Origin of the sequence: Mycobacterium montefiorense, assembly GCF_025823255.1 — a bacterium.
GTDB lineage: Bacteria > Actinomycetota > Actinomycetes > Mycobacteriales > Mycobacteriaceae > Mycobacterium > Mycobacterium montefiorense.
In genome coordinates this window covers 171,811-263,040 of the sequence record NZ_JACKVL010000008.1, presented here as the reverse complement: position 1 = coordinate 263,040, position 91,230 = coordinate 171,811, and the positions used below count along the sequence as shown (strand labels likewise).

The window sequence follows — 91,230 nt, the reverse complement described above, 5'->3', positions numbered from 1 at the left end:
CCTCGGCGTGCTGGATGATCGCCAACCGACGACGGACTTCACGGGGCAGCAGCGGTTCGCTCATGCAGGTCTCCTAGTGCTCGGAGACCCGGACTGTCAACGATGTCCGTCAGTTTTAGAGGCGCACCAACAGTTTCCGCAGGTAGATCGGCGTCTAGCGTGAAGCTTGCAGGTTCGCTCAGGCGTTCGAGCACGCCCTTGTCATCCGCTTGTCGCTGGCGAGACCGCGCCGCATCGCCGTACGCACACTATTGCGGCGGCAGCAATTCGACGACGCCGCGCGAATTCGCTGAAGCGTGCAGTTCCAAAGCGCCCCCGGAAGGCACGCCCGTCGGCACGTCGAATGGCAGCGGCACCGTAGCGGTGCCCCCAGGGCTGACGATCGTTTCCAAGGTCAGCGTCCACAAGGCCGCTACGGGGTCGACGGCATAGACGACGCCGTTAATCCTGAGTTTCTGGTAGGACGCAATAAATACCTCGGGTTGCTTGCCGTTGTTGGTGATCGTCAACGCAACAGTGAGGAATGTGCCCTCGGCCATCGTCTGCAGGAAGGGGACATTGGGGTTGGCGACGGTCTTGGATCGGATCACCGACGTGACCGCAAACGTGACATCGCCATCGGCAATTTGTTGGCCTATTCGTACCGAGGGTTAGGCTGACGCAATTGCTGGCGCGGAGGGCGGAGCCGGAATAACCGGAAAGAATGGAAGCGGAATATCAAGCGCCGGAGGGGGATTCATCGGACGTGGTATCGGTCTGCTCGCGGGGCGAGTCACCGTGACCGTCTGCGCCGGAACCGCGCGCGACGTCTGATCGGCCGATCGGGCGTTGACCGTGGCTATCACGGCGAAGACGATAAGACCCGTGACGACGGCAACTCCGGTCGTGAGGGATTGGCGCGGTGAGCGCCCATGTTTCGGAAGAGGCTCCACGAGGGGCTCGACGGCTGGCTTGATCCCGAACATTCCCCATTGATCGTCACCACTAAGCAGCGCCTGGTGCTGATCGTCTGCACGCGCGCCGATCTCGGCCATTTCTCGGCGGCGTAGCCACCCCGGGCCAATGGCCCTCTTGGCTAGCACGATCAAACCAGCGGTCCAGCCCGTCCGGTCCCAATACCGCTTCCCCTGGGCTCCTGACGAGCCCGGGTGCCAGCCTGAGGAGGTAGGCCTTGCCATTTGACGTGGACGTTACGCCAACAGAACCCTGCGCGAAGGCCTAATAATCGTAGGCAGAAGTCGGCATTACCCCTCTGGTCCGGGCCCGGTCTCAGGACTCGTCCTTGAGGTTGTTAACGCGAGATAAGCGCAGCACCCCATATGCCTACGAACCCGATAATGCCGATGATTATGCCGGCAAGTGCGATCGCGCGGCCGCCTTCACCGGTGTGCTTGATCTGGTTCAGCGCGACGTAGCCGAGGACGGCCCCGACGGCACCCCCGAGACCGATACACAACCACCCAACCAAGGAAAACACCAGTGAATAGATGGCCAGCCGATTGGTGTTATTGAGGCGTGGCGGGCCTACCGCGGATGGCGGCGCCGGCAGATGACCGTAACCGGCCGGCGAAAAGGCACCCCCTGGGGAACCCGGATTCGATGGCGGAAAGCTGAATTCGCCGGGCGGCGGCGGAGCGCTTCTGGGCTGATTGTATTGCTTGTTCGGATCGAAGTCGCCCATCGTCATTCTCATTCTCCTAACTTCCGGTATCGAGTCTCGGATCAAAGTTCTCGGGGCTTGAACTCACGGACTGGCTCAGGCTTCGAAAGCGCTGCGATGGCGACGTCGGCTTGTTTAGTAAGGATCGTTTCCTGTGCGCTGACGCGCTCCGTCATCTGTTTTTTCTGTTCGCTCGGCGGATCATTTTTGATCCTCTCCTGAAAGAGCTTGTTGCTCTCCAGCAATTTCTCCGTCTCCGATTCGATCTTTTTAGCTTCGCTTTCCGCCTGCCGGCCTATGTCGTCAGCCGTGCGATCAGAACGATCGCCAAGTTGGTTGCTGGCCAACTTGCCGCCCTCTCTGACCTTGTCCGCAAGCTGCCGTCCGGCCTCGGCAATCTGGATCTGTGATTCGACGAACGGCCCTCCGAGGTCATTAGCCAGGTCGATGTTCGAAGGGCCATCCGGCGGCGGCCGATCCGGTAGATCGACGGGGTTGTTCCCATCCGAGCCCCGGATTTCAGCTGACAAGTTGGCTTCATACGCGTTGCTTGCGATGCCCGCGTCCATCTCCTGCTACTGCTCGTCACGTTTCTTAATCGCTTCGAGGGGCTGGGCAATCAATTCAGCAATTTCGTTGAGGCCGTCCGCAAGCTCTTTGTTTTCTGCTGCTCTGTCCTCTTTGACAACCTCGCCTTTGGTCACTTGCTGGATCTCCTCCAACCGCTGGGCTTCTCGGGCTATGTCGTTTGTTTCGCATATGGCGAGGAGCGCCGTTTTGTCGTTCCCCCTGTACTCCTGAGTGTGTTGCATCGGATTGCCGTTCAAACGCACATCGGTTTCCAAAACATGTGCCTCGATGTCAGTGAAACCGGCGGCCAGACACATCCCAAAATTGACGGCATCCATCCAGCCGATCGTGGGTTTGCTCATTGCACCCCCTCAAGTTGGACGACTTCGTTTCGGACCAGCATTGGCAGTGCCGCTGTTAGCGTCTCAATACATCGCGGGTGTCCGGGATCGGGGCGAACCGCGTCCAGCGCGTCGCAGGTGATCGAGATGGGACTGACGCCGTCGCATCGCAACAGCACCTCGAAGAGGTAGGCGTTCACCTGTAATTTTGTATTGTTGCGGCCGAGCATTAGGAACGTCGGGCTGACTTCCGTGCCATTGCCCAGGCATTCGCCGATGAGCCGAAGGGCCAGCCGTCCCACCCGGCGCTGTATATCTGGTCCCTCGTCGATGATCAGTTCGGCTTCTTGCAGCGCGCGAACGCGATCGTCGACATCCGGAATGCCTTGGGCGGTCCCCCAAGAAATCAACGTCTCGGCCTGAGGGGCTGCGGCTGTTGCGCGCCATATGCGGTATAGGTCCAAATCGAGACAGACCAACTTGCCGCCAAGTCGAACGATTCCTGAGCACGCTGGAATTCCGTCGAGGCCCAAATTGACCCCTCCCGGAGTGCCAACCGCTAGCAGCCAACCCATTGCTCAGTGTCCTTCGGTGGACTGGCTATGGCGTCGTCTGCGGGTGCACGTCCTGCGGACTGGCTGGCGACGCTGCGTTGATCTGCGCATAGCGGTCACTCCGACGACATAGCCATCCGGCGGGCGAACTCGGGGTTCTGGAAAGCGAAGTCTTTAGAAACCCGAGCCGGCCGAGACCCGTTTGCCAGCACAATCTGCACATCTCGGAACGCCGGACCTGCCAGCTCGTGTGGCTCCACGAGGCGCCGGCGCGAATTATCCTGCAGCGACTCGACATAGCCGATTTCGTCGGAGATCCGTTCCGCCAGTCCGTCAGCCCCGCTTGGGTTCATGTAGATACGGATCGCACACGACCCCAGCATCCCATCGGCATTCTCGTAGGCGGACTTCAACTGGCCCACACTCTGGGCAAACATCCACAGACGAAGCCCGTATTTGCGACCGATGTTGAGCGCCTCGTCCACAGGAGGCATTGTGCGGAGCCGGGGCAGCTCGTCGAGCATGAACAGGATCGGTGGCGAATCACGTGGCGGAACCGGCCCGCCAGTGAGTGTGCGGATGTGCTGACCGATGAATACGCGCAACAACGAGAGGTAAGCCTCGACCTCGTTGGGCCGCATATAGATGTACACGGTCGGATTTGACCCATCCCGAAGGTCGAGCGGGTCCCAATCCGAGCGCTGGGTGGCACGCGAGACCCGCTCGCCGGTCCACGCCGTAAGACTCGAACGCGCGGTCTGCAACACACTGCTCAGCGTCTTCTCGTTCATCGACGACAACGCGGTCGCATGCTGGGTCATCACATGCATATCGGTGGCCATCCGCAGGCCATCGATCATCCTTTCCCAGGGCTCGCCACCGAACAGCACATCAAGAACCTCGTGCATAGGCCGTTGATCGGGCGGGCTCAGGTAACACGCGTTGGCAATCGCCGCGGTCAGAACGGTGCGCGCCTCGTTTTCCCAGAACGGGTCGGAAGCACCGAGCGACGGCACGATCATCATCTCGGCGAGCAGCCGGGAGTCCTCCCACAGATAGTCACGATCGCTGCGCACGAACGTGAGTGGGTTGTATTTGTGACTGTCCTCGGGTTCCAACGGGCTGAACTTGAACACCGGACCGACGTTGGCGGCTCGCCACGCGGCGGTGTGCTCGTAAATGTCACCCGAGATGTCCAGCACTACGGCGGGCCCCGGCCACGACAGCAGGTTGGGGTAGACGTTGCACGCGGTCTTACCTGATCCTGGCGGCGCGATCGTGACTATCGATCCCTCGCCCGAGTAGGTCAGTGGAGTCTTGTCCGACAGTGATCCGATATGGAGGGGGTAGGCGCCTTGCGGGGCGAACGGAGAACTCGCGATGTTACTGCCCCGAATCCAGTTCGCGTCCCCCGAGGACGATGTCTGAGCTGCGAACGGCTCCAGCTGCTGGCGAAGCGTCGGATGGAGGTCAGCGCGTTCGAGGATTTGTTTAAGCTGCTGCTGCAATTGGTTCGCCGTCTGGTCGACCGTCAACTGGTGGTTCTGTATCGCCCACGGGACCGCTGACTGCCCACTGGGTAGCGCGCTGGACTGCACGTACCACGCTGTGCCGGGCTCCTCGGTGCCCTTGCCGTCGCCCCAGATGAGTGCGGTCCGGCACTTTCTGTAGAAATGCTCTCTGCCCTCGTAGACGCTGTTCAGGATTTCTGCCAGCTTGAGATACGTGCGCTCCCGGAAGTCCATCGACGCCAAGCTTCTGCTGACGGTGAAGGACACATAACCGGTGTGGGGGATGTCCTTCACCAGCGGGCCGATTTGGGCGTGAATCGTTTGGTGCCAAGATGCGTCCACGACCAATTTGGCCCACATCGTCGCCGTTCGCTCCGCGAACATCGCCTCGATGCGTTCCACACGGCTGTCGTGGTCAGGTCCGAGCCAAGCCAGCCAATTGGCCATGTAATAGTCGGCCTCCTGCTGGGCTCGTGCAAGATCCCGTCGGACTGAGGCTTCGTTCTGGACTCGCATCATCCGCTCCCGCAGGTTGGCGCTTAGAGGTTGATCGCCAGCACTCGAGCTGGCGCAAACGCCAACTCGAATGTCGCGCACAGTGTACTGACAAACGGAGGTCGAGATCAGGCTTAATTTGAAATTAATTTGACGAATCTGCCGGTCGCGTCACGCTCGCTGAAACAATTGCTATCGCGCGACAGCGACCGCGGTACTGCGAAGGCCCCTCGTATTGCCCCACGGGTTCAATACAGGAAGTAACCGCCCTTGTCGTTGTGAGCGTCGTTGACTAATTCGGTCATCTTCTGCTGCAGCAGAGAGGTGTCCGGAAAGAACCATTTGTCGGATTGCGGGCAGCGCAACGCTGTCCGTTGGGTATCGCCCACCCGTGGCCAGTCTTCTTCCGCCCGGCCGGGAACCGCGATTCGAATTGGTTGATCCGCGGTCTGCTTTATCAGGGTGGCCACGCAGTTACCTTCCGGAGCGAACAGCTCAAGCACGCCAATGCCGGCGGCGGTGGGGGGCGGCTTTGTCATCGGCGTCCCTATCTGTTGTGGTAATCCGGACAGTAGGCGTCAACGGCAGCGCAAACCACTGTGGCGCTCCGCCAAGAGCGGCCGGATATCCTTGCTCCCGATAACACCGGGTTATTTACTGCGCAGTCGCCCGACGGGATCGCGTTGTTCTGTGCGTATCCGACCGACACCCGGGAACCACGGCCGTATCGATAGCGGGCGACATTGACAACTGGGGTGGCCGATCGCACCCGCAGCACCCCGGGGCACGGTGTGTCAGCATGGGGACGTGAACGCACGCCAGTTCGCTTGCTCGCTGGGTGCCGCAGTGATGACAACCTTGGCGACGCTGCTGAACGCACCGCTGCTCATCGCCCCCGCATCCGCTGCTGCATGCCCCGACATCGAGGTGACCTTCGCCCGCGGCACCAACGAGCCGCCCGGCGTTGGTACGGTCGGCCAGCAATTCATCGATGCACTGCGCTCGCAGGTTGGGGGTCGGTCCGTCGGGGTGTATCCCGTCAACTACCCCGCCGGCGAGGATTTCGCCCCGTCAGCGTCCGCCGGCGGCAGCGACATCCACGCTCATGTTCAGTCCGTGGTCGCCAACTGTCCCAACACCAAGCTGGTGCTTGGCGGATATTCCTTGGGCGCCATGGCAATAGACCTGGCGACCATCGCCCGCATGCCGGTTGTCGGATTGATCCCGGATCTACTGACGGCGGACGAGGCTAGTCACGTTGCCGCCGTCGCCACCTTCGGGAATCCGTCGGACAGATATCTGGGGGCTCCCATGAGCGAAGTCAGCCCGTGGTACGGCGCCAAAGCCATCGACCTGTGTGCGCCCGGCGATCCGGTATGCACGCCGGGCGGGGCACTTGCGCTGCCCTCGCATGACGAGCTGTTCTCTGCGGTGCACCTGTCTTATGCGCAGTCCGGGATGCCCGGCCAGGCCGCGAGTTTCGCAGCAAGCCATGTCTGACGCCGCACGGATGACCAGACGTCTTCCACTGCATGCGGCAGATGAGGCAAAATCGCGCTGGTGACGACTCCGCAAGGGCCCCCGGGCGGCGACCCGTCCGAAGGCGGTCGTCCGCCCCGGCCGGGCGGGCCCGCCAATCAGCCGGTCCCCCCACGACCTCAGGGTCCTGGGCGGCCGTCCGAATCGGAGACTCGCCGAATCCCCTTGCGTGACGTTCCGCAGCAGCCACCCGGCGGTAACGCCCCCCGGCAGCCACCGCCCGGCCCCCCGCCGGGTCAGCGACCGCCCCCGCCGCAGCCGCCGGGGCCACCGCAAGGCCGGCCACCGCAACCACCGGGACGGCCACCCCAACAGCCGCCGCCCCCGCCCCCGCCGGGTCGGCCACCGCAACCGCCGCCGAACGTCCAGGCGCATCAGCCCGGCCCCCCACCGCCGCAGCCCGGCCCCCCACCGCCGCAGGAGTGGCCCACCACCCAGCTGTCCACGTCGTCACCGTCGAACGACACACCGCCGACCACCAAGAAGCGAGGCTTTTTCGGCAAGAAGCGGTCCATCGCCTTGATCCTCGGCATCGTGCTGGCCGTCGTGGTCGCCGCTTTGGTCGGCGGCGAGTTCTATGCCCGCAACCAGGCGCGCAGCAGGGTGTCGAGCGCGGTGCAGTGCGAGGTTCAGGACAGCGCGACCGCCTCCTTTGCCACGGCGCCGCTGTTGTGGCAGTTCATCACCAAGCATTACCCCGACATCGCCGTCGAGACCGGGGGCAACCAGGTCCGCGACGCCAAGGGCATGAAAATCAGCATCGACATCCGCAATATGCGGTTGAACCCCGCCAACAACTCCGCGGGCACGATCGAGTCGGTGAAAGGCACCATCACCTGGTCGAAGGACGGCATCAAGCAGTCGATCCAGGACGCCATCCCGATGATCGGCAGTCTGGTCACCGGCGAGGTGACCACCAACCCCAGCGACGGCACCGTTTCGCTGAAGGGCCTGCTAGACAGTGCCACCCTGAAGCCGCAGATCGTGAACAACGGGGTCTCGTTGCAAGTGGTCAGCTTGAGCGCGCTGGGCTCGGATATGTCGACGGACAGCGTGCAAACCCACCTGGACGACCTCACCTCGAAGGCGACCAAGGACTATCCGCTGGGTATCCACGCCGACAGCGTCAAGGTCACCGATAGCGGTATCGAGGCGACGTTCTCTGCCAGCAACGCCACCATCCCGGCCGGCGGCGGCAAGGACGCCTGCTTCGTCAACTACTGGCCACACCGGCAGCCCGTAAACCGTTGTCGGGCAGTATCTTTCCTACTTACGGGCGGCCCGTGCGTTCGCGATGCTTGCACCCCGGCCAGCAGCAAGGCCGGCGCTGCCCTTCTTCGAGCTCTTCTTGGGTCCGGCGAATGCGGCGTTGTCGCGTCGCCTGTTGCTTGGCGTCCTCCACCCAGCAGATGAACTCGTTGCGCGCCAGCGGCGTGATGTCCTGCCATGCGGCCAGTGCGGTCGAATTGCCGATCAGTGCCTCACGCAGGTCCGCGGGCAGCTTGTGCACCACCCCGCCGGCTACTTGGTTGCCGCTCACCCGGTCAGATTAGCCACCGATTACCACCCCAGCGTGTACTGCCACACCAGGCCGTGGTTGCCGTTCGTCATCCGGTCGCACTTCATCATGTGCCAGCAACAGGTCTCTACGAATTTTTAGAACGCGGCCCCCAAGTACCCTTGACCTCGCCCGATGACGTCGCCGACCGCGGAGGTGCCCAATGGCCCAGTCCGATTTCGTCCTGTTCAGCGTGGACAAACGCGTCGCGCTCATCACCGTCAACGACCCCGACCGGCGCAACGCACTGACGGGCGAGAGCTCGGCACAGCTGCGCGCCGCCGTCGAGCGGGCCGAAGCCGATCCCGGCGTGCACGCCGTCGTGGTCACCGGGGCGGGCAAGGCGTTCTGCGCCGGCGCTGACCTGAGTGCCCTGGGCGCTGCGGGTGCCGGAGCCGCAGAGTCGGGACTGCAAAAGCTCTACGACGGCTTCATGGCCGTGGGGAGTTGCACTCTGCCCACCATCGCCGCCGTCAACGGCGCGGCGGTCGGCGCGGGGCTGAACTTGGCGCTGGCCGCTGACGTGCGCATCGCCGGACCCGGCGCACTGTTCGACCCTCGTTTCCAGAAGCTGGGGCTGCACCCCGGCGGCGGCGCGACCTGGATGCTGCAGCGGGCGGTGGGTCCGCAAATCGCTCGCGCGGCCCTGCTGTTCGGCATGCGCTTCGACGCCAAATCCGCGGTCCGGCACGGGTTGGCGCTCAGCGTTGCCGACGATCCCGTCGCCGCGGCATTGGAGCTCGCCGCCGGACCCGCGTCGGCTCCGCGCGAGGTGGTGCTGGCCACCAAGGCCAGCATGCGCGCGACGGCCAGCCCGGGGGCCCTCGACAACGAGCACCACGAATTCGCGATGCGCACCGAGCTAGGGCCGCAGGTGTCCTCGATCCAATCACCGGAATTCGCCGACCGGCTGGCCGCCGCCCGGCGCAAGTAGGACCTAACTATTCGCGATCGTCTCGGGCTGAGCCCTCACCCGAAACCCGGGGTCCAGGCGGCGGACCGCAACGATGAAAGTCACGGCAATCAGCGGAGCGAGAGCGCCGTAAATCGCTGCGGGGGTTGCTATTTCGGCGCTATTGAGCAGTTGTGGGCTCAGCGCCACGCTTAGCGCCACCACGGTGTTGTGCAGGCCCACTTCCAGGCTGACGGCAATCGCCTGTGGTGGACCCAGGCGCATCACGCGTGGCACCAGGTAGCCGACCGTCAGGCTGGCGGCGCAAAAGGAGACGATCGCCCCGCTCAGCACACCGAAGTTGTGCCACAGCGTCATTCGTCCCCCGGCGATGGCGGCGACGACGGCGAGGACCAGCAGCGCGGCCGCGAGTATCTTGACGGGCCGTTGCAGTCGCCGGGCTAGCTCGGGGAACCGGTGGCGTACCGCGATGCCGATCGCGGTGGGGATCAGCACCAGCGCGAAAACCATAAGGAACTTGTCCAGTTGCAGCGGGATGAATCGCCCCTTGCCGAGAAACCAGGTCATTGCCCCCGCCAGGACCGCCGGTAGGGCGACGACCGACAGCGCGGCGTTGATCGCGGCAAGAGTGAGGTTGAGCGCCAGATCCCCGTTGAACAGGTGACTGAGGATGTTCGCCATCGTCCCGCCCGGGGTGGCGGCCATCAGCATCAGGCCGACCGCCAGGTGCGGCTCGAGGTGAAAGGCCTCGGCGATCAGCAGGACCAACGACTGGCAGATCAGCGCAACCGTCAGCGGTCGACGCAGGGTGGCGGCTCGCTTGAAGTCGGCCACGGTCAGTGTCAGACCGAGAGCGAGCATGACCACGGCGGCGACCAACGGGAAGTACTGGTTGCCCATAACGCTCCACGGTGTCGTTGCGCGGCCGTCGCCGCAATGAAACGGACGCGATTGGTTAGCTTGCCTTATACCGCAGCCGTCTGCCCGGCGCGTCACCAGCTGCGCGCAAGCAAGTCACCGCTTCGCTGGCCCCCGTCCAGCGACGGCGGCGTCGGAATCGCGATGGGTCGCCTTTGATCACCGTGAGCGAATCGCTGGGCAGATCATCAAGACAGGGCGGTAGAAAGCTCAAAGCCCCTGAATCCCAGGGGTTTCAGGGGCTTTGAAGGCAGTATGCGTCAGGAGGCCGATTTGATCTGAATCTGGTCGACTTGGGTGAATCCCGGCGGGTTGCCGCAGGCGCCCGTGATGTAGATGTGCGCGGACGTGCCGGCAAGGGTGTTGGGATCCCACGTGGTGTGAGTGCTCGTGCCGTAGAGCGTGTAACCGCCGTCCGCGCAACTGACGTTGCTCATGGTGTCCATGACCCATTGACCATCGACCAATCGGGCTTGGCTAGCCCCCAACCCGGCCTTGATCCACAGGCAGCCATTGCCGCAGGAGTTGACGGCCCAGCTGTTGTCGATGGAGTGGCCGCCCGGCGTCGTCACGGTCTCGGTGTAGCTGCCACTCATCGTCGGTGTATCGGCCCATGCTGTGCCAGCCGACCCGACAGCTAAACCCGCACAGATAACGGTTGCCGCGAAGCCCCGCGCGATGGTCATGATCTCGTTCCTTCCGTGGAGCTAGCCAGTGCAGCGAGCAACTGTTATTGCTGGTCAAAGATTACGATAGTTTTGCCCGCCGGACGCTCGCAAATGTTTCCGCTCTTTTGCGATCTCGTTAAGACCCGAAATGTCGGGTACCGCAGTACCGCGAGGCTATTTCGCGGTGTTGCCCGCATCTACGGGAAGTGAGATACCGGTGACGTAGCGGCCGGACTGCCCGCACAGATAAACCATTGCTTCGGTCACGTCGGTGGATTCGATCAACGAGACCGGCAGCAAGTTCTCCAGTGCGCTGTTGCCCTCGGGGTGCTCGGCCATACGTTGCGCGACCAGCTCATTGAGAACCATCGGTGTGGCCACCCCGCAGGGATGCACGGTGTTGACCCGAATATTCTTCTCGGCCAGCGTGGACGCGAAATATCGCATTAAACCAACGACGCCGTGTTTAGCGGCGTGATAGCCGGCAAACCCGTGGTTTCGCACGCTGAATGTCGGGCACGCACTGCTCAAGCCGGCGGCCGAGCTGGTGATAACGATGGCACCGCCCTCGCCGTGTTCCAGCAGCGCGGGCAATGCGGCCTCAACCGTGTAGTAAACCCCGTTGAGCAAAGTGTCGACCGCGTCGGCGAACGCCTCCATCTCATTGGCCACCTCGCCGAAAGCCGGCAATATCCCGGCATTGGCCAATACGAAGTCGACCCTGCCCAGCTCCGCGACACCCGCTGCAACGACGGCCTTGAGCCGGTCGAAGTCCCGGACGTCTCCGCGTTTCGCGACTATCCGGCCGCCGGCCTTCTCGACCAGGTTGACGGTCTCGTCGAGGTCCTCGGGTGTGGCCATCGGGTAAGCGACGCTGTCGATCTGATCGCACAGATCCAGCGCGATGATGTCCGCACCCTCTTCGGCGAACCGAACCGCGTGCGAACGGCCCTGCCCACGTGCGGCCCCGGTGATGAATGCGACCTTGCCGTCAAACTGCATTGCCATGATTCCGAGTATCCGCCCGCGACCAAGCCTAGCGGCGACAACTGTTGTTGTCTGGCATCGCACGGATCGCTAAACGGAACCTTCAACTCGCCGCACCAGCGCCGCCGCGTGCTTAAGCACCGGCGAGTCGACCATCTGCCCTTCGAACTTGAACACCCCACGCTCGCCGCGCGCCGCCGCCAATACCCGTCGCGCCCAGTCCAGCTTGTCCTCAGAAGGACGAAACGCCTTGCGCACCACCGGAACCTGAGTTGGATGGATGCAGACCGTGCCGACGAAGCCCAGCGCCACCGCGTCTTCGGCCTCGGCCCGTAGACCGTCGAGGTCCGGGATGTCCAGATGTACCGCGTCGAGCGCGACCAGGCCGAAAGCGTTCACCGTGAGCAGGGCCGTCGACCGCACATGATGGGCGACGTCCCGGTAAGTGCCGTCGGCCTTACGGCTGGAGCTGCCGCCGAGCGCGGCGACAAGGTCCTCGGCTCCCCACATCAACGCCACCGTGCCCCGCGCCGCGGCAATTTCGGTCGCGAACACCGCACCGCGCGGCGTCTCCAGCAGCGCGATCACATCGCGCGGCGCCAGCGCGGTCACCTGCGCCGCCGATTCGGTCTTGGACAGCATCACCGTCGTATAAGCCGTGCCCGCCAGCGCCTCGAGGTCGCGGGGATATTCCTCGGTGTCGGCCGCGTTGATCCGCACCACGGTGCGCTCCGGGTCCAGCGGGGTGTCCTGCAACGCCTTGCGGGCAGCGGGCTTGTCCGCCTCCGCCACGCCGTCCTCGAGGTCCAGGATCACCACGTCGGCGGCGGCAGCAGCCTTCGCGAAACGCTCGGGCCGGTCGGCCGGGCAGAACAGCCACCCGGGGCCGGCTGCTTGCAGATTCACTCGGCCTCCTGGTTGCTCGGGCGCTTGCGCACCAGGGTGGTGCGGACCGCGCGCGCAACGATATCGCCGTGCTGGTTACGCCCGGTGTGCTCGAGGGTGACGATGCCTTCGCCGGGCCGGCTCTTCGAATCACGCTTGCCGGTGCACACGGTCTCCGCGTACAGCGTGTCGCCGTGGAACACCGGCTTAGGGAACGACACCTCGGAGAAACCGAGGTTGGCCACGATGGTGCCGAGCGTCAGCTGGGTCACCGACAACCCGACCAGCGTCGAGAGGGTGAACATCGAATTCACCAGCCGCTGACCGCCAAAGCCCGGCTGTTCGGCGGCCCACGCCGCGTCGAGGTGCAGCGACTGCGTGTTCATGGTCAGCGTGGTGAACAGCACGTTGTCGGCCTCGGTGGCGGTGCGGCCGGGCCGGTGCAGGTAAGTGGTGTCGATCTCGAACTCCTCGAACCACAAGCCGCGCTGCACAACCGATTTGCGGTCGCTCACGACAGTCCCAGTGATCGCGCGATGAGCATGAGCTGCACTTCAGTAGTCCCTTCGCCGATCTCGAGGATCTTGCTGTCGCGGTAGTGACGTGCCACCGGGTACTCGTTCATGAAGCCGTATCCGCCGTGGATCTGAGTGGCGTCGCGCGCGTTGTCCATCGCAGCCTCCGAGGAGATCATCTTCGCGATCGCCGCATCCTTTTTGAAAGGCTTGCCCGCCAACATCTTTGCCGCCGCATCGTAGTATGCCGTACGCGCGACGTGTGCCCGCGCCTCCATCCGCGCGATCTTGAAGCTGATCGCCTGGTAGGAACCGATCGGCTTGCCGAACGATTCACGCTCCTTGGCGTACTTGACACTCTCGTCGACGCATCCCTGCGCCACCCCGGTGGCCAGCGCGGCGATCGCGATGCGACCTTCGTCCAGAATCGACAGGAAGTTCGCGTAGCCGGTTCCGCGAGCCCCCAGCAGATTCTCCTCGGGCACGCGGGCGTCGGCGAAGGCAAGCGGGTGGGTGTCCGAGGCATTCCAGCCGACCTTGTTGTACGCCGGCTCGACGGTGAATCCCGTTGTGCCGTTGGGCACGATGATCGTCGAAATCTCTTTCTTGCTGTCGCCGACAGTCCCGGTGACGGCGGTGACGGTGACCAACGAAGTGATGTCGGTTCCAGAGTTCGTGATGAATTGCTTGGCGCCGCTGATCACCCATTCACCGCTTTCCAGCCGGGCGGTGGTGCGAGTGCCCCCGGCGTCGGAACCGGCGCCGGGCTCGGTCAGCCCGAACCCGGCCAGCGCACGTCCGGCGACGAGGTCGGGCAGCCACTTCTGCTTCTGCTCATCGGTGCCGAACCGGTAGATCGGCATCGCACCCAGACCTACCCCGGCCTCCAACGTGATCGCCACCGACTGGTCGACCTTGCCGAGTTCCTCGAGGGCCAGCGCCAGCGCGAAGTAATCGCCGCCCATGCCGCCGTACTCCTCGGGGAACGGTAGGCCGAACAGCCCCATCTCGCCCATCTTGGCGACAACTTCGTACGGGAAGCTGTGCTCCTCATCGTGTTTGGCCGACACCGGTGCGACCACGGTGCGCGCGAAATCGGCGACGGTGTCACGAAGGTCTTCGTATTCCTTGGGTAGGGTCCCCGCGGTAATCGTTGTCGTCATGATCCTTTATTCCTTGCTTTCGTCTTCAGTCTGGATCAGGCGGGCCAGCACCTGGTCAACCGTCACCTGATCGCCAACCGACACCAGTAGTTCCACCCGTCCCGAAACCGGTGCGGCCAGTGAGTGTTCCATCTTCATCGCCTCGACGACCACGACCACGTCGCCCTCGGACACCTCGGTGCCGGAGTCGACTTGTACGGCGATCACACTGCCCGGCATCGGGCTGAGAACCTCGGCCTGCCGGTCGTCGGCGGCGCGGTGAATCTTGGTCTCCTCGGCCTCGCGCAGATGCCAGGCTCCCCGCTCGTCGGCGATCCACAGGTGGCGGTCAGCTTCCGCCCAGCGGTATTCGCGGCGCAGTCCGTCCAGCGTCACGTTCATCTTGCGTCGCTCGACGTCTACACTCCCCGAATGTGTTTCGCCGTCACCGACTTGCACCGTGGCGGCCGTCGGCAAGCCGGACACCGAGACCGTCTCGGTGCGCAGCGGCGTGCGCATCGCGGTGCGCACCGGCGCGGGTTTACCACCGACCCGCCAGCCCGAGGGCTGCGACCACACGTCGCCCGAGGCGCGACGGGCCCTGAGAGACAGCGCCCACTGGCGGTACAGACCGCCCGCGGCCAGCACGTCGTCGGGTGCGGGCAGTGGCGCGAAGTCAGGCAGTCGCTCCTCGAGCAGTGCGGTGTCCAGGTCGCCGGCCCGAACTCGTTCGTCGGCGAGCAGAAACCGCAGGAATTCGATGTTGGTCTGCACGCCCAGGATCGTCGTTTGCGCCAGCGCGCGGTCGAGTTCGGCGAGCGCCTCGTCGCGATCGGCGCCGTGGGCGATCACCTTGCTCAGCATCGGGTCGTAGTCGCTTCCCACCACAGTGCCCGCCAGCAGCGACGAGTCCACTCGCAGACCGGGACCCGACGGTTCGAAGACGTCGAGCACCCGGCCGCCGGTGGGCAGAAAGCCCCGCCCCGGATCCTCCGCGTACACCCGGGCCTCGATCGCGTGCCCGCGCAGCTCGATGTCGTCTTGAGCGACTGCGAGCTTCTCGCCGGCGCCCACACGTAGCTGCCACTCGACGAGGTCCAGGCCGGTGATCGCCTCGGTGACCGGGTGTTCCACCTGCAGGCGGGTGTTCATCTCCATGAAGAAGAACTCGTCGGGCCGCTCGGCCGAGACGATGAACTCCACCGTGCCGGCGCCGACGTAGTCCACGCTGCGGGCGGTGTTGCACGCCGCGGCCCCGATCCGCGCCCGAGTCTGGCGGTCCAGCAACGGCGAAGGCGCTTCCTCGATGACCTTCTGGTGGCGACGCTGCAGGCTGCACTCACGCTCGCCGAGATGCACCACGTTGCCGTGGGCGTCGGCCAGCACCTGCACCTCGATATGCCTGGGCCGCAACACGAATCGCTCGAGAAACAAGGTATCGTCGCCGAACGAGGACGCGGCCTCTCGCCGCGCACCGACCAGCGCTTCGGGCAGCCGGGCGGGATCTTCCACCAGCCGCATGCCCTTACCGCCGCCGCCGGCCGATGGCTTGATCAGCACCGGATAGCCGACCTCGGCGGCCGCGGCGACGAGCGCGTCATCCGTCAGACCCGATTTCGCCACTCCGGGCACCACCGGCACATCGAAGGCCGCGACGGCGTTCTTGGCGGTGATCTTGTCGCCCATCACCTCGATCGCGCGGGCCGGCGGCCCCAGGAACACCACCCCGGCGCGCTCACACGCGGCAGCGAAATGTGCGTTCTCGGAGAGGAACCCGTAGCCCGGGTGAATCGCCTGTGCCCCGGTTCGCGCCGCGGCGTCGAGCACCTTTTCGATGTTGAGGTAGCTCTCGCGCGCGGGAGCCGGTCCGAGTCGCACCGCGGTGTCGGCTTCCTGCACGTGTCGCGCGTCGGCATCAGGATCGCTGTAGACGGCCACGGATCGGATTCCCAGCCGGCGTAAGGTCCGGATCACCCGGACCGCGATCTCGCCGCGGTTGGCCACTAACACGGTCTCGAACATTGCATTCACATCCGGAAGACGCCGTAGGAGACCGGCTCCAGGGGCGCCTGAGCGCACACCGAAAGAGCAAGTCCGACATATGTTCTCGTGTCGGCTGGGTCGATGATGCCATCGTCCCAGAGCCGGGCCGTCGAATAGTAGGGGTTGCCCTGGTCCTCGTACTGGGCGCGGATCGGCGCCTTGAATGCGTCTTCTTCGTCTGCCGACCAAGGTTTGCCCGCCGCGCTGAGCTGCTCGCCACGCACCGTGGCCAGCACGGACGCCGCCTGCTCGCCGCCCATGACCGAGATCCGGGCGTTGGGCCACATCCACAGAAAGCGTGGCGAGTAGGCCCGGCCGCACATCGAATAGTTGCCCGCGCCATAGGATCCGCCGATCACGACGGTCAGCTTCGGCACCCGGGCACACGCCACTGCGGTGACCATCTTGGCGCCGTGCTTGGCGATGCCGCCAGCCTCGTAGTCGCGGCCGACCATGAAGCCGGCGATGTTCTGCAGGAATAGCAGCGGGATCTTGCGCTTGTCGCACAGCTCGATGAAATGCGCTCCCTTGAGCGCGGATTCGCTGAACAACACACCATTGTTGGCAATGATCCCGACGGGGTGGCCGTGGATGCGCGCAAACCCGGTCACCAGCGTCTTGCCGTATTTAGCTTTAAATTCGCTGAATTCGCTGCCGTCGACCAGCCGCACGATGACCTCGTGCACGTCGTAGGGCACCCGAGGGTCCGGTGGGACGACGTTGTAGAGCTCGGTCTGCGCATGCTTGGGCTCGACTGGGGTCCGCACTTCCCACGGACTGGGCTCGCGCGGACCGAACGTCGCCGCGATCGCCCGCACGATGCGCAGTGCATGCTCGTCGTCGTCAGCGAGATGGTCGGTGACCCCGGAAACCCGCGAATGCAGGTCGCCGCCGCCGAGGTCTTCGGCCGAAACGATCTCTCCGGTAGCGGCTTTGACCAGTGGCGGGCCACCGAGGAAGATGGTGCCCTGCTCACGGACGATGACGGCTTCGTCGCTCATCGCCGGCACGTAGGCGCCACCCGCGGTGCACGAGCCGAGCACCGCGGCCACCTGAGGAATTTCCTTGGCGCTCATGGTCGCCTGGTTGTAGAAGATTCGCCCGAAATGCTCGCGGTCGGGAAATACCTCGTCTTGGCGAGGCAAAAAGGCGCCGCCCGAGTCGACCAAATAAATGCACGGCAGGCGATTCTGCAACGCGACTTCCTGCGCACGCAGGTGCTTCTTGACCGTTATCGGGTAGTAGGTGCCGCCCTTGACCGTCGCGTCGTTGGCGACGATTACGCACTCGCGCTCCGACACCCGCCCGATCCCGGTGATGATCCCGGCGCCGGGCGATTCGTCGTCGTACATCCCGTCTGCGGCCAGCGGGGTGAGCTCCAAAAACGGACTGCCCGGATCGAGTAACCGGTCCACCCGTTCGCGCGGCAACAACTTGCCGCGGCTGACGTGACGTTCCCGCGCCCGCTCATTGCCGCCCAGGGCCGCGGCGGCCAGCTTGGCGTTCAACTCGTCGACCAGCCGACGGTGCTCCTCGGCGAACGACGGTGCAGCCCTCACCGACGCACTCATGACTGCTCGTCCATCGGCGCGGCAGCCTCCTCGTCGTCGGGGGATTTAAACACTTCAGTTAATGCTCATTAACTGGGACAGAGAATACCATCGGCGACGTTGCTGCGTCCAGGGACGAGTCAACCGCCGGGCGAACAAACTCGCGGCAAAGACAACAGGTGTTTGCTTTCCCGGGACATCCCAAATTGCCTACATTTCTCGTTGATCATCGCCATCGAGAAAGCGCAATCAACTCAGGGGAAGTCATGCCCGACACGCCAGCCGATGCGAACGGCGCACGGTCCGGATTTACCGGTCGACCATCGGTGCAGGCTCGGATCGGTGCGTCGACGTTCGGGCTGCTGCGCTCGATCACCGGCCTGATCGGCGTCGACCTGGGCACCAGCGTCAACGCGTTGATGGCCAGCCGCCGCCCGCCCAGACACACCACCCGGGCCGTGGTTGTCCTATACCGCGAGTTCAATGGCTGGGAACTGTGCACATTGCGCTCCGATTCGCCGTCGGGCAAACACGTGGTGGCCATCCACGGCGGCGCCTTTGTATGCGAAGCCACCGTCTTGCACTGGCGAGACTATGTGGCTATCGCTCGCCAGACCGCGGCGACCGTCGTCGTACCCGTCTACCCGCTCGCACCCAACGGCACGGCGAGCACCGTCGTACCACAGATGGCGGACCTGATCACCTGGATGATCGGTGAACACGGCCCCGACAACGTCAGCATCTACGGCGACTCCGCCGGCGGCAGCATCGCGCTTTGCGCCGCGCAGGAATTGGTGCGGCGCAAAGCGGCCACCCCCGCGCGGATGGTGCTGCTGTCACCGTTACTCGATGCCACGTTGAGCAACCCGGACATCGGGTTCGTCAACGACCCCGTCCTAAATGTGGAGGTGCTCAAAATGAACTTCGCGCTCTGGGCAGCAGATCTGGATCTGGCAGATCCCCTGCTCAGCCCGCTGTACGGCTCGTTGGGCGGGCTTCCCACGACCGCGGTCTATGCCGGTTCCTTGGAGGTCCTGGGCCCCGACGCCATTGCGCTGCAAGCGAAATCGCTGGCCACTCCGGGCGCCGACTTCACCTTCGACCTGCGCAATGGCGAAATGCACGACTGGGCCATGACCTCATGGTTGCCCGAGGCCCGCGCGGTGCGCTCGCAGATCTACCACCAGCTGCTGGGCTCCTAGCTCGCCGCCTGGGCAAGGCGGGCTACCGCGAGGTGTCCGGATTTCTGCGAGCGCTGAGTTAATCGCGAATAACTCATGCTATGTTAGTGACGATTAACCGAAACTTTCGGACGTAGGCGAAGGACCGTCATGACAGCGTCCACCCCGGACCAGCCTGGTCGATCCGAAACGCCAAATCGCCGTAGCCAGTTGAAATCCGACCGGCGATTGCAACTCCTGGCCGCTGCCGAACGGCTCTTCGCCGAGCGCGGCTTTCTCGCGGTGCGACTCGAAGACATTGGAGCCGCCACCGGGGTCAGCGGCCCGGCCATCTACCGCCACTTCCCCAACAAGGAGTCGATGCTGGTCGAGTTGCTGGTCGGGATCAGCGCCCGGCTGCTCGCGGGGGCCCGCGATGTCACCGCCGGCAGCACTGACGCTGCCGATGCGCTGGACGGACTGATCGATTTTCACCTCGACTTCGCGTTCGGCGAGCCCGACCTGATTCGCATCCAGGACCGCGACCTGGCGCACCTGCCCGTTTCCGCCGAGCGCCAGGTGCGCAAAGCGCAACGCCAATATGTAGAGGTCTGGGTCGGCGTGCTGCGCGAGCTGGCCCCGGCGCTGGCCGAAGCCGACGCCCGGCTGGCCGCGCACGCGGCGTTCGGCTTGCTGAACTCGACACCGCACAGCATCAAGGCAGCCGAAAAGCCGGCCCGCGCGGCGCGCTCGCGCACCGTCATGCGAGCGATGACCGTCGCCGCTCTGGGTGCCGGAGGCCGGCTTCGCTGAATCGGGCGTCGTCGACACAATCCACGCCCAACCGCTCGGCTTAGGTACCCTGCAAACTGTGAGGTGGACATGAACGATCCACGTCGACCCGAGCGGTTTAGTCCCCCTCAAGCGGGGTCCGAACAGACCGGGCCGATTGGCCCGCGGAACGTGCCGCTCGCCGATCCGGCTTACGCCGACCAAGCGCCCTATGCGCCTGCCTACGGCGGGTACGCACCCCCATGGGCGCCGGGTCTGAACGAGACCAACCCCACTAGGCGGCTACCGGCGTACTGGCAGCAAGACCAGCCGCCACCGGGCGGGCTGCCACCCGATGACAATGCTCCCCCGCCGCCCGACGGTCCGAGATCGCCCCGATGGTTGCTGATCGGCGCCGGCGCGGCGGTGATGCTGGTGGTCGCGCTGTTGATAGCGCTGATTCTCACCAACGGCGCGATCAAAACGCAGACCGCCGTACCGCCGCTGCCTGCCATGCCCGGATCGACTGAGCAGAGCCCGACACCTCGCCCGTCCACGCGGACGACGTCGCCGCCACGGACCCTGCTGCCGGTACCGCCGCCCAGCAGCTCGGCCGGGCCCAGCGCTGCCCCGGGCGCGATGCAAAACGTCCTCTACAACGTCAACGGCGAGGGTCGCGCGATCAGCATCACCTACTGGGATACCGGCGACGTCATCCAGACCGAATTCAACGTCGCGCTGCCCTGGAGCAAGCGTGTCAGCCTGTCGCAGTCGGCCGCCCATCCGGCCAGCGTCACGATCATCAACATCGGCCACAACGTCACCTGCACGGTCACCGTGGACGGGGTAACGATGCGCCAGCGCTCCGGTGCCGGCATCACCGTCTGCGACGCCGGCGGGCGTTAAGACTGCTCGACCACCGACGGTTCGACCGCGGCGGCGTGCCGTGCCGGGACGCGAACCACCAGCATCGCGAGCAGTCCGGCGACCAGCACCACCGATATCCCGCCCAGCCCGGCGCGGACGGCACCGAACGCGTCGACAAACACCGAGAACAGCCACGGCGCCACGAACGCGACCGCCCGGCCTGTCATCGTGTACAGCCCGAACGCGACGCCTTCCCTGCCGTTGTGCGCCATCCGCAACAACAGTGCGCGCGCCGAGGACTGCGACGGCCCGATGAACAGGCACAGCAGCAGTCCACATGCCCAGAAGGCGATCGGCCCGGAGAGCACCATCATGGTGAGCGTCGTAGCGATGATCGCGACCAGCGACCCGACGATGACCGGTTTGGATCCGATCCGGTGGTCGACGAAGCCGCCCGCGACCGCACCCACGGCGGCCACCACGCTGGCCGCCACACCGAAGATGAGCACGTTGGCCTGAGAGATGCCGTACACGTTGACACCCAGCACGGCGCCGAAGGCGAATATCGCCGCCAGCCCGTCGCGGAAGAGCGCACTGGCGCCCAGGAAGTAGACCAGGTTGCGGTCGCGCCGCCATTCCGCGGAGATTTCGTTCCACAGCTTGCGATAGCCGCCAAGCATGGTTGTCGGGTGGTACACCTCCGCGGTGTCGGGCAGCCGGTGAGCGACCAAAAGCAACGGCAGCGCCAGCACCGCCAGCCACGCCGCGGCGGCCAGCATCGCCTCCCGCACATAGAGCCCGTCGGCCAGGGGAACTCGCAACAGCCCACGCACCGCGTCGGGCCCGGATCCGGAGCCGGCGATGAACCCGGTGTAGATCAGCAACAGCAGCAGGACGCTGCCGAGGTAACCCGCCGCCCAGCCCAGTCCGGAAATCCGGCCGGCCGTCTGCGGCGTCGAGAGCTGACGCAGCATCGCGTTGTACGGGACGCTGGCCAGGTCGCCGCATGCGGCCGTCGCGCCGAGCAGCGCCAATCCGGCCCACAGGTAGCCAGGCCGATCGTGGATCAGGAACATCGCGCAGGTCAGCGTCACCGCCGTGCCGGTCAACACGCTCAGGGCCAATCGTCGGCGATGCGGTGACTCCACCCACACGCCGACCAGCGGTGCCAGCAGCGCGACGGTCAACCCGGCGAGCGCACCCGCGCGGCCCAGCCAACTCTCCGGTGTGGTGCTGCCGGGTATGCCAACTCCCACACTGCTGGTCAGGTAGACGGAGAACACGAATGTGGCCACGATCGCGTTCAGACCCGTTGACCCGCAGTCCCACAGTGCCCATGCGACCACCCGCGATCGCGCGATCGTGCCCGCGCACAGTTCCGGCTGACCCATGCTCGGCACTCTATTTGTTGAGCGGACGCTCCGCCGCGCCCGGCTGCGCCGCGGTTGCGGCTGTTGTCGGAAAGATTGGGTGGCTGTCTACGATTGGGCGCATGCCGATCCCCGCTCCCAGCCCCGATGCGCGCGCCGTCGTCACCGGAGCCTCGCAAAACATCGGCGAAGCGCTGGCCACGGAATTGGCCGCGCGCGGGCATCACCTGATCGTCACCGCACGACGCGAAGACAAACTCTCCGATCTTGCGGAGCGGCTGACCGGCAAATACAGCGTCACCGTGGAGGTACGCGCCGCCGACCTGGCCGACCCGGCGGAACGCGCCAAACTGTGCGACGAGTTGGCGACCCGCAACATCTCGATTCTGTGTGCCAACGCGGGTACCGGAACATTCGGTCCGATCTCCGGCCTCGACCCGGAGGTGGAAAAGGCCCAGGTGCAACTGAATACCGTGGCGGTGCACGACCTTACGTTGGCGGTGCTGCCGGGGATGGTCGAACGTCGAGCCGGCGGCATTCTGATTTCCGGTTCGGCGGCGGGTAATTCGCCGATCCCCTACAACGCGACCTATGCCGCCTCGAAAGCGTTCGTCAACACCTTCAGCGAATCGTTGCGTGGTGAACTGCGCCGCTCGGGTGTGCACGTCACACTGCTGGCGCCGGGCCCGGTGCGCACCGACTTGCCCCAGGATGCCGAAAGGTCACTGGTGGAACGGCTGGTGCCCGACTTCCTGTGGATCTCGACGGAGCACACCGCCCGGATTTCGCTGGATGCGTTGGAGCGCAACAAGATGCGCGTCGTTCCGGGCTTGACCTCCAAAGCGATGTCTGTCGGCAGCGGGTATGCCCCCCGCGCGATCGTGGCACCGATCGTGGGCAGCTTCTACAAGAAGCTCGGCGGCAGCTAGGCGTTACTTACGGCGGCGGCCGGTACCGAAGATGTTTTTCACCACTTCGCGAATCGCGGTGTTGATACCGCTTTTGACGGTCGGGTTCTGCAGCACTTCTTCCCACATGGCCGGGCCCTTTGGCTCCGCGGGCGCGGGCATCGGCGGTATGTCGTAGGGGTCCGGATACGGCGCGGGGTCGAGCTTGCCCGGCGGCGGGGCCTGCCGCGGCGGTGGGGCCGGTTGCGCCGCTTCGGGTTCCGACGGCTGCTGGATCGTCTGACCGTATTTCGCGTGCAGCGGGCTTGCCTTGGCCGCCTTGGTGATGTCACCGGTGCCGATGGCGCCCATCAGCGACCGCGGCACTCGCATGCGGGTCCAGGCAACCGGCGTCGGCGCCCCCTTTTCCGATAGCACGGTGACGACTGCCTCACCGATTCCCAGCGACGTCAGCGCCGACTCCAGGTCGTAGATATCGGTTTTCGGATAGGTACGGACGGTCTTGGACAGCGCCTTTTGGTCGTCGGGGGTGAACGCCCGCAGCGCGTGCTGGACTCGTGCGCCCAGCTGCGAGAGCACATCGTTGGGCAGATCGGTGGGCAGCTGGGTGCAGAAGAACACCCCGACGCCCTTGGAACGGATCAGCTTGACGGTCTGCTCAACCTGTTCGAGGAACGCTTTCGACGCGTCGGTGAATAACAGGTGCGCCTCGTCGAAGAAGAACACCAGCTTGGGTTTGTCGACGTCGCCGACCTCGGGAAGTACGCCAAACAGATCCGCCAGCACCCACATCAAGAAGGTGGAGAAGATGACCGGACGCAACGACTGACCGCCGAATTCGAGCAGCGAGATGATGCCGCGGCCCTGGTCATCGACGCGCAGCAGATCCTGCGGGTCGAGCTTCGGCTCGCCGAAGAACGTGTCGCCGCCTTCGGATTCGAGATTCAGCAGGGCGCGCATGATGACTCCCGCCGTCGTCGACGACACCCCGCCAAGGGATTTCAGGTCGTCCTTGCCCTCGTCGCTGGCGAGGTAGCTGATGGCATTGCGCAGATTGTTCAGCGTGACCAGCGGGCGGTTACCCTCCTTCGCCCAGTGAAAAATGAGCCCAAGGGTGGACTCTTGAGTCGCGTTGAGCCCCAACACCTTTGACAACAGCACCGGACCGAAGCTGGCGACAGTCGCCCGTATCGGCACCCCGACCCCGTCGGTGCCCAGCGATAAGAACTCCACCGGGAATCCGGTGGCCACCCAGCTATCGCCGGTGTCTTGGGCGCGCGCCGCGGTCTTGTCGTTGGCCTCCCCCGGCCGCGACAGGCCCGACAGGTCGCCCTTCACGTCGGCCATCAACACCGAGACGCCTGCGGCGCTGAGCTGCTCGGCGATCAGCTGCAGCGTTTTGGTCTTCCCGGTCCCGGTCGCCCCGGCTACCAGTCCGTGCCTGTTGACGGTGGCCAGCGGGATGCGAATCTGCGCGGTCGGATCGGCGGCGCCGCCGACCACGACGGTGCCCAATTCCAGTGCCTGGCCTTCGACGGCGTAGCCGCTCGCGATCCGCTGCGCGGGTCCGTTGGCCGCTGATTCGGTGGTCATCGCGCTCCGCCCCTGTCGCCCGAAAGTTGCAACGGTCAACACTACTTGCCAGGGGGAGGCAGGGGCAGGTCGTGACGTGGGCCTAATGTGAGCGCTGTGCGTGACGAACTGGTGTGGATCGACTGCGAGATGACCGGCTTGGAATTGGGCTCGGACAAATTGATCGAGATCGCGGCCCTGGTCACCGACGCCGATCTGAATATTCTCGGCGATGGCGTCGACGTGGTGATCCACGCCGACGACGCCGCCCTGTCCTCGATGATCGACGTGGTCACCGAAATGCACACCCGCTCGGGGTTGATCAACGAGGTACGGGCCTCCACCGTCGACCTGGCCACCGCCGAGGCGATGGTGCTCGATTACATCGGCAAGCACGTCTCACAGCCCAAGACAGCGCCGCTGGCCGGCAATTCGATCGCCACCGATCGCGCGTTCCTTACCCGCGATATGCCCGCCCTGGACTCGTTTCTGCACTACCGGATGATCGACGTCAGCTCGATCAAGGAACTCTGCCGCCGCTGGTACCCACGCGTTTACTACGGCCAGCCGGCAAAGGGGCTGGCACACCGGGCGCTAGCAGACATCCGCGAATCCATCCGCGAGCTGCAGTTCTACCGGCGTACCGCGTTCGTGCCCCTGCCGGGGCCTTCTACCAGCGAGATCGCGGCAGTGGCTGCCGAGCTAGAGGGCAAGGACGGCGCGCGTGAGGAAATCGATTCGGCCGCCGAGCCACCGAACCGCTAGTATCGACAGTCGCCGCTTGTTAGCACGCGGTCATGGTGGGTGTAGTTCAGCTGGTAGAGCGTCAGGTTGTGATCCTGAATGTCGCGGGTTCGAGTCCCGTCACTCACCCCACAAGGTCAGGGGGCATGTCCGCCCCCTGACCTTTTTGCTTCCCCAGCGCTGTTGCGAGCCGACAGCGCACGGGGACCGGCGCTCGTCCAACTTTGAAACCCATCCGGAATTTCCAGCTATTGTGTTGTAGCGCAATGGATTTACGACGATTGCACCGACCTCGAACACCCGTATGGCCATTGGCCGCGCAAGCCAGAGTGCACCCGCGATCCGGTATTGCCAGCGCCGCGTTTCCGCCTGACCAGATGGCGTAATATCACCGCATTACTTAGCTACGGAGTGGTCATGCCTGGTCTGAAATGCAAAGTCGCGCTCGCTCTGTTACTCGCGTTCACGGCCCCCGCCGCCTCGGGCTGCACGTTCACCGTTGTGTGCGACCCACTCTTCACCTGCGCCTAAGCCAAGGCGTAAAACGCCTGCCCCACAAGCGGGCTCAGGTGGCGGCGTTGCCCGCCTTCCACTGCGGCCACGGGATGTTCCAGTCACCCAGACCCTCGGTGCCCGGAAGCGTCGACCCGACCGTGTTGACGACCTCGACGATGTCCCCGCTCTTGCTGTGGTCGTAGAACCACTCGGCGTTGCTCGGGCTCACGTTCAGGCAGCCATGGCTGGTGTTGGTATGGCCTTGCGCTCCGACCGACCACGGCGCGGAGTGTACGAAGACGCCGCTGTACGACATCTGTGTGGCCCAGTCGACCTCGGTGCGATATCCGTTGGGCGAGTTGACCGGAACCCCGTAGGTCGACGAGTCCATGATGATGTGCCGGTACCGGCCACCGATGATGTAGAAGCCGTTGGCCGTCGGGGTGCTGTCCTTACCCATCGAGGTTGGCATTGTCTTCACGACTTCACCGTTGACCCGGACGGTGACCGTCTTCGTGTTGTCGTCGGCGGTGGAGATGATCTCGTCGCCGATCGTGAAGTGGGTCTTGACGTTGTCCTCACCGAACATCCCGTCGCCCAGGTCGACGCCGTAGGTGTTGACCGCCACGTCGACGGCCGTTCCCGACTTCCAGAAATGCTCTGGGCGCCAACGGACTTCGCGATTGTTCAGCCAGTAGAACGCACCCTCGACCGGCGGGTTGGTGGTGATTTTGATGGCCTTCTGCGCCGCGGCACGGTCCGCGATGTTCTCGTCGAACCGGATCGCTACCGGCTCGCCGATGCCGACGACCTCGCCGTCGCCCGGAGCCGCGTAGGGCATCGTCAAGTGCGCGGGTGAACTGGTCGCGAAGCTCATCTGGCGGCTCGCGGCGCCGCCCAGCCCGAGCGCCTTCACGCTGAGCGTGTAGCGCCGGTTGTAGCCGAGCTGCTCGGTGGTTGACCAGTGCAATCCATCGGGGCTGAGTTGGCCGGTGATCGGCTTGCCGTTGTCGTTGACCATCGACACCGACGCCAGCACGCCGTAGGCAACGTTGACCGTCACCGGCGCGTCGACCGTGACACCGACGGCGCCGTCAGACACCGAGGAGGTGAGCTTGGGCACCAGCAGATCGGCAAACGGTGTGCCCTTGTCGAAAATCACCTTCGCCGGCGCGGCAGTGTGGCTACTGCTACAGGAGACGCCAATGATGGCAAACGTGGCTAACGCAGCAGCCAGCCACGATCGACGTCTGCGCAAAGGCGTCATCAAGTGACCTTCCAAAACATGCCTGCTTATGAACCGGTCACCGCTGACCTTGAATAGTGACAAATATTCTAAAGGGTTACACCCCGTGCGCATGGCAACTCAACAGGTTTTCTCCGGCCGCCTGGACGTTCAACAGCGTCGACACGAGCCCCGTGACAGTAAGGCAGGATCGCGAGGGTCCGCAAAACGCGGCACGGTCGCCTGACGGGCAGGCTCTACACTGGGAAGTCCAGCGATTTCGCTCTGCGACAGAATGCCTGTTAAAGTCGCAACGCGGTCTCGGCCGGTCAAAGCGCCGTTAGCTCAGTTGGTAGAGCAGCTGACTCTTAATCAGCGGGTCCGGGGTTCGAAACCCTGACGGCGCACCACCACAACGTTCCTCGACGTGCCGACCTAGTCGGCGTCACAATTTCTGTCCCACCCTGTGGTTGCTCGGAGTAGTTTTTCCTCGGTGCCTGGCTGATGATTGGCACCCGTTGTGAACTAGCTGCGCCGAAGGAGCCGCAATGGGGTTCATCCAGCCCAACCTGCCCGTCGTCGACCTGGCCGAGTGGAGCAAGCTGACCCGCGCCGAGCGGATCGTCCCGATGCAGCGCCACGTCGCCGAGAACGGCTTCGGTATTCCGCTGATCATGCACGTGATGTACGGCGTGAAGATCGCGCTCTACCTGCTCGGCGGCTGGTTGTTCGGGTGGTGCACTACTGGAATCGGCGGCTTCGGCGATGTCGGCGCGTGGTGGTCGGAGCCGATCGTGTTCCAAAAGGCCGTGCTCTTCACGATGCTGTTCGAAGTCGTCGGTCTCGGTTGCTGTTTCGGCCCGTTAGCCGGGCGCTACTTCCCGCCGATGGGATCGATTCTGTACTGGCTGCGGCCCGGCACAATCCGGCTGCCCCCCTGGCCGAATCGGGTGCCGCTGACCAGGGCATCGACCGGACCCCGCTCGACGCGTTGCTCTACGGCGCGCTGCTGGTGCTGCTCGCGACGGCGCTGGTGTCCGATGGCTCGGGCCCAATTCCGGTTCTGCACACCGCGATCGGCGTGCTACCGCGGTGGCAGACCATTGCGATCCTGGCGGTCCTGGCCGCGATCAGCTTGCGCGACAAGGTGATCTTCCTGGCCGCGCGCGCCGAGGTGTACGGTCCGCTGGCGCTGGCGTTCCTGTTCACCGGGGCCGACATCGTCATCGGGGCCAAGCTCGTCTTCATGGTGATCTGGCTGGGCGCAGCCACTTCGAAGATCACCAGGCACTTCCCGTTCGTGATTTCGACGATGCTGGCCAACAATCCGTTCCTGCCATCCGGCGTGCTCAAGCGGTCGCTGTTCAAGCGCTATCCGGACGACCTGAGGCCCAGCGCGCTGTCGGGCTTCATCGCGCACTTGTCCACCGCTATCGAAGGCCTGGTGCCACTGGCGCTGCTCTTCTCGCACGGCGGCTGGCCGACGACGATCGCCGCGTTCGTGATGATCGTGTTCCACCTGAACATCCTGCTGGCCTTCCCGATGGGCGTGCCGCTGGAGTGGAACGTCTTCATGATCTTCGGTGTGCTGTGGCTGTTCGTGTCGCACGCTTCCATTGGGCTGTCGGATCTGACCACACCCTGGCCCATCGTGCTGTTCGCGGCCATCGTGACGGTCGTCGTGGTGGGAAACCTCTACCCGCACAAGGTTTCGTTCCTGCCCGGCATGCGCTACTACGCGGGCAACTGGGACACCACGGTGTGGTGCGTCAAGCCGTCGGTGGACGACAAGTTCCGCACCGGCTCCCGTGCGCTTGGCCCGATGCAGCACCTGCAACTCGAGCGGTTGTACGGCAGCAAGGAGGAGACGCTGATCCCCCTGCACCTGGCGCTGGCGTTCCGCGGGATGAACACCCATGGGCGCGCACTGCTCACGCTGGTGCACCGCGCCTTGGCCGGCTACGACGAGGACGACTACAACCTGTGCGAGGGTGAGGTCCTTTGCTCCATGGTTCTCGGGTGGAACTTCGGCGACGGGCACATGCACAACGAGTGCCTGATCGAGGCGCTACAGCAGCGATGCGGGTTCGCACCGGGCGACGTGCGGGTGGTGATTCTCGATGCGCAGCCCATCCAGAAACAGCGGCAGGAGTATCGGCTCGTGGATGCGGCGACCGGCGAATTCGAGCGAGGTTACGTCGACGTCGACGACATGGTCACCACCCAGCCGTGGGCCGACGACCTCCCGGTGCACGTCGAGAGCAGCCGCGTCAGCGGTTCCTGACCCGGCGCACGACCACCACGACAACCAGGGCGCCGACGCCGGCCAGCGAGGCGGCCACCGCGGGCTTCGTGACGAAGCTGATCACCTGGGCCTTGAGGTCGTCTGCCAAGCGGCGCGGGTTAGCGCGCACGGCAAGCGAGTCGACGGTGGCCGCGAGCTGGTCGCGGGCGGCGTCGATCTCCTGCTTGATGGTGTCGGGGTCGCGGTCCGCCACGTGTCTGTCCTCCAACTGAGCCTCGTGCACCTGAGGAACTACCCTAGTGCCGATGCTCTGGTGAACCGAAAGGGGAAGCACCTTGACCGAGACCACGCGGCTGGCACCGGGCGACAAAGCGCCTGCCTTCAGCCTTCCCGACGCCGACGGCAACAAAGTGTCGCTGGCCGACTACTTGGGACGCCGTGTCGTCGTGTACTTCTATCCGGCGGCCTCCACGCCGGGGTGCACCAAACAGGCCTGCGACTTCCGCGACAGCCTCGCCGAGCTGAACGGCGCCGGCCTCGACGTCGTCGGGATCTCCCCCGACAAGCCGGAGAAGCTCGCCAAATTCCGTGACGCGGAAGGGCTGACGTTCCCGCTGCTGTCCGACCCCGACCGCAAGGTGCTGACGGCGTATGGGGCCTACGGCGAAAAGCAGTTGTACGGCAAGACGGTCACCGGCGTCATCCGCTCGACCTTCGTGGTCGACGACAAAAGCAAGATCGCCGTCGCCCAGTACAACGTGAAGGCCACCGGCCACGTCGCCAAGCTAAGACGCGATCTGTCCGTGTAATCGCTTGGGGCGCACACGCCTACGAAGATTTAGAAGGTCATCAAGCAGCGTCACGGATTGCCCCACTTGGCAATGCCTTTGGTGAGCAGTGCGCCACGGGTGTTCAGACGTGAATGGCGCTTTCGTTAAGTGCGGCAATGATGTCGTCGGCAGCGCGGTGTCCCGATCGGACGGCGCCGTCCATGTATCCCATCCAGACATCGGAGGTTTCGGCGCTCGCCCAGTGGATTCGGCCGACAGACTCGCGCAATGACCGACCGACAGATGTCCAGGTGTGGGGAGGAAGCACGGCGCCATAGCATCCACGGGTAAATGGCTCGGTCGACCAGTCCTTGGCGATGAACTCGTTCGGGTTACGTGCTGCAGAACCAAATAGGCGCGAGAGGACATCGAGGACCACCTCCTGGCGTCGCCGCGGATCCAGGGCGGACGACGTGCGCGCCGCATCGGCCTCGAGGAATGCGAGCAGGACGCCGGGAGCGTCACCAGGGGGTGAGTTGTCGTAGACAAACTTGACCGGTCCGTCTAGCAATAGTGCCTGCCCACTTAGCCCGTCACTCCGCCAGAACGGCGTGTCGTAGGCCGCCATGCACTTCACGACCGCACCGTTGGGTGCGCGCTGGGTCAACGCGTCGCGTGCTGCCGGTAGAGCTGGGTAGTAGTCGATTCGCCCGGCCAACGACGGACTGATCGCCACGACTACGTGCCGGGCCGAGATGCCGAGGTCTCGGCATCGCACCGACACGGCCTCAGCGGACTGCTCGATTCGGTATACCGGCTGTTCGAACAACAGCTCCGCCTCCGAGAGCTCCGACGCCATGGCGAGCGCCAATCGTTGTGAACCTCCGACGAAGCGGCGATCCTGCGCGCCGCCAACGGTGTTCAGCACTGCCTCGACACCGCCCGCCGAAGCCACGTGGGCCAACGCGTGCAACAACGAAATTTCGGCGGGGGACGCCGCCCACACTGACTCGCACACAAGGGTGACCAGGGCCCGACCTGATGAGCTGCAGATCGAACCGTTGATCCACGTCGCCAATGTTTGCGCGTCCCAACGCACTGCCTTCGGCGCGTTCCACGGGGCCGTTGGCGATACCGACCGCGCCATCCGTTCGAGCCGTTTGAGTGCGAGAAATCCCTCGCCGAGCCCAGCGGACACGACCGGCGGAACCGACCCCGAGTATCGGTGCAACTTTCCGCGGTACTCCAAGAGCTTCTCTCCCGTGACGTACGTCGGGAAGGTACCTACACCGAGCTCCTCAGCGAGCTTTAGAACGGCGGTCTGGGTCGGTCCAATCCACTGACCGCCGACTTCTACGACTCCCCCACCGGCCAGTTCGTGGTTCAGCGTGCGCCCTCCCACTCGGTCGCGGGCCTCGATCACGACCACCGACTTGCCTGCCGCCTTGAGCTTGCGAGCGGCGGTCAAGCCCGCAAGCCCGGCTCCGACGACGACAACCTCTGCCTGGTGTTCATCCACGATCGCTGCGCTCCTTGACTTTTGGGCCACGCCGGGCTGACCCCCAACACTGGTCAATAGTACTGGTCATATGACCAGTACTATTGACCGAAAATACGATAGTGTGCATTACGTGTCAACAGCTGCTGCTTGGTCGCAGCGCTCACCCGAACGGCGCGAGAAGTTGATCCGCGCCGCGATAGCGGTCATAACCGAACTCGGACTCGAAGCCGCAACCACTCGCCGAGTCGCCACGCACGCCGGCGTCTCGTTGGGATCTGTCCACTACGTTTTTGCTAACAAGAATGAGTTACTCGCCGCCGTCATCGATTTCGTCGGAGACTCGATCGAGACCGCGCTACGGCCGAGCGCCGCCGACCGAGACCGCGACGATCAAGATGCCAGTGCAGCACTGACTGGGATCGTCGAGCGATTCTGGGCACTCGTCGAAGCGGATCCCGGATTTCAGCTCATGCAGTACGAGCTGACTGCCTACTGCCTGCGGCACGCAGACTCGCGATGGCTTGCCACTCGCCAGTACGACCGCTATCGGGCAATAGTGACCGAGTCCCTGGCTGCGACACAAAATCACCCATCTGCGCCACCGGAATCCGCATTCGACGACATAGCTCGTCAGACGGTCGCGGGCCTCGACGGCATCATCCTTCAGTTTCTCATCCACGAGGACGTGGACCGTGCCCGCCGTGATGTCGCGATCTTCATTGAAAACCTGCGGTCGACGGCGGTCACGATCGGCGCGTCGCGCGACTTGTCGGTGTAATCGCCTGGGGCACAATCTTTCTGACTACGGGTTGCCCATCGTCGAACACTGGACCTGGGAGCTCTCACCGGCGCCGATGACGGCTGCCTCGGTGTACTCGGTGATGGGCCGGGCGATTCCCTGTTCGTCGCAGACCCGCTGCAGCATCTGCAGCGTCTCGTCGATTCCCGGTCCGAGCCGCTTGCCGGGCGTGAAGGTGGCCGGTAGGTGCTGCATGCCCTGGATCACGCCGATCGTCGGATAGTGCACGGTGCCTTCGGGTTCGCAGCGGTAGTCGGGCATCCGGTCGAGCACCGCCGTGAGCATCGACTTGAACACGACGCGCGCGACATTGGAGCCGATGCACCGGTGGATGCCGAGCCCGAAGCTGAAGTGCCGGTTGTTCTTACGGGTCAGGTCCAGCCGATTGGGATTGGGAAACACCGCGGGGTCGCGGTTCGCCATCGCCCACGACAACCACAGCCGATCGCCCTCCTTGAACTGCGTGCCCGCTAGTTCAAGGTCGGCGGCGATCGTGCGACCATCGCCGGGAGCAGGTGTGAAGTAACGCAGGAATTCCTCGGTCGCCGAGTCGAGCAGCGTTTCCGATTCGCGCCTCAGTAGTTCGCGCTGCTCGGGATTTTCGGCCAGCCATTCGAGTGCGTGCGCCGTCAGCGCCGTTGTCGTGTCGAATCCTCCGCCGATGATCAGGCCGAGCATTCCGAGCAGTTCGCTGTCGGGCGCCGGTTCGCCGTCGATCTTCAGCCTTGCCATCGCGTCCACCAGGCCGGGGCGCGGATTCTCGCGGATCTCCAGGAGATGATTGAACAGGTCCATCCCCATCGCCATCGTCTGCTCCAAAACCCCTGGGGCGTCGGGAGAATCGGCGGGGGTGTAAACATTGGCATGGGCCGGCTCGCAGTAGAGCTGCCACTTGTTCAGCGGAACGCCCATCATCGCCAGAGTCAGGACGGCGGGCACGACGTTCGCGAGATCGTCGACGAAGTCGATCCGCCCGACTTCGATCTTCTCGTCGATGCTCGCCCGCACGATCTCGTCGACAAACGGCTTCCAGCGTCTGACGGCTGCCGGCGACAGATAGGGATTGAGGATGCTGCGGTAGGCGGAGTGCTCGGGTTCGTCCATCTCGAGCATGCCGCCACGGACGCCGGTGCCCTGCGGCAGCGTGGGAATCGTGATGCCTTTATAGCCGGTGCCTTCGCCGGTCACGTCGTGGTCGTTGGACACCTGCGGGCATCGAGCGAGCTCGAAGACTTCCCGGTTGCCCGCGGCCACCCAATGCCCGTCGTAAGTGTCGGTCCACGCCAACGGGCATTTTGCGTGCATTTCCTCGGTGATCGCGGTGAACCGCTCGCGGTATTCCGGGGTGTGGCGATCAAAGTGGTAACGGCTGGTCTTGCCGGCCTTGGTTGCCTTGCCGGTCAGGGTGTCTTCCGTAGTCACCGTGCTTCTCCTGCGGACGAGTCGCTGCATGTAGAAGCAGTATGCGACGAGACGATCCGTCTACAAAGGCATTCTCGGGGGCGAGTTTCCCGCTCAGGCCAGGTTGGCCAGCAGCAGCGCCTCGGAGATTGCCGCGCGTTCCAGCACGCCCAGGTGCAGGCTCTCGTTGATGCTGTGGGCTTGGGTCGCCGGATCTTCGACGCCGGTGACGAGGATCTTCGCCTGCGGGAATGCCTCGGCGAATTCGGCGATGAACGGAATCGACCCGCCCATGCCCATGTCGATCGCGTCGGTGCCCCAACCCTGCCAGAACGCGGCCCGCGCGGCGTCGTAGACGCTGCCGGTGGCGTCGATCGCGTACGGCTCGCCGATATCGCCGCGGCTGACGCTGACCTGCGCGCCCCACGGGGTGTGCTTTTGCAGGTGCGCGGTCAGCGCGTCCAGGTGTGCACCGGCATCACCGCCGGGCGCCACCCGCATGCTGATCTTGGCGCGGGCCCGCGGGATCAATGTGTTCGATGCCTTCTCGATGGGTGTGGTGTCGATACCGATCACGGTGATCGCGGGTTTGGCCCACAGCCGCTGCGGCGCCGAGCCGGAGCCGATCTCGGACACCCCGTCCAGCAGCCCGGAGTCAGACCGCACCCGCTCCGGCGGGTAATCCACTGCGGCGGCGGTACTTTCGTGCAGCCCTGCGACGGCCACGTTCCCGTCGTCGTCGTGCAGGCTGGCCAGCAGTCGCACCAGCACGCTCAGTGCGTCGGGCACCACGCCGCCCCAAATGCCGGAGTGCAGCCCGTGGTCGAGCGTGGCGACCTCGACGACGCAGTCGACCAGGCCGCGTAGCGTGACGGTCAGCGCCGGGATCTCGGTGCTCCAGTTGTCCGAGTCGGCGATGACGATCACGTCGGCGGCAAGGGCATCGCGGTGGGCGGCCAGCAGCCGGCCCAGCGACGGCGACCCGGATTCTTCCTCCCCCTCGACGAAGACCGTCACGCCCACCGGCGGTTGACCGCCGTGCGCCCGAAACGCGGCTAAATGCGTTGCGATACCGGCCTTGTCGTCGGCGCTTCCGCGCCCGTAGAGCCGCCCGTTACGCTCGGTCGGCTCAAACGGCGGCGATGCCCACTGATCGCGATCGCCTTCGGGCTGCACGTCATGGTGGGCGTACAGCAGCACCGTCGGCGCACCGGCCGGCGCCGGATGCTGCGCGATGACGGCCGGAGCGCCGCCCTCGCTGACGATGCACACCTCGCTAAAACCCGCCTGCGACAACAGATCCGCTACTGCCTGCGCACTGCGATGCACCTCGTCGCGACGGCCGGGGTCGGCCCACACCGATTCGATCCGCATCAGGTCCTCGAGATCGCGGCGTACCGACGGCAACACGTCGCGTACGCGCTCAACCAAATCGCTCATGATCTCGAGGCTAGTTGCTTGCGAGAACTCACGACGTTTCGAGGATGGCCACCGCGGCCGCGGTATCCCCTTCGTGAGTCAGCGACACGTGGATCGTGACGTCGGCCAGATGCTTGGCGATGTCCCCGGTCAACCGCACCCGCGGTCGTCCCCACATGTCGGTGACGACTTCGATGTCGCGGTGGATGTCCTCACGCAGGATCGGGCGCTGGGAGAACCGCGAACCGGACCAGGCCTTGATCACCGCTTCCTTCGCGGCCCACCGTGCGGCGAGGTGACGCGCCGCCGACGAACTCTTGTCGGAGGCGTCGCGACGCTCACCCGGCGTAAATGTCTCGGAGAACACCGTTCCCGGTTGGTCAACCTGGTCGGCGAAATCCGGAATGGAGACGAGGTCTATCCCCACACCGACGATGCCCATGGCTGGCCAGGTTATCGGATGACCGGAGTCACCCGACGTAGGCCTCGTCGTCGCCCAGCCGTGCAGCCGGATTCAGCAGCATCGCGGCCTCCTGACGCTTCTCCGAAGAGTCATGATCGAAGCGACGGTCCGGCGGCCGCTCGTACATCGGTGGGCCGCCGGCGATGGCCGAAGCGAGCCGGCGCTGCCCGGACAGCAGGCGTGCGTCCGCGCGCTGCTGGTAGTCCTCGCGCTGTTCGGCGTTCAGCGCGGCGATGAACGCCTGCGGGTGCACCAGTGCGACGAGGCCGGACACGTGGCCGAACCCGAGACTGGTCAGCATCCCTGCCTTCAGCGGGAACTTCCCGGCAAGCCGTAGCGTGTCGCGAACCCAGACGAAGTGAGCAGAGCCGGACAGTTCGTCGTCGACGCAATCCAGGCTGCGGTTGGGCGGGATCACCCCGTCGCGCAGCATCTGGCACAGCCCCATCATCTGGAAGACCGCCGCACCGCCCTTGGCGTGTCCGGTCATGCTCTTCTGCGAGACGACAAACAGCGGCGCACCCTCGGAGCGGCCCAGCGAGTCGGCGAGCCGCTCGTGCAGCTCAGTCTCGTTCGGGTCGTTGGCCAGCGTCGACGTGTCGTGCTTGGAGATCACCGCGACGTCGTCAGCGGACACGCCGAGCTTGCCAAGCGCGCGCGCCAGCGCCGAGTCCTTGCCGCCGCGGCCCGCGCCGAGCGCACCCAAGCCCGGCGCCGGGATCGAGGTGTGCACTCCGTCGCCGAACGACTGCGCGAAGGCCACCACCGCGAGCACCGGCAGGCCCATCTTGAGCGCCAGGTCACCGCGGGCCAGCAGGATGGTGCCACCCCCCTGCGCTTCGACGAAGCCCAGCCGGCGTCGATCGTTGGGCCGGGAGAACTTCGAGTCGTCGATGCCCCGGTCGCGCATCATGGAAGTGTCGGCGGTGGCCGCCATGTCACCGAAACCGATGATGGCCTCCAGGGTCAGGTCGTCCAGGCCACCGGTCACTACCATTTCGGCCTTGCCCAGCCGGATCTTGTCGACGCCCTCCTCGACCGACACCGCCGCGGTCGCGCATGCCGCGACCGGGTGGATCATCGAGCCGTAGCTGCCGACATAGGACTGAACCACGTGGGCGGCAACAACATTCGGCAGCACTTCCTGCAGGATGTCGTTCGGCTTGCTCCGGCCCAACAGGTTGCCGTGATACATGGTCTGCATCGACGTCATGCCGCCCATACCGGTGCCCTGGGTGCTGGCGACCAGGCTGGGGTGCACCCACCGCATCAGCTCGGATGGGGTGAAGCCGGCCGACAAGAACGCGTCGACGGTCGAGACGATGTTCCACAGCGCCACCCGATCGATCGACGTGGCCATATCGGCGCTGATGCCCCATACCGTCGGGTCAAACCCGGTCGGGATTTGCGCCCCGACCGTCCGCGACAGTTTGGTCTTGCGTGGCACCCGGATCTCGGTGCCCGCCTTGCGGATCACCTGCCAGTCGCTCGAGTCGGGCACCGGCCGAATCACCGTGTGCTCCGGGTCGAACTCGGCGAACCCGCGGGCGTCGGCCTCCGACGACACGACAAAGCTGAAGTCCTTGTCCAAGAACACCGAAACCAGCAGCGGCGACGCGTGATCGGGATCGATCGCGCCGTCGTCGACGAACTCCCGGATGCCGCAACGCTCGACGACGGTGTCGTGGTAGCGCTCGACCAGCCCGGCCTCGTCGATCAGGTCGCCGGATTGCGTGTCGTACCAACCCGGTTGGGGGTCGTCCTCCCAGCGAATCAAGCCGGTGGTCCAGGCCAGCTCCAGCACTCCGGCCGCCGACAATTCGTTGTCGACCTCCATCTCGAAGCGGGTGCGCGAGGAACCGAACGGGCCGAGTTCGGCGCCGCCGACGATCACCACCAAATCGGCCGGATCGACGTCGAGGTCTGCCCATTCCGGCGGCGGCGCCGGGGTGTACCCGCGGGGCGGGGACGGCAGCGCAGCAATGGTGCCCTCCGCCGGCTCGTCGTCCGCGTCTTCGCCGGCGGTCGCCTGCTCGCGTGCGTTGGCGGCCAACTCAGCCATGTCGAGTTCGACGTCGCCGAGACCGCCGGTCAGGTCCGCCTTGATCGGCTCGCTGGCCGCGGCCACCTTCGACTCCACATCGCAGAGGGCCAACAGCATGCCGGCCATCTCGTCGGTGGAGTAGGTCGTGACACCGGCCTCCTCGACCGCGGTGACGATGGCGTCGTTGTGACCCATCAGCCCAGTACCGCGAGTCCAGCCAATCAGCGCGTGCACCAAGCTAACTCGGGCCGCCCACGATGATTCGGCGTGCCAGCGACTGACCAGGGCGTCCAGGGCCGACTTTGCCTCACCGTAAGCGCCGTCACCGCCGAACATGCCGCGGTTGGGCGAGCCGGGCAGTACCACGTGCAACCGCGACGCGATGTCGCGCTCGGCGCCGATCTTCGACAGACCGCCGATCAGCCGCTGCACGGCCCACAGCAGAACCTTCATCTCCATCTCGGAGCGCGAACCGGCCTCCGACAGGTCGCCGACCACCCGCGGTGCCGCGAACGGGAACAGCAGCGTCGGGGTTTGCGCGTCCTTGATGTGAATCGACTGCGGCCCAAGGCTTTCGCTCTGCTCGGCACCGATCCACTCGACCAGGGCGTCGATGTCGGAGTAGGACGCCATGTTGGCCGCGACCACCCACAGCGACGCACCGAAACGAGCGTGGTCGCGGTACAGCGTGCGGTAAAACGCCAGTCGCTCCTCGTCGAGCTTGGACGTCGTCGCGATGACAGTGGCACCGCCATCGAGCAGCCGCGCCACGATCGACGCCGCGATCGAGCCCTTCGAAGCGCCTGTCACGACAGCGATTTCGCTGTGGTGCGGTCCGGGATCCGGGTTCTCGGCGCCGGCGGCGATCCGGCCGTACAGGGATGCGTGGATCTGGCGACCCGCGGCCAGCGACCGGCCCTGCCACCAGGTGGCTTGGGTCGCGACGACGTGCCCGGCGCCCTCGAACCGTTCGGAGAGTCGCACCCAGTCCGCGTCGATGTCGCCCTCGTCGGTCAGCCACAGCTTGACCAAGTCCTCGCGGGCGCTGGCCCAGCGGTCGTCGAACACGACGGCCTTCTTGGCCTCGAACGCAGGTGCCACCAAACGCGGCCATTCCGAACCTAATTCGGCAGTGACCAAGTCGATGAGGGCAGCGTCGGTGGCCACCGGCAAGGCACTGACCGTGTCGTCGAGACCCAGCTGCCCCAGCACCAGGCGAGCCGCGGATGCAAGCACACCGTCACGGCCGGTGATCTGGTCGGTGAATTCGCTCAGCGCGGCCGCGTCGACGGTCGCTCCGCCGCCACCACCCGCCGAGGGCAGCGCCACCGAAACACCTTGACGTGCAGCCACCGCAGCGACCGCGGCGTCGATGGCCTTGTCGACCGAAGCGGCGTCGGCCAACGCACCCTCGTGCAGGTGTCCCATGGCCCCGCCGCGCACGCTGGTGCCCTCGCGGGTGCCCAGCGCCACCTCGATGGTGACGTGCTTGGCCCAGCCCTCGCCGAGCTCCCAGGTCTTCGTGACCCGCTCGGCGATGGCGGCCGGCCGCTTACCGGACGGCCCGAGCACCGTGCGCAGCTGGTCGTTGATCGCGTCGGAAAGCACCGGGCCGTAAGGCTTGTAGGTGCGCGCCAGCTTGGTCACCTGCGACCGCAGTCCGGCCAGGTCGGCCTCGGCGGCACCGTCGATGGCGCCCAGGTTCAACTCCGAACCCAGGTCCACCAGCAGCTGGTTGCGCCGCGACGACGCGCCGTCGGTGATGGACTCGATGGAGTCCAGCTCCTCGATCTGGTCGATGCGCATCTTCGCCGACAGCGCGATCAGCGCGAGTGTGGCGTCGGCCGCGCCGAACGCGATGTCTTCGGGACGCGGCGCGCCCGAGGGCGCGGTAGGCGCCGGCGCGGGTGCCGGTGCGGCCGACTCAGCCGGCTCTTCGATTTCCGGCTCGGGGTCGGTGTCGTTGGCGAACAGCACGGCAGCATCCCGCTCGGCGTTGAGCACTTCGACTGTGCTGTGCGCATATTCGGGCAGCTTGAGGGTGTTGGTGGCCAGTCCGGCGACAGTCGGCGCCGACTTCACACCGATCTCGACGAACCGCTCCACACCCAGGCCGCCAGCGGCATCCTCGGTGAACAGCAGGTCCTGGGTTTCGATCCAGCGCACCGGGCTGGCGAATTGCCAAGCCAACAGCTCGATCACAATAACGCGCGCCATCTCGCGCGGACGCTCGGTAAGCCAGGTGTCGTAGTTGTCGAGGATCTCGTCGAGCGGCTCGGCCGGCACCAAATCGCGGATCTCCTGGATGAAGTCGCGATCCAGCGTGAACGGCCGCGGCACCAGGTTCGGGATATAGCGCCCGATGACCAGTTCGGGATCCGCGTCGCGCGGCATGACCCGCTCCAGCGAGCGACGGAAGTCGGCAACCCCGACCCGCAACACCCGGGAATGGAACGGCACGTCGATACCCGGCACCAAGATGAACGAGCGCTTGCCGCCGGTGATCTCGCGGCGACGCTCCACTTCCTCCTCGAGGGCCTCGAGACCGCGGACCGTGCCGGCGATCGCGTACTGCGAACCGCGCAGGTTGAAGTTCACGATTTCCAGAAATTCGCCGGTGCGCTCGGCGATTTCGGCGACGAAGTCGGTGACCTCGTCGTCGGGCAGGTCGATCTGCGACGGACGGATCGCCGCCAACCGGTAGTTCGAACGGCCCATCTCGTCGCGCGGCACGATGTCGTGCATGTTCGAGCCGCGGTGGAACACGGTCTCTAGCAAGGCTTCCAGCTGGTAGATGCCCAACACGCAGGCCAACGCGGTGTATTCACCGACGGAGTGACCGCAGGCGATGGCGCCCTCGACGAATGCGCCCTGCTCACGCATCTCGGCGACCTGCGCGGCCGCCACGGTGGCCATCGCGACCTGAGTGAACTGCGTCAGGTAGAGCACACCGTCTGGGTGGTGGTAGTGCACGCCGCTGGCGATCAGGCTGGTCGGGTTGTCGCGCACCACGTGCAGTACCGAGAAGCCCAGGGTGTCGCGGGTGAACTTGTCGGCGTCGTCCCACACCTTGCGGGCCGCCTTGGACCGGGCGCGAACCTCCATGCCCATACCCTTGTGCTGGATGCCCTGGCCGGGGAATGCATAGACCGTCTTGGGGGCGGCCAGTCGCGCGGTCGCCGACATCACCAGATCCGAGCCGATGCGCGCGGCGACTTCCAAAACTTCTGCGCCCTGGTCGATTCCGACGCGGTCGACCCGGAAGTCGACCTCATCGCCCGGACGTACCATGCCCAGGAACCGCGCCGTCCAGCCGATCAGCCGGGCCGGCGGACGAGCCTGGCCGTCGGTGGCGGTCACCGTGTGCTGCGCGGCAGCCGACAACCACATGCCGTGCACGATCGGCGATTCCAGCCCGGCCAGCAGCGCGGCCGCCCGGTCGGTGTGGATCGGGTTGTGGTCACCGGAGACCACCGCGAACGGACGCATGTCGACGGGCGCGGTCATGGTGACGTCGCGGCGACGGCGCCGCGGGGTGTCGGTCGCGTTCGCCGACACCGAGCCGCCGGCGCGGGCCGGGTCGGTGAGCTCGCCGGCTCCGGTGCGCCCGAGGATCGCGAATCGCTCCTCGAGCGAGGCGATCACCGTGCCGTCGGGGCCAGACACCGTCACCGACACCGGGACGACGCGACCCATGTCGGTGTCGGTCGCTGCCGAAGCCGTTGCGGTGACGGTCAATTGAGCCGGATCCGCGGGCAGCTCGCCCACGACGTGCGCGGCGTGGTCCAGGTGCACCAGGCTCAGCAGGCCCTCGACGACCGGAACACCGGCGTCGGTGACCGCGGAACCGATCGTCGCGAAAACCGCGGGCCAGCACAGGCCGACCAGCGCGTCGGGCACCGCGTTGAGGCTGGGCGCCAGCCGCTCACCGAAGGTGGCAGTGACACCGGTGTGGTCGGCGACCCGCTCCGGGTCCCAGTCCACCGTCACGGTGGCGGTCCCATCCGTCACCTGCGGGAGCAACTCCGGCCCGTCGACACCGGCGGCAATCGCCAGGACCGCGCGCATCGCAGCGGTGGCGTCGTCAGTGGAAACAACCGGTGCACCACCGTCAATGGTGTTGCTGTGCAACGTGAATGGGATTTCGATCCACACTCCCGACACCGGGATGCTCAGCACGACCTGTTCGTCGCCCGCCCCGCCGTCGGACTTGACCTGCAGGCGAGCCCCGGTCGACGAGTGCGTGGCACGCTGCCCGTCGGATCCATCGTGAACCAGCCAGTCGGCCGGGTCGGCGATGCGATGAACCGGGTTGGTAGCGGTGCGCCCGGCCCACAGCACGTCCGGGGCGTCGAGCACGACGGCCAGTGGCCCGGTCACATCCGGGCGACCCAGCCTGCGTGACCTGACGGCTGTCGCGTCGGCGCCGGTGCCCAGCACCTCGTCGATCGCGGCCTGCTCGAAACGGTCGAGCAGTTCACCGACCGGCTCGTCCATCCGGGTGATGCCGGCGACGGCTGCGGTACCGGGGATGATGCACACCTGGTCGGCGTCGTAGCGGGCGTCGTGCGCCTGCCACAGCGAGTCACTGCGCCACCAGCGGCGCACGTCTTTGTCGATGACCGGCACGAAGTTGACCGGCTTGCCCAGCGTCTTGCACAACGTGACGAAGAACGGCACGTCGGCCGGGTGCAACTGCACGCTGTCGGCGTCGGGGTAGCCGGCAATCAGCTGTTCGATGGCCGCCGACGGGTTCTCTAGCAGCTCAGAGCCGGTCGAACCGGAAAATACGCTGTCGATCGGGCCATGGTCGCGCTGGTGCAAACGCGCCTCGGCGCGCTGCAGCATCTGCTGGAAGCGGTCGCGCCAGGTGTCGGCCAGCCAGGGGCTGCCGGGCGCGGCGGTGTCGGCGGTCGAGTTGCCCTCGCCGATGGCGAGCTCGACGTAGCGCTGCAGCCACTGCAGGTAGGTCATCTCCCTGACATCGCCGAAGTACGGCTTCGCGGTGCCGGCCATCGCGGCGATGATCTCGTCGCGGCGCTCGGCAACGGCGTCCGCGTCACCGGCGACCTCGTCGAGTAGCCGGCCGCAGCGCGAGGCGGCGTTGTCGATCTCGTGGATGTCGGCACCGAGCTGGCTGCGGCTGGAAGCCATGCCGCCCTGGGCTTTTCCGGCGCCGATCCACTGATCGGTGCCGTTGGTCTCGACCAGCATCTGCTTGACGGACGGCGACGTGGTCGCCTCCTTGGTGGCCATCGCCGCGGTGCCGACCAGGATCCCGTCGATCGGCATCGACGGGAAGCCATAGGGCTGCGACCATCGGCCGGACAGGTATTCGGCGGCCCGCTCGGGCGTGCCGATGCCACCGCCGACGCAGACGGTGATGTTGGAGCGCGACCGCAGCTCCGAGTAGGTCGCCAGCAGCAGGTCGTCGAGGTCTTCCCACGAGTGGTGGCCACCGGCGCGACCGCCCTCGATGTGCACGATCACCGCTTTGGTGGGCGCCTCGGTCGCGATGCGGATGACCGAGCGGATCTGCTCGATGGTGCCGGGCTTGAACACCACATGGCTGATGCCGATGTCGTTGAGCTCGTGGATCAGCTCCACGGCCTCCTCGAGGTCCGGGATGCCGGCACTGACTACCAGGCCGTCGATCGCGGCGCCGGACTGACGGGCCTTCTGCACCAGGCGCTTGCCACCGACCTGCAGCTTCCACAGGTAGGGGTCCAAGAACAGGGTGTTGAACTGGTAGGTGCGGCCCGGCTCGAGCAAGCCGGAGAGCTCGTCGATGCGGGCGGCGAAGATTTCCTCGGTCACCTGGCCACCACCGGCCAGCTCGGCCCAGTGTCCGGCGTTGGCCGCCGCGGCGACGATCTTGGCGTCCACGGTGGTCGGGGTCATGCCGGCCAGCAAAATCGGCGAGCGCCCGGTCAGCCGGGTGAACTTGGTCGAGAGCTTGACGCGGCCGTCGGGCAGCTTCACGACGGTCGGCGCGTAGCTCGACCACGGCCGTGCCACCTCGGGGGTGGCCCCGACGGTGAAGAGGTTGCGCTGACCGCCGCGGGTGGCGGCGGGCACGATGCCGACGCCCAGCCCGCGGATCACCGGTGCGGTCAGGCGGGTCAGGATGTCGCCGGGGCCCAGGTCGAGAATCCAGCGCGCGCCGGCGTTGTGCACTCCGGTGATCTCTTCCACCCAGTCGACCCGGCTCACCAGGATAGCGTCGGTCAGGCGGCGGGCCAGCGCGACGTCCAGGCCGACCTTCTCGGCCCAGCCGCCGACGATGTCGATGCCGTCGGCCAGCCGCGGGGTGTGGAAGCCCACCTCGACCTGAACCGGGTCGAAGACAGGCGCGAAGACGTCGCCGCCGCGCAGCTTGCTCTTGCGTTCGGCCTCTTCCTTCTCGGAGATCTGCTCGCAGTACAGCTCGAAGCGGGAAAGTTGCTCCGGCGTGCCGGTGATGACGACCGAACGCCGGCCGTTGCGGATGGACAGCACCGGGGGCAGCACGGTCCGAACGTCCTGGGAGAACTCGTCGAGCAGCGCGACGATGCGCTCGGGGTCGGCGTTGGTGACCGACACCATCGGCGGGCGGTCACCGAGCACGGAGATGCCGCGGCGCCGGGCCACCAGGGTCCCGGCCGCGCCGATCAGCTGAGCCAGGGCCAGCAGCTCGACGTCGCGCGCGCCCTCGGCCTTGAACGCCTCGACGGCGAGCACACCCTGGGAGTGCCCGGCGACGGCGACCGGCGGGGTCGCGGTCCAGTCCATGCCCTGTCGCGCCAGGGCACGCCCGGCCGCGATCTGGGTGAGCAGCACGCCGGGCATCGACACCGCGGCCGACGTCAGGTGCTTGTCCGCGGGGGTCGGGTCCTCGGCCGCGAGCGCACGTACCCACTGCAGCGGCTCGAAGCCGATCGGGCGCACCACGACCAGCTCTTTAGCCACCGGCTCGAGCAGCAGCTCGGCCTCACCGACCAGCGTGGCGATATCGGTTTCGATACCGGCCGAGGACACCAGCTCTTCGAGGGTTTCCAACCAGGCACTGCCCTGACCGCCGAACGCGATGGCGTACGGCTCGCCGGCCGTGAGACGGTCGACCAGAGCATGGGTGCTGTGCGGGGCATGGTCAGCGGACACCCGGTCGTGCTCGTGGATCGTCACCTTGTATATCTCCCTGTATGCGTCTTCACGTATCGGTTCGTTCGGCCTGCTGAGAGCCCCGCCGGGCGGGGCCCCAACTGGCGTTGGGTCGATTCCGCTTTGAATCGCAGCCCGAAAAGCAGCTGACCGGTGTGTTGGCGGCGGGCCACTCAAGGGGGCTGAGGGGCGCGGCGGACTGCATCGGCTGTACTAAGAGTGTCATAAGGATTCGGGTCATTTTTCTGCGCAGATTGGTTACTGGTGAGTTCTACGCACGGGTAACCGTGTTGTGGGTAACACCCGGATTAACCGACCTCGCGGGGATCCAGAACAAACGTCCTGCATGTAGGTGGTTACGGTCGAGTAGCTATAACTGCGCTGTTCAAGGCGGCATTGTTATCAAATCGTTATGTTAAGAATTCGTATTGCGTGCCGCCCGTCGCGCAACCGCGATTGAGCCGTCTCGCGCTCGTCACCGCCCGCGAGAAACGACAAACGGCGAACAAGTGTTTGCTGGAGCGCAGTTGCGCAAGCGCGCCCGGATCGGCTACAGCGCCAGAAATCTTTGCGGGAACGCGCGATTGCTGGGCCCACTGCCCGAATGCGGCTTGAGGATCTCATTGATCTCCACCCCAACCCCGCCCACGCTGCGGTTACCGATCTCGACTTGATGCAGATTGGCCGCCGGATGGGCGTAGCCCTTGGGTGAGCCCCAGTTGTGCTGCCAGCAGCAGCAGCCCAAACCGTCATGCAGCGCCCAGTCGATCGTCTTCGAGTTGGCGTAAACGCCCGTCCGCTGGTGTCCGATCACCGACTCCCAGGTGGTGTGCCGATAGACCGGGATCGGCGGACGACGGTCGCCGAGTCCACCGTTGCGTTCAAGCAGTGCCCCGAATCGCAAAATTGTCGACTCGTCGAACCACCGCGAGACGAGCTGGATACCGGTCGGCGGACTCTCGGAACTGAAGCCGTACGGGATGCAGGGTGCCGGCAGCCCGGTCAAGTTCTTCCTGTGTTCGCTGGGCGGCGTGCAGCTGGGCGAAGGCGAGGTCGGGCAGTTCTCGCGCCACGGATTCGGGTTAGTCAATGCGGGTGAGGGACTTGATGAGTCAGTCCTTTCCGACGAGTCAGCTGGGGTGGGCCGCGGGCGCAGGTGTCGATGCCGCGGCGGCACGGCGCCGGGTGCCCGAAAGCATGACCGCCACGGCCGAGAGCACCCCACTGGCCACCAGCAGCCACCACCCGCGGCGGTAGCAAGCCAACGTGGCATGGCCGCTGCCCAGCAGCACCACCAGTAATGCCACCCCGATGGCGCTGCCGACCTGCCGTGCCGTGTTCAGCACCGCGCTCCCGGTCGTCGCGCGGTCGGCCGACAGGCCACTTGCCGCAGCGAACAACGGTGCCTGGACCAATCCAGCGGCGCAGCCCATCAGCAGCAGTCCCGGCAGGAAGCTCTGGGCGTAATCCGGCGTGGCCGAGGCCCCGAGCAACCACAGCGCCGCGGCCGCGGCCATACACAGCGCCCCCGCGACCGCCGGTGCGGTGCGGCCAAACCGGTCAGCGACCGCCGCGGCGTTGACAGCCCACAGCAAGGAGACGAGCGGCCCGGGTGCGATCGCCAGACCGGTGCGCAACGCGCTGTAGTGCCACGCGTCCTGCAGGAAAAGCACGCTGATCAGCAACCACGCCCCGAATCCGATGAAGAACGCGAGTAGCGCAATGGTTGAGCAGCTGAAAGCACGCGAGGCGAACACCGAAGCCTCGATCATGGCGTGCGGATGAACGATGGTGCGCCACACGGTGATCAACGCTGCCGCGGCGGCGGTGGCGTAGAGCCCGAGCGTGATGGGGCTCATCACGCCCCAATCGGGGCCCTTGACCGTCGCTAGCACCAATGCGGTGATGGTGATCAGCAGCGACACGGCTGACAGCGCGTCCGGCAACCGGCTGTCGTGGGCAGCGCGGTGGCGGGGCACCGTTCGACGTGCCAGCGCGACGATAAGGATCCCGATCGGCAGATTGATCAAGAAAATCCACCGCCAGCTGAGGCCGACGAGCAGACCGCCGACGGTGGGGCCCAAGGTGCCGGCCACCGCAGCGAGTCCGGCCCACAGACCAACGACCAGACTGTGCTGCCGAGCCGGGAACGCGTGCAGCAGCAGCCCCAGCGATGCCGGCACAATCACGGCGGCGCCGGCCGCCTGGACCATCCGGCCGGCGACGAGGACGGCCAGCGTCGGCGCGGCCCCACAGATCACCGAAGCGAGCGTGAACGCGCAGGTACCCGCGATCAGAAAACCGCGGCACCCATAGTGGTCGGCCAGTCGGCCGGCGGGAATGAGTAACGCGGCAAAGACGACGGTGTAGGCGTTGAGCACCCAGGAAAGGTCGGTCAACGACGCCCCGCGATAGGACTGGCCCATCGCCGGCAGTGCGACGTTGACAACAAACAGATCCAGCTGAGCCATGAACGCGACGGCGCCCAACACGCCGAGGGCCGCCCACTTGCGGAGGTGGCCGGCATCGTCATCGGTCGCGGGTGCGCAGAAGCGCTCGGCAGCAGTCGGGCGCGTCATGGATGTCCCTGATTCCGGCGGTGTCCCACAGTGTGGCGGGGTGGCCAGATCCTCACCGCTCACTTATGTCTCGTAACCGAAGTATTCGGGCCCGAGCCAGTCCTTGATACCCGGGTACATCGCCGATCGGAACAGTTCGACGGCGGGCAGCGGGCGGTAGGCGGCGGTGCGCCTAGTAATCAGGCCGTTGTCGTCGTCTTCGATGAGTTCGAGGATTTCGAGGTCGCGTCCGTCAATCTCACCCTGCCATTGCAGGAACGTCGTCCGTTCGTCGATCTTGTGCTCGCGCAGGTAGCGACCGGAACGCACATGTGAGGAGAGTGCCCAGATTCGGCTGATGAGCTCGCGGCCGGTCACCACCTTGGTCAGAATCGGTGTGTGGAATTCGATGTCGTCGGCCAGCAGTGCCGCGACCTCTTCGGGTGTGTTGTCTCCGCGTTCGCGGAGTGCGCGCAGTGGGTGCATGAGGTGTCCTAGCGTTGGTGCGGATGAAGCGTGCGGGCCTAACGGCCGTTCGATGGTGGAGACATTCATCAGTCTGCTTCGATCGAAAAGTGTTGCTACGGTGTGGATTCCAATCTATGGATAAGTGCTCACCGGTCGCTGCGACCTGGCGATGGCGCCCCTTTCGAGAGACCACGTTACAAGTTCATTCATTGAACTTCAATAGATGAAGTACCGCTACGGCGCCGAACCCGTTGTTGCGCACGGAGATGTTCGGCTTGCAGCTCGCGCTGAGTTGCCCGGATTAGCGGCCAGCGCGGTGAATCGCTCCGGACGGTGGCTCGGTTCCGACGGACGGTGTCCGGGACGTCCGATTCCGCTAAGGAGTGTCCACGAAAGGTTCCAGCATCCGGTGGGGTTTCCTCAGTAGGCGACTGATCCGGTCGTCGTGTCCGGCATCCCGGGAACGCCGCGGATGGACGTCGAGATCGCGGGGCGCGGGAACGATACCGCACTTTCCGCAGTTGCCCAACGGTGTGAGTTCACCTCCACAGCCGGAATGCACGATCGGTCGGCGCAGGCCGGACTCAACATAGAATTCGTTGCCCCAGTTCATCATTGACCACACAACTGGCCAGAGCAGCTCACCCTTGCGGGTCAGCGAGTATTCGCTTCGGCCACTGGTGCCGACGGAGGTCGTCATGATCTGGTGTTCCACCAGCAGCCTGAGTCGCTCGGTGAGGACTGCAGGCGGGATCTCAAGGTGATCGCGAAAATCGGTGAAGCGGACCACGCCGTAGAAGGCATCCCGGATGATGAGCAGTGTCCACCGCTCGCCGATCACTTCGAGCGAGCGCGCAACCGGGCACACTTCGTGATCGTATTCTCGCCGCAAAGCCACTCAAGAATAATACGCCAAGTAGAGTTCAGTGACTGAATTATTGGGCAACATGATGCCCAATGCGCTTGCGTCCCGAACGGCAGCGCTAGGCCCACTGCCCGAATTGCGGCTTGAGGATCTCATTGATGTCCACCCCAACACCGCCCACGCTGCGCTTATCGATCTCGACTTGATGCAGGTTGGCCGCCGGATGGGCGTAGCCCTTGGGTGAGCCCCAGTTGTGCTGCCAGAAGCAGCAGCCCAAACCGTCATGCAGCGCCCAGTCGATCGTCTTCGAGTTGGCGTAAACGCCCGTCCGCTGGTGTCCGATCACCGACTCCCAGGACCGCAGGTACGGAGCTATCTGGCTTTTGTACTGCTCGTAGGACGGGTCGTCGTCGATCGACGCGTAGATGGGTGCGCTTGCCGGACCCCCGGCGGCGGCATGTAACTCCATCCCTCGCCTGGCGTGCTGCAGCCCGGCGTTGGCGCCGCCCAGCCAGTCAGAAGAACTGCCCTTGCCGTACTGATAGCACGAGACAATTTTGAGCCCGTTGCTGTGCAGGTCGCGCGCTTCGGAGACCTGGATCGGCTTGCCTAGCATCCAGTTACCGCCCGGCCGGCGGTCGGAGACGTAGCGGATCGACCCCACCGCACCGGCCGCCCGGATCTGGCTGGCCGGGATGACGCCGGCCGCGTAGTCCAACAGGGTGCCCAGCGATGCCGACGCCGGCGCAGCGCATAACGATGACGCCGCAACACCCATGCCTACTAAGGCCGGGGTCGCGGCCGCAAATTTGAGCACGTCACGGCGCGAAATCGACACATCGGCCAGGGTACGACACAAACACCACAAGACACACTAATCACACTGGTCACATCTCAGTTACATCTGGTGCGTCGCAGGTTTAGCCCTTGGCAGCACGATGACGCTCACGGTTTCCAGGCCGAGCTGAGCCGTCTGGGCGGCCATCTCCTCGATGAAGTGCGCCGCTGCCGGGTTGATCGATCGGGCCCAAGCCCGGAACCCCTGCACGATCACCGGATCACGTTCCAACAACGGCTGCACACCCCGCAGCACACTGACCACGTCCTCGGGCAACGGATCGGCCAGCTGTTGCGCAATCCAGGTACCCGCAAGATCTGTTGCAGCCGAGAGATTCTCACCTAGCGCAATCACCTCGCCCGCCAGGCTGCGCAACCGATCGAACAGCACCCGTCGTCCCGGCGTCTCGGCGAGCTGCTCCAGCAAGGTGCTGGCCGCCGGCGGCAACACCATCTGCCCGAACAGTGCGGGGACCGGCAATTGCCACTCGTCGAAAAGGTCGGAATACATCGCGGCGATGGGCACCGACAGCGGGGCGCTGAGCCGCCCGATGACGCCGATGCTGTCGCGGTGCGTGGTCGCCAGCGTGCGCAGGATGTGTTCGTTGACGCCCCGGGTATCACAATCGCCGGCCGCGCGGGATTCGCGGGATTCGCGGGATTCGTCGATGGCCGCGATCAATCGGTCCAGCCGGTCCCGCTGGTGTATCAGCAATGCACGGTGCTCATCCAGAAGGTCAGCCAAGGTGGTTTGACCACCGCCGACCAGCCGTTGAATGTCGTTGATGCTCACGCCGAGGCTTCGCATCAGGTCGATGCGTAACAGGTCGAGGACCTGCTCGACGTCGAAGACCCGGTAGCCGTTGCTCAGATGCTGGGCGCGCAGCAGCCCGATTTTCTCGTAGTGACGGATCCGGCCCGAACCGATGCCGGTCAACGCCGTGACCTCGCCGATCAGCAACTGCTCAGCCACGTCTTGACCTTACAACTGTCGCAAGGTCTGTACTGGGACGATGGACCATCATCAGCTCATTGACCTGACCCGGCGGGCCTTGAAGTTGGCGCGCGACAAGACGACCGATCTCGCCCCCCGGCAGCACACGGTCGATGCGAGCGATTACACCTCGCTCGAGCGCCATCACAATGACAGGGCGTTGGTGCTGGCCAGCCCGCAACTGGTCGGCTACGTCTCGGAGCTCCCGAATCCCGGCGCGTACTGCACCAAGACGGTGCTGGGGCGATCGATCCTGCTGACCCGAACCTCTGACGGGTCGGTCCGGGCATTCGAGAATGTCTGCCTGCACCGGCAGTCCCCGGTGGTGACGGGGTGCGGTACCGCGAAGAGGTTCACCTGTCCGTACCACGCCTGGACCTACGACAACACCGGCCAGCTGGTCGGCCTGCCGGGCCGTGAGGGCTTCCCGGATATGACCGTCAAATCCGACTCGTTGACCGAACTCCCGGCCGCGGAATTCGCGGGGTTCCTCTGGGTCGCGCTCGACCCGGGTGCGACGCTCGACGTCGCCGCGCACCTGGGACCGCTGGCCGACGAGCTCGACGCGTGGGGCATCGGGCGGTGGTCTCCGCTGGGCGAGAAGGTGCTCGACGCCCCGATCAACTGGAAGCTGGCCGTCGACACCTTCGCCGAGAACTACCATTTCGCCACCGTGCACCGGCAGACCTTCGCGACCATCGCCCGCAGCAACTGCACCGTTTTCGATTCGTACGGGCCGCACCATCGGTTGATCTTTCCGCTCAACGCGATCCTCGAGCTGGACGGTGTTCCCGAGGAGCAGTGGGACCCGTTCCACAACATGGTGGTGATCTACGCGCTGTTCCCCAACATCGTGTTGTCGGTGACGATCGCCAACGGCGAGCTGTTCCGGATCTACCCGGGCGACGAACCCGGCAGGTCGATCACCGTGCACCAGAACTCGACACCGCTGGACATCTCCGAGGAATCGGTGGCGGCCGGCGCTCAAGCCGTCTTCGACTACGCGCACGCCACGGTGCGCGACGAGGACTACCGGCTGGTCGCGGGGCTGCAGGCCAACCTCGCGTCGGGCGTGCGCGATCACCTGGTGTTCGGCCGCAACGAGCCGGGCCTGCAGCACCGCCACATCGAGTGGGCGAAGGCTCTCGCCGGGTCAGCTACCGTCAGCTGACTCCTGTTCGGACAGCACGGCGATCAGATCATCGAGAAGGGTTGCGAGCGTGTCGTTTTGCACGGGTAGCGCCCCGGTCAGCAGTTCAACAGCTGCGCGACGACGGCCCGCGGCCACCAACGGCACCAGCTGATCGACGACCGACTGCAGGTCGGGATTGACGTCGGCGACAGTGGTGGCCAGCACTTCGACCAGTTCCCAGTCCCGATACAGCGCCAGCGAACGTTCGTTGAACGCGAAGCCGCTCACCGGTTTACCCCAGAGCGTTCCCTGGTAGCGGTACGGACCTTCCATGTATTCGATCGGCAGGCCGTGCGCCGGGGCGGGTACCAATGGCGCGCCGACCAGATCCAGTTGCAGTGTGGTGCAGGTAATCCGGTGCCGGTCGGGCATGTAGCGCGCCGGCGCCGGCGGACGCACCAGGGGTCGCACCGTATTCGGCCACCTGACATAGCTGCTGATGGTGACCTCGACGTCTCCGGCGCACTGTGGCGCGATGGCGGGGTCGGGGTGACTCGTCGTCACGCCCGTAAAGGGTTGCAGTGCATTGCCGTTCGTGCGGTCAAACTGCCGCCAGATGCTCAAGTCGACGCCGTTGTCGAAATTGATTGTGCGCCATTCGTGCGACCTGGCCCGCGGGTCCCCCGCGGTTCCGCCACCGCCGGCGTACTTCGGGAACCACTGCCGATCGACATGTCCGCTGCTACCGGAGACCTGCTCGACGGTCTCGCCCCAGCGCAACGTTCCGGTCATCGACATACCGGTCTGGAAATACGAGTACGTGTCGTTTTGACCGAAGCAGGCGATCTTCCCGTTATAGGTCGACGCACCCACCGGTGTCGGTGCGCGCGTTGGAGTTACGACCAGGTCCAACCGCATGGATCTCCCCTGGTGGTCCTGGCCCACCAGACTGACTCGGTAGGTATAGGGCAGCAATTGATCATCGCCGTCACGGCATGTGGTCCACGACGCGGCGCCGGCGCTGCTCTGATAGCCGATGTCGAGATAGCCTGCGGCCATGGTCAATTTGCGCTGCGCCCCGGGCTCCATATTGGCCGGCGGCATGTCGTAGTCGGTGTAGGTGCCGTAGTCACCGCTGTCGAGATCGAACAGCGCCATCGTGTAGAAGTCGGCGACGACGGTGCCGCCGGGCTGGTTCTTGTTGAAGATGGTCAGGAACGCGAACGACCGGTCGCTCTCGACGGCCTGCAGTTGGCCGGCGATGAACCAGGTGTCGGACTCCTGGTCTGGGTGTTCGCCCTCGGCGGCGGGAAAATCCAGCTGAGGGTCCCCGGGCACCAACTGATACGGATAACTGCGCCAATCGCTATTCATCTCGGCTTCCTAGCCACGGCGCCATCCTTCATTTTTGCTATGTTAGCGTCAATAGCGAAGTTACGGTCACGGCCTCATCCCCTCCCCAAGGAAGTGCCCCGATGACAGAAAAATCCGACCATCGGACCTATACCGAACTGTTCATCGGAGGGCAGTGGCGCAAGCCCACCAACCCGAGCCAGCTCGACGTGATCTCGCCGCACTCCGAGCAGCCGATCGGCCACGTCCAGGTGGCCGGGCTCGAGGACCTCGACGCCGCCGTCGCTGCTGCGCGGCATGCATTCGACCACGGTCCATGGCCGCGCCTGCCCCATGACGAGCGAATGGCAAAGGTCGAACAGCTGGCCGGAATCTATGGCGGGCACATCGAGGAGATGGCCGATCTGATCACCGACGAAATGGGGTCTCCGCGCAGCTTCAGCCGGCTGGGCCAAGCGGCGGCTGCCGCGTCGATGATGCATCTCTGTTTGGCCGACGCCCGCCAGTTTCCCTGGACGGAACGCCGCCAGGGCGTGCTCGGTGAAGTGCACCTGCGCCGAGCCCCGGTCGGGGTAGTCGGGGCGATCGTGCCATGGAACGTGCCGCAGTTTCTGATCATGCCCAAGTTGATCCCGGCCTTGATCGCCGGATGCACGGTCGTCATCAAGCCCGCACCCGAAACTCCTTTGGACGCTTTGTGGTTGGCCGAAATGATCGAGCAGCTCGACCTGCCCGAAGGCGTGGTGTCGGTGCTGCCCGGCGGCCCGGATATCGGCGAGGCACTGGTGCGCCACCCTGGCGTGGACAAGATCGCGTTCACCGGGTCCAGTGCGGTAGGGCGCCGCATCGCGACCTTGTGCGGAGAACAGCTCAAGCGCGTGAGCCTGGAACTGGGCGGCAAGTCCGCGGCGATCATTCTCGACGACGCCGATATCGACAAGACCGTCGCGGGGCTGAAATCGGCCGGCCTGATGAACAACGGCCAGGCCTGTGTCGCCCAGACCCGCATTCTGGTCAGCGATCAGCGTCACGATGACGTCGTGGACGCGCTGGCCGCAATGATGTCGTCGCTGAATGTCGGTGACCCCGCCGACGACGCAACCGACGTCGGCCCGCTGGTGGCCGAGCGCCAACAGCGCCGGGTCCAGGACTACATCAAGTCCGGGCAAAGCGAGGGCGCACGCGTCGTGCTCGGTGGCGAGGACAGCCCGGCCGATCGCGGTTGGTATGTGCGGCCAACACTATTCGTCGACGCCACCAATGACATGCGCATCGCCCGCGAGGAGATCTTCGGCCCGGTCCTGACCGTGCTGCGCTACCGCGACGAAGCCGACGCGATCCGGATCGCCAACGAAACCGACTACGGTCTGGCCGGTTCGGTGTGGACGTCCGACATCTCGCATGGCCTTCAGGTCGCGGCGGGTGTTCGTACCGGCACCTACGGCATCAACATGTACACACTCGATATCGGCGCCCCGTTCGGCGGCTTCAAACAGTCGGGCATCGGACGTGAATTCGGTCCCGAGGGCCTCCACGAGTACGTCGAGCTGCAGACGCTGGTGTGCAAGGGAAAGCTGCCGCCGCTATAGATCGGCCGACCAGAACGGGTTCCGGCCAAGACGCGCGAGAAGCCTTGCCTGCACATCGGTCTCGACGTGCAGCTCAACCGGGGAGCTGAACATGCCGGAGCCGATCAAGGTCCCGGGATCCGTCGGTAAGCCAGCGTAGAACAGTTCACACCAGGCGGGATCCAGCCGATCGTCGGCCCCGACCGCGCGAGCGAGATCCCAGGTGTGCACCAATATGTCGCGGGATAGGTTAGGCACCAGCCGATACGCATCCAGCTGGGTGACCCTGCCGGAGGCAAACGCCGCTACCAGGGCTTCATAAGTCAATTGCCATCTCGCCTGCGGCTCCCCGGGTCGATCGGGCTTTAATCCCATGGGCCGCAACACAAGCACGTCATGGAAGCCGATGACGTGTTCGAGCACTCCCCTGGCGTCCCAGGCATCGCACGGGGTCCGACGTTCCCATTTGCCGTCGGCCGACTCAACCGTCTCGCCGAACCGTCGACACACCGCCAGATGCAGTTCGGCTATGCCGTCATCCACCGCGCAACTGCAGGGTGAGCTCAACCGGGCAGCACAGGACGCCATGCTGGTTGGTCACCTCGATCGTGATGTCGACCAGGTAGCGCGGTGGGTCCACCGAGGTGTCGTGTCGTTTGGCCACCGCCCGGCCCCGGCCGACCATCGTGTCGCCGGCATAGACCGAGCTCGCCAGCCTTAAAGACCGCCGCACCACCCGGCTGCGCGGGCCGGCCCAATCGGTGGCGACCCGGTCGGCGAATCCGGCCAGGTGCATCGTGTTGAGATAAATCGTTGGGTTGCCCTGACTTTGGGCATACTCGGGATCGAAGTGGCCTGGGAAATAGTCCCACGTCGCTCCGGCGTTCTCCACCACTCGCTGGTAACTGATCTCGTCGACCACTTCCGGTAGCTCGACGGGAACGGTGATCTCGTTCCAGTCCAGATCCGCGCCGGTCACGCCGGCGCTCCCGGGGTGAAGCGGAACAACGTGTTCCGTGATCGGGCGACGACGGTCCCGTCCTGACGGCGATAAGTCTCTAGCGTCTCGATGAAATGACCGACACCCAGCCGAGTCCGCTTTTCCGGCGACACCGACACCAATTCCTCGACGGAGGTGAGTACGTCGCCCTCGATAATCGGGTGGAGAAACTCAACGTCGTTGGCGGCGTTGATGAATGTCGTGCCCGGCAAGGGAACTCGTAAGATCAGTGACGTCGCAGGACGGCGTCCACCGGGCTCCCATGGCGGAGGTATCAGCCACCCCATCAACAGACCCGGTGGAGCCAGCAGGCCTCCCCATTGCTCCCGCGCGAATTCCGGATCCCAGTAAGAACGATTGCCGTCGTGAATCATGGCGGCGAACAATTGAATACGCGCACCGCTAATCGGCGTGGTCGCGGTTCGCGGTTCGCTGGCCGCGCCGACCATCTGCAGCGCGTCCTCGTAGGTGCCGAAGGCTAGTTGATAGCTCAGATCCACGTATCGGTGCCGCTCACATGACAAGCGGGTGCCGACTGGGCACCAGATCCCAGGAGAGATTGCGCGACGTGTAGTACCAGCCGCCGCGCTCGTAGATCAGCTCATCCCGGTATGTCCCGGTGGCCCGCAGCGTGGTGTCCCCGAACGCGGCGGAGAAAAGCACGGCCACACAACGCTGCATCGCGTGGACGCCGTCCACGGCGATCTCGTGATCGACGGTCACCAAGCGTTGCGCGTCCCCGCCGTCGAATGCCGAACGCAGGTCGGAGAACAATTCGCCGTCACGAACATAGCTGGCACCGGAATGACGAAATGTCGCGATCCAGGTGTCACGGTCGCTCTCGGAGTATGCGCGATTGTGCCGAGCGTTCAGATTCAAGATCGCGTCGCGGCCAGTCGCAGCTTGGAGGAACTGCTCCTGCTGGTAGGTCATGGTCATTTTCTGCTCGCCGGCCTCTCCCCGAAGGAAAAAAGAAACGCTCTACGTAACATCGACTCACTTACCGTTTGACAATATATCCATATTCTTCCCGATCCCAGACCCCCGAAGTTAAACCCTTGGCCCGCAATAGATCTTTACGCACCCGACCGATAACGTTCTTGGGTAGTTCGTTGACCTGCTCGACGTATCGGGGGACGCAGAAGTACGGCATCCGGGCCGCGCAGAAATCGAGCAACTCGGCGTAATCCAGCGCGCCGTCGGGGCGCAACGTCACGACCAGCAGGATGTCGTCCTCACCCAATTCGCTGGGCACGCCGATCGCTGCGGCTTCGGCCACCGCGTGATGTTGCGTGACAACACGTTCCACTTCGATCGAGGAGATGTTCTCACCGCGCCGGCGCAGCGAATCCTTGAGTCGATCCAGATACGTCAAGTTCTGATCGGCGTCGAGTCGGCCGAGGTCGCCGGTGCGGAACCATTCCGGATGCGGGTCGACCCGCGCACCGTCGCGCACATAGCCCTCGCTCATCACGTGCGGATGCCTGGGCCGGCAGGCGATCTCCCCGACGGTGCCGGCGGGCAGTGGGTTGCCGTCGCCGTCGACGATACGCACGTCGAAATTGGGATTCGGCTTACCCGACGTTCCGGGTTCGCCCTCGTCGGCCACACCTTTGACCGCGATCGGAAATGCTTCGGTCAGCCCGTACATCGTGACAATCCGGCAGCCATAACGCTTTTCGATGTCGTGGTAGGAAGCCGCGTCGATCGGCGCGGCAGAGATGAACCGCAGCGGCAGCTGCGCGTCGCGCGCATCGGCGGGCAGGTTGTGCAGCATCGACACCATCGCTCCGGCTCCGGCAAAACCGACGGCGCCGTGGGCGCGGATGTCGTCCCACACCCGGCCGGGATGGAACGAATCGGCCAGCACCGTCGTCCCGCCGACCAGCATCGGGGCCAGCACACTGGGCGCGGCGCTCAAGTGGAACAACGGCATCGCCGTCCACAACGCCTCCCCCGCCTGCAACTTCCAGGCCGTCGCGACGGTCGCGGCGACCGAGAACAGGTAATGCCAGCTCGTGGCAACGGCTTTCGACGGACCGGTGGTGCCCGAGGTGTAGAACAGCGCCCCCACCTCGTCGGCATCCGCCGGGTCGTCGGCAGCACTGCGGCCGGCATCGTCTACCAGCCGGCGACTCAGCGAATTATCCTGCACTACAACGTCAGTCACCGTATCCAACCGGTCGGCAACCTCGTCCACACGGGGCTTGCGCTCGGCGTCGGTGAGAATCACCTTGGCCCGCGACAGCCGCAGAGTGTGCAGCAGGAAGTTGCCCCTGTTCGCGGCGTTGACCGCCGCGCTCACCGCGCCGATACGTGCCGCGCCCAGCCAGAAGTAAATCCATTCCGGGCAGGTGCCGGTGAACAGAGCCACGCCATCGCCGCGCCCCACACCCAACGACGCCAGCAGGTCGGCGGCCGCGCGGGAGCGCCGCCGCATCTGCTCGAACGTCACCTCGGTGCCGGCGATCGACATCATCACCCGGTCGGGGTACTCCTGGGCTCGGCGATCCAGCACCGCCGCGACGGTGAAGCGATCGACGCCGAAATCGGAGGGCCGCAGCGGCTTACTCCGGACCGAATGCATCAGGCGCCACTTAGGCTTTCGCGGCAGCCGGGTCGGGCTCGCCGTCGGCGGTGTACCCGAAGTCGATGGGCGTGGGCTCCGTGCCCGGGTAGAAGCGGTGTGCCCAGCGGCGCAGCGCCGCGTAGTCGTGTGCCTCTTCGGGAGCCAGGTTCGGCTTCTCCAGGTACTTCATGTTCTCCCACGTGAAGAAGTCCTGTTTGATGACCTGTTGCTGCAGCTCTAAGAACTTGGCCGCGCGCCCGGTGGGCACGTCGCCGGTGTCGCCCGGCTCGCGGATCGACGCCTGCGTATAGAAGTAGTCGGTGTAGTCCTCGTCGACCGGGGTTTGTCCGGTGACCTCGATGGTGGCCACCAGGTCGCTCGGAAACCGGACAAGTCCCAGCCCGAGCGAGTAGTTGTCGTAGATGATCTTGGCGTCGACCGGCCCGTTGGGGGTCAGCCAGGTCTTGGCTCGGCCTCCACCGAAGTGAGCGTTGACGGTGGCGTGCAGGTGATATCCCGCTACCTCGAAAGAGGCCGTATTGGCGGGGTTGGCGGCCTTGTGCACGTATTGCACGTGGTACGGGTCGGCCGCGTTCTCGATGATCATCTGCGCGTGCACCTTGACCCGGTTGAGCATCCGGCTGTGCGGGTGCAGCGGGTAGTACTCGCCGGTTTCCAGTTCGGGCAGCGCCGGCGGCTGCCAGTACGGCGCGCGACCGTGGCGTTCGTGCCAGACCAGGATGAAGCCGTACCACTCCACACAGGGATAAGTGCGAATTCGAACGTTGTTCTTGCAGCCGATCTTGCTGTACGGGATCAACGCGTTGGTGCCGTCACCCCGCCACTGCCAGCCGTGCCAGGGGCAGACGATGTTCTCGTCTTCGACCGTGCCGCCGACGCCCATGTTGGCGCCAAGGTGCTGGCAGTAGGCGTCCAGCACGCTGACCTTGCCGGAAGCGGTGCGGAACAGCACCAGCTCCTCACCGAAGTAATGCAGGCGCTTGACGTCGCCGGGTGCCACGTCGCTGGCAAAGGCGACGATGAACCACCCCGTCGGGAACCGGTAGGTGGATAGCGCAATGCCGGACTGTCCGAACTCACGTTCGGACGGGTCGGACTCTGAAATCGTATTCGTCACGAGAACTCCGTTTCCCACGCGGCCGGGCCGCTCTTACCTCACCGCGTTTCGACGACTAAAGTCTATTTTTACTATTTTAAGCATTGAACGTCAACGCGGCACCAGCCGGTGGCCGCGTGGCAGGAGAGCAAGCGGGGTTGCGCATGACTGCTGCCGCAGTGGATCTATCCGATTTCGCGTTGTGGCGTAACGGTTTTCCCGACGAGTTGTTCGCCGAGTTGCGGCGCACCAGGCCACTTTTCCGACACGACATGACGCCGGGCGTGGCCCAGACTGTGCACCGTGATTTCTGGGTCGCGACCAAACACCGGCACGCGGTCCGCCTGCACCGCGACACCGAGTCGTTCACCGCTGCCGACGGCCCACTCATTCAACCGGTCGCCATGTTCTCGTCGTCCCCCACGATCATCACGCTGGATCCGCCGGACCTGAACAAGCGCCGCAAGCTGATTTCCAACGCTTTCAACCCGCGTGCGATCGCCAAACTCGAAGACGGCATCCGGGCGCGTGCGGCGCGGATGATCGACGCCCTGCTCACCAAGGGCGGCGGGGATTGGATCGAGGACGTCGCCGACGCGTTGCCAATGACGGTGATCGGCGACATCATCGGCATCCCGGACGAGGACCGGCCCCGAATATTCGACCTCTTCGACCGCATCCTCAAGGCACTCGCGCCCGAGCGGGCAGGTAGAACTCGAGCTCTTCGCGTCGGTCTTCGGATACGCGACCGACCTCACCGCCGAAAAGCGGCGCAACCCAACCGACGACATCTGGAGCACACTGGCGTCCGCGGAGATCACCGGTGACGATGGCGAGCAGTTCAGCCTGCCCGGAAACGAACTCGACTTCTTCTTTTTCGTGCTGGCCTTTGCCGGCAGCGACACCACCAAGAACGCCCTGGCCATCGGGCTGCAGGCGTTCGTCGGCAATCCCGAGCAGATCGAACGCTATCGCGAGGATGAAGCGCTGCGGCCCGGCGCCGTCGAGGAGGTGCTGCGCTGGGCCTCGCCGGTGGCGTACTGGACGCGCACCGCGAAAGTCGACGTGGAGATGGACGGCCAGCACATTCCGGCGGGCGACCGGGTGGTGTCGACGCTGCGTTCAGCCAACCGCGACGAGGAGGTCTTCGAGTCCCCGTTCACCTTCGACATCGGCCGGCAGCCCAACCCGCACGTCGCTTTTGGCGGCGGCGGGCCACACCACTGCCTGGGTGCGATGCTCGCGCGGGCCGAACTGCGGGCGGTGCTCGACGAACTGCTGCTGCGCTGCGATCGCATCGAAATCGGGCCTGCCAAGGTGTCGTATCCGAACCTGACCACCAACATGTCGATCTATGACGAGATGGCGATCTCGCTGAGGGCGCGGCGCTGACTCAGTCTTCGTGGATTCGCAGCGCGGCTTTCGGGCATTGCTCCACCGCGGCGCGCACGTCGATCTCGCGATCCGGCGGCACCGGGCCGTCCGCGATCTGCACCACGTCCTCGTCGCCCAGCTCGAAGATGTCGGGGGCCAGCGATTCACAGAAGCCTTGTGCCTCACACAATGTCTCGTCCACGGTCACGCGCATCAGATGCCTCACTCTCTTCGGTCCTCTGGGAAGGGACTCCTATAGGCCCTTGGGGCGGATTCCGATCACCCCGCCGGCGGCGAGGTTTGCCAATTCCTCGTCGGTCAGCCCGCACCGATCGCGCAGTACTTCTCCATTGTGCTCGCCCAGCAGCGGCGGTGGGCGCAACAGCCACCGGTCCTGGCCGGACAGCGCTGCGAACGGCGGGCATGGATACTGCGCCGACCCGATGCTCGAATGCTGCAGCGTCTCGAAGAAACCCCGATCGCGCAGCTGGGGGTTCTCGGTCACCAGCGACGGCGAGACCACCGGCGCGGCGGGAACACCCGCGCCGGCCAGCCGCTCCACCGTCGAGCCCAGTGGCTGCTCGACGAACCATTGCTGCAGCCGGTGATCTATGTCGTCGGCCCGTTCGCGACGGCCATCGGCGGTGGCCAGTCCCTCGTCGCACCAGGCCGGTCGCCCCATCACCTCGGCGAGCGCAAGCCAGTGCTGGTCGTCACGCACGGTGACCGCGATCCAATCGTCCTTTTCTGGCGCGCCGGCACACCGGTAGATGTTCTGGACGAACCCGCCGTGACCGCGATTGCCACGGCGGCTCAACGTCTTTCCGAAGACCTCGGATTCGATCGCCTGTATCGCGGTGGCGTTCAGCACCGTTTCCAGCATCGGCAGCTCGACCTGCAGACCAATTCCGGTGCGTTCGGCGAAGTTCAGCGCGGCCAGCACGGCGAACGCGGCGTGCACCCCGGCCAGCGGATCGCAGGCCCCCCGCGGCGTCACCGGCGGAGCGTCCGGCAGTCCGGTCACCCAGGCCAGCCCCGCGAGCTGCTCCATGGTGGGGGCGAAGCCGACCCGTTCGCGCCACGGGCCGTCCAGCCCGAACGCGGGCATGCGGGCGACGACGAGTTTGGGATTGACCTCGAGCAGCACATCGGCGGTCAACCCGAACTGGTCCATCACCCGCGGCGAGAAGTTCTCGATCACCACGTCGGCGCCGGACGCCAACTTCTTGAACAGCCGACGCCCCTCCTCGGAGCCCAAATCCAGTGTGACCGAACGCTTGTTGGTGTTCATCGCATGGAAAACCCAGCCGTACTCCCACCAGTCGTCAACGTCTTTGCGCATGCCGCCGGAATACCGAATGCCGTCGGGGCGCTGGATCGACTCCACTTTGATCACCTCGGCACCGAACGCCGCCAGCAGGTGGGTTGCCGCCGGCCCGGCCCAGAAGGCGGTCAGATCGACGATCCGAACGCCTTCCAATGGGCGTGCTAGCTTGGCCGGCTGGATCTCAGATTGGCTTGTACACCAAGGCGATTCGTCGTTGTCCGCGCCCGGGGCGGCGGTGTCTCCCACCGGGGCCGCCGCGCACTGCGACATCAGCCACGGCGCACGGGGCTGATGAAAGCCGGCGGGGTTTTGCACGAATACCCCACGCTCGGTGGCGTATTCCACGTCACGGATGGTGGCGCCGTTGCCCAGCGACGCGATCGGCAGCCGGAACAGTTGCCCGAGCTCGACGATCTCCGCCACGGACCGCTGCGCCAGCCACGGGCCGATCTGTTCGCGGATCAGGTCGCGGTAGCCCCAGCGGCCGATCTGAAAACGCAGCTGCTCAATCTCTTCCAGGCCCGGGCACTCGACCATCGCCAGGAAGTCGAGCCACTGCTGGCCGGTGACCATGGTGATCCCGACGTAGCCGTCCTGGGCCGGCTCGATCGACGGGACTTCGGTGGTGCGGCTGATCGGCGGCACCCGCAGCAACTGCGAATGCAGCCATTCGCTGCTCTGCATCAACGTCATCGCCTCGAGCATGGACAGGTCGAGATGCTCGCCGGGACCACCCCGTTCGACGCGGCGGCGCACGGCCAGCGCACCGAACGCGGCGAACACCCCGCCCATGTACTCGCCCAGGTCCCCGCCGATCGAAATCGGTGGCCCGGCCGGATCACCGCGGAAACCCGGCGAGCCCGCCCAGGCCTGCAAGGTGAACTCGGTGGCGGCGCGATCGGCATACGGTCCGGTCCAGCCGAAGTCGGAGATCGTGACGACGACCGCCCGCGGCGAGTCGGCCAACAGCTGGCGCGGATCGATGCCCAGCGCCGCGGCGCGCGACGGACCGGCGGTGAGGATGATCACGTCGGCGGCGGCCAACTCGGCCCGAAACCGCTCGGAGTCGGGCGCGAAGGTCATGCTGCGTTTGCCCGCGCTGAGGTAGCTGTAAAAGGGCGACGCCTGGTCATCGGCCACCGGCGAACAGCTGGCGGAATACCGGCGCAGCCAATCCCCTTGCGGCGGTTCGATTTTGCGCACCTGCGCCCCGGCGTCAACCAGCAACTTACCGCAGTAGCTGCCGGCTATCCGGTCGCTGATCTCGACGACACGCAACTCGTGCAGCGGTGTCGGACGGTCATCAGACCCCTGACTCACTTGCATCCGCCCTTCCGATCGACACGCGACCAGAGATGCTATTTATATCATTACTGCTAAAATAGCTAAGCCAGCTGAGTGCGCGCCACGCGCCGCGCCGCTCTTCCCGCTGCTCCTGCGAGGATTGAATGACCCTGGGGATTGGTCCCGATGCCCGTCGCCGGTTGTCGGCGCCGAGGATCGCCGAAATCGTAGCCGACGAACTGCGCCGGCAAATCATCGACGGCGAGCTTGCCGACGGCGATCTGCTGCCGCGCCAGGAAGTGCTGGTCGAACAGTTCAACGTCAGCCTGGTCTCGTTGCGGGAGGCTCTGCGCATCCTGGAAACCGAGGGACTGGTCTCGGTACGACGCGGTAACCGTGGCGGCGCCGTCGTGCACGCGCCGGCCAAGACCAGTGCGGCCTACATGCTGGGGCTGTTGCTGCAAAGCGAGTCCGTTCAGGTCGCCGACCTGGGCATGGCGTTGCAGGAACTCGAGCCCGCCTGCGCCGCGCTGGCCGCCCAGCGACCGGACCGGGCGGACACTCTGGTGCCAGAACTCAAGCAGGTCAACGATTCCATGGCCGAGAATCTCGACGACGGTCGGCTGTTCACCGAAATCGGCCGCCAGTTCCACGATCTCATCGTGCAGGGGTGTGGAAATCACACCATCATCGCGGTCGTCGGCAGCCTCGAGACGCTGTGGGGCAGCCACGAACGCCAGTGGGCCGACGAGAGTGCGGCGCGTGGCACTTACCCCTCGCTGGCCCAGCGTCGTGCGGTCCTCAGCACGCATACCAAGCTGGCCGAGACCATCGCGGAAGGCGACGTCGACCGGGCCCGGCGCATCGCGGGTCGTCACCTCGCCGACACCCAGACCTATGTGCTCGCCGGCCGGCCCACCCAACGGATCTATGCACTTTCGCCGCAGGCTCTTTCTCGTTCGGGGTCACGCTCGCCGGGCCTCCGGCAATCCTGAGGAGCCTCCATCCCGATGCGAACCGCGTTGGTCACCGGCGGCAGCGGCGGGATCGGAAAGGGCTGCGGCGCCAAGCTAGCCGAACTCGGCTACGACGTGGTGCTGGCGGCCCGGCGCGAGGGCCCGTTACGCGCGGCCGCCGAGGAGATCGGGGCCCGGCACATCGTTGCCGACGCATCCGATCCGGACGGATTCGCCGCTGCGCTAAGCGCTTTGGAGGCGATCGACTTGGTCGTTCACGCCGCGGGCACGCTGGGCGGAACGTATGCGCGCAAGCAGACGTTCGAGCAGTGGCAGACCATCATCTCGGCCAACCTGGATTCGTGCTTCGTGGTGACCTCCGCGGTGCTGCCGCGGATGCACGCCGGCTCGCGGTTCGTGTTCATCTCGTCGTCGGCGGCACACGAGCCGATGATGGCCCGCACCGCTTACTCCGCGTCGAAAGCCGGCATGAACGCGTTCGCCCGGGCCTTGGCGCTCGAGGTCGATCGGGACGGCATCGCGGTGCACATCGTGACGCCGGGCCCGGTGGAAACCGAGATGCTGCAGGACGTTCCCTTCGAGATGTACGCGATTCAGATCTCCGACGTCGCCGAGGCCGTCGCCTGGCTGGACACCGTGGACCCGTCGGTCGATCTGCCGGAGATCCGGCTTTCCGCGGTGCAGCGCGGTCCGTATGCCCGGCCGCCGGTCGTCCCTAACGAAGCTCGCCGGCGCCAGGAAACGTCTTGATCACCGTCTCGCCGAACTCGTGCAGGGAGTCCGGGTTCGCGAAGTCGGCGAACCAGACGTAGCAGCGCTCGACGCCCTGGGCAGCCAGACCCGCAAAGTGCTGGGTCAGCTCGTCGGCGTCGCCGCACACCAGCCCCGGGCCGAGGTTGCCGAACCGGCGCGCACTCACCTCGCGCACGGTGTCGGGGTCGTCACCCGAACGAGCGAAGCCGATCATCTGTTGAACCGAAATCCGGGCGCTTCCCGCCGCCGGGGCCAGCTTGGGCAGCCGGTCGAGGTGGTTGGCCTGCAAGTTCCACCAATCCGCGTAATTGCGAACGAGTTCCATCATGCGCGGTCCGCTGCCACCCAGAACCAGCGGTATCGGATGGTTACGCCTCGGTAGCGCAACCACGCCGTCCTCGTTCGTCTCATCGCCCCAGTACTGCCTGATCAGGGCCAGGTGCCGGCCGAGCTGCTGAACGCGGGCCACCGGATCCTGCTGACCGACATCGAATCTGGTGAACTCGGCGGGCCAGGATCCTGAACCGAGGCCCAGATCGAATCTGCCTTCGGAAGCGTCGGACAGGGTGACGGCTTGCTTGGCGAGCACGGCGGGACGCCGAAAGGCATCGCACAGCACCAAGTGACCGATCCGAAGCCGCTCGGTCTTGGCCGCCACCCAGGTGGCGACGGCCATTGCCTCCCAAATGCTTTCGCCGGGCAACCCGGGAGCCTCGAGATGGTCGATGAACGCGATGCCATCGAAGCCGCTGGCCTCGGCGTGACGAGCCCGCTCCGTGATGGCGCTTACCGACAACCGCACCTGCGGCAGGAACAGATACCAGTCGACCATGCGCCCACCTATGCTCGTGCCGATTGCAACCGAGTCGCTAGTTTACTATCTTTATTATGTTAGGGGTCTTATGGATGTCGGACTGACTTCGGATCAGCTGTCGCTGCGCGACACCGTGCGCGACATCCTGCGCACCGAATGTTCTCCCGATGCCGCCCGGCAGGCCCTGACGGATCCGGAGCGCTGGCGCGCCGTGTGGAAGACGGTAGTCGACCTCGGTTGGACCGAACTGGCCGCACCCGGCGGCGACTACGGGCCCGTCGAACTGGCCGTGGTGCTCGAGGAGTGCGGCGCGGCGCTGGCGCCAATTCCGTTGCTCAGCAGCGTCGGGCTGGCCGCGGGCGTCTTGCGCGCGTGTGGGCTGGACCCATTGCTGACCCAGATCGCCGGTGGCGCGGTTGCCACCTTGGCGGTGCACGCCAAGGGATCTCGGACGGCCGGGGCGCCGATGACGCTGCGGCACGGACGGGTGCGCGGTCGCGCGGTCGCGGTCCCGAACGTGTCCCGGGCAGAGCTGATCGTGGCGCTGGCCAAATCCATCGACGGCTACGTCGCCGTGGCCGTCCGCGGCGGCGACGGCGTGACAATCATTCCCGGCGAGTCCACCGATCCCGCCCAACCGGTGGCCGACGTCGAGATCGACGCCGAGCCGTTGGCGTCTGCACCCGTCAACCTCGAATCAGCGCTGACGGCACCGTTGGTCGCCGTCGCCGCGGATCTGGTCGGCGTGGCCAGCGCCGCCCTGCGCCGCTCCGTCGAGCACGCGAAAGCACGCCGCCAGTTCGGCACGGTGATCGGGGCGTTCCAGGGAATCAAGCACGCGCTGGCCGACAACTACGTCGGCGTCGAGCGGGCCCGCAGCCTCACCTACGCGGCCGCGGCACGCCTCGCCGATCCGGACACCGCGCCCGCGGATGCCTGGACCGCCGCGGCACTGGCCAAGGCGGCGGCCGGCGACGCCGCGGCCGGCTGCGCGCGCACCGCAATCCAGGTGCACGGAGCGCTCGCGCAGACCTGGGAGCACGACATGCACCTCTACGTCCGGCACGCCTGGCAGGGTGCCGCGCTGCTGGGAGACAGTCGCGCGCTCTACCACGAAGTGGGCTGCCGTTTCGCCGGAGGCACCGCATGACAAGCAGAACGACTCCGTCCGAGGCCGTCGCCGAGTTCGTCGACTGGTTGGCCGCGTTCCTGCCCGACGACTACTACGAGAACTACCGCCAATACCGATGGGATATCCCGCTGCGGCGCGACTATCAGCGGGCCGCCTTCGAGGGCGGCTGGATCCAGCCCACTTGGTCCCGCGAGCACGGCGGCCGATCCCTGGGCTTGCGCGACGCTATGGAGATCCGGATCGAAGGCGCGCTGCGGTCGGCGCCAAAGCTGCCCAACATTGCGGGGCCAGGCGTCGCCGCACCCGGCATTCGCCAATTCGGCACCACCGCACAGATCGAGCGCCTGCTGGTGCCGCTGCTGCGCGGCGACGAGTGGTGGGCACTGGGCATGTCCGAGCCGGAAGCCGGGTCGGATTTCGCCGGCTTGCGCACCCGCGCCGAGCGCGACGGAGACGTCTTCCGCGTCAACGGTCACAAAATCTGGACCACCCAGGCCCACGAATCGCGGTGGTGCACGCTCTACGCACGCACCGATCCGGACGCGGCGAAACACCGTGGCATCTCTCGCCTGATCCTCGACCTGCACTCCCCCGGTGTGCGCATCGAACCGATCCGGATGTCATCGATCTCCGACGAGACGTTCTGCGAGGTCTTCCTCGACGAAGTCGAAATCCCCGCGGAAAATCTGCTGGGCCCGGTGAACGGCGGCTGGAACGTCGCCCTGTCGTCGCTGCACCACGAACGCCAAATGATCTGGATCATGAACTGGGTCGAAATCAAGCGTGGACTCGATGCCGTGCGCAACGCCGGAGCCGTCGGCGACAGCCAGGACCTCTACACCGAGCTGGGGTCGTTGCTGGCCGACGCCGAAGCGCTGCGGGCCACCGGATACCGCGCACTGGTCAACGAACTGGCCGGCCGGAACAGCCCGGAAGCCGACACTATGAAGCTGCTGGGATCGGTTACCTTGCAACGGGTTTGGGAACTTGCGGCGGCCGCCGAAGGACCGCATTCGACCAGCGACCCCGATCTGCTGTTCGAACGCCAGGACGCGCTCGCCGCCACCATCTACGGCGGAACATCGGAGGTGCAGCGCAACATCATCGCCGAGCGACTGCTCGGGCTGCCGAAGGGATGACGATGGACTACGACCTGGGTGACGACGCCGTCGAACCGCGACACCACCTGCGGGAGTTGATCGCTGCGCATGTCCCGCCCGATTTCCTCGGTGCCTGCACGGAGGATCCGGCAGACCTGGCCACCACCGAAACCTTCTGCAAGCTGCTGGCAGCCGAGGGGCTGCTGGCACTGGCTTGGCCCAAAGAGCATGGCGGCGGCGGTGGTTCGGTCTGGCAGCAAACGGTGCTGCGCGAGGAGATGTGGGCCCAGCACGAGCCGCGCGGCCCGCAGTACATGGGGATCAACTGGGTTGGTCCGGCGCTCATGCGATACGGAACAGCAGAGCAGAAAGCCAAGCACCTGGCGGCCATCGCCTCCGGCGATGTGATCTGGTGCCAAGGGTTTTCCGAGCCAGAGGCCGGAACTGACCTCGTCTCGCTGCGTACCCGGGCCGTGCCGGACGGGGACGGCTGGCGCATCAGCGGCCAGAAGGTGTGGACGTCGTACGCCCAGATGGCGTCATGGTGTGTGCTGGCGACGTGCACCGACCCTGACGCGCCAAAGCACAAGCGGCTCACCCTCTTTCTGATTCCGATGGACCGTGAGGGCTTCACGGTGCGCGGAATCCCGTCGATGCTGGGGCCGCATCATCTCAACGAGATGTTCCTTGACGACGTTCCGGCGTATCCCGGCGACGTCCTCGGCGAGGTGGGTGACGGTTGGCGAGTGATGCGAGAGGCGCTCGCGTTCGAGCGCGTCGGCATCGCGCGCTACGCGCGCTGCGAGTCGCTGCTGCATCGAATGCAGAGCGAGCTCGGCGACCGGTGGGATCGGCTGCCCGAATCGCTTCGGGCTCGGTGGGTCCGGGCGCTTGTCGACTTACGGGTGGCCAGGCTGCTGGCTTATCGTGCCGTGTCGCTGCAGGATGACCCGTCGGCCGGAGCGGCGGCCAGCGCCGCCCGCATCGCCACCACCACCTGCGACCAGCAGGTCGCCGAGTTGCTGTTCGACGTGCTCGGCCCGATCGCGCTGGACAGCGGCGCGTCGGCGGGACTGCACGGGGCGATCGAAGACCATTGGCGCTACGCACAGGCGGCCACCGTAGCGTCCGGAACCATCGAGGTGCAGCGCATGCTGGTGTCACGAGACGCGCTAGGAGAACGCAGATGAAAACCGCGCTGCCCCAAGATATTAGCGACTTCGCGGCGGTCGCAGCCAAGCGATTCGACCGGCTGGGCGGCCCGCAGGCCGCGCTGCGGGCCGAGCAAGACGACGGCGTTCGGGACGCGGCGCGCGCCGCCCTGGGCGAGCTCGGCGTGTTCGAGCTCGACGTCCGGTCCGGGCCGGACGATCTGCTGGCCGCGGCGGTGCTCTGCCAAACCGCCGGTGCGCACGCGCTGCCCTATCCCCTCGTCGAGGAGCTGCTGGCCATCGACGGCGCCCGACTGGCCTTGGTCAATCCCGAGGCGCCGCGCATCGACCACGGCGATCTGCCCGGCGACTGGATCGCCGCGGACCTGGATGGCAACCGGTACCGGCCGCAGCTCGCGTCGCGGACCAACGCCAAATTGGGGCCTTTTCTGGTGCCGGCCTCATTAACCGCACCCGACGGGACAGTCCCGGCGCGCGACGTTAATCTTCTTCTCGTGCTGGGATCATGGCGGATTCTGGGAGCGATGCAGCGCTCGCTGCAGATCGTCACCGAGCATGTCCAGGCCCGTATCCAGTTCGGCAAGCCGCTGGCCGACTTCCAGACCGTCCGGTTTGCCGTCGCGGACGCCTCGGTCGCGTTACGCGGACTACACGAGCTGGCGAAATACACCATCTGCAGACCGGAATCGCTGCCGGTGCAGGTACATTCCGCCGATGCGCTGATGCTCCGGTTCAAGGCCACCGACACCGCACGGCAAGTGCTGCGTACCTCGCACCAGCTGCTCGGCGCCCTGGGCTTCTGCGACGAGTCCGACATCAGCGTGCTCGACCGGCACACCCAGCCGCTGATCCGCCTTCCCCTGGGCGCCGAGGCACTCGGACTGCGGCTGATCTCCGATGTGCGCGACGGCTCCCTGGAGACGCTGTTCAGCGAGCCGGTATCCGCGTGACGACCGAATCCGCCACGGCCGGGGTGACGCCCAACCCGTTCGAAGACGGAGTTCCGTTCAGCACCAAACTTGCCGAGCTCGCCCAACAGCTGCCAGACAAGGCGGCCGTCACCGTTGTCGCGCTCGACGGCACCGCCCAGACCCTGACCTTCGCCGAACTCGACGCCGGCGCCAACCAATGGGGGCGGGCGCTGGCAGCCAGCGGCGCCCAGACGGGTTCGCTTGTCGCGCTTGCCATCCCAAACTCTCAGCACCTCACCTTGGCCACGCTCGGGTGCTGGAAGATCGGTGCGGTTCCGATTCCCATGCACTGGGATCTGCCCGAATGGGAGCGAGACCGGGTGCGCGAGGTGATCAACCCCGCCGTGGTCGTCGACGAAAACACCCGCTGGGAGTTGGATGCGCGTGCGGCCGGCGAATCCCGGGGCCCGTTGCCCGAAGCCGTGTCACCCGCCGCGAATGGCATTTGCAGCAGCGGATCCACCGGCGTGCCGAAGGTGATTCTCACCTTGGCGCCGTCGCTGTGGATCCCGCAGCAGGGCGAACCGTTCCTGTCGAACTGGACACCGGTGGCCAAGCCGCAGACCATTCTGGTGCCCGCGCCGATGTATCACACCAACGGCTTCGCGACGTTCCTGATGCTGCTCAGCGGCGACCATCTGGTGATCCTCGAAAAGTTCGATGCCGCAGTGTTTGTCGACACCATTGAGCGTTACCGGATTACGAACTTCACGGCCACGCCGACGATGTTGGCACGCATCGCGGCCCTGCCCGACATCCGGGACCGCGACTTCTCCAGCGTTGTGTTCGTCCTGCAAGGCGCGGCGGTGATGCCGCCGTCGCTGCTGCACACCTGGTTCGAATTGCTCAGTCCAGAAAAGATCGTGACGGCGTACGGCATGACCGAGAACCTCGGCCTCACCGCATTGCGCGGCGACGAGTGGCTGGCTCATCCCGGCAGCGTCGGTCGCGGCTTCCGCGACACGGAGATCCGGATTCTGGACGCCGACAAAAACCCGTTGGGACCCGGTGAAGACGGCGACGTATACCTGCGCTCGGTGATGAGCGCGGGCTACCGCTATCTCGGTGGTGCGCCGCCGTTGCCGTCGACCGACGACGGATTCCGTTCGGCCGGCGACATCGGCCACCTCGACGAGGACGGCTTCCTCTATATCGTCGACCGCCGGGTCGACATGATCGTCAGCGGTGGCGCCAATGTCTTTCCCGCCGAAGTCGAGTCCGCGCTTGCGGGTCACCCCGGCATCGCCGACGCTGTGGTCATCGGGCTCGCCGACGCGCAGTGGGGGCGCCGGGTGCACGCGGTGGTGCAACGCGCCGAGGGCGCTTCGCTCACCGAACAGCAGGTGATCGGGTACGCCAAGGACCGGCTGGCACCCTACAAGGCGCCCAAGACGGTCGAGTTCGTCGACGCGATCCCCCGCACGGCGGCGACCAAGGTCAATCGCTCGGCGATGATCGCCGCCCGCGAAGCCTGAGGATCCAAGCCGAAGAGAACTGTCGGACCGGCTCACTATAATCGAATGTATGTTCGAAGCACGAGTGGATGCCGCGTCCCGGGCGGTCGATCGGATCTGCGCGGCCTCGCGCGCGGAAAACCGAGCGGCCGGTGAGCGGTTGGCGGCGATCGGCGACCTCGACCTACTGCGGCTGCGCGAATGCGGGGAACGAGAGTCCTGGGCGACTGACACGTGGGACGCCATCTCCGCAGAGGTCGCCGCGGCGTTGCATATCAGTCAAGCGCTCGCATCGAGCTATCTGAGCTATTCGCGCGCCATGCGAAATCGGTTACCGCGAATAGGCGCCGCGTTAATCGCGGGCGACATCGGTTATTCGACGTTCCAGACGATCGTGTACCGCACCGATTTGATTACCGATCCCGAGGTGATGGCCGCGGTCGATGCCGAACTCGCGATCAAGGTGCGACGGTGGCCGTCGATGACTCGCGGCCGGCTGGGCGCCGCGGTCGATCGAGTCGTCGCGCGAGCAGACCGCGACGCGGTTCGCCGCGCTCGTGAGCGGCAGGCCGATCGCGAGTTCTCGCTCTGTGACGGCGGCAACGGCTTGACCGAGGTGTTCGGCCGACTCGTCACCACCGACGCCCGCGTGGTGGATCTCCGGCTTAATGTATTGGCGCGCAGCGTGTGTGAAGCAGATCCGCGTACGGTGAAGCAGCGCCGCGCCGATGCCCTGGCAGCATTGGCATCCGGCGCGCAAAGGCTGCAGTGCCGGTGCGGGCAGCCGACGTGTCGCTCCGCGACAGCACCGGCGCCGAGCCCAGTGGTGATCCACGTAGTAGCCAATCAATCCAGCGTGGATGGCACTGCGTCGGAGCCTGCCGCGGTCATCGGGACCGAAACCCTCATCCCAGCCGAGCTGGTCACCGAACTTGCGGACTCGGCGAGGCTGCGGCCGTTGGTGCATCCCGGCGTCGCGCCGGCCGAGCCGGGATACGTCCCCTCACAGGCCCTCGCCGATTTCGTGCGGTGCCGCGATTTGACCTGTCGATTCCCCGGCTGCGATCACCCCGCCACCGAAGCCGACCTCGACCACACCATCCCGCACGCCCAAGGCGGCGCGACGCAGGCGTCGAATCTGAAATGCCTTTGCCGCCTTCATCATCTGATTAAGACATTCTGGGGGTGGCACGACCGGCAACTATCCAACGGCACGGTGATCTGGACGTCGCCGTCGGGGCGCAACTACGTGACCGCTCCCGGTAGCGCACTGCTGTTTCCGGACCTGTGCGCATCCACCAGCGAAGTAGCTCCGACTGTCCCGCTCACCCCCTGCATCGATCGGTTCGCCATGATGCCGCGGCGGCGCCGCACTCGCGCCCAGGATCGGCTCAGCTACATCAGCACCGAACGTCGGCGAAATCGGGACGGCCGCGTGGCTCAACGGGCCGGACCCGGGTCACCGACTGACGATGAGCCCGCGCCCTATTAGATGTGGTGGCCGAAAACGTCTTCCATGACTTCACCGACCGCTGCCAGGGAGCGGCTGGAGTGTTGCTTGACTAACACGTGGCCGCCCAGCACGATGACGGCAATCGGTAACTCGACGGCCCCGAACGCCAGCAGGGCAGTGAGTCCCACGACGTAGACGACGTCATGTTTGTCGGGTCGATGGAACTTCCCGATGACCGGTAAGTCAATCGCCCGTGTTTCCAACTCCCGCAGCGTGCGTAGCGTCCTGGCCCGCTTCGACCCCGGGTGCGCCGCGGCGTAGGCAGCCCACCGGTGCGCGAAGCTCGGTACGGCGCGCAGCTCGTCCGCGCCGTGATCCGTTTGCTCACAGTCGAGTTCGTCATGCACGGTCGAGGCATTGACGTGCTCTTCGTCCAGCGTGGTCATGTCTGCCCTCTTCGTTGTGTCGGCGGTTAACCGGCTGGTGCAAGCTCAAGTTGAGGCGCCGGGACAGCCTTGGCGCCATTGCCGCCGTCCATCCCCGGGAGTTCCTGGGCCCACGCAGTGAGCGACCCGACCATGCCGGCCAAGGCGCGGTCGGCTTCGCCGCCGTACTTTGAGACGCGCTTGCCGATCCGCGATGCCATCCGCAGCAAGAGGTCGGGCTTGGCGGCGGTGAGCACGGTCAGCGCCACGGCGGGAGCAACGCCTTCGATCCACCCCAACGGACCCAGCGGAACGCACCCGACGAGTTGGCTCAGGCCCGGAGTCGTGATCAGGGCGCCCATCGTGACGAATGTTGCTGCGCAGGTGCCAATTACGAGCGGATCGCGTGATTCCAGCAGCGTCTGCCAGAGCTGCGTGGTGACCAGGCCCACCAGACCAACCGTCGCCGCACGCCGCGGAGCCGCCCGGGTAAAGGTGGCCAGGCTCCACGAAGTGCTGGCGCCAACGGTGGTTGCGGCACCGCGGATCGCGACGGTCTGCATCAGATCGTCCATGTTGATGCCGCGCTCTGACGGCGGCCGCATGTTGCGCACCGCGCTCACCGCAACCGCCGTGGTGGGGAAGACGTCGGTCAGGATGTTCACCAGCAAGATCTGGCGGGCCGTCAGCGGCGCCACGCCGCGCACCATCGTGCCGTACATGTTGAAGGCCACTTCACCGGCGTTGCCGCCCAACAACATTGCCACCGCTGCCTGCGCCTGTTGCCAGAGTCGATGACCTTCCTCGATTGCGTCCAACAGACTTCCGACGCGCCCCTCGGTCAGCACCACGTCGGCGGCGCCGCGGGCCGGATCACTGCCGTGCGAGGACACGCCCACTCCCACGGCCGCGGCACGGATCGCCGCGGCATCGTTGGCGCCGTCGCCCACCATCGCGGTGACTACCCCGGAATTGCTGATCTGCTGGACGATCTGGACCTTCTGCTCGGGCGACATCCGCGCGTAGATCACATTGTCCTTGACGACCTCGGCGCGTTCGGCGATCGACAGTCGCTCCCAGCGTGCTCCGGTGATGATGCGGTCGTCGGCGACGTCGAGCCCAATCTCACGAGCGATGGCGCGGGCGGTTGCCGGGTGATCGCCCGTGATCACTCGCGCGCCGATGTCGCGCTTGGCCAGACCGACCAGGAGTTCCCTGGCGCCGGGCCGCGGCGTGTCGGTGATCCCGAGGAATCCCAGCAGTCGTAACCCGCTGCGGCACAGCGGTTCCAGCCCCTTCTCCTGCGCGACCGCGAGTTCGTCTTCCGTCAACGTCCGATCGGCGACCGCGATCACCCGCAGGCCGCGGGTGGCCATGTCATGGACGTGTGCCAACAGGTCCTCACGAAGGTCGTCGTCGCAGCCCTCGACGCAGGCCGAGAGGACGACCTCCGGTCCGCCTTTGACTGCGAGGGTGTCGCCGTCCAGCCCCGCCGCGTAGGCGCGTCCGGCACGGAACGGCAACTCGCGGTCACGCCTCGGCTGGCTTCCGGCCCGATTGACGACGGCGGCATCCGTCGCCTGCAGCGGAGCGTGCTCGGTAAGCGCCACCGGTGTCGCCAGCGCTGCGCGTTCGAGAATCGCGTCCTCGTCGAACCCCGGCTGAGCCGAGACATCTGTTACCACCAAACGGTTTTCACTCAGCGTCCCGGTCTTGTCGAAGCACACCACTTCGACGCGGCCCAGCGTCTCGACCGAGCGCGGAGCGCGGACCAGAACGTTGCGTTCGCTGAGGCGCCGCGCCGCCTCGCGCTGGGCCAGCGTCGCCACCAACGGCAGGCCCTCGGGAACCGCGGCCACCGCGCAGTACACACCGCTGGTGACGGCCTCCTTGATTCCGGACCCGCGCAGCAACGCGGTGGCGAGCACGCCCACGCCGCCGGTGAGGGTCCAGGGCAGCACCTTCGCGGTCACCGCGGCCAGCTGTGCGTGCAGCCCGACCTCGTCGCGCCGGCGCGGGGCGAGTGCCATGGCCCGACCCGCGGCGGTCGCATCGCCGACCGCGACGACCACCGCGCGACACACACCGCTGAGCACGGTCGAGCCTTCGTAGAGCATGCAAGCCCGTTCGGCCAGCGGACGGCCCGGTGTCGAAGCCGGGTTTTTGGTCACCGGCAACGACTCTCCGGTCAGTGACGATTCGTCGACTTCCACCCCGACCGCGTTCAGCACGCGCGCGTCGGCGGGGACGACCTCGCCTGCGCGGACCTCGATGATGGTTCCCGGTGTCAGGTGCTCGGCGGCCACGAGCTCGAACTGGCCGGGCCCCGGACTGACGCGGGCAGGCGGCGTCTGGGCGTTGAGCATCTTGGCCAACTGGCGATCCGAGCTAAGTCGTTGCGCGGCGGAAATCGCGGCACTGCCCAACAACACGATCCCGACGAGAGCACCGTCGATCGGAGAACCGATCAGCGCGCTCGCCAGCGCCCCGGTGGCGAGGATCGGCGTGAGCGGGTCCTGCATCTCGTGCCACATCGCCTCGACGACGTCCCTGCTGCTGTCCGCGAAATTTGCGGCCACCGCCTGCATCCGGGTCTTCGGAAGCCGAGCCTGGGCCGCCACCGCGGCGGGGCTGGCGAGATCGGAGAAAAGCAGTCGAACATGTTCCTGCGCCTGGTCGACGTCCAACGCATGCCATTCGGTGTTCGCGGCGGCAGCCGGATCGGGCTGCATAGCTACCCCCCGCCCGATCATGTAGCCGGGGATCAGCGCCAGGGCAGCGGCCGCGATGCTCGGACGCACGCCCGCCGCCTGGACACCCGGCAGTAATGTCAGCGAGCCGAGAACGGTTCCGGCAGCAGCTAACTCGACGCCGCGCCGCGCGGCCGACTTCGCCGCGGGGATGGCGTCGATGATCCGGCACGCGACCTTCAGATCCGGCATCAGTATGTCCGCTGTCCAGGCGGGCGCCCGACCGGCGGCCCAGACCGCCAAGGACAGGTCCGCGGCCGCGAAGGCATTCCGGAGGTCACGCCCGACCACGGCGACGATCTTCCCGTCGGCCTGCAATTGCCGCACCGCGGCCAAGATCGCGAGATCGACGTCGTCATCGACGGGCAGCAGTTCGTCGAACGTTCCGCGCAGGTGGCCGGCATCGGCCCGATCCACCGACAGAAGTCTGAGATCCGCCGCCCGGGCCGCGGCGATCAGCGGCTCGGCGTAGGGGTCCGCATTGCGCGCCACGACGACCTCCAGGTCGCGCAACTCCGGCAGCTGATGCGCGGGCGAAAGAGCACACCCTGTATGGACTCCAGCCCCGAGCAGACCGTCAGTGACATCGGTTTGCGCGCACTGCCACACCTTGGTGCGAAGTTCGCCGTCGACGCCGCTGATCTCAGCGACACGCAGGGTTTCGCCGATCAGCACCGCGGGGTCGACGATCAGCACGTCGACGCCATCCAGGCGCCGGATCGCGTTGGGTTGCATCACCAGCGTGTGATGGTTGCGACTCAAGCCGGCGCAGAACGTCGTGGCAAACGACTCGCGGGCGTAGTTGAGCGCCCGCGGCGCGGCGACGATGACCGCTTCGCTGGCGAGCGCCGCACCGCCGCTGACCGCGAGCGCGATGGCGCCGGCAAGGCCCGCCGCGGTTGCTGCCCTGGCGTAGTTTTCCGACGCGGTGTCCGGAATCGGCCGGGGCCGGGAAGGCTGCGGGTGTGGCTCGCACTCGGCGCTCGCCGCCAGCTGGGGCTCGTGCTCTTTCCAGGCGCCGACCGCCGACAGCGCTTCAATGAGGCGCAGGCTCCGAAGCAACATGTCGGCGGCGATCACCGACGGGGTGTGGCCGAGCGACTGCGTGATGGCAGTGCCCAATGCGAGCAGTGCGTCGGCGCGGGCCCGACCGAGGGATCGCTCGAACACCCTGCGCACGTCGGGCTGCGCCTCGGCGAAAATGGTCGCGGCGGCGAATACCCGCGGCAGTCGGGGCACCCGCGTCACTTGCAGAAACACCGTCACGCCCAGCGATACAGCCTTAGCGCCCAACAGGCTCGCCCGATTGACGACCTCGGCGCCATCTCCGGGGATGTCGATCACCGGCAACTGGCCCGGTCTCCGCGACCCGGACTCGTCGCTCGGCTCGGATTTCTGGGCGACGGCGCACTCGATGGCGTCCACCATCAGGGCAAGATCGTCGACGCTGGGCCCGTCTGCATCGATGTCGACGACCAGGCGCGAAAGTGGCCAGTTCACCTGTGTGCGCGCAACGCCGGTGGTGTTGCCGATTGTCTTCGCCAGGGCGGTTGCGTACTCGCCTGAGCGGACCCCCTCGGGCATGCGCAGCTCGATCCACCCTCGGCCATTACCGGCCCACCTGCGGCGCGGACGCTCACCGCCCAACAACTCAGCTGCCGCGGCCGCGCCGCCCTTGACCACCATACGAAGCCCCGAGACGATCGGCTCTATGCGCATATTTGTGCTGTTACGCCCTCTCCTGATAGTTAGCTTTGACATTGCAGATTCACGCTGCAGACTCGCTGAAGTTGTACGTGCGTGCTATACACCGTAGGGACAGAGAGGATCTAAGAAGCAACTTAGAGAATCTGAAAAGTAAACGGACAACGAACAATTGGCCACGCGCGCAACGAAACGAATATTGGGAGAGCACAGTGACGCTCATCGAACGAGCCACCAGGTCGGCCAACTCGGTTGCCGACCAGACCGTTTCCACAGTTAGCCAGATCGGCACCGCGATCGCCGAGGGTGTGGTCGTCACAACGAGAGACATTCGTACCGGGATGCGCGAAGGCCACATCCGCCCGCGGACCGCTGTCGTCGCCGCGGCGGTCGGCCTGATCGCCGTCGTCGAATGGCCCGTCCTGCTTGCCGCCGGCGGTGCCGCCGCGCTCGCAGGCAAGCTCAAGAATCGGCCCCCCGAGGCCGCGCAATAGCGATCCGGCCCAACCCGCGGCGGCCGGGACGCGCAGTCCCGGCCGGTCCCGCACGGCGCGAAGATACGCGCGGTAACCTCATTCTCGATGCGCACGCATGCGCAACGGAAGGGGACCTAGCGCCGATGACCGCCCCCAGTGATGGAGTCGAAGTGACGCGCGGTGACCGCTTTATCAAGACGGCCGTGGAGATCCTGCGCGAGACCGGTCGCACCGATTTCACCGTGCAGGAGATCGTCGCCCGCTCCAAAACCTCGCTGCGGGCCTTCTACCAGCATTTCAGCAGCAAGGATGAGCTGCTGCTGGCGCTGTTCGACAGGACCATTTCACAGTCAGTGCTGAGCTGGCGTGCCGAGGCCGCCGGGCTGGACAGCACGTCCGCACTGAAGCTGTTGATCGACCGAATCAACCAGCAACCGGAATCAAGCACCCAGGACAGCCTGAACCGGGCGCTGGGTCTCTACAACCAGCATCTGGCCGAGACGCGTCCCCGCGAATATGCGCGGGTGTTGTCCCCGTTGCATCAACTGGTCCGCGACATCGTGGGGCAGGGCATCACCGAAGGCGTGTTCAACCCGGGCCTCGACGTCGCGGCGTCGGCCGCGATTGTGATGCAGGCGATCATGGGAGCGCAGCGTTTGCATTGGCTGGGCACCGAATTGAACGGAGCACCGGTCGACACCGGCCAGCTGTACGACTTCCTCACCCGCGCGTTGGGCATCCGGGAAACCGACGACGAAATAAGCAAGCCGACGCTGGCCGAGCTATTCGCCCAAATCGGCCTGCGTGCGGGCTCACGCAATGGCGAATTCGCCATGACGATGCCCGTAAGTCCGCATGTAGTAAACACTTCCGGTGCGTTGCAGGGCGGCCTGATTGCCACGCTTGTCGACGTGGCGGGCGGACAGTTCGGACTGGATTTTCTTCAGCCGGGCACCACGATGACGACCGCGGATCTGTTCGTCCGCTACCTGCGGCCGATCCGGCAGGGTGCCGCGCTGGCGGTGCCCCGGATGCTGCGAGCCGGCCGCCGGGCGATGGTCATGCAAGTCGATATCTACGGCGACGGCGAAGACGAAGTCGCCGCAACCGCGACGGTCAATTTCGCCATCATCGACGGCGCGACACCGAAGGGCCTGCGGGCGGACACCTAGCCCGATTCACGTTGTTGTACATAGGTGGTAACGTCATTACCACACACTGAGAATCCAGCCCTCAAGGAGATCGCCATGCCGTCTCGCGAACTTTCCTTTCCCGTGTTCGACGCCGACAACCACATGTACGAGTCGGAGGAGGCACTGACCAAATTCCTTCCGGAGAACCGCAAGCGCGTCATCGACTACGTCCAGGTCCGCGGCCGGACCAAGATCGTGGTCCGCGGCCACATCAGCGAGTACATTCCCAACCCGACCTTCGAGAAGGTAGCCAAGCCCGGCGCGCAAGAGGACTACTTCCGCAACGGCGCGCAGGGTAAGACCTACCGCGAGATCCTCGGCGAGCCGATGAAGGCGATCCCCGCGTTCCGCGAGCCCGGTGCGCGCCTAGAGGTGATGGACGAGCTCGGCATCGACTACGCGCTGATGTTCCCGACGCTGGCCAGCCTGGTCGAAGAGCGCATGAAGGATGACCCGGAGATGACCCACGACGTCATCCACGCGCTCAACGAGTGGATGCATGAGCAGTGGTCGTTCAACCACAAGGACCGCATCTTCGCTACCCCGGTGATCACCCTGCCGATCGTCGAGCGCGCGCTCGAGGAGCTCGAATGGTGTCTGGAGCGCGGCGCCCGCACCGTGCTGGTCCGGCCAGCGCCCGTACCCGGTTTCAAGGGCAGTCGCTCCTTTGGACTCGAGGAGTTCGACCCGTTCTGGCAGGCCTGCATCAAGGCCGGCATCCCGGTCTCGATGCACGCCTCCGACAGTGGCTACTCCGAATTCGCCAACGTGTGGGAACCCGGCGACGAGTTCCTGCCCTTCAAGCCGACCGCGTTCCGCAGCTTTGCGATGGGGCACCGGCCGATCCTGGACGCGATGGGTGCGTTGGTGTGTCACGGCGCGCTGTCGCGTAACCCGGAGCTGCGGATCCTGTCGATCGAGAACGGCGCCGACTGGGTGCCGGATCTGTTCAAAGGACTCAAGGGCGTCTATAAGAAGATGCCGCAGGCCTTTCTCGAGGACCCGGTCGAGGCCTTCAAGCGCTGCGTCTACATCACCCCATTCTGGGAGGACCGGTTCACCGAGATCGTCAACATGGTCGGCACCGACCGGGTGCTGTTCGGATCCGACTGGCCCCACCCCGAGGGACTCAAGGATCCGATCAGCTTCGTAGACGAGCTCACCGACTTCAGCGAAGAGGACGTCGCCAAGATCATGGGCGGCAACTTGATGCAGCTGATGAAGGTCTCCAAGCCGGCCCGAAAGCCGGTCTCCGCCTGATCCTGCACGCCGCATATGTCCAGGTCCAAGGCTCGGCTCTAGACGCGACGTTGCGGCTTGCTATAGAAAAGAAGCTTCCCTCCGAACAAGGATGTCGTCGCCGGCGTCTCGCACGGTCTCGTTGACGCGACCGGTTAGGAGCGCACGATGAATCTGGCTTCGATCGAGTCCTCGGTGACCAGAGTGACGCTAAGCCCCCGGCTGGTCTCCGAACTCGGTGATCCGCACAGCACATTGCGGGCAGCGACCCAGCGCAGCGGCACGGTGGTCATCATTCGCGCCGGTGGTGAGGTTGACGGCGCCAACGAGGACACTTGGCGTTGCCTGGTCGAGGAGGCCGCCGCCGTCGCGACCACACCGGGTCCATTCATCGTCGACATCAATGGCCTCGATTTCATAGGTTGCGGTGCGTTCGCCGTGCTGGCCGCCGAATCGGAACGGTGCCGCGGTCGCGGCATCGCAGTGCGGCTGGTCAGCTGCGACCCTGGCGTTGCCCGGACCATCCAGGCCTGCAATCTCGGCCGCGTACTGCCCCTGCATCCGACGATCGACACGGCGCTGGCAACGACAGTCGCGTGAGACGAGCCGCTGGCTCGTGGCCCGCTGACGGGCCGTTAGCAAACTGATGCACGACACACCCGCCGGCCATTGCTAATCTGATAACTTGCTTGTGTCGAATAAGCCCCGCGCAGTGCCGGATTTCTCGGTCCATGGAAAGGCCCGCAGGGAGGCTCCGTAGGAGGGACGGCCATATGGTGGCCGAAAAGGACTGGGACAAAATTGTCGGTGCGGCTGACGACGTACGCCGCACCTTCGAGAAGGTCCCCGCGATGTTGGTCGGCCTGCAAGGGCCCGAGCATCGCTTCGTCGCGGCCAACGCGGCCTACCGTGCCTTGAATCCGGCGTTCAACCCGGTGGGAATGTCGGCTCGCGACGTCTATCCCGAACTCGAGAGCCAACAGATTTTCCAGATGCTCGACCGGGTCTATCAGACCGGTGAGCGGCAATCCGGCGCGGAGTGGCGACTGCAGGCCGACTTCGAGGGTTCGGGAGTCGAGGAGAGGTACTTCGATTTCCTCGTCACCGCGCGCCGCGGACCGGACGGCTCGATCGAGGGTGTGCAGATCATCTTCGACGACGTCACCGAGCGCGTGCACGCGCGGTCGGCCACCGAAACGCGCATCGAGGAACTCTCCGAGCGCTACCGCAACGTCCGCGATTCCGCCATCGTCATGCAGCAAGCGCTGCTCGCCTCGTCCGTGCCCGTCGTTCCCGGCGCCGACATCACCGCGCAGTACCTGGTCGCCACGGAGGACACCGCGGCCGGCGGGGACTGGTTTGACGCGATACCCCTCGGGGACCGGCTGGTGCTCGTCGTCGGCGACGTAGTCGGCCACGGCGTCGAAGCCGCGGCGGTGATGTCGCAACTGCGCACCGCATTGCGCATGCAGATATCGCAGGGCCACACCATCACCGAAGCGCTCGAGGCAGTCGACCGCTTCCATGAGCACGTACCGGGATCCAACTCGGCCACTTTGTGCGTCGGGTCGCTCGACTACACCACGGGAGAATTCCAGTACTGCACCGCAGGTCATCCGCCGCCGCTATTGGTGGCCGCCAACGCGACCGCACGTTACGTGGAACCTTCCGGCGCGGGCCCGCTCGGCACCACCGTCGGATTTCCGGTCCGCACCGAAATGCTCGGCATCGGCGACTCGATCCTGTTCTATTCCGACGGCCTGATCGAGCGGCCCGGCCGGCCACTGGGCGCAAGCACCGCGGAATTCGCCGACCTGACCGCCAACATCGCCGCCGGCATCGGCGGCTTTGTCATCGACGCACCGACACGAACCATCGACCGCATCTGCTCGGAGACGCTCGAATTACTGCTCCGGTCAACCGGTTACAGCGATGACGTGACACTGCTCGCGGCGCAACGGCGCACCCCACCGGCGCCGTTGCACATGACGCTGGACGCGACAATCCACGCAGCACGCAGCGTGCGCTCCCGGCTGCGCACCTGGCTCTCGGAGATCGGCGCCGAGGCTGACGACATCTCCGACGTGGTGCATGCAATCTCCGAATTCGTGGAGAATGCGGTCGAACATGGTTACGGCACCCAGGTTTCCGAAGGTGTCGTCGTCGAGGCATCGCTGTCCGGCGATGGCAACCTGCATGCCGCGGTGATCGACCGCGGACAGTGGAAGGATCACCGTGAAGGCGAACAGGGTCGTGGGCGCGGACTTGCGATGGCCGAGGCTCTGGTTTCCCAGGCGCTCATCACCCGCAGCGACCACGGAACGACGGCCAGCGTGACGCACCGGCTGTCGCGACCGGCGAACTTCGTCACCGACACAATCGTCAGCCGGGCCAGCTATCGGCGAGCCGTCGACAACGAATTCGTGTCAACGGTCCGCGATGCCGGCCACATCGTGGTTAGCGGTGACGTCGACTCCAACACCGCGTCCACGCTGGACCGCCTGATCGCAGTCGAAAGCCGCTCGGGCATAGCACCTTTGACGATCGACCTCAGTGCGGTCACGCACCTGGGGTCGGCGGGCGTCAGCGCGCTGGCCGCTGCCCGCAACCGGGCTAGCAGACAGGGCGGCGGCTGCGTACTGATCGCCCCGCCGGGAAGCCCGGCCCACCACATTTTGTCGATGGTCCAGATACCCGTCGAAAGCGGGGATAGCGAGAACGTCTTCGCGCAGGACTAGCGGGGCAGACCGCGATCAGCGGGCCTGGCCATGCCGCACCTGATTGAACGGCACCCCGCGGTCGGCGGCGTATTCGCGGGGGAAGCCCAGCAACCGCTCCCCGATCACGTTGCGCGCCATTTCCGTTGTGCCACCGCCGATCGCGACGCTTTGCCGCACCAGGTACCGCAGTCCGGTCTGTAGGCCGTCGCCGATTTCGCCGACCACGCCGGCGGCTCCCGTGATCGCCATCGCAGTGTCGACGTCGGTTTGCACGGTCTCGGAGTGGAACAGCCGAATCAGCGTGCCGGCCGACGGCGGCAAGCCTCCGTTGCGGACATTGCGGGACACGTGATCGATCAGCTGCTCGGCCACCGCCCGATGCACCAGCACCCGGCCTGCCATCTCCCGCACGCGTTCATTGCCGGCTTGGCCTGTCGACTCTATAAGTCCAACGTAGTCAACGGGATTCGCGTGGCCGCCCTCGCTACCGCTGCCGCTGGCGAACTCCGAACCTTGCCCGACGGCCCGGCGCTCGTGATACAGCTGGCGCGAAGCCACCGCCCAGCCGCCGTTGACCTCGCCCACCACGGCGTCGTCGCCGACATCCACGCCGTCGAGGAACTCCTCGCAAAACTCCGTGGAACCGCTGAGCATCGTGATGTGGTGCAACGTGATTCCCGGATGATCGATCGGCACCAGGAACATGGTCAGGCCTTCGTGTTTGGGCACCTCCCAGTCAGTGCGGGCCAGGCACAGTCCGTAGTCGGCGGCGAACGCGCTGGTGCTCCAAGTCTTGGCGCCGTTGATAACCCACCGGTCGCCGCGCCGTTCGGCGCGGGTGATGACACCGGCCAGATCCGATCCCCCGCTGGGTTCGCTCAACAGCTGCACCAGGATCTCGTCGCCGCGCAGTGCCGCCGCGATGTGCTGCTTCTTCTGCTCTTCGGAACCGGTGTCGAGCAGCGTGGCGCAGCAGATGGTGAACGTCGGAATGTTGAGAATCAACGGCATCTCGTAGCGCAGGGATTCGTCGTCGAATGCCTTCTGGTAAGCGTAATCAAGTCCCAGGCCGCCGTACTCGCGCGGAAAGCAGATGCCGGCGAATCCGCCCTCGTAGAGCCGCTTTTGCAGTTCTCGCGCCCGCTTCCAAGCGTCCTCGTCGTCGCGCGGCGCGGGTGGCGGCGCCTCGGGGTCGATCGCCGGCAAGTTGTCCGCCAACCACGCCCTGGCGCGGGCGGCGAACTCTGCAACCGATTCCGTCGACGTCATCTGATCGTGTTTCCGGCCGCGGAGCGGCCGGCCTTCTCTGCTTCATACACCCGCAAGTTGCGCTCCTCCGGTGTGCCGAACATGGAGCGGTACAACGTAACTCGCCTTAAGTAGAGGTGTAGGTCGTGTTCCCACGTGACACCGATGCCGCCGTGCATCTGTACGCAACCCTGGACGATGCGCCCCGCCATCTCGCCGACGTAGGACTTGGCGATGCTGGCCGACAAGCCCGCTCCCGGTGAACGATCAGCGACGTCGGCAACCGCGGTGCTCGTGGTGGCGCGACACGCCTCCAGCCACAGCTTCATATCGGCGAAGCCGTGTTTGAGCGCTTGATACGACGCCAGCGGCCGGCCGAACGTGTGCCGGTCCAGCGCCCACTGAACGGTGAAGTCGAAGACCGTCTGCACCACGCCGACCACCTCGGCGCACTGCAGCACCTGCACGATCTGACTCTGCCGGTCGATCAGCGCGGCGGTCTCGGCCGCGGTGCCGACGGCAGCAGATGCGTCCACCACCACCCCGTCGAAATGCACCCGCGCGTATTGCTTGACCAAGTCGACGGACTGCTGCGGCTCGATCCGAACGCCGGGTGCATCCGTCGGGACCAGGAACTGGCGAATCTGGGAACCATCCGGGCCGCAGCGCGCCACCACGAGCAGCAACGCACTCTGGGCGGCGGCCTCGACGCGATCCTTGGTGCCGTCGATGCGATAGCCGGCGTCGGTCGCGGTCGCCGTCACCGACGGGTCCAACGGCGCCCAGCCTCGGCCGGGTTCGGCGACCGCCCAGGACGCCACGGTTTCGCCGGAGATCAGCGACTCGATGACGGCGGCATGTGCTTGCGCGTCGGCGCATTCGGCCAGGCCGGTGAGCACCACGCTGACCGGATACAGCGGCCCGGGTGCCACGGTCTTGCCGAGTAGTTCGGCGACGGTGGCCAGATCCGCGAGACCGCTCTGCGAGACGCAGCCGCCGCCGAGCTCCTCCGGAACAAGCAGGCCCGTCCAGCCGAGTTCCGCGGCGCGCTGCCACCAGGCCGGGTCGAAGGACGCCCCCGCCGCGTGCAGTTCGCGGACGCGCACCAGCGGCGCTTCCTTCTGCAGGAAGGACTGGGTTGTCGAAACGAAGAGCGTCTTTTCGGGAGAGTCGACGGCGGTCATGAGGCCGCCAGACCGTTGCGCAACATTAGGCCGCCGCCGCCGCCAAGAATCACGTTCTCAATATTAGCAAACGTCGATACCGTAAGAGCTACCGGAGTTCAGTCGATAGCCGATCGAGCTGCTACATCGTGAACACGCGCCGCACCGACTGCGCATGCAATGCCCGGTTCTCTTCAGAGACAGCCCAATCCGGCACCATCGAATCGAAGCCGTTGAATGTCGCTGCGATGACGTGTAATTCGGTATGGACAAAAGCATGTAGCAGCCGGTTGGCATAGTCGATGGCTTCGTCGCGGCACGGGTCGATCTCGGAGCAACTGATGAATGTGGGCGGCAGCCCCTCCAGGTTCGCCCGGTGCGCGGGAACGTGTTGGCCGGTGCCGCTCGCCGGGCCCAGGTAGTGGCCCCACGCGCGGCTCACCGCGGGACCGTTGAGTCCCGGCGTGCGCTGAAACTCGCGCCGCGACGGCGTGGCGTCGCTGTCGAGCATCGGGTGGTGCAGGATCTGCATCCGGATCTGTGGACCTTCGTTGTCGAACATGCGCTGAGCCAGGCTCGCGACCAGGGCGGCACCCGCGTCGCGGCCCATCACGGCGACGCGGTTCGGATCGACATCGAGCTCAGCGCAATTGCGGATGACGTAATACATCCCCGCCTCGACATCGTCGAGCGCCGCCGGGGCCGGGTTCTCGGGTGCCAGCCGGTAGTCGACCGAAACCACCAGACAGCCGCCCTCGCGCGCTAGCTCCACGCACTCCGCGTGATCGGTGTCGAGGTTGCCCGCCACGAAGCCGCCGCCGTGGGCGTACACCAGCAACGGCGCCCCCTGACCGCCTTCGATGCGGCCGCGGTAGAAACGAAGATTCAGCTGCTGGCCGCCCGGCCCGGAGATGGAGCGCGATTCGACCGCCACACCGTCGGTGTCGACTGCCGCGGCGTGCTGGGCGGCCAACCGGTCGGCGCGCTCCCGTTCGGCGGCCAATGTCTCGGCACGGAATTCGACGATGCCCAGCTCACTCGCGGCGTCGCGCAGCACCGGGTCGAGGCGGTTAATACCTTGTGGGCGGGTCAGATCCGTCTGTGTCATACCCTCTCAACTTCCGGGCTCGTGGGGCGGGCTGTCCTCCGGGCCTGGCTGAAGGCCATGTCGGAATCCACCTTCAAGGTAGACCTGAGGGGCGCGCGGCCGTCACACTCCCACAGGTCGGCCCCGGACGGCTGCATCGGGCGCCTCCCATTTCCCGTCGTATTTGCTGATCAGAGCCCAGCGAGCGGGCTCCGGCGATTCAGGTCTGCGCAGTGCCGGCGGCGTCGGACTCACCGGGGAGCGCCTTGACGGTTGCCGGCAGCCCATACAGCGCCGTCGCGTTCCCGCGCATAATCCGCTCCCGCTGGTCGGCGGGGAACCGGTTGATCGCATAGGTCGGCGAGTCATAGCTCCAGTGCGGATAGTCCGTCGAGAACATCAGGTTGTCACCCATGTCCATCATTTCCAGATACTCGCGAAACTCGACGGTGTCGACGTCTTCCAGCGGCTGGGTAGTGAAGCGGACATGTTCGCGCACGTAGTCCGACGGACGCCGACGTACCTGCGGCAGGTCGGCGCGGCGGGCCTCCCAGATCCGGTCCATCCGTGACATCGCCGGCATCGCCCAGGTGAAGCCACCTTCGACGAACACAATGCGCAAGTCAGGATGGCGATCGAAGGCGCCGTCGAAAACCAGGCTCATCAAGTGCGAGACGTAGAGCAGCGGCCAGGACGCGAAAAAGTCGTGCCAGTGCGCGGGGTTACCGACCGGGTAGAGCGGAATTAATTCGAAGGGTGTCTGTCCCATCAGATGGGTGGCCACCGGGAAGCCGTTGCGCGAAGCGGCCTCGTACAGCGGATCGAAATGCGGGTTGCCGAAAGGTATTCCGCGGGTCTGCGGTGTCATCAGCACTTGGGACATATAGGGATGTCCCGCCCAGCGCTCGACCTCCCGCGCCGCCTGCTCCGGTGTCTGCGCGCTGACGCTGATCGACCCGCGCCAGCGGCCGTGCCCGTTGCCCTTGTCCAGCCAGATGTCGGCCAGCCAATCGTTATAGGTCGACTTCAGCACGTGTTCGGCTTGCGGCAGCTGCGCGTCGCACATCGGCTCCAGCGATGCGATGCTGACCCCGGCGTCGACGAGTAACTGCTTGGCGGCGTAGTCCGGATCGCTGCCGGCGACCCCCCCATTGGGCGGCCACGAGTCCATGCGCAGCGACGAGGTCTTGTAGGCATCCGGGGTGTCGTAGAAATACGAAGTCGGGCTGACCGCGTTTCCGGTGGGCCAGATTTTGTCGACCCACTCGGCGGGCGCATAGGACTTGAGTACGTCCGCCGAAACGGGCAGTGGGTGCACGTCGGTGTCGACGATGGTGACCGCGAGTTCGCCGTCCTGGTTGGTCGGGGAATTGACTCGTTCGATGGTGGTCATCAGACACGCTCCTTGAGTCCGTACAGCTCACTGGCATTTCGCCACAACACCTGGTCGCGCTGCGTGGCATCGAGCCCCACCGCGGCGGTCTCGGGCGACGACGTCGACCAATGTGGGTAGCTCGATCCGTACATCAGCAAGTCGCTCTTGCCGCTGAACTCGATCCAGCGCTGTGTCTGGCCGGGCTCGAGCGCCCCGTCGAATGCCGACGAGCAGAACCGGACGTGGCCGGGCAGGTATTCGCTGGGATAACGATCGACCCATGGCGTCTGGTCGCGCATGGACAACCAGAAGGTATCCAGCCGCCACATCAATGGAGTGAGGATGTCGTAGCCGCCGTCGGTGAAAACAAATTTCAGGTCGGGTAGCCGCCCGAACACGCCCTCGATGATCAGTGTGGCCAGATGCACGAAGTAGTTCAGCGGCATGAACGCCGCATATCCGGGGTAGGTATGCGCGTGCCCGGCGAAGGTGGGTGCATGGTCGACGCCGTTGCCGCCGTTGATGTGCACCGCGACCGGCAGTCCGTGGGCGGCCGCGGCCTCCCAGATGGGCTCGAACATCGGCTTGCCGTACGGCTCGCGGGACTGCATCGGAACGCCGACCTGCACCAGCTTCGGGTGGCCGGCAAGGCGCTCGATCTCGGCGACCGCGCCCGGGGGTCTTCGGGGTTGACGCGGATGGTGCCTAGAAACCGGTCCGCGTATCGGTCAGCGGTGTCGGGCTCGAGCCACCGGTCCAGCAGCCAGTCATTGACCGCGGCGCAGATTCTGCTGTTCAGGAGGTAGTCGGCGATGTTGCCGCGAGTCAGCGGGTTGAGGATGGCGAAGTCAATCCCCATGTCGTCGAACAGGTGGCGACTGACGGTCTCGGGATCAGAACCGGGGTACAACTCGGCGTCGTAAAGGTCTTGCCGGTAATCGCCGCCCGGAGCCTGGTACCACTGCTGCTCCACGTCGGGAATCGACCGCAGTTTGTGGGCGTCCGGGAGGTAGCGCCGTATCTCGGCGTTGTAGCGAAAGTGCGGTTGCACGCATGTGTCGATGATCATGCGGTCAGGTACACCTCCCCGTCGGTGACATCGACTTGGTAGGTACGAATGCGGCGACGCGGATCGGCGACGTTTTGTCCCGTGGTGACGTCGAATTCCCAGTTATGCCAAGGGCATCGGACGATCTGTCCGTCGCGCACCCGGCGTATCCCACCGGGCTGCTCGGGGGCCGATTCGGTGGTGCCGCCCAGCAAGCCCAGGCACAGCGGGGCGCCTTCGTGCGAGCAGTAGTTCACGATCGCGTACAGCGCGCCGTGCACGTTGTACACACCGACGCCGAACTTGCCGACATCGACCAGCTTCATCCCGCCGGGCGGCAGCTCGTCGAGGGAGCACACGAAACGCCGCTGGGACACTTGCGAATCACCGCCTCATTGACCTATCCGGATCAATACTGAGCCCGTTACGGTAACCATCACAAGCCGTTGGGCTTCGTTGCTATTTATACTATGATAGCGACAATCCGCTCGGATACACCCGCCGAAGACGCCGGGGGCCGGTCAGCCCCGTCCCGCGTCGACGGCCTTACCGGTTGCTCAGGAGGAGCGCTGATGCCGTTAAGCACCGACCCCGTCGGCCAGCCCGTCACACTCGATTTCAGCGGTGAAACCAGCCCCTATCCGTTTTTCGAATACATGCGGCGTACCGACCCGGTCTGGCACGGCGCCCTCGGGGACCACTCCCAGATGCCGGAGGAGCTGCGGCCCAACGACGAGTGGGTGCTGTTCGGCTATGACGGTGTGTTTCAAGCGTTTCGCGACGACCGAATCTTCACTTCGGCCGCCTACGAGAAGACCATCGGCTTGGTCATGGGACACACCATCCTGGCGATGGGCGGCAAAGAACACCACGACCACCGCAGCCTGGTCGCCAAGGCTTTCCGGGCCACCGCGCTCGAGCGCTGGGAGCCGTCCGTCATCGGGCCGGTCTGCGATCAGCTGATCGACGAAATTAAGCATGACTGTCACGCGGACCTGGTGAAGGCGCTGACGTTCGAATTTCCGACCCGGATCATCTCGGTGCTGCTCGGCCTCCCCCCTGAGGATCTCGACATGTTCCGGCGGCTGTCGCTCGACCTCATCTCGATTCCGACCGACATCATGGCGGGGCTCAACGCGGCGAGCGAGTTGCACGGGTATTTCCTCGAACAAGTCGAGCAGCGGCGCCGCAAGCTCACCAATGACATCATCGGCGACCTGGTCGCCGCCGAGATCGACGGCGAGAAACTCACCGACGACGCCATCATCGCGTTCTTGCGCTTGCTGCTGCCCGCCGGACTGGAGACGACCTACCGTTCGTCGGGCAACCTGTTGTACTTGCTGCTGACCCACCCCGAGCAAATGGAGATGGTTCGCCAAGACCGGTCACTGATCCCCGCCGCCATCGAAGAGGGTCTCCGCGTCGAGACGCCGCTGACCATGGTCATGCGGACCACCACCGAAGAAGTCGAGATCGGCGGCAAGACAATCCCCGCGGACGCACAGATCGACATGTGTATGGGCTCGGCCAACCGAGACGAAAGTCGTTGGCCCGAAGCCAATCGCTTCGACATCCACCGGCCACGCCAATCCCACATCGCGTTCGCCGGCGGCATCCATATGTGCCTCGGAATGCATTTGGCTCGGCTGGAAACCCGGGTGATGCTGGACAGCCTGCTCGACCGTGTTTCGAACCTGGCTTTCGTACCCGACGACGGCACCGGTGAGGAGTCCAGAATCATCGGCCTCACCTTCCGCTCGCCGAACAAGCTTCCCGTCACGTTCACG

73 protein-coding genes, 2 tRNA genes and 5 pseudogenes (1 of these 80 only partly in view) are annotated in these 91,230 nt (G+C 65.6%); 31 read left to right on the top strand and 49 right to left on the bottom strand.

From position 1 onward, the window contains the following. Nucleotides 1–248 precede the first annotated feature (248 nt). Entirely contained in the window at nucleotides 249–638 is a 390-nt protein-coding gene (locus tag H7K34_RS07585) for a DUF4352 domain-containing protein (protein ID WP_264061260.1), read from the bottom strand. 273 nt (nucleotides 639–911) lie between these two features. Between H7K34_RS07585 and H7K34_RS07580 the strand changes: the two genes are divergently transcribed. Then, entirely contained in the window at nucleotides 912–1,049 is a 138-nt protein-coding gene (locus H7K34_RS07580; RefSeq protein WP_264061237.1) for a hypothetical protein, read from the top strand. A 242-nt stretch (nucleotides 1,050–1,291) separates the two neighbouring features. Here the strand turns inward: H7K34_RS07580 and H7K34_RS07575 are convergent, their stop codons facing one another. From H7K34_RS07575 to H7K34_RS07550, 6 genes are all read right to left on the bottom strand, one after another. Further along, on the bottom strand, nucleotides 1,292–1,687 hold the full coding sequence (locus H7K34_RS07575; protein WP_264061236.1) for a DUF4190 domain-containing protein: 396 nt from the start codon (nucleotides 1,685–1,687) through the stop codon (nucleotides 1,292–1,294). Between the two features lie 35 nt (nucleotides 1,688–1,722). After that, nucleotides 1,723–2,229, bottom strand: a complete 507-nt coding sequence (locus H7K34_RS07570; RefSeq protein ID WP_264061235.1) for a hypothetical protein — start codon at nucleotides 2,227–2,229, stop codon at nucleotides 1,723–1,725. A gap of 6 nt (nucleotides 2,230–2,235) precedes the next feature. Further along, entirely contained in the window at nucleotides 2,236–2,592 is a 357-nt protein-coding gene (locus tag H7K34_RS07565; protein WP_264061234.1) for a hypothetical protein, read from the bottom strand. Beyond that, nucleotides 2,589–3,104: a hypothetical protein gene (locus H7K34_RS07560; RefSeq protein WP_264061231.1), complete on the bottom strand. Its 516-nt coding sequence runs from the start codon at nucleotides 3,102–3,104 to the stop codon at nucleotides 2,589–2,591. Before H7K34_RS07560 ends, H7K34_RS07565 begins: the two co-directional genes overlap by 4 nt. A 137-nt stretch (nucleotides 3,105–3,241) precedes the next feature. Continuing rightward, the gene (locus tag H7K34_RS07555; protein ID WP_264061229.1) at nucleotides 3,242–5,083 is read right to left on the bottom strand and encodes a type IV secretory system conjugative DNA transfer family protein; all 1,842 of its coding nucleotides are present in this window, start codon (nucleotides 5,081–5,083) and stop codon (nucleotides 3,242–3,244) included. Nucleotides 5,084–5,379: 296 nt separating this feature from the next. Continuing rightward, nucleotides 5,380–5,670, bottom strand: coding sequence for a hypothetical protein (locus H7K34_RS07550; protein ID WP_264061228.1), 291 nt, complete (start codon nucleotides 5,668–5,670; stop codon nucleotides 5,380–5,382). 268 nt (nucleotides 5,671–5,938) lie between these two features. Between H7K34_RS07550 and H7K34_RS07545 the strand changes: the two genes are divergently transcribed. After that, complete coding sequence (locus tag H7K34_RS07545) at nucleotides 5,939–6,631, top strand: cutinase family protein (protein WP_308205438.1); 693 nt, start codon at nucleotides 5,939–5,941, stop codon at nucleotides 6,629–6,631. Between the two features lie 60 nt (nucleotides 6,632–6,691). Beyond that, a pseudogene (locus H7K34_RS26735) lies at nucleotides 6,692–7,816 on the top strand (LmeA family phospholipid-binding protein); the annotation flags it as partial. A 124-nt stretch (nucleotides 7,817–7,940) separates the two neighbouring features. Here H7K34_RS26735 and H7K34_RS07535 read toward each other — a convergent pair. After that, nucleotides 7,941–8,210: a YdeI/OmpD-associated family protein gene (locus tag H7K34_RS07535; protein WP_108924724.1), complete on the bottom strand. Its 270-nt coding sequence runs from the start codon at nucleotides 8,208–8,210 to the stop codon at nucleotides 7,941–7,943. A 181-nt stretch (nucleotides 8,211–8,391) separates the two neighbouring features. On the opposite strand from H7K34_RS07535, the gene H7K34_RS07530 reads away from it, so the two are divergent. After that, the gene (locus tag H7K34_RS07530; RefSeq protein WP_264061227.1) at nucleotides 8,392–9,162 is read left to right on the top strand and encodes an enoyl-CoA hydratase; all 771 of its coding nucleotides are present in this window, start codon (nucleotides 8,392–8,394) and stop codon (nucleotides 9,160–9,162) included. Between the two features lie 3 nt (nucleotides 9,163–9,165). Here H7K34_RS07530 and H7K34_RS07525 read toward each other — a convergent pair whose 3' ends face one another. The 8 genes from H7K34_RS07525 to H7K34_RS07490 all read right to left on the bottom strand — a co-directional run bounded on the left by H7K34_RS07525 (nucleotide 9,166) and on the right by H7K34_RS07490 (nucleotide 17,870). Beyond that, on the bottom strand, nucleotides 9,166–10,041 hold the full coding sequence (locus tag H7K34_RS07525; protein ID WP_264061226.1) for a bile acid:sodium symporter family protein: 876 nt from the start codon (nucleotides 10,039–10,041) through the stop codon (nucleotides 9,166–9,168). Nucleotides 10,042–10,319: 278 nt separating this feature from the next. Continuing rightward, complete coding sequence (locus tag H7K34_RS07520; RefSeq protein ID WP_264061225.1) at nucleotides 10,320–10,745, bottom strand: hypothetical protein; 426 nt, start codon at nucleotides 10,743–10,745, stop codon at nucleotides 10,320–10,322. Nucleotides 10,746–10,901: 156 nt separating this feature from the next. Then, the gene (locus H7K34_RS07515; protein WP_264061224.1) at nucleotides 10,902–11,735 is read right to left on the bottom strand and encodes a mycofactocin-coupled SDR family oxidoreductase; all 834 of its coding nucleotides are present in this window, start codon (nucleotides 11,733–11,735) and stop codon (nucleotides 10,902–10,904) included. A gap of 69 nt (nucleotides 11,736–11,804) precedes the next feature. After that, entirely contained in the window at nucleotides 11,805–12,620 is an 816-nt protein-coding gene (locus H7K34_RS07510; RefSeq protein WP_264061223.1) for an HpcH/HpaI aldolase/citrate lyase family protein, read from the bottom strand. Then, a complete protein-coding gene (locus H7K34_RS07505; RefSeq protein ID WP_372510709.1) occupies nucleotides 12,617–13,129 on the bottom strand; it encodes a MaoC family dehydratase in 513 nt (170 codons plus the stop codon). The genes H7K34_RS07510 and H7K34_RS07505 overlap by 4 nt, the downstream gene beginning before the upstream one ends. Further along, complete coding sequence (locus H7K34_RS07500) at nucleotides 13,111–14,277, bottom strand: acyl-CoA dehydrogenase family protein (RefSeq protein WP_264061221.1); 1,167 nt, start codon at nucleotides 14,275–14,277, stop codon at nucleotides 13,111–13,113. Before H7K34_RS07500 ends, H7K34_RS07505 begins: the two co-directional genes overlap by 19 nt. A 6-nt stretch (nucleotides 14,278–14,283) precedes the next feature. Beyond that, nucleotides 14,284–16,278, bottom strand: a complete 1,995-nt coding sequence (locus H7K34_RS07495; protein ID WP_264061220.1) for an acetyl-CoA carboxylase biotin carboxylase subunit — start codon at nucleotides 16,276–16,278, stop codon at nucleotides 14,284–14,286. A 5-nt stretch (nucleotides 16,279–16,283) separates the two neighbouring features. Further along, on the bottom strand, nucleotides 16,284–17,870 hold the full coding sequence (locus H7K34_RS07490) for a carboxyl transferase domain-containing protein (protein WP_264061216.1): 1,587 nt from the start codon (nucleotides 17,868–17,870) through the stop codon (nucleotides 16,284–16,286). Nucleotides 17,871–18,115: 245 nt separating this feature from the next. On the opposite strand from H7K34_RS07490, the gene H7K34_RS07485 reads away from it, so the two are divergent. From H7K34_RS07485 to H7K34_RS07475, 3 genes are all read left to right on the top strand, one after another. After that, nucleotides 18,116–19,051: an alpha/beta hydrolase gene (locus H7K34_RS07485; protein ID WP_264061214.1), complete on the top strand. Its 936-nt coding sequence runs from the start codon at nucleotides 18,116–18,118 to the stop codon at nucleotides 19,049–19,051. Between the two features lie 129 nt (nucleotides 19,052–19,180). Further along, entirely contained in the window at nucleotides 19,181–19,822 is a 642-nt protein-coding gene (locus H7K34_RS07480) for an SACE_7040 family transcriptional regulator (protein WP_108924748.1), read from the top strand. 69 nt (nucleotides 19,823–19,891) lie between these two features. Continuing rightward, the gene (locus H7K34_RS07475; protein ID WP_264061213.1) at nucleotides 19,892–20,686 is read left to right on the top strand and encodes an MmpS family transport accessory protein; all 795 of its coding nucleotides are present in this window, start codon (nucleotides 19,892–19,894) and stop codon (nucleotides 20,684–20,686) included. On the opposite strand, the gene H7K34_RS07470 is transcribed toward H7K34_RS07475, so the two are convergent. After that, complete coding sequence (locus tag H7K34_RS07470) at nucleotides 20,683–22,038, bottom strand: MFS transporter (RefSeq protein WP_264061212.1); 1,356 nt, start codon at nucleotides 22,036–22,038, stop codon at nucleotides 20,683–20,685. The two genes, H7K34_RS07475 and H7K34_RS07470, sit on opposite strands and share 4 nt — an antisense overlap. Before the next feature lie 101 nt (nucleotides 22,039–22,139). Between H7K34_RS07470 and cmrA the strand changes: the two genes are divergently transcribed. After that, on the top strand, nucleotides 22,140–22,946 hold the full coding sequence (gene cmrA, locus H7K34_RS07465) for a mycolate reductase (protein WP_264061211.1): 807 nt from the start codon (nucleotides 22,140–22,142) through the stop codon (nucleotides 22,944–22,946). A 3-nt stretch (nucleotides 22,947–22,949) separates the two neighbouring features. Here cmrA and H7K34_RS07460 read toward each other — a convergent pair whose 3' ends face one another. Beyond that, nucleotides 22,950–24,518: a DUF853 domain-containing protein gene (locus H7K34_RS07460; protein ID WP_264061210.1), complete on the bottom strand. Its 1,569-nt coding sequence runs from the start codon at nucleotides 24,516–24,518 to the stop codon at nucleotides 22,950–22,952. A 96-nt stretch (nucleotides 24,519–24,614) separates the two neighbouring features. On the opposite strand from H7K34_RS07460, the gene orn reads away from it, so the two are divergent. Continuing rightward, nucleotides 24,615–25,262, top strand: coding sequence for an oligoribonuclease (gene orn, locus H7K34_RS07455; RefSeq protein ID WP_264061209.1), 648 nt, complete (start codon nucleotides 24,615–24,617; stop codon nucleotides 25,260–25,262). A gap of 35 nt (nucleotides 25,263–25,297) precedes the next feature. Next, nucleotides 25,298–25,373: transfer RNA gene (locus H7K34_RS07450), tRNA-His, on the top strand. 433 nt (nucleotides 25,374–25,806) lie between these two features. Here H7K34_RS07450 and H7K34_RS07445 read toward each other — a convergent pair. Continuing rightward, a complete protein-coding gene (locus H7K34_RS07445) occupies nucleotides 25,807–27,003 on the bottom strand; it encodes a L,D-transpeptidase (RefSeq protein WP_264061208.1) in 1,197 nt (398 codons plus the stop codon). 292 nt (nucleotides 27,004–27,295) lie between these two features. Here H7K34_RS07445 and H7K34_RS07440 point away from each other — a divergent pair. Both H7K34_RS07440 and H7K34_RS07435 read left to right on the top strand, forming a co-directional pair. Beyond that, a tRNA-Lys gene (locus H7K34_RS07440) sits at nucleotides 27,296–27,371 on the top strand. A gap of 138 nt (nucleotides 27,372–27,509) precedes the next feature. Further along, a pseudogene (locus H7K34_RS07435) lies at nucleotides 27,510–29,245 on the top strand (DUF3556 domain-containing protein). Here H7K34_RS07435 and H7K34_RS07430 read toward each other — a convergent pair. Then, entirely contained in the window at nucleotides 29,232–29,459 is a 228-nt protein-coding gene (locus H7K34_RS07430) for a DUF3618 domain-containing protein (protein ID WP_264061206.1), read from the bottom strand. The pseudogene H7K34_RS07435 and the gene H7K34_RS07430 sit on opposite strands and share 14 nt — an antisense overlap. 82 nt (nucleotides 29,460–29,541) lie before the next feature. Between H7K34_RS07430 and bcp the strand changes: the two genes are divergently transcribed. Next, nucleotides 29,542–30,015, top strand: coding sequence for a thioredoxin-dependent thiol peroxidase (gene bcp, locus H7K34_RS07425; RefSeq protein ID WP_264061205.1), 474 nt, complete (start codon nucleotides 29,542–29,544; stop codon nucleotides 30,013–30,015). Between the two features lie 103 nt (nucleotides 30,016–30,118). Here the strand turns inward: bcp and H7K34_RS07420 are convergent, their stop codons facing one another. Continuing rightward, nucleotides 30,119–31,495, bottom strand: a complete 1,377-nt coding sequence (locus H7K34_RS07420; protein ID WP_264061204.1) for a flavin monoamine oxidase family protein — start codon at nucleotides 31,493–31,495, stop codon at nucleotides 30,119–30,121. Between the two features lie 112 nt (nucleotides 31,496–31,607). On the opposite strand from H7K34_RS07420, the gene H7K34_RS07415 reads away from it, so the two are divergent. Next, complete coding sequence (locus H7K34_RS07415; RefSeq protein ID WP_264061202.1) at nucleotides 31,608–32,255, top strand: TetR/AcrR family transcriptional regulator; 648 nt, start codon at nucleotides 31,608–31,610, stop codon at nucleotides 32,253–32,255. A gap of 24 nt (nucleotides 32,256–32,279) precedes the next feature. On the opposite strand, the gene H7K34_RS07410 is transcribed toward H7K34_RS07415, so the two are convergent. The 10 genes and pseudogenes from H7K34_RS07410 to H7K34_RS07365 form a co-directional block, all read right to left on the bottom strand. Continuing rightward, nucleotides 32,280–33,698, bottom strand: coding sequence for a cytochrome P450 (locus H7K34_RS07410; protein WP_264061200.1), 1,419 nt, complete (start codon nucleotides 33,696–33,698; stop codon nucleotides 32,280–32,282). 93 nt (nucleotides 33,699–33,791) lie between these two features. Continuing rightward, complete coding sequence (locus tag H7K34_RS07405) at nucleotides 33,792–35,117, bottom strand: dipeptidase (protein WP_264061198.1); 1,326 nt, start codon at nucleotides 35,115–35,117, stop codon at nucleotides 33,792–33,794. A gap of 28 nt (nucleotides 35,118–35,145) precedes the next feature. Next, nucleotides 35,146–35,538 carry a holo-ACP synthase AcpS gene (gene acpS / locus H7K34_RS07400; protein ID WP_090604769.1) on the bottom strand — a complete coding sequence of 131 codons (393 nt, stop codon included), beginning with the start codon at nucleotides 35,536–35,538 and terminating at the stop codon, nucleotides 35,146–35,148. Between the two features lie 28 nt (nucleotides 35,539–35,566). Next, nucleotides 35,567–44,767, bottom strand: a complete 9,201-nt coding sequence (locus H7K34_RS07395; protein WP_264061197.1) for a type I polyketide synthase — start codon at nucleotides 44,765–44,767, stop codon at nucleotides 35,567–35,569. A 566-nt stretch (nucleotides 44,768–45,333) separates the two neighbouring features. Continuing rightward, nucleotides 45,334–45,569 (bottom strand): annotated as a pseudogene (locus H7K34_RS07390) (glycoside hydrolase domain-containing protein); the annotation flags it as partial. 304 nt (nucleotides 45,570–45,873) lie between these two features. Further along, nucleotides 45,874–47,322 carry an MFS transporter gene (locus tag H7K34_RS07385; RefSeq protein ID WP_264061196.1) on the bottom strand — a complete coding sequence of 483 codons (1,449 nt, stop codon included), beginning with the start codon at nucleotides 47,320–47,322 and terminating at the stop codon, nucleotides 45,874–45,876. A 63-nt stretch (nucleotides 47,323–47,385) separates the two neighbouring features. Continuing rightward, nucleotides 47,386–47,787 carry a nuclear transport factor 2-like protein gene (locus tag H7K34_RS07380; protein WP_264061194.1) on the bottom strand — a complete coding sequence of 134 codons (402 nt, stop codon included), beginning with the start codon at nucleotides 47,785–47,787 and terminating at the stop codon, nucleotides 47,386–47,388. Between the two features lie 358 nt (nucleotides 47,788–48,145). Then, nucleotides 48,146–48,667: a winged helix-turn-helix transcriptional regulator gene (locus H7K34_RS07375; protein WP_264061193.1), complete on the bottom strand. Its 522-nt coding sequence runs from the start codon at nucleotides 48,665–48,667 to the stop codon at nucleotides 48,146–48,148. 85 nt (nucleotides 48,668–48,752) lie between these two features. Then, nucleotides 48,753–49,472, bottom strand: coding sequence for a DUF1906 domain-containing protein (locus tag H7K34_RS07370; protein ID WP_264061192.1), 720 nt, complete (start codon nucleotides 49,470–49,472; stop codon nucleotides 48,753–48,755). A gap of 60 nt (nucleotides 49,473–49,532) precedes the next feature. Continuing rightward, nucleotides 49,533–50,444, bottom strand: coding sequence for a MerR family transcriptional regulator (locus tag H7K34_RS07365; protein WP_264061191.1), 912 nt, complete (start codon nucleotides 50,442–50,444; stop codon nucleotides 49,533–49,535). Nucleotides 50,445–50,484: 40 nt separating this feature from the next. Between H7K34_RS07365 and H7K34_RS07360 the strand changes: the two genes are divergently transcribed. Then, complete coding sequence (locus H7K34_RS07360) at nucleotides 50,485–51,636, top strand: aromatic ring-hydroxylating oxygenase subunit alpha (RefSeq protein WP_264061188.1); 1,152 nt, start codon at nucleotides 50,485–50,487, stop codon at nucleotides 51,634–51,636. Here the strand turns inward: H7K34_RS07360 and H7K34_RS07355 are convergent. Beyond that, the gene (locus H7K34_RS07355) at nucleotides 51,619–52,971 is read right to left on the bottom strand and encodes a carotenoid 1,2-hydratase (RefSeq protein WP_264061187.1); all 1,353 of its coding nucleotides are present in this window, start codon (nucleotides 52,969–52,971) and stop codon (nucleotides 51,619–51,621) included. The two genes, H7K34_RS07360 and H7K34_RS07355, sit on opposite strands and share 18 nt — an antisense overlap. Nucleotides 52,972–53,072: 101 nt before the next feature. On the opposite strand from H7K34_RS07355, the gene H7K34_RS07350 reads away from it, so the two are divergent. Then, nucleotides 53,073–54,539, top strand: coding sequence for an aldehyde dehydrogenase (locus tag H7K34_RS07350; RefSeq protein WP_264061186.1), 1,467 nt, complete (start codon nucleotides 53,073–53,075; stop codon nucleotides 54,537–54,539). Here the strand turns inward: H7K34_RS07350 and H7K34_RS07345 are convergent. From H7K34_RS07345 to H7K34_RS07320, 6 genes are all read right to left on the bottom strand, one after another. Next, nucleotides 54,534–55,061, bottom strand: coding sequence for a maleylpyruvate isomerase family mycothiol-dependent enzyme (locus tag H7K34_RS07345; RefSeq protein ID WP_264061185.1), 528 nt, complete (start codon nucleotides 55,059–55,061; stop codon nucleotides 54,534–54,536). The two genes, H7K34_RS07350 and H7K34_RS07345, sit on opposite strands and share 6 nt — an antisense overlap. After that, on the bottom strand, nucleotides 55,054–55,497 hold the full coding sequence (locus tag H7K34_RS07340) for a MaoC/PaaZ C-terminal domain-containing protein (RefSeq protein ID WP_108924940.1): 444 nt from the start codon (nucleotides 55,495–55,497) through the stop codon (nucleotides 55,054–55,056). The genes H7K34_RS07345 and H7K34_RS07340 overlap by 8 nt, the downstream gene beginning before the upstream one ends. Further along, nucleotides 55,494–55,967, bottom strand: a complete 474-nt coding sequence (locus H7K34_RS07335) for a MaoC family dehydratase N-terminal domain-containing protein (protein WP_264061256.1) — start codon at nucleotides 55,965–55,967, stop codon at nucleotides 55,494–55,496. The genes H7K34_RS07340 and H7K34_RS07335 overlap by 4 nt, the downstream gene beginning before the upstream one ends. A 64-nt stretch (nucleotides 55,968–56,031) precedes the next feature. Next, entirely contained in the window at nucleotides 56,032–56,457 is a 426-nt protein-coding gene (locus tag H7K34_RS07330; RefSeq protein WP_264061184.1) for a nuclear transport factor 2 family protein, read from the bottom strand. 61 nt (nucleotides 56,458–56,518) lie between these two features. Next, entirely contained in the window at nucleotides 56,519–58,105 is a 1,587-nt protein-coding gene (locus H7K34_RS07325) for an AMP-binding protein (RefSeq protein WP_264061183.1), read from the bottom strand. A gap of 10 nt (nucleotides 58,106–58,115) precedes the next feature. Continuing rightward, the gene (locus tag H7K34_RS07320) at nucleotides 58,116–59,225 is read right to left on the bottom strand and encodes an aromatic ring-hydroxylating dioxygenase subunit alpha (protein WP_264061182.1); all 1,110 of its coding nucleotides are present in this window, start codon (nucleotides 59,223–59,225) and stop codon (nucleotides 58,116–58,118) included. Nucleotides 59,226–59,308: 83 nt separating this feature from the next. Here H7K34_RS07320 and H7K34_RS07315 point away from each other — a divergent pair. Then, nucleotides 59,309–60,596 (top strand): annotated as a pseudogene (locus H7K34_RS07315) (cytochrome P450). Between the two features lies 1 nt (nucleotide 60,597). Here H7K34_RS07315 and H7K34_RS07310 read toward each other — a convergent pair. Together H7K34_RS07310 and H7K34_RS07305 are read right to left on the bottom strand one after the other, a co-directional pair. Continuing rightward, nucleotides 60,598–60,792 (bottom strand): ferredoxin, encoded by a 195-nt coding sequence (locus H7K34_RS07310; protein ID WP_108924946.1) that lies wholly within the window; start codon nucleotides 60,790–60,792, stop codon nucleotides 60,598–60,600. A 39-nt stretch (nucleotides 60,793–60,831) separates the two neighbouring features. After that, nucleotides 60,832–63,231, bottom strand: a complete 2,400-nt coding sequence (locus tag H7K34_RS07305) for a CaiB/BaiF CoA-transferase family protein (RefSeq protein WP_264061181.1) — start codon at nucleotides 63,229–63,231, stop codon at nucleotides 60,832–60,834. Between the two features lie 122 nt (nucleotides 63,232–63,353). Here H7K34_RS07305 and H7K34_RS07300 point away from each other — a divergent pair, with 122 nt between their 5' ends. Both H7K34_RS07300 and H7K34_RS07295 read left to right on the top strand, forming a co-directional pair. Continuing rightward, nucleotides 63,354–64,184 carry a FadR/GntR family transcriptional regulator gene (locus tag H7K34_RS07300; protein WP_108924950.1) on the top strand — a complete coding sequence of 277 codons (831 nt, stop codon included), beginning with the start codon at nucleotides 63,354–63,356 and terminating at the stop codon, nucleotides 64,182–64,184. Between the two features lie 15 nt (nucleotides 64,185–64,199). Then, nucleotides 64,200–64,916: an SDR family oxidoreductase gene (locus H7K34_RS07295; protein WP_264061180.1), complete on the top strand. Its 717-nt coding sequence runs from the start codon at nucleotides 64,200–64,202 to the stop codon at nucleotides 64,914–64,916. On the opposite strand, the gene H7K34_RS07290 is transcribed toward H7K34_RS07295, so the two are convergent. Beyond that, complete coding sequence (locus H7K34_RS07290; RefSeq protein ID WP_264061179.1) at nucleotides 64,882–65,751, bottom strand: LLM class flavin-dependent oxidoreductase; 870 nt, start codon at nucleotides 65,749–65,751, stop codon at nucleotides 64,882–64,884. The two genes, H7K34_RS07295 and H7K34_RS07290, sit on opposite strands and share 35 nt — an antisense overlap. A 70-nt stretch (nucleotides 65,752–65,821) precedes the next feature. On the opposite strand from H7K34_RS07290, the gene H7K34_RS07285 reads away from it, so the two are divergent. The 6 genes from H7K34_RS07285 to H7K34_RS07260 are packed head-to-tail and all read left to right on the top strand — an operon-like array spanning nucleotide 65,822 to nucleotide 73,054. After that, entirely contained in the window at nucleotides 65,822–66,883 is a 1,062-nt protein-coding gene (locus H7K34_RS07285; protein ID WP_264061178.1) for an acyl-CoA dehydrogenase family protein, read from the top strand. Further along, nucleotides 66,880–68,004: an acyl-CoA dehydrogenase family protein gene (locus H7K34_RS07280; RefSeq protein WP_264061177.1), complete on the top strand. Its 1,125-nt coding sequence runs from the start codon at nucleotides 66,880–66,882 to the stop codon at nucleotides 68,002–68,004. The genes H7K34_RS07285 and H7K34_RS07280 overlap by 4 nt, the downstream gene beginning before the upstream one ends. Nucleotides 68,005–68,006: 2 nt before the next feature. Next, nucleotides 68,007–69,155: an acyl-CoA dehydrogenase family protein gene (locus H7K34_RS07275; RefSeq protein WP_264061173.1), complete on the top strand. Its 1,149-nt coding sequence runs from the start codon at nucleotides 68,007–68,009 to the stop codon at nucleotides 69,153–69,155. Next, on the top strand, nucleotides 69,152–70,087 hold the full coding sequence (locus H7K34_RS07270) for an acyl-CoA dehydrogenase family protein (protein ID WP_264061172.1): 936 nt from the start codon (nucleotides 69,152–69,154) through the stop codon (nucleotides 70,085–70,087). The genes H7K34_RS07275 and H7K34_RS07270 overlap by 4 nt, the downstream gene beginning before the upstream one ends. Beyond that, the gene (locus H7K34_RS07265) at nucleotides 70,084–71,583 is read left to right on the top strand and encodes a class I adenylate-forming enzyme family protein (protein WP_264061171.1); all 1,500 of its coding nucleotides are present in this window, start codon (nucleotides 70,084–70,086) and stop codon (nucleotides 71,581–71,583) included. The genes H7K34_RS07270 and H7K34_RS07265 overlap by 4 nt, the downstream gene beginning before the upstream one ends. A gap of 49 nt (nucleotides 71,584–71,632) precedes the next feature. Continuing rightward, nucleotides 71,633–73,054, top strand: coding sequence for an HNH endonuclease signature motif containing protein (locus H7K34_RS07260; RefSeq protein WP_264061170.1), 1,422 nt, complete (start codon nucleotides 71,633–71,635; stop codon nucleotides 73,052–73,054). Here the strand turns inward: H7K34_RS07260 and H7K34_RS07255 are convergent. Further along, nucleotides 73,051–73,461, bottom strand: a complete 411-nt coding sequence (locus H7K34_RS07255; RefSeq protein WP_264061169.1) for a hypothetical protein — start codon at nucleotides 73,459–73,461, stop codon at nucleotides 73,051–73,053. The two genes, H7K34_RS07260 and H7K34_RS07255, sit on opposite strands and share 4 nt — an antisense overlap. 26 nt (nucleotides 73,462–73,487) lie before the next feature. Further along, complete coding sequence (locus tag H7K34_RS07250; protein ID WP_264061168.1) at nucleotides 73,488–77,909, bottom strand: cation-translocating P-type ATPase; 4,422 nt, start codon at nucleotides 77,907–77,909, stop codon at nucleotides 73,488–73,490. A gap of 197 nt (nucleotides 77,910–78,106) precedes the next feature. Here H7K34_RS07250 and H7K34_RS07245 point away from each other — a divergent pair, with 197 nt between their 5' ends. The 5 genes from H7K34_RS07245 to H7K34_RS07225 all read left to right on the top strand — a co-directional run bounded on the left by H7K34_RS07245 (nucleotide 78,107) and on the right by H7K34_RS07225 (nucleotide 83,540). Beyond that, nucleotides 78,107–78,388, top strand: a complete 282-nt coding sequence (locus tag H7K34_RS07245; RefSeq protein ID WP_108924976.1) for a hypothetical protein — start codon at nucleotides 78,107–78,109, stop codon at nucleotides 78,386–78,388. A 125-nt stretch (nucleotides 78,389–78,513) separates the two neighbouring features. After that, a complete protein-coding gene (locus H7K34_RS07240) occupies nucleotides 78,514–79,542 on the top strand; it encodes a hotdog fold thioesterase (RefSeq protein WP_264061167.1) in 1,029 nt (342 codons plus the stop codon). 75 nt (nucleotides 79,543–79,617) lie between these two features. Then, nucleotides 79,618–80,823, top strand: a complete 1,206-nt coding sequence (locus H7K34_RS07235; RefSeq protein ID WP_264061165.1) for an amidohydrolase family protein — start codon at nucleotides 79,618–79,620, stop codon at nucleotides 80,821–80,823. A gap of 147 nt (nucleotides 80,824–80,970) precedes the next feature. Then, complete coding sequence (locus tag H7K34_RS07230) at nucleotides 80,971–81,402, top strand: anti-sigma factor antagonist (RefSeq protein WP_264061164.1); 432 nt, start codon at nucleotides 80,971–80,973, stop codon at nucleotides 81,400–81,402. Between the two features lie 173 nt (nucleotides 81,403–81,575). Beyond that, a complete protein-coding gene (locus H7K34_RS07225; protein WP_264061161.1) occupies nucleotides 81,576–83,540 on the top strand; it encodes a SpoIIE family protein phosphatase in 1,965 nt (654 codons plus the stop codon). Nucleotides 83,541–83,555: 15 nt separating this feature from the next. On the opposite strand, the gene H7K34_RS07220 is transcribed toward H7K34_RS07225, so the two are convergent. From H7K34_RS07220 to H7K34_RS07195, 6 genes and pseudogenes are all read right to left on the bottom strand, one after another. Next, entirely contained in the window at nucleotides 83,556–84,791 is a 1,236-nt protein-coding gene (locus tag H7K34_RS07220; RefSeq protein WP_108924984.1) for an acyl-CoA dehydrogenase family protein, read from the bottom strand. Next, a complete protein-coding gene (locus H7K34_RS07215) occupies nucleotides 84,788–85,954 on the bottom strand; it encodes an acyl-CoA dehydrogenase family protein (RefSeq protein WP_264061160.1) in 1,167 nt (388 codons plus the stop codon). Before H7K34_RS07215 ends, H7K34_RS07220 begins: the two co-directional genes overlap by 4 nt. A 121-nt stretch (nucleotides 85,955–86,075) precedes the next feature. Next, a complete protein-coding gene (locus H7K34_RS07210) occupies nucleotides 86,076–87,041 on the bottom strand; it encodes an alpha/beta hydrolase (protein ID WP_108924988.1) in 966 nt (321 codons plus the stop codon). 199 nt (nucleotides 87,042–87,240) lie between these two features. Then, nucleotides 87,241–88,413, bottom strand: coding sequence for an amidohydrolase family protein (locus H7K34_RS07205; RefSeq protein WP_264061159.1), 1,173 nt, complete (start codon nucleotides 88,411–88,413; stop codon nucleotides 87,241–87,243). Beyond that, a pseudogene (locus tag H7K34_RS07200) lies at nucleotides 88,413–89,464 on the bottom strand (amidohydrolase family protein). Before H7K34_RS07200 ends, H7K34_RS07205 begins: the two are co-directional and overlap by 1 nt. Further along, complete coding sequence (locus H7K34_RS07195) at nucleotides 89,461–89,820, bottom strand: Rieske (2Fe-2S) protein (protein WP_235616866.1); 360 nt, start codon at nucleotides 89,818–89,820, stop codon at nucleotides 89,461–89,463. Before H7K34_RS07195 ends, H7K34_RS07200 begins: the two are co-directional and overlap by 4 nt. A gap of 195 nt (nucleotides 89,821–90,015) precedes the next feature. Here H7K34_RS07195 and H7K34_RS07190 point away from each other — a divergent pair, with 195 nt between their 5' ends. Beyond that, on the top strand, nucleotides 90,016–91,230 hold the 5' portion of the coding sequence (locus tag H7K34_RS07190; protein WP_264061157.1) for a cytochrome P450. 12 nt of this gene lie beyond the right edge of the window; the window shows 1,215 of its 1,227 coding nt (coding positions 1–1,215); it begins with the start codon at nucleotides 90,016–90,018; its stop codon lies beyond the right edge, outside the window.

What these genes read in the sequence shown, in the direction of transcription:
- cmrA (WP_264061211.1), top strand. Translation starts at nt 22,140, where the DNA reads ATGCCGATCCCCGCTCCCAGCCCCGATGCGCGCGCCGTCGTCACCGGA.
- H7K34_RS07580 (WP_264061237.1), top strand. Translation starts at nt 912, where the DNA reads ATGTTTCGGAAGAGGCTCCACGAGGGGCTCGACGGCTGGCTTGATCCC.
- H7K34_RS07385 (WP_264061196.1), bottom strand. Translation starts at nt 47,322, where the DNA reads ATGACGCGCCCGACTGCTGCCGAGCGCTTCTGCGCACCCGCGACCGAT.
- H7K34_RS07350 (WP_264061186.1), top strand. Translation starts at nt 53,073, where the DNA reads ATGACAGAAAAATCCGACCATCGGACCTATACCGAACTGTTCATCGGA.
- H7K34_RS07575 (WP_264061236.1), bottom strand. Translation starts at nt 1,687, where the DNA reads ATGACGATGGGCGACTTCGATCCGAACAAGCAATACAATCAGCCCAGA.
- H7K34_RS07530 (WP_264061227.1), top strand. Translation starts at nt 8,392, where the DNA reads ATGGCCCAGTCCGATTTCGTCCTGTTCAGCGTGGACAAACGCGTCGCG.
- H7K34_RS07335 (WP_264061256.1), bottom strand. Translation starts at nt 55,967, where the DNA reads ATGGTCGGCGCGGCCAGCGAACCGCGAACCGCGACCACGCCGATTAGC.
- H7K34_RS07550 (WP_264061228.1), bottom strand. Translation starts at nt 5,670, where the DNA reads ATGACAAAGCCGCCCCCCACCGCCGCCGGCATTGGCGTGCTTGAGCTG.
- H7K34_RS07360 (WP_264061188.1), top strand. Translation starts at nt 50,485, where the DNA reads ATGGACCATCATCAGCTCATTGACCTGACCCGGCGGGCCTTGAAGTTG.
- H7K34_RS07290 (WP_264061179.1), bottom strand. Translation starts at nt 65,751, where the DNA reads ATGGTCGACTGGTATCTGTTCCTGCCGCAGGTGCGGTTGTCGGTAAGC.
- acpS (WP_090604769.1), bottom strand. Translation starts at nt 35,538, where the DNA reads ATGGGCATCGTCGGTGTGGGGATAGACCTCGTCTCCATTCCGGATTTC.
- H7K34_RS07205 (WP_264061159.1), bottom strand. Translation starts at nt 88,413, where the DNA reads ATGACCACCATCGAACGAGTCAATTCCCCGACCAACCAGGACGGCGAA.
- H7K34_RS07255 (WP_264061169.1), bottom strand. Translation starts at nt 73,461, where the DNA reads ATGACCACGCTGGACGAAGAGCACGTCAATGCCTCGACCGTGCATGAC.
- H7K34_RS07490 (WP_264061216.1), bottom strand. Translation starts at nt 17,870, where the DNA reads ATGAGTGCGTCGGTGAGGGCTGCACCGTCGTTCGCCGAGGAGCACCGT.
- H7K34_RS07470 (WP_264061212.1), bottom strand. Translation starts at nt 22,038, where the DNA reads ATGGGTCAGCCGGAACTGTGCGCGGGCACGATCGCGCGATCGCGGGTG.
- H7K34_RS07515 (WP_264061224.1), bottom strand. Translation starts at nt 11,735, where the DNA reads ATGGCAATGCAGTTTGACGGCAAGGTCGCATTCATCACCGGGGCCGCA.
- H7K34_RS07310 (WP_108924946.1), bottom strand. Translation starts at nt 60,792, where the DNA reads ATGCGCGTGACCGTGGACGAGACATTGTGTGAGGCACAAGGCTTCTGT.
- H7K34_RS07380 (WP_264061194.1), bottom strand. Translation starts at nt 47,787, where the DNA reads ATGCACCCACTGCGCGCACTCCGCGAACGCGGAGACAACACACCCGAA.
- H7K34_RS07295 (WP_264061180.1), top strand. Translation starts at nt 64,200, where the DNA reads ATGCGAACCGCGTTGGTCACCGGCGGCAGCGGCGGGATCGGAAAGGGC.
- H7K34_RS07480 (WP_108924748.1), top strand. Translation starts at nt 19,181, where the DNA reads ATGACAGCGTCCACCCCGGACCAGCCTGGTCGATCCGAAACGCCAAAT.
- H7K34_RS07355 (WP_264061187.1), bottom strand. Translation starts at nt 52,971, where the DNA reads ATGAATAGCGATTGGCGCAGTTATCCGTATCAGTTGGTGCCCGGGGAC.
- H7K34_RS07280 (WP_264061177.1), top strand. Translation starts at nt 66,880, where the DNA reads ATGACAAGCAGAACGACTCCGTCCGAGGCCGTCGCCGAGTTCGTCGAC.
- H7K34_RS07445 (WP_264061208.1), bottom strand. Translation starts at nt 27,003, where the DNA reads ATGACGCCTTTGCGCAGACGTCGATCGTGGCTGGCTGCTGCGTTAGCC.
- H7K34_RS07460 (WP_264061210.1), bottom strand. Translation starts at nt 24,518, where the DNA reads ATGACCACCGAATCAGCGGCCAACGGACCCGCGCAGCGGATCGCGAGC.
- H7K34_RS07525 (WP_264061226.1), bottom strand. Translation starts at nt 10,041, where the DNA reads ATGGGCAACCAGTACTTCCCGTTGGTCGCCGCCGTGGTCATGCTCGCT.
- H7K34_RS07270 (WP_264061172.1), top strand. Translation starts at nt 69,152, where the DNA reads ATGAAAACCGCGCTGCCCCAAGATATTAGCGACTTCGCGGCGGTCGCA.
- H7K34_RS07225 (WP_264061161.1), top strand. Translation starts at nt 81,576, where the DNA reads ATGGTGGCCGAAAAGGACTGGGACAAAATTGTCGGTGCGGCTGACGAC.
- H7K34_RS07305 (WP_264061181.1), bottom strand. Translation starts at nt 63,231, where the DNA reads ATGCAAGTGAGTCAGGGGTCTGATGACCGTCCGACACCGCTGCACGAG.
- H7K34_RS07215 (WP_264061160.1), bottom strand. Translation starts at nt 85,954, where the DNA reads ATGACCGCCGTCGACTCTCCCGAAAAGACGCTCTTCGTTTCGACAACC.
- H7K34_RS07250 (WP_264061168.1), bottom strand. Translation starts at nt 77,909, where the DNA reads ATGCGCATAGAGCCGATCGTCTCGGGGCTTCGTATGGTGGTCAAGGGC.
- H7K34_RS07485 (WP_264061214.1), top strand. Translation starts at nt 18,116, where the DNA reads ATGCCCGACACGCCAGCCGATGCGAACGGCGCACGGTCCGGATTTACC.
- H7K34_RS07325 (WP_264061183.1), bottom strand. Translation starts at nt 58,105, where the DNA reads ATGCATTCGGTCCGGAGTAAGCCGCTGCGGCCCTCCGATTTCGGCGTC.
- H7K34_RS07330 (WP_264061184.1), bottom strand. Translation starts at nt 56,457, where the DNA reads ATGACCATGACCTACCAGCAGGAGCAGTTCCTCCAAGCTGCGACTGGC.
- H7K34_RS07520 (WP_264061225.1), bottom strand. Translation starts at nt 10,745, where the DNA reads ATGACCATCGCGCGGGGCTTCGCGGCAACCGTTATCTGTGCGGGTTTA.
- H7K34_RS07230 (WP_264061164.1), top strand. Translation starts at nt 80,971, where the DNA reads ATGAATCTGGCTTCGATCGAGTCCTCGGTGACCAGAGTGACGCTAAGC.
- H7K34_RS07210 (WP_108924988.1), bottom strand. Translation starts at nt 87,041, where the DNA reads ATGACACAGACGGATCTGACCCGCCCACAAGGTATTAACCGCCTCGAC.
- H7K34_RS07285 (WP_264061178.1), top strand. Translation starts at nt 65,822, where the DNA reads ATGGATGTCGGACTGACTTCGGATCAGCTGTCGCTGCGCGACACCGTG.
- H7K34_RS07475 (WP_264061213.1), top strand. Translation starts at nt 19,892, where the DNA reads ATGAACGATCCACGTCGACCCGAGCGGTTTAGTCCCCCTCAAGCGGGG.
- H7K34_RS07500 (WP_264061221.1), bottom strand. Translation starts at nt 14,277, where the DNA reads ATGACGACAACGATTACCGCGGGGACCCTACCCAAGGAATACGAAGAC.
- H7K34_RS07260 (WP_264061170.1), top strand. Translation starts at nt 71,633, where the DNA reads ATGTTCGAAGCACGAGTGGATGCCGCGTCCCGGGCGGTCGATCGGATC.
- H7K34_RS07405 (WP_264061198.1), bottom strand. Translation starts at nt 35,117, where the DNA reads ATGAGCGATTTGGTTGAGCGCGTACGCGACGTGTTGCCGTCGGTACGC.
- H7K34_RS07570 (WP_264061235.1), bottom strand. Translation starts at nt 2,229, where the DNA reads ATGGACGCGGGCATCGCAAGCAACGCGTATGAAGCCAACTTGTCAGCT.
- H7K34_RS07240 (WP_264061167.1), top strand. Translation starts at nt 78,514, where the DNA reads ATGACCGCCCCCAGTGATGGAGTCGAAGTGACGCGCGGTGACCGCTTT.
- H7K34_RS07235 (WP_264061165.1), top strand. Translation starts at nt 79,618, where the DNA reads ATGCCGTCTCGCGAACTTTCCTTTCCCGTGTTCGACGCCGACAACCAC.
- H7K34_RS07495 (WP_264061220.1), bottom strand. Translation starts at nt 16,278, where the DNA reads ATGTTCGAGACCGTGTTAGTGGCCAACCGCGGCGAGATCGCGGTCCGG.
- H7K34_RS07300 (WP_108924950.1), top strand. Translation starts at nt 63,354, where the DNA reads ATGACCCTGGGGATTGGTCCCGATGCCCGTCGCCGGTTGTCGGCGCCG.
- H7K34_RS07555 (WP_264061229.1), bottom strand. Translation starts at nt 5,083, where the DNA reads ATGGCCAATTGGCTGGCTTGGCTCGGACCTGACCACGACAGCCGTGTG.
- H7K34_RS07565 (WP_264061234.1), bottom strand. Translation starts at nt 2,592, where the DNA reads ATGAGCAAACCCACGATCGGCTGGATGGATGCCGTCAATTTTGGGATG.
- H7K34_RS07275 (WP_264061173.1), top strand. Translation starts at nt 68,007, where the DNA reads ATGGACTACGACCTGGGTGACGACGCCGTCGAACCGCGACACCACCTG.
- H7K34_RS07220 (WP_108924984.1), bottom strand. Translation starts at nt 84,791, where the DNA reads ATGACGTCGACGGAATCGGTTGCAGAGTTCGCCGCCCGCGCCAGGGCG.